The sequence below is a fragment of the Microvirga brassicacearum genome (genome assembly GCF_008757455.1).
In the GTDB taxonomy this organism is placed as follows: Bacteria; Pseudomonadota; Alphaproteobacteria; order Rhizobiales; family Beijerinckiaceae; genus Microvirga; species Microvirga brassicacearum.
This window is the reverse complement of sequence record NZ_VCMV01000013.1, coordinates 310251-422823: the sequence shown is the minus strand read 5'-3', so window position 1 is coordinate 422823 and position 112573 is coordinate 310251. Positions and strand designations below refer to the sequence as shown.

Genomic DNA, 112573 nt, shown 5'->3' with positions numbered 1-112573 from the left:
GGCAATTCCCTGCGCGCGCTCGTCATGGTGCTCGATGGACTGACGCCGGAGACGATCCCATCGATGGAGCTGGCGACCGGCATTCCGCTCGTCTACCGGCTGAAGGCCGATACCACCGTCGAGGACAAGAAGGTCCTGGCCGCATGAGCGAGATTCGCATTCTCGACGCCGCAACGGCCGAACGCGAACGTGGCCGGCTGGCTGAAATTCTGGCCGATTGCGTCAATGGCGGCGCCTCGGTGAGCTTCATGTGGCCGTTCACGGTCGCGGATGCCGAAGCCTGGTGGGGCGGGACGCTCGAAGCGGTCGCATCAGGCAAGAGTATTCTGTTCGGCGGCTATGTGGACGGGACATTGTCCGGAACCGTACAGCTCTCTCTCGACGGTCCGTGCAACCAGCGCCATCGTGGCGATGTCCGGAAGCTGCTGGTGCATCGATCGGCGCGCAAGCGCGGCGTCGCCGCTGCGCTCATGACGGCTCTCGAGGCAGCCGCCCGTGAGCGCAAACTGTCGCTCCTTACCCTCGATACCGGCACCGGCACGCCGGCGGAGCGCCTCTACGCGCGGCTCGGGTGGACGAAAGCCGGCATCATTCCGGGGTACGCGCTCAATCCGGACGGCACGATTTGCGACACGACGATTTTCTGGAAGGCGCTCGGCTGACCTCGATGAGTCTCACCCTTGCTCCCGGCGTCACCTATTACCCGGCTTATCTCGACCGGCCCGCCCAGGAGGACCTGCTCGCGGCTATCCGCGAGATCACCCGGGCGGCGCCACTCTACACCCCGCGGATGCCCAAGACCGGCAAGCCGTTTTCGGTCAGAATGACCAATTGCGGACCGCTCGGCTGGGTCTCCGACGAAACCGGCTATCGCTACCAGCCGACCCATCCGGAGACCGGCGCGCCGTGGCCGGAAATGCCAGCGATGCTTCGCGCCGCCTGGGATGAATTGAGCGGCTATCCGCATCCGCCCGATGCCTGCCTGATCAATTTCTACGAGCCGGGTGCCAGGATGGGACTGCACCAGGACAAGGACGAGGAGGAATTCGCCGCCCCCGTCGTGTCCCTGTCGCTTGGCGACACGGCGCTGTTTCGTTATGGGGGGCTCGATCGCAAGGACCCGACCCGCTCCGTCCGCCTGCGCTCCGGAGACGCGATCGTGTTCGGCGGGCCCGCCCGGCTGATCCACCATGGGATCGACCGATTGATCGCCGGCAGCTCGGACCTGTTGCCGCAAGGGGGGCGGCTCAATCTCACCTTGCGCAAGGTCGGACGCGCGCTCTAAGTCTAGATCGCGACTGTTTTTGGAGCGAGACCGTATTGGAGACCGTGATGAGAGGCCTGCTGGTCGCCGCCTTTGGCTGTATTTTCTCTGTGCAGGCGGCATTGGCGGCCGAGCCGGTGTTTCCGCCGGCCTCGCGCGTCGGCATCGTGCCGCTCGACGACATGGTGATGTCGAAGCGCTTCAGTGGCTTCGAGAATTCCGAGAAGGCCACCGCCATCACGTTCGCCGAAATGCCGCCCGAGGCCTACGACCAATTGGTCGCCGGCCTGACCAAGGACGCGCTGAAGCGCCAGGGTCTCGCTGTGACGGCACGGGAAAACCTGAAAGTCGGTGCCTCGTCCGGTCTCCTGATCTCCGGCGCCATGACGGGGCCCATCAAGGGGCGAAAATGGGTCCTCGCCGTCAAGGGCGCGGACATGACGGCCCTCCTCATCGCCCAGGTGCAGGGCGGCAACGACGGCTATAGCGAGCAGGAGATGCGCAAGGCGCTCACCAGCGTCGCGCTTCGCGGACCGGTCTCGCTCGACGAACAGATCTCGGCCCTGCCGTTCCGGATCGGCGATCGTGCCGGTTTCCGCCCGGTCCGCGTCCTCTCGGGCAACTCCGTGCTGCTGACCGATGGGCCACTCGACACGGTGAAAGCGGTTGAACAGCCGGTGGTGATCCTCGCCGTCTCGCTCGCTCCCCCGCCTCCCACCACCGACCAGCGCGAACGGTTTGCGCGCGCGGCCCTTGTCTCCAACCAGAGCATCAAGGAGGTCGCGGTCGAGCGTGCGGAATCGTTCCGGTTCAAGGGCCAGGATTGGCATGAAACCGTCGCCAAGGCAGTTGATACCGCGTCCGGCGAACCCATCATCGTGATGCAGACGATCCGTTTCGAAGCCGATCGCTATGTGAGGATGGTGGGGATTGCCCGAGTGGCGCAGCGCGCCGAGACATTGCCGCGCTTTCGCAACGTCATCGACAGCATCGATATGGCGCTCTGACGATCAATCCCGACGCGGAAATGCCGGCAACGACCATCCCCGCAGGAGGGCCAGGGCCCTGAGGGCGAATGCAGCCGCAAATCCCGCGACGCCGCAGGTCACGGGATCGAGCCTGAACGCCTGGAGGCCGACCATCACGCCCGCCCCCAAAGCCGCCGCCGTCACGTAGATCTCCTGACGCAGGACCAGCGGCGTCGTTCCGGCCAGCATGTCACGAATGATACCGCCGAATGTGGCGGTGACCGTGCCGAGCGCGATCGCCGAGATGGCCGGAACACCGGCAGCCAGCGCCTTGCCTGTGCCGATCACGGCAAACAGGGCGAGCCCCAATGCGTCGGCCCAGAGCAAGGCGCGGCCGCGCTTTCCGCCATCGAAAATGCCGACCCTGCGGGGGCCGAGGCAGAAGATCACGCCGGCGACGACGAGGCAGACAATCACATCGCTCGGATCGCCGACCCAGAAGACCGGGCGGGTACCCAGCAATAGATCCCGCAATGTCCCACCCCCGACGCCGGTCACGGCGGCCAGCAGCGCGAAGCCGAACGGGTCCATGCCTTTCCGGGCCGCCACCAGGGCACCCGAAAGGGCAAACACCGCCACCCCAACGGTTTCGGCGCTGAGGGGGCCGAGGAGGTTCACGCTAGGTGGCGGAAGATGCGTTGTCGGCACCCTGCGGCTCGCCGCCGTTGGTCTTCGGGCCGCCCTTCGCGACGCCGACCAGAGCCGGGCGCAGGACCCGGTCGCCGATGACGTAGCCGGACTGGACGACCTGGACGACGGTTCCGCTCGGCACATCCGCGTTCGGCACCTCGAACATGGCTTGATGGACATGCGGGTCGAATTTCTGTCCCAGCGGATCGAGCTTCTTGACCCCATGCCGCTCAAGGGTCTTCTGGAGGTCCCGCTCGGTCAGGTCGATACCCTCGAGGAGCGCCTTGAAGGCGCCCTCGGCGCTCTCGCGGGCCTCCTCCGGCACGTTTTCGATGCCCCGCCGCACGTTATCAGCCACGTTCAACATATCGCGGGCAAAGTTCGCGACCGCGTAGGCCCGCGCATCGGCGACCTCGCGTTCGGTCCGACGGCGCAGGTTTTCCATGTCGGCCATCAGACGCAGGAATTTGTCCTTCAGCTCGTTCCTCTCGGCCTCGAGCGTCACCACCGGATCCACGGCGGTGTCGGCGGCTTCGGAGGTGGAATCGGCTTGCGGGGCCGCGTTTTGGTGTTCCGTGTCGTTCGGTTTCATCGGCTATCAACTGAAATCGAGGGAAAAAGGGGTCAGGCCACATATCAGGTCCTGACGCCCACAAATCAAGCGCTACGGCGATGGGGGATTTCCCTTTCGTCCGTCTTGAAGACCTCCAGCAGGGCGCGCCGGATCGCCGCCTGGCGCCCCGCATGGGTGACTTTGGTGCCTGTCAGATCCGTCACATAGAACACGTCCACCGCCTTCTCGCCGAAGGTCACGATGTGGGCGGACGCAATGTTGAGGTTAAGCTTGCCGAGCGCGGTGGTGAGGTCGTAGAGCAGGCCCGGCCGGTCCAGGCCGGAAATCTCGATCACCGTCTGGCGGTTCGAGAGGGAATTGTCGATCGTCACCTCGGGCGGCACATGGAACGGCTTGACGCGAGCCTGGGCGGGCCGTTTGCCGTCGACGAGATCGGCGATCTTGACCTCGCCCTTTAGCGCCCGCTCGATGGCGTTCGCAACCCGTCCTGCGCGCCGCATTTCGTCCTCGTCCCGATCGAAAGCCCGCGACAGCACGATCGTGTCGAGCGCCATCCCGTCCGTCGTGGTGAAGATCTGCGCGTCCACGATGTTGCCGCCGGCTGCGGCGCAAGCTCCGGTGACAATCGCCAGCAGACGCGGGTGGTCGGGCGACAACACCGTGAGTTCCGTCACGCCCCGGAACTGATGCGTCTCGTATGTGGTCGTGACGGTGCGCCCTGCCTTCTCAGCTTCGTTGACGAAGCGCGCCTGCTTCACGCGGCGGGTGATGTCGGTCTTCAGCCAGTACCCGGGGGCATGACGCGCCGCATAGGCGTCGAATTGTTCGGCCGTCCAATCGGAGAGCTCGCTGCGCAACTCCTCCTGCGCCAGCCGCACCCGCTCGGAGCGCGCGATATCGGCCGCGCCTCCGCCAAGGACGATCTCGGTCTCATGGTAGAGATTGCGCAGCAACTGGCCTTTCCACCCCGTCCACACACCGGGCCCGACGGCTTTGATATCGGCAATGGTCAGAAGAAGAAGAAGCTTCAGCCGCTCCATGGTCTGCACCACGTCGGCGAAAGCCCTGATGGTTGCGGGGTCCGACAGGTCGCGGCTCTGGGCGGTGTTGGACATCAGGAGATGATGCTCGACGAGCCACGCGACGGTTTCAGTCTCGGCATCCGTCAATCCAAAACGCGGACCGACCTTGCGGGCAATCGCGGCGCCGGCCTGCGAGTGATCCTGCGGCCGTCCCTTAGCGATGTCGTGCAGGAACATGGCGACAAACAGCGCACGCCTATTGCGGATGGTTCCGACGATCTGGTGGGCGAGCGGGTGATCGCTTCCGAGCCTTCCGGCTTCGATGTCGTTGAGCACGCCGACCGAGCGCAGCAGGTGCTCGTCCACCGTATAATGATGATACATGTTGAACTGCATCATCGCCACGATACGGCCGAATTCGGGGACGAAGCGTCCCAGCACCCCGGCCTCGTTCATCAACCGCAGCACGACCTCCGGCGAATTCCGCGAGCTGAGGATGTCGAGGAACATCTTGTTGGCTTCGGCATCCTTGCGCAATGTCGGGCCGATCAGCGACAGCGATCGCGTTGCCAGGCGGGTGGCATCCGGGTTGATCGGCAGATTGTGTTTGTCGGCGAGCCAGAACAGCCGGATCAGATTGACCGGATCGCGTTCGAACGCATCCTCGTCCAGCACATTGATGCGGTTGTTGTCGATCATGAAATCATCCACCGCGAAGGCCCCGCCGCGCTTGCGCCGAAACCGGCCGAAGACGCGGTTGAGGACCGGAAGACGCTTGGTCTGACGGGCCTCGAGTTCGGCGCAGACGATCGCGGTGAGATCGCCCACGTCCTTGGCGATCCGGAAATATGCCTTCATGAAGCGTTCGACACCCGACAACCCGCCGCGCGCCTTGAAACCGATCCGCTCCGCGATTCGGCGTTGCAGATCGAACGTCAGCCTCTCCTCCGCGCGGCCGGTGACGAAATGGAGATGGCAGCGCACGCGCCACAGAAATTCCTCGCAGCGCGCGAAAAGCTGAAACTCGTCGTGAGTGAAGAGCCCTGCGCGGACGAGTTCTGCCGGCTCGCGGACACGGTAGACGTATTTGGCGATCCAGAAGAGGGTATTGAGATCGCGCAAGCCACCCTTGCCGTCCTTCACATTGGGCTCGACGAGATAGCGGGAGGCACCGGCCTTCGCGACGCGCGCATCGCGCTCCTTGAGCTTCGCATCGACGAAAGCGGGCGCGGAGGTCGCGACCAGCTCGCGATCGAAACGCTCAACGAGGTTGTCATAGAGCGACTCGTCGCCGAACAGAAAGCGCGACTCGAGCAACGATGTGCGGATCGTCATGTCGGCGGCCTCGCGCATACAATCCTCGACGGAGCGCGTTGCGTGGCCGACCTTGAGTTTGAGATCCCACAGAACGTAGAGCATCGCCTCGACGACGCTCTCGCTCCAGGCCGTCTGCTTGTAGGGCAGCAGAAACAGCAGATCCACATCCGAACCCGGCGCGAGCGTGCCACGTCCGTAGCCGCCGGTCGCCACCACCGCCAGGCGCTCGCCGGAGGAAGGATTGTTGGCGGTGTAGAGATGGCCGACGACCCCGTCGTAGATCATGCGCACGACCTGGTCCATGTCGCGACAAAGGGCGCGGGCGCAGGCGAGGCCGTCCTGCTCCGCCAGCAGCCGTTCTTCGGCGGCGGCATGACCCTCGGTGAGGAAGCGCCGCAATTCGGGCACGAGACGCGTCCGCAGGTCTGCGATGTCCCGCACTGGAGCATCTTGGAGAGAGGACAGGACGGCATCGAGATCGTTGATCGACATGGAGAACCCGGGTTTCCGCAGGTTACGCCTTAGCATTTCGCGGTCGCCAAGCCCATGCGGCGATCAAGCTGAGACGGCGGCTGAACGTGGTGCGTTCTTTTTAAAAGGCCTGTTTGACAAAAGAAACGGCACGTCCTACAAAAAGGACACGCGCCGATTTGAGCATGCAGCTTGCGGGCGCGAAACAAGTGCAGCTAAAGCGCCGGGCAGTCATGGCCAACCAAGGCCAGAGCTCCCAAGCGCGGAACCCAGGATCTCGATCATGAGCCTCTCCCGCCGTCTCCTCCTCGCAGCCACCCTCGCCACCGGTTTCGTCACTGCCGCCTCGGCGCAGCCGAAAGAAGTGCGAATCGACTACGCCACCTACAACCCCGTCAGCCTCGTCCTCAAGGACAAGGGTTTCCTCGAGAAAGAACTCGCCAAGGATGGTATCACCGTGCGGTGGGTGCAGTCGCTCGGCTCCAACAAGGCGCTCGAATTTCTCAATGCCGGGTCGATCGATTTCGGTTCGACCGCGGGCGCCGCAGCCCTGATCGGCAAGATTAACGGCAACCCGATCAAATCGATCTATGTCTATTCGCGCCCCGAATGGACCGCACTGGTCACGGCCAAGGATTCGGGCATCACCAAGGTCGAGGACCTGAAGGGAAAGCGCGTCGCCGTCACGCGCGGCACCGATCCGCACATCTTCCTCGTGCGCGCTCTCCAGGAAGCGAAGCTGACCGAGAAGGACGTCAAGCTCGTCCTGCTGCAGCACCCGGACGGACGCACCGCTCTCGAGCGCGGCGACGTGGATGCGTGGGCCGGCCTCGATCCGCTGATGGCAGCTGCCGAGGTCGAAAGCGGCGCGAAACTGTTCTACCGGAATGCGCCGGCGAACACCTGGGGCGTGCTCAACGTCAGCGAAGCCTTTGCCAAGGACAACCCGGCCCTCGTGCAGAAGGTGCTCAAGGCCTATGAGGAAGCGCGCGCCTATTCGCTCGCCAATCCGGCGGAGTTGAAGAAGGCTCTCGTCACCTACACGAAACTGCCCGAACCGGTCATCGATCGCCAGCTCGAGCGCACCGAACTGACGCATTCGACCATCGGAAAGGCGCAGGCCGACACCATCCTCGCGGCGGGGCTTGCCTTGCAGCAAGCCGGCGTCATCACGCCTGAGACCAACGTGAAGACCGCGGTCGACGATCTGATCGACAGCCGCTTCGCCACCGCGTCTCGCTAACGGACACACGGGAGAGCGCCGTGACAGGCAAAGCCACAAGCCAAGCCTGGTCCTCCCTTGAGGAAGCCGCCGCTCTCGCGGCCCCTCCACCTGCCGGGAAGCGGCGCGCCCTGGATTGGCGCGTCCTTCTCGGCTTCTTGTTGCCGGTCCTCATCGCTCTCGTGTGGGAAGCGGCCGTCCGTTTCGGCTTCGTGCAGGGACGCCTGGTGCCGCCGCCGAGCCGCATCATCGAGACGCTGACGAATCTCGCCGCAACCGGCGAGTTGTGGATTCACGTCTGGGCCACCCTGTGGCGCGTCTCCGTCGGGTTTTTCCTCGGCGCATCGGCCGGCATCGTGTTCGGCGCCATCTCCGGATCGTCGGAGACGGCCCGTCGCCTGCTCGATCCGACCCTGCAGGCCCTGCGCGCCATCCCGTCCATCGCATGGGTGCCGCTGTTCATTCTCTGGCTCGGCATTTTCGAGGCCTCCAAAGTGGCGCTCATTGCCATCGGGGTGTTCTTCCCAGTCTATCTCGGCATCACCGGCGCAATTCTGTCCGTCGACCGCAAGCTGATTGAAGTCGGCCGCGTCTTCCGCCTCTCGCGGGCGAAAATGGCGCGGCGCATCCTGCTGCCGGCGGTGCTGCCGGAGGCGCTGATCTCCCTGCGCTCCGGTCTTGGCCTCGGCTTCATGTTCGTGGTCGCGGCCGAAATCATGGGGGCGTCGGAAGGATTGGGCTATCTGCTCGTCGATGGCCAGCAAATGGGCAGGCCCGATCACATCCTCGCGGCGATCATCGCCTTCGCGGTACTCGGCAAGCTCGCCGACAGCCTGCTTGTGGGCGTCACGAAACCGCTGGTGCGTTGGCAGGATACGGCGCGAGGAACCTTGTGATGCTGAGCCTCGAGCACATTTCCAAAACCTATGCGGACGGCACCCGCGCGCTCGCCGACATCAACCTGGCGGTCCGCGAAAGCGAGGTCGTTGCGCTTGTCGGCGGCTCCGGTTGCGGCAAGACCACGTTGCTCCGCCTGATCGCCGGCCTCGACCATGCCAGCAACGGCCGGATCCGCCTTGATGACGAAACCATCACCGAGCCGCATCCGGCGATCGGCATCGTGTTCCAGGAGCCGCGCCTGCTGCCCTGGCTGAGCGTCGCCGACAATGTGGGATTTGGCCTCGACCATGCGGAGCCGGGCGAACGCGCAGCGCGTGTGGGTCACGCGCTGGAGAAGATCGGATTGTCCGAGCACGCGCAGCGCTGGCCGCGCGACCTTTCGGGCGGTCAGCAGCAGCGTGTGGCGATCGCCCGTGCGTTCGTCGCCAATCCCAAGGTGCTGCTGCTCGACGAGCCTTTCTCGGCCCTCGATGCGTTCACACGGGCGAGCCTGCATGGCCATCTGCTCGGTCTCTGGGACGAAACCCGCCCGACCGTCGTGATGGTCACTCATGACGTGCAGGAGGCCGTGACGCTGGCTGACCGCGCCATCGTCATGCAGCCGAAGCCCGGCCGGATTTTCGACGAGCTCCCTTTGAGCATCGCGCGCCCACGCGACCGCACGTCCCTGCCGTTCGAGAGCGCTGTGCGGCGGGTGATGAGCGCTCTGGACCAGTCGCTCAACACCGTGCAAACATCGCCCCAACGCGAGCGCGACCGGGAGGCGGCCGGGCTTTGGTGGTAGATTCAGGAACGCATCATGGAATCGAATGAATTGCGCGCGCTGCAGGCGCCGCTGAAGGATCAGTACCGTGCGGCGCCGGAATCAGCGGTGATCACGTTGAAGGCGCAGGGCACGCTCGACGATCAGCACATCGCCTGCAAGGTCGAGACCGGCCGCGCCATCGCGATCGCGGGCTTGCATCCGGCAACCGGCGGAACCGGTGCCGAACTCTGCTCCGGCGACATGCTGCTGGAAGCCCTCGTCGCCTGTGCGGGGGTCACGTTGAAAGCCGTGGCGACGGCGCTTGAGATCGAACTTCGTCACGGGGTCGTCAAGGCCGAGGGCGATCTCGATTTTCGCGGAACGCTCGGCGTCGACAAGGCAGCGCCTGTCGGCTTCAGGGCCATCCGCCTCAATTTCGAGGTCGACACCGATGCGCCGCAGGAGAAGGTCGATCAGTTGCTCAAACTGGCTGAGCGCTACTGCGTCGTCTATCAAACGCTGAACCATCGCCCCGAATTGAGCAGCACGCTTTCACGCACCTGATTGCAATGTTCAGGTTCCGCTAAGCGAGCGCGGCGCCGCGCTGATGGTCGCGGCTGCTCCCGTGCGAACTTCCTGCACCGATAACGCCCGCTCGTTGGTGCCGTCCGCCTTGAACCGGAACACGCCATCGGCGCCCGCGAAACCCGCCGGATTGGTGATCACACTGTCGGAAAAGCGCTGCGAACCCTGCACGCGCGTGAGCGCTGCTGCGAGCGTCACCGCATCATACGACAAGGTCGCAAGCCGGATGGGGTCGCTGTTGAAGCGCCCGCGATAGCGCGCCGCGAAGGCGTTGAAGCCCCGGTTGTCGGGAGTTGCAAACCATGCGCCCTGCAAAGCCAGCACATCGAAGACGCGCGGCTCGTTCCACAGGCCGGTGCCAAGCAGCTTCACCTTCTGCGGATCGAAGGCGACGCTCTGGAGTGCCTGCGCCACCACCGGCAGACCATCGGCGTTGTCCGGCACGAAAAGCGAATCCGCTTGCGGCGCGCCGCCGCCGATCGCCTGTCGCAGCCGCTGCACCGCGGCCTGCGGTTGTCCGACCGGATAATGCTCGATGGCGACGACACGAAGGCCGTTCTGCGCCGCCGCCTCGCGAAACTGCGCCTCGGCAACGCTGCCATAGGTCGATTCCGGCACCAGCGCGGCGATCGAACGGCGGCCTTGCGAGGCCGCATAGGAGACGATGCGGTCGACCTCGGCTTGTACGAGGAAACTCAGCAGATACACACCGCGTGTCGCAACGCTCGCATCGGTCGAAAACGCGATGACGGGTTTGCCGGCTTGTCGTGCGACCTGACCGGCCGTCCGGACGGAACCCGCGAAGAGGGGCCCGATAATGAGTTCGGCGCCCTCGTTGATGGCCTCGCTCGCCGCCTGCCGCGCACCCTCGGGCGTGCCGTGGTCGTCTTTGACCAGAACGGTGATTTCGGCATTCGGAATTTCGCTCAATGCCAGATCTGCGGCGTTGCGCATGCTCTGCGCGGCCACCGCACCCTGTCCCTGTCCGGACAAGGGGACGATCAGTGCCACCCGCACCGGACCGTTGCCGATGGTCGCTCCACCAGCAGGGAGAGATCCGGCGACCGGAGCCGGCGGTGTCTCGGGAAAGGCCGCTCCTTCCCCCACCCGTCCCGGCGGCACCAGACTGCCCGATCCGACGCAACCGGCGAGCAGCAGGGTGGCAAGAAGCGCAATCCGTGATCCGGGGCCCTTCAGGCCTCTCGCAAGCCGCGCAGCATGGGGAAAACGCATCATTATCAAGCCCGTGGCGGAAGCATCATCTCAAAATCGCCTCCATGCTAGAAAGAAAAGGTAAACATTGTTTCCAACCCGAGATCCGGCTTCCGCCAGCCCCAGTTCCCATGCGAAACTCCGCCCGATGACACAGAGAATCGACAACCGGACCCGCCGTCGCGAGCCGTCCGCCCGCAACACGACCTTTACGGCCTTCGGCCTCGCCGCCGAGACGCAGCCGCTCCCGCCGGGGCTTTACGTAGTGGCAACGCCTATCGGCAATCTGAAGGACGTGTCGTTTCGCGGCCTGAGCACGCTTGCAGCCGCGGATGCGGTGCTGGCGGAAGATACGCGGGTGACGAAAACCCTGCTCGCCCATTACGGCATCACGACGCCGCTGGTGGCCTATCATGAACACTCGAACGATGCGGTTCGCGACCGCATGATGCATCGCATCCGCGAGGGACAGGCGCTGGCGCTGGTATCCGATGCGGGCACGCCGCTCGTCTCGGATCCTGGCTACAAGCTGGTTCAGGCCGCGATCGAAGAGGGCTTGCCGGTAACGCCGATTCCGGGCCCATCCGCCGTGCTGACGGCGCTCGTGGTCTCGGGCCTGCCGACGGATCGGTTTTTCTTCGAAGGCTTTTTGCCGCCCAAAAGCGCCGCCAGACGCGCCCGCCTGGCCGAGATCGGCACCATCCCCGGCACCCTCATGCTGTTCGAGGGTCCGCACCGGCTTCCGGAAATGCTGGCCGACGCGGCGGCGGTGCTGGGAGATCGCCAGGCGGTGGTGGCGCGCGAATTGACCAAGATGTTTGAGACCATTCGTCGTGGCAGCCTGCCGGAGCTTGCCGCCACATTTGCCGCCGAAGGACCGCCGAAGGGCGAGATCGTCGTGCTGATCGGCGAGGCCACGAAGGCGATGCAGGCGGTCGAGGTGGATGCGGCGCTCGACAGCAAGCTTGAGGCAGCGCTCAAGAATCATTCGATCAAGGACGCGGCCGCCATCGTCGCCGATGAACTCGACATGCCGAAGCGCGAAATCTACGCCCGCGCCCTCGTGCTGGCGAAGAAGGACGCATGAAAAGCGCGACCGAGCGCCGTCGCACCACATTTCTGCGTGGACACCGCGCCGAGTGGATCGCCCTCCTGTTTCTCGTTTGCAAGGGCTACCGCCCGCTGGCGCGGCGCTATTCGGCGGCCGGCGGCGAGATCGATCTCATCGTCGCGCGCGGCGGCACCATCGCGTTCATCGAGGTGAAGGCGCGCGGATTGATGGATGATGCGCTCATTGCCATCACGGCGACGAAGCGGCGTCGCTTTTCCCGCGCGGCGCGGGCGTGGTTGTCGCGAAACGCATGGGCCACCTCGAAGACATGGCGCGCGGACGCGGTATTCCTCGCGAATGGCCGCTGGCCCCGTCATCTCGTCGCGGCGTTCGAGTTGGAGATCGACTAGGGCCGGATTCAGGTTCTAAGCCGCGAGCCGGTGGCGCGCCACGATGGCATCGCGGATATACCGCGCCAGCTCTTGCGCGATCTCGGTGCCACCGTCCCTGGGCAGGTAAAGGTTGACCGAGAACGGCGGCAGCTTGGGCAGACCGGATTCGGGGCCGAGGATTTCCAGGGTGCTCGGCACTGTTGCCGCCATGAAGGCCGTGACGGCGATGTCGGCCGCGGTGGTGGCCACCTGCGCATCCGCATTGGTGATCTCGGATACCGAGCGCCATTCGATACCGGCCTCCTGCAACACCTCGCGGATCGGCGCCCGGAAGGCGCAATCGCTGCAGCCGATGGAAACCGGGAGCGGGCGCTGGAAGGCAGCCTCGCCGCCGCGTGCGCCCACCCAGACAAGTCGGTCGATGGCAAGCGTCTCGCCGCCGGGGCCGCATGCCTGCTCGGTGGTGAGAATGAGATCGACGCGGCCCGCCTGCAGATGGTCCCGCAGCTCCGCGCTCGACGTGCACACTAGGCTGACCTGAACCTTCGGATAGGTCTGGGCGAAATTCTTCAGGAAGGTCGGCAGGTAGGTGTTGACGATATCGGCCGGAATACCGAGGCGGATCTCACCCTCGTAGAGCGGCGTCGTCATCTCGCACCAGATGTCGTCATTCAGGGCGAGCATACGTTTCGCCCGCCCGAACAGCCGCTCCCCGGCCGCGGTCAGCCGCATCGAGCGACGCTCGCGCGTCACGAGTTCATGCCCCAGCGTCTCCTCGAGCCGCTTGAGCTGCTGGCTGATGGCGGCCTGAGTGAGATTGAGGCGGCTTCCCGCCGCCGTCATGCCGCCGGAATCCACCACCGCCACGAAGGCGCGCAGGAGAGCGATATCAATATTTCGGCTCATCGGGATCTCAATAAAGGTTCGTTATTTTCGATATAATGAACATTCGTTTCACTTATGCAAGGCCTGACGCCATTCTCCTCTCATCAACAGAAGGAGATCACCATGTCTTTCATGTCCGTCACGCCAGCCTGGACCCTCGACAAGCCAGCCCCAAAGGCATCCGTCCTTCGCCGGCTGTTCGGCGCGGTCGCGTATGAGATCCGGATGCGGCGGGCGATCCGCCACGTCAATTCGCTCGACGATCGGACCCTCGTCGATATCGGCCTGCTACAGGGCAGCGTCGAAGATGCCGTCCGCCGGGGTCGCCGCCGCTGAGGCTCGGCCGTGTGCGGCCGAACCTATGGCGCAAAGACCCGCACGGCAGCGGGGCGGATCGAGAAATGCGCCGGTGTCTTAGTGACGATTTCGCCATCCGCGTTCACGGAGCGAGGCCGCCTGGTGCGGATTTCGAATTCCTTCGCGCGGATGGCGCGCACCTCATCCCACGCCCCATGTTCGCCATAGCGAAACGAGCGCGCCATCAGGGCGAGCTTCCACGCGCGCCGCAATTCAAGGCTGTAGAGGTCGAGATGCTCGTCGTCGATCGCCGCATCCTTCTCGACCGCATTGCCGCCGCCGTAATAACGTCCGTTGCCGACGGCGATCTGCAGCGTCCTGACGCGCACGGCCCCGTCCTCACTGACGATGGTGGCACGGAACGGGCGCGCCTGCGACAGCACGTTCAGGGCGGTAAAAGCATAGGCGAGACGGCCGAAGCGCCGCTTGATCTCCCGGGTCAGTTGCCGCGCCAGATCAGCGGATAGGCCGATGCTGGCGACATTGAAGAACGGCTCCCCGTTCACCAGCCCGAGATCGATCTTACGTGTTCGCCCGGAGGCGATGATGCGCGCCGCCTGCGCGATGTCAGGCGGGATATTCAGCGTGCGCGCAAGGTCGTTCGCCGTTCCCATCGGCAAAATACCAAGCGGCAGACCTGTTTCGATGATGCCGAACGCCGCCGCATTGATCGTGCCGTCTCCGCCGCCGACCACGACCAGATCGACCTTGTCCGCATGGGCCACGATGAGTGGCGACAACTCCTCGCGCCGTTCGCATTCCACGTGGACGGGCGTCACTCCGTTGGCCAGAAGGCTCTGCTTGGCTGCCTCGCAGCCCGCGGCGCCGCTCCGGCTTTTGGTGTTGACGAGAAGAAGGGCTTGGCTGGACATGAGGGTCAAATGGATTGCCTCAAGCTGGGCTGCAAGGGCGCGGAGGAGACGACACCCCGGCATGGTCCCGATTTGGACCGGTTGCTATTCTGGCATTTCGGCTTGATAACCCGCCTATATTGGAGAGACGACGCATGACCCTCACCGTTGCGGTCCAGATGGACCCTATCCAGCGCATCAAGATCACGGGCGACTCGACGTTTGCGATGCTGCTGGAGGCCCAACGGCGCGGATATCAACTCCTGCATTATACGCCGGATCGTCTGTCCATGCGCGACAGCACCGTCACTGCAATGGCAGAGCCCATCGAGGTTCGCGACATTGACGGCGATCATGTGACGATGGGCGAAGCGCAGCGGGTCGATCTCTCGACCGTGGACGTGGTTCTGCTGCGGCAGGACCCGCCTTTCGACATGGCGTACATCACGACCACGCACATGCTCGACCGCATCCATCCCAAGACGCTGGTGGTCAACGATCCGACCCATGTGCGCAACGCGCCCGAAAAGCTCTTCGTGCTGGAATATCCGCATCTGATGCCCCCGACTCTGATTTCGCGGGACAAGGGCGAGATCGAGGAATTCCGCCGCGAGCATGGCGACGTTGTGATGAAGCCGCTCTACGGCAACGGTGGTGCTGCGGTGTTCAAGGTGTCGCGCGAGGATCCCAATTTCGGCTCGCTTTTCGATCTCTTCGCCGTCACATTCCGCGAACCGTGGGTGATCCAGCGGTTCCTGCCGAAGATCACCGAGGGCGACAAGCGCATCATCCTCATCGACGGTGAAGCCGCCGGCGCGATCAACCGGGTTCCGGCCCTGAACGACATCCGCTCCAACATGGTGCGTGGTGGCGCCGCGAAGCCGACCGATCTCACGCCGCGCGAGATCGAAATCTGCGAGACCATCGGGCCGAAACTCAAGGAAATGGGCCAGATCTTCGTCGGCATCGACGTGATCGACGGCAATCTGACGGAGATCAACGTGACCTCTCCGACGGGCCTGCGTGTCATCAAGCGTCTGGGCGGACCCGACATCACCGTGACGCTGTGGGATGCGATCGAGTCGAGACTCAACCGCTAGGCGGCAAGCTCCGCGATCACGGAATTCAGCACCGGAAAACCTTGCCGCGTGACCGTGAGACGTGAATCGGCCCGGCGCGTGATGAGGCCGTGCTCTTCCAGTGTCCCGATCCGTTTCTCGTTGAGCGTACGCCCGGTGAACTGCGTATAACGGCGCGGGTCGATGCCCTCTTTCAGACGCAAGCCCATCAGCAGGAACTCGTCCCCTTCTGCCTCCGAGGTGAGCACCTCCTCGTCGATGACACCATGGCCGTCACGCTCGACACGCTCGAGCCAGGTCTCGGGGTGCTTTTCGGCGGCGGTGGCGAGACGGGCATTTCCGGTGACGAGGCGTCCGTGCGCCCCGGGCCCGATGCCCGCATATTCGCCGTAGCGCCAATAGACCAGGTTGTGCCGTGATTCCGCGCCCGGCCTTGCGTGGTTCGAGACCTCGTAGGCGGGCAATCCCCTCGCCTCGCAGAGTTCCTGCGTGAGATCGAACAACACGCGAGATGCCTCGTCGTCCGGCACGGTGAGCTTGCCGACGCGGTGCAGTTTTTCAAACCACGTGCCCGGCTCGATCGTGAGCTGGTACAGCGAAAGGTGCTCGACCGCATGGCTGATCGCGCGCTCAAGCTCCTCCCGCCAAGCCTGCGGGGTCTGATCCGGTCGCGAATAGATCAGGTCGAACGAATAGCGATCGAAGATCGAGGCGGCGATCTTCACGGCAGCCAGTGCTTCGTCGACCGAATGCATGCGTCCGAGCCGGCGCAAATCGGGATCGTTGAGCGCCTGGACGCCGAGCGACACCCGGTTGATCCCGGCCGTGCGGTAGCCGCGAAAGCGCTCCGCCTCGACGCTGGTGGGATTGGCCTCAAGGGTGATTTCCGCTCCCGAATCGACGCTCCACGCGCCGCCGATGGCATCGAGGATCGCTCCCACGGTTTCGGGTTTCATGAGTGAGGGCGTGCCGCCGCCGAAAAAGATGCTCGTGACCGTCCGTCCGGGAATCCGTGCGGCATTGTGGGCGATCTCCCGGCGGAAGGCCGCAAGATAGCGCTCCTGATCCACCGGCTGGTGGCGGACATGGCTGTTGAAGTCGCAATAAGGGCATTTGGACGCGCAGAAGGGCCAGTGCACATAGACACCAAAGCCGGCATCGCGGGTCGGATGATCGATCATGCGGCGCTTATGGCAGGTTCCCGGCGATGCGTCACGCATCGCAGCGTCTGCCCATTGCCGCAGCATCGTGAAGCCACCGCAGGTGAACCATCGGTGGCCCGCGGTGGTTCACCATGAAGGGCCAATGCCTAGCCTCGGCCGCCGGCAAGCCTTAGGATCCGGGAACGGTAGAAGACAGGAAAGCAAGCATCATGCGTCACTGGCGCGCCCCGTTCGACAGGCAGGGTTACCACCACGGCAATCTGAAGGAGGCGCTGATCGAGGCGGCGCAGCGCTTCATTGCCGAGCGGGGTCTTGGCGGGTTCACCCTGGCGGATGCGGCCAAACTCGTGGGCGTCACCCCGGCCGCCCTCTACCGCCACTTTCGCGGCCGCGAGGCCCTCGTGGCGGAAGTCGCCTTCCGCGGCTTCACGCAACTCGCCGAGCGGCTTGGACGCGCCCTCCAGAGCGAGGGTACGCCGCTCGAGCGCTTTACCCGCATGGGCGAGGTCTATCTCGCCTTTGCCGAGCAGGAGCCCGGCTTCTATGGGGCGATGTTCGCGCCGCAGAACAACGAACCCGCTCCGGCAGGCAATAAATGCGACGTTGGGGACGGTGCCAAAACCCCTTCGTCGGGCAACGCATTCGATTTCCTCGTGAAGGCGTTGTCGGACACCTTCCCCGAAGGCTTCACCAGCGTCGATGTGCGCTTCATCGCCATCGAGGTGTGGGCGCTTTCGCATGGAATCGCGACGCTGGCGGCCGCCGGTCAGCTTCCCAAAGGTCCCGGGCTCCCCGACAAGTACGAACTCCTGCGCGCAGGAGTTCTGGCCCTGGTGGAAGGCGCGCGGCGGCAGGGCGCCACGTCAGCCACCCCCGATCCTCACCGATAGGCCGTGCCCGTCGCGCGCGGGCCACAAAAATCTTTGCCTCGCTCTCCAAAAATAGATGGGCCCACTCTTGAAAGCGCCGGAATCGATCCGCATGTAAATGTTGTTATCATTAACATGCGGGAGCCGAGATGTCTGATTCTGCCTCTACCGCCTGGAATACAGGCGCTCACTCGCGGTGCGGGAAACCGCCCCGGCGGGCTCTGGAAATCGCCGGCATTGTCCTGGCGTTCATTTGGTTCTGGCCGCTCGCGCTGGCCTATTTGGTCTGGAAAATCATGGGATATCCAAAATTCGACGAGGCGAAAGCCTTCCTTCAGAACAATCTCGGCGGCGCAGGCGACTTTTTCGCCTCGCGTTGTGCTCCCGCCGGCGGCTTCACGTCCGGTACCGGGAACGCTGCCTTCGAGGATTATCGCCGCAGCGAATTGGCGCGCCTCGAGGAAGAGCGCCGGAAGCTCGATGAGGAGGCGCGCGCCTTCCGCGGCTTCGTCGAGGAGTTGAAGCGGGCCAAGGATCGGGAAGAATTCGATGCCTTCATGGCCAAGCGCCGCTCCGAACAGAACGGCACGACCGACATCTGAATGAGCGGAATGGGGCGCTTCGGCGCCCCTTTTCCATTCGGGCTGTTACCTCTCCCCTGGGAGCGGCGAAGGATGAACGCCGATCCTTACCTCTCTCCAGTAGGGAGAGGTCGAGCGAAGCGAGGGCGAGGGGTTTGGTCGTTATCGGATAGCGTGCAGCACCCTCACCCGGACCTTCGGTCCGACCTCTCCCTCAGGGAGAGGTGAGAATGGGCACCGGCTCTTCAAGCCCGGCGCAGGCAGCCGGCTGCGAGCTTCAGGAACGCCCGCGCGCGATGCGACAGGGCCTCCGGCTGGCTCCCGGACCAGTCAATGCCGTGTTTCTCGCCCGAGCTGAGCTCGCCGAAGGTACGATTGAACCCGTCCGGCTGGAACATCGGGTCGTAGCCGAAACCCTCCTCGCCCCGCGGCGGCCAGACCACGTCCCCGAAAACCCGACCCTCGAACAATTCCTCGTGCCCGTCGGGCCAGGCGACGATCAGCGCCGACACGAAATGTGCCCGGCGATTGCCCTCCGGGCTCGCGTCGCGCTTGTGCAATTCGCGCTCGACCCGTGCCATGGCGGCCGGAAAATCCTTTTCGGGACCGGCCCAATCGGCCGTGAAAAGCCCCGGCGCCCCGTCGAGCGCATCGACGCAAAGCCCTGAATCGTCCGAAATCGCCGGAAGGCCCGTGGCTCTGGCTGCCGCATGCGCCTTGACGGCCGCATTCTCGGCGAACATGTGCCCGGTCTCGTCTGGAACCGGCAAATCGAGCTCGCCCGCCGACACCGCCTCGACGCCGAACGGGGCCAGCAGTTCACGCATTTCGCGCAGCTTGCCTGCATTATGCGTGGCGATGACGACCTTGCCGGTGAGCGGGCGGTGCATGGGGAACTCCTCAGGCGACAGTTTTCTTTTGCAAGTCAACGAGTTGCGCCACCCCGTCCTTCGCAAGGCGCAGGAGACTCAGGAATTCCTCCTCCGAAAACGGCTTGCCTTCCGCGGTGCCCTGCACCTCGACGATGCCGCCGGAGCCGGTGATGACGAAATTCGCGTCCGTCTCCGCGGTCGAATCCTCCGCATAGTCAAGATCGAGGACCGGCTTGCCCTGATAGATGCCGCAGGAGATCGCCGCCACCGGTTCGCGAAGCGGATTGATGGAGATGATCGAGCGGCTCTGCATCCAGGTGAAACATTCATGAAGCGCGACCCACGCACCCGTGATCGACGCCGTGCGCGTGCCGCCATCGGCCTGGATCACGTCGCAATCGAGCACGATCTGCCGCTCGCCGATTGCCGGCAGGTTCACCACGGCGCGGAGGGAGCGTCCGATCAAGCGCTGAATTTCCTGGGTGCGGCCGGACGGCTTGCCTGAATTGACCTCGCGTCGGGTGCGCTCGTGGGTGGCGCGCGGCAGCATGGAATATTCGGCCGTCACCCACCCCTTGCCGGTCCCGCGCAGCCACGGGGGACCTTTCTCCTCCAGCGAAGCGGTGCAGAGCACGCGCGTATTGCCGAAGGACACGAGGCACGACCCTTCCGCATAGCGCGCAACGCTGCGCTCGAGCGTGATCGGGCGCAGCTCGTTGAGGGCGCGGTTGGATGGGCGCATGTCGAGGCCTCCTAAGGTCCAGGTCTGGTGGAGCGTCTTAGAAGGTGCGGTGAGGTGCTGCAAGCGCAGGCTTGCCTTATCGGCGCCGCGCCAGCACATATAACTCAGTTTCCTCAATGGCTCGCGAGGGTCGAATTACAGTCGAATGCACAGACCGGGTCATTTTTCCAGCCAATCCGACATCCGCGCCATCGCGGAGCTGAACGACCGGTCTCGCGAGATCTTTCGCCAGATCGTCGAAAGCTATCTTGCGACCGGCGAGCCGGTGGGCTCGCGCAACCTCGCGCGCATCCTGCCGATGGCGCTGTCACCGGCGTCGATCCGCAACGTGATGTCCGATCTGGAAACGGCCGGCCTTATTTTCGCGCCGCATACCAGCGCCGGCCGCCTGCCGACGGAAAGCGGGCTTCGCTTTTTCGTCGATGCGATGATGGAGATCGGCGACGTCGGGCGGGAGGAAGGTGCGCGCATCGAGGCGCAGATGAAAGCCGCGGCGTCAGGGCACACGCTGGAGACCGCCCTGGCCGAAGCCTCGACGCTTCTGTCGGGCGTGTCCCGAGGAGCGGGCGTCGTCGTCACGTCCAAATCCAACCCGAGCCTCAAGCACATCGAGTTCGTCCGGCTCGATCCCGCGCGCGCTCTGGTGGTTCTCGTGGGCGAGGACGGCTCGGTCGAGAACCGGGTGCTCGATCTGCCTGCCGGATTGCCCGCCGGGGCACTGGTTGAGGCGGGGAATTTCCTCAACGCCCATATCCGCGGCAAGACCCTGACCGATCTCAAACAGGAGGTCGCCAAGGGCCGCGAAGACATGGAGCAGCAGCTTGACACCCTGACGGCGCGGCTCGTCGAGGCGGGACTCGCGACGACGGTCGGCTCGGCCGATAGTCGCCAGCTTATCATTCGGGGTCAGGCCAACCTTCTTGATGATCTCAAGGCCGCGGAGGATCTCGAGCGGGTCCGTCTGTTATTCGCCGATCTCGAAACGCAGACGGATGTGATCGACCTTCTCACCCGCGCCGAAAGCGGCGAGGGCGTGCGAATCTTCATCGGATCGGAGAACAAGCTGTTTTCGCTTTCCGGCTCCTCGATGATCGCGGCGCCGTTTCGCGACGCCAGTCAGAAGATCGTCGGAGTGCTCGGCGTGATCGGGCCGACCCGGCTCAACTACGCCCGCATCGTCCCGATGGTGGATTACACCGCGAGGGTGATCTCACGGATTCTCGACCAGAACCGCTGACGCCTCTGGCGATCAGTGCCCGCTTCGGTCGGCGCCCCGGCTCGCCTCGAAGAGGAACCATGTACGGCGCTCGGTTTCGTCAATCCAGTTTTCGATGAGGCTCGCGGTAGCGACGTCCTCGTGCTTGTCGCAGAGTTCATGAGCTTCCCGCAGGTTAGCCGCGAACGTCTTGTTGTCGCCCATGAGCTCGCGCAGCATGTCGAGCGGCGGCACGAAATCGGCGTTGTTGTCCTTGACCCGCTGGAGCGACGCGATCTGGCCGATCGAGCGCAGCGTCATTCCGCCGATCTTGCGCACGCGCTCGGCGATATCGTCGGTGGTGGCATAGATCTGAGCCGCCTGCTCGTCGAGCAGCAGGTGGTAGTCGCGAAAATGCGGACCGCTCACATGCCAATGAAAATTTTTCGTCTTGAGATAGAGCGCGAACGTATCGGCCAACAACACGTTGAGCGCCTGGGAAATCGCCGCGATGCCTTCCGGCTTCAGGTCCGTTGGGGTATCAAGGGGGCTGACTTTCTTGCGCTGCACGAGGGCGCGGACCTTGGCCATGGGAGTTCTCCTAAGGTGGTGGGGGACGTTGCCCGCTCGCCGGGGCAAGGGATCCTGTTGGCCCGGCCGGCAACTGCCGAACAACGCTTCAGCGCTCCAAAGCGTTGCCTTGAGGCCGCCCTTCTTGGACCAAAACAGCGATTACAGAGCACTGAGCCGCCGTCTTCCCGCGCGACACCACCTTCCCTTGGCATTGTCGGGCTGGACTGCTATTGCCGCCACAACAGGGTTTCACACCCGTCGAGTTTTTGAATGACCACGCGCACCTTTGACAACATTCGCAATTTTTCCATCGTCGCCCATATCGATCACGGGAAATCGACGCTGGCCGACCGGCTGATCCAGACGACCGGGACCCTTTCGGCGCGCGAGATGACCGAGCAGGTGCTCGACAGCATGGATATCGAGCGCGAGCGCGGTATCACCATCAAGGCCCAGACTGTTCGCCTCGAGTATCTCGCCGAAGACGGCAAGACCTACATCCTGAACCTCATGGACACCCCAGGCCACGTGGACTTCGCCTACGAGGTGTCCCGCTCGCTCGCCGCATGCGAGGGCTCCCTTCTGGTCGTCGATGCCTCACAGGGCGTCGAGGCGCAGACCTTGGCGAACGTTTATCAGGCCATCGATGCGAACCACGAGATTGTTCCGGTCCTCAACAAGATCGACCTTCCGGCCGCCGATCCCGACCGGATCAAGGAGCAGATCGAGGAGGTGATCGGCATCGACGCCTCCGATGCGGTGCCGATTTCGGCCAAGACCGGCCTCAATATCGAGGCCGTGCTGGAAGCCATCGTCAAGAAGCTGCCGCCGCCGAAAGGCGACGAGACAGCGCCGCTGAAGGCTCTGCTGGTCGATTCCTGGTACGACGCCTATCTCGGCGTCGTCGTGCTGGTGCGCGTCATCGACGGCGTGCTGAAAAAGGGCATGACCATCAAGATGATGGGCACCAACGCCTCGCACGGGGTCGACAAGGTCGGCGTCTTCACGCCCAAGATGCGCGATATCGGCCAGCTCGGACCAGGCGAGGTCGGGTTCTTCACCGGCTCGATCAAGGAAGTGGCCGATACCCGCGTCGGCGATACCATCACCGATGATCGCAAGCCAACGGCGAGCGCGCTGCCGGGTTTCAAGCCCGTGCAGCCGGTCGTGTTCTGCGGCCTCTTCCCGGTCGATGCGGCCGAATTCGAGAACTTGCGCGGCGCCATGGGCAGGCTCCGCCTCAACGACGCGAGCTTCTCCTACGAGATGGAGACCTCGGCGGCTCTTGGCTTCGGTTTCCGCTGCGGCTTCCTCGGATTGCTCCATCTCGAGATCATTCAGGAGCGCCTGGAGCGCGAATTCAATCTCGACCTCATCTCGACGGCGCCGAGCGTCGTTTATCACCTGAAGATGACCGACGGCTCGATCAAGGAATTGCACAACCCGGCCGACATGCCGGACGTGATGAAGATCGAGACCATCGAGGAGCCATGGATCCGCGCGACGATTCTCACTCCGGACGAATATCTCGGCGCCGTCCTCAAGCTTTGTCAGGACCGTCGGGGCGTGCAGATCGACCTCAACTACGTCGGCAAGCGCGCCATGGTGGTCTACGACCTGCCGCTGAACGAGGTGGTGTTCGATTTCTACGACCGGCTGAAATCGATCTCGAAGGGCTACGCTTCGTTCGATTATCACATCTCGGATTATCGCGAAGGCGATCTCGTGAAGATGTCGGTTCTGGTCAACGCCGAGCCCGTCGACGCGCTCTCGATGCTGGTCCATCGCGGCCGCGCCGAGAGCCGGGGCCGCGCCATGTGCGAGAAGCTCAAGGACCTGATCCCGCCGCACATGTTCCAGATTCCCGTTCAGGCAGCCATCGGCGGCAAGATCATCGCCCGCGAAACCATCCGTGCCCTGCGCAAGGATGTGACGGCGAAGTGCTACGGCGGCGACGCGTCGCGCAAGCGCAAGCTGCTCGACAAGCAGAAAGAGGGCAAGAAGCGGATGCGCCAGTTCGGCAAGGTCGACATCCCGCAGGAAGCCTTCATCGCCGCGCTCAAGATGGACAGCTGAGCCTGCCAGGTGGCAGGGCGCTTCATCCGTGTCGACGGTCTACCCGCGCCGGAATGCTCGGGTTCTAGACGAGCAGCGATTGCCCGCCATCGATCCAGACCGGCGTTCCGGTGATGTGCCGCGAACGCTCGGATGCAAGAAACAGGACCAGTTCGGCAACCTCTTCGCTGGTGCCGGCCTTCCCGCCTGTGAGAGGAATGTCGCCGTCGGGATATTCGGCCCTGACGCCGGATTCGTTCTTGTGCCGCATCTCGGTACTGTCCGGAATGTTGGTTTCGATCATGCCCGGACAAATGGCATTTACCCGGATCCGGTGCTTCGCCAATTCCAGAGCCAGCATCTGCGTCATCGCCAGTTGCGCCGCCTTTGTGCACGAATAGGCTGTCGCGCCGGCGCTGGTGAATGTTCGGGTGCCGTTGATCGACGACGTGATGATGATGGAACCGCTCTTCGCCCGTTTCAGATGCGGAACGGCATAATGCAGCGTCAGATAGGTGCCCCGCAGATTGATGTTGATGGTGCGGTCCCATTCATCGGGCTGGAGATCGTCGATCGGAGCCCAGACGCCGTTGATCCCCGCATTGGCAAAAACAATATCGAGACGGCCATATTCCCCCACAAGCGCGGCGACCGCCCTCTCCGTCTGCCTCGCGTCGGAAATGTCGGCCATCAGCGCAAGCGCGTTCCCGCCGGCCTCCGTGATCTCAGACACGGTCCTGTCGATCTCGCTCCTCGTGCGACTGAGAACACCCACGCGCGCGCCCGCTCGCGCAAGCGTCAGGGCCGCCGCTTTCCCGAGACCCGATCCCGCGCCGGTCACAAGCGCCACTTTGCCATCAAGTTCCATCAGGGACGTTTCCTCGTTGCCGGATTTGCACCTCTGACGACCATCGCCTCACGTCAGCCGGGCCTCCCGCAACGCGCAGGATCCGCCGTCTGGAGGTTTGCGAGGACGCGCTGAACCAGGGTGTCGTAAGTGTCGCGGTCGTCGATATCCGATATGGAAATTTCCAGCATCCAGTCAGGAGACGCGCGCACGATGTAGGTTTCGAGGGTCAGCATGTGCGTCGATGAAGGCAGATTGCCGTCGATCCAAGTGGCGGTCCAACGGGTGGCGCCTGGAACGCTCTCGAGGCTGCTCGCCTGCGCGGGGCGACCGAACACACCCTCATGATCGCGCTGGAGGAATGCCGCGTCGCGCGTGATCGGATCCGCCTGCGGCAGTTCCATCAGGTCGCGCATCGATCGAAAGGCGATTTCAATCGCGCCGTCACCCGTCGCTGCAGCGAGGTGCAGCGCCGCCCCGTTGCCGGCCGGCACGCGACGCCATTCCTGCGGCAGCGAAAATGCGAGGCACAAAGCTTGGTCGATGCGGGCGGCGACCTGGGTCTCACCTAGCGATGGGAGATAGCGGATCGCAGTTGCCTCAGGTCTCGACCGGTCGGAGAAAGCGGCCACCGCAGAGTCGGCGGGAAGCCCCAGCACCGAAGCAAGGATTGCGATCCCGGCTGCAATATACACGCGGGTCGCCTCAATTCTGATCCGCATGCGTTACTCCCATCGTCAACAAACCTTTGGTGAAACGCCGCTGGCGCCATGAAGTTGCCTCCTTCCACACTTGAGTTGTGCCTGCGCGGCCCTAACTCGCGTGGAGGTTAACTTCAGGAGACATTGCATGCGGTTGCGCATTTCATTGGCGTTAGCGGGCTTTCTGGTTGCGTCGCAGGCTCACGCCCTCACCTGCCGCGACCCGGCAGGGTTCGAGAAGTGGCTTGGCGACGTTCGTGCGGAGGCAATTGCCCAAGGAATTTCGCCCGCGGCTGTCGATGCGGGGCTGGCGGGGGTGACTTTCGATCAGGGCATCCTGAGACGTGATCGTGGCCAAGGCGTGTTCAAGCAGAGCTTCGAACAATTCGCGGGCCGGATGGTGTCGGCCGGCCGTCTGCGCATCGGCGCCGCGCAACTCAAGAAGCACGCCGCGACGCTGGCCCGGATCGAACAGCAATTCGGTGTTCCGGGTCCGGTTCTCGTTGCAATCTGGGGACTCGAGACCGATTACGGCGCGGTGAGGGGCAACCTGCCGGTCATCCGTTCGGTGGCGACCCTCGCGTTTGATTGCCGCCGAACGGAGATGTTTCAGGCCCATCTCTTCGATGCGTTGCGGATCGTCGCGCATGGCGATCTGAAACCCAGCGACATGCGTGGCGCCTGGGCCGGTGAAATGGGACAGACGCAGTTCATGCCATCGTCCTATGTCAAATACGCGGTCGATTTCGACGGCGACGGCCGTGCCGATCTCCTGCGCAGCCCGGCCGATGTGCTCGCCTCGACGGCAAACTATCTCAAAGGGCATGGTTGGGTGCGTGGCGGCGATTGGGAACCCGGCAGCCAGAATTTCGAGGCGCTGCGCCAATGGAACAAGTCGCAGGTCTATTCACGCACGGTCGGATATTTCGCGAGCAAGCTCGCCAACGGCGATACGGCCGCCAATGTCAGCCAATAACCAAAACGAGGTGAGCGCGCATCTGCGCCCACCTCGTCCCCTATCGATCAACCGCGAGCGCGCGCGCGGATCATGAAGTTGTCGTAGGCGTATTCGGCCACCTGGAACCAGAGGTATTCCTCGCCGCGGAACGCCTTGTAGCTGTCATAGAGCTTCTTGAAATTGGGATTCGAGGCGGAGAGTTCATCGTAGATCTCGTTGGCGGCCTTGAAGGAGGCTTCCATGATCTCCTGCGAGAACGGCCGCAATTGCGCACCGGCACCGATGAGGGAGCGCAGCGCTGCCGGGTTGCGCGCGTCGTATTTCGCCTGCGTATCCACGTTGGCATAGCCGGCTGCGGCAATGATCGCGGCCTGGTAGGCCTTCGGCAGTGCCTGCCACTTTTCGCGGTTGATGAAGAAGTGGATGGCGGGGCCACCCTCCCAGAAGCCCGGATAGTAGTAATAGGGCGCGACCTTGTTGAGCCCGAGCTTCTCATCGTCGTACGGCGCGACCCACTCGGCGGCGTCGATTGTGCCGCGTTCGAGCGACGGGTAGAGATCGCCGCCGGCGATCTGCTGTGGCACGACTCCGAGTTTTGCCATGATCTGGCCCGCAAGCCCGGCGATCCGCATCTTCAGGCCGGCAAGATCCTGCACCGTCTTGATCTCTTTGCGGAACCAGCCGCCCATCTGCGCGCCGGTGTTGCCGGCCGGCAGGGCGAACAGGTTGTACTTGGCATAGAACTCGTTCAGCAATTCGTTGCCGTTGCCGTGATAGAGCCACGCATTGGTCTGGCGCGAGTTCATCCCAAACGGCAGGTTGGTGCCGATCGCGAATGCGGGGTCCTTGCCAACGTAGTAATACGAGCAGGTATGGGCCATCTCGACGGTCCCGTTGCCGACCGCATCGGCTGCCTGCGGCGTGCCCACGATCTCACCTGCGGCAAACGGCTGGATCTGGAACTTGCCGTCGGTCGCCTCGGACACGTACTTGGCCAGAAGCTCGCCGCCACCGAAAAGCGTATCGAGGGATTTTGGAAAGCCGGAGGTCAAACGCCAACGAATCTCCGGATTCGACTGCGCGATGGCCGGACTTGCCACCACGCCCGCCGCAGCGCCGAGCGTGGCCGCCTGTAAAAATCCGCGACGCTTCATGAGGTTCACCTTTCGCATTATGACGCCCACCAGCAGTTCTGAGAAACAAAGGTTCAGGAACCGGCGGCAAAACTATATGTTCGAACAGGCGTCATATCGATTTGACCGAGCGAAGGGAAAGCCCTGAGAGCAGACGGATCATGCGTCGCGCGCATAGGTGTGGCGTGAGCCTGTCCGAAGAACGACGGCGGGTCGTCAGAAGGCCATCTCGCCCGCGCCCCACGCGAGCAGGATGAGAAGGACGAACAGGACAAGGAACAGCCCGAACAGGATCTTGGCCAGGGATTTGGCCCCAGACGCCACGCCCGTGAACCCGAGCGCCCCGGCGACAACTGAGATGACTAGAAAAATGAGAGCCCATTTGAGCATGATGTTTGCCTTCGGTTTAAAGGTGATCTGAAGGCATAAAGCCGATGCAACGGCCAAGGTTCCGGTTGGCAGGTTCTGTTGCGGGACAACTAGACCAAGGCCTTCTCGATCACGTCGAGCACAGCCGCGATCCGGAACGGTTTGCGAAGAAAAACCGAATAGCCGGTGCAGCGCTGAGCAATGGTCTCCTCCGGTAGAGAACTCATGAGAATGACGGGAATCTCCGCAGTGCGTGGGTTTTCCTGCAAGGCCGCAAGCGTTGCCTTGCCGTCCATGATCGGCATCATGAAATCGAGCATGATGAGGTCCGGTGGCCATTCGGACATGCGATCAAGGGCCTGTCGTCCGTTGTTGGCGATGATGACGCGGTAGCCCTCATCGCTGAGGAGCGCCTCCAGCACCTCGGCAATCGCCCATTCATCATCGACAACGAGTATCGTTCTCACGCCTCGTCTCCGGAAGGGGCGGCCGCGAGCGAGCCGAAGGGGGCTGGTATGACGCCGGTCTGCCGGACCAATTCCGACAAAACGACATCCGCCTGAACGGAATCGGATTCGATCTCAAGTCCGCGTCCGGTGATGTCGTAGCGGCGGAACTTCAGCTCGAAAGCGCTGTCGCGGACTTTCAGCGGAATAATGAGACGATGGACGTCCGCGCCGAGAGCGGCAAGCCGCATGAGCACGATATTCTCGGCCATCGGCGACAACCCGAGGACAGGAAGGCCGGCGAGAGGTTGACCCGGCACGATGCCGTTGAAATCGAGTTCGATGCTCAGGAGCGTCGTTACGCCCAACGCCCTGAATTCGTTCGTCAACGCTGTGAGCACTTGCGCCAACCGGCTTTGGTCGCCGGTCGTCTGAACAAAATCGTTGATTCCGTCAATGAAGACGCGTTGCACGTTGCCGGAACGCACCTGGTCGAGTAATGCCGCGCAAACCTCATCGAGCACGCCTTCCGTCGAGGGGCGCCATACGATCTCCGCGACCCCCTCGTCGAACAGGCGCGACACCGGCAGCCCGAGAACGCTGGCTTTCAGGCGTATGGCCGCCGGGGCTTCGTCGAAGCTGAGATAGATGCTGCGCTCATCGTTGCCTGCTCCCAGGAAATGCAACCCGGCCGTACTCTTGCCGGTCCCGGCTGCTCCCATGAGGAGAGTGGTTGAACGGCGCAAAGGACCTCCGCCGAGAATCTCGTCGAACATCTCGACGCCCATCGAAAGCCTGGGCCCGTCGACGAGGATTGGCCGACTCGGCTCGCTCAGGAGCGCTTCAATCCTCGGCTGAACCGCAATGCCGTCAGCGGTGACTTGAAACGAGTGCACCCCGCGGAGAAAGTCACTGCCGCGCATCTTGTGGACCACAAGCTCGCGTTCCGATCGCCGCCCGCGGAGGCGAGCTTGAAGCTCGATGAGTCCATCGACCATCGTGTGCTCGGCCGACGCGAAGTTCTGATCCACCGCCGCGCTGGTGAGTAACATCATGGTGCAATCGGCGAGTTCGGCCTGGATCTGCAGTTCGTGAATGAACTTCTTGAACTCGCGCGGCGTCCCCGCGGTCTCCTCCGCCGATATGAGCCCGTCGACGACCAGCAGATCGACCTTGCGCGCGCGGATTTCTCGCCGAAGTGCGTCGGCAAGCCCTTTCAGCCCCTCCGTTTCCAGAATACGGAAGGCGCTCAGATATGACACGCCGTCCGGGATCAGGGACTCGTCGAAGAAGCCGAGTTGGCCGATGTGGCCGAGCATGCGCCCGTGCGTTTCGGCGAGCAGAGTCACGTAGAGCGCGCGCCCGCCGCGAGACGCGTGATTGAAACAAAGCTGGTTGCCGAGGATCGTCTTGCCGGCCCCGGGACTGCCCAGGATGATATAGATTCCGCCCCTGAGAACACCGCCTTCGAGAATGATATCGAAGCCGGCGATGCCGGTTGGCAACTTGGCGATCCGCCTGTCGTCGCTCACGGCCGGTCGCTCGCTCTGTTGGTCATGCTGGCTCTGGTCATTTTGATCTTCCTATCTGAAGGGGTAGCCTGACCGTGAAAGTCGTACCCTGCCCCACTCGGCTGTCGATTTGAATGTTCGCGCCCATCGCCTCCGTCAATTGCCCCACCACCCACAAGCCAACGCCGAATCCACCGATGGCCGATCCTTGCGAAACAGCTCGCTCGAAGCGGTCGAAAATGCGCGCTTGGTCGACCGGTGAAATGCCCATTCCGCGGTCCTCCACCGCGATCGTTGCCTGGTCTGCCGCAACTTCGAGGCTCAGGGTGATGGGGCGTCCAGCGCCATATTTCACCGCGTTCGAAATCAGGTTGTCGAGAATCTGCTCGATTGCCAGCCGGTCGAGAAAAACCGGGACATGGGCCGGCGCAAGAACGGTGATCGTCGAGCCCACATAGTCAGCCGCAGGGCGAACCGCCTCCACAGCGTCGCGAACCTGCTCCGCCAGATCGAAACGTTCCGGGGTCAGGCAGCGCTTCCCGGTCGTCATTCGCGACACCTCGAGCAACGCAGTCGCGCGACGAATATATTGCTCGACGAGCTTCTCCAGCCGGCCGAGCCCCTTCGCGATCTCGGCCCTGTCGCTGCCCGAAGCCGACATCCGGTTGAGCCTCTGCACCTGCGCAAGGATAGGCGTCATCGGGTTGCGCAATTCATGCGCCGCAACGGCGAGGAACGCATCGCGAGCGGCGATGGCTTCCGTCAGCTCGACGATCCGCTTCTCCATCGCCGAGCGCGAGGTGCTTGCAGGCTCGTCGGCAGGCGACCCGTTGTCGAGACTGTCCTTCAACGCATACCTCCGCCGGCAGGCGAATGTCCTGGTGGAACGAGGTGTGATCTTAGGAATAGGGTGCAGCATTCGGACGTCAACGTCCAGCAGGCGTCAAGGTGCCGCGTCGGCTATGGAAATCGCCTAGATGACCACCGTGATCTTCTCCGCCGCCCGCGTCAGCGCCGTATAAAGCCACCGGCTTCTGTGCTCGCGGAATGCATAGGATTCATCAAAAAGGACTAGGTCGTCCCACTGGGAGCCTTGCGCCTTGTGAACGGTGAGCGCGTACCCATAGGTGAACTCGTCCGATTCCCGTCGGATCGCGAAGGGAACATCTTCTTCAGCTCCTTCAAAGAACGCCTTGTGCACCGATACTTCCACGGACTTGCCCCTGATCTCCCCGTCCGGCAGCACATCCATGCGGATGAAATCGTTTCGAATGCCATGGAGCGTTTGAATGCTCCAGGTTCCCCCATTGAGCAGACCCTTGCTCTTGTCGTTGCGCAGGCAGACGAGCTTTTCCCCGGCGGCCGGCATCGGGTTGCGATAGCCGTTCAGTTCTCGCAGGCGCGTGTTGTAGAGACGGCGAGACTTATTGAGGCCAACCAGAACCTGATCTGCCGCCATCACCATCGCCGAATTGATCTCGCTGCGGCGGATGACCTTGCTGTCGCCGTAGGCCCCCAACTCCAGCCGCCCGCCCTCGCGCACCGTCAGCGACATCTGGATGATCGGATTGTCCCTCGCCTGCCGATGGACTTCCGTGAGCATCACGTCCGGCTCTGCTTCGGTAAAGAATCCGCCTCCCTTGACCGGCGGCAACTGGGCGGGGTCACCGAGCACAAGAACCGGTTGGCCGAACGACAGCAGATCGCGGCCGAGTTCTTCGTCCACCATCGAACATTCGTCGATGATGATCAGGGCCGCCTTCGCGGCAGCACTTTGTCGGTTGAGAACGAATTGCGGGCCGCCTTCGTCGGATTCTCGCGAGCGGTAAATCATCGAATGGATCGTCGATGCGTCCGCGCAGCCTTTCGAGCGCAGCACGAGCGCCGCCTTGCCCGTGTAGGCACCGAACGCCACATCGCCATCGACGCCTTCGGCAAGGTGTCGCGCAAGCGTCGTCTTGCCCGTGCCGGCATAGCCGAAAAGCCGGAAGAGCGGCTTGTCGCCGCTTCGAAGCCAATCGGCGACGGCTTTCAGGGCGGCGTCCTGTTGAGGTGACCAGGTCATGGAACTTTTGCTTCCCGGCGCAAGCTGTAGACGAGACCCGCGACAATGCAGGCGCTCCCGACGAACACGTAAGGATCAAGCGCCTCACCGTAAAGCCTCCAGCCGACAATGGCGATCAACGGAACCCGGAGAAAGTCCAGCGGCACCACCATGCTGGCATCCCCGTGACGATATGCATTGGTCAGGCAGTAGTGAGACAACAGGCCACCGAGACTGACGCCTGCGATGGAAAGGGCGTGCGAAAGCTCGACCCTCTCCCAGAATGCTCCGCTGATCCCGAGGAGATTCAGGGGGAGTTGGATCAGGTTCATCATGAAGATGATCGAGAACGTGCTCTCGGTGATGGTCAAGCGCTTCGTGACGATCGCCACGAGCGCGAACGTGAAGGCGACGGCGAGGACCAGCAGGCTCGCCGGCTGAAACGTCTCCACGCCAGGACGCAGGATGATGAGAACGCCGGCGAAGCCTGCCACGACCGCTACCAAGCGACCCCGCGTCAGTGCCTCTCGCAGAAGCGGAATGGCCAGCAACGCGACCCATGCGGGCGAGGTGAATTCGAGCGCGAAGACCGTTGCCAGCGGCAGCAGCGTGAGGCTGTAGGCCCAGCCGTCGGTACCGGCGAAATGCAGGACGTTGCGGAGCAGATGCAGCTTCATCCGCCGCGGCTTCAACTGTCGGCGCAGATCAGGTTTGACGAGCGCGAAGGCGAGAAGGATCGCAAGTCCCACCGCGTTGCGGATCGACAGGATTTCAAAAACCGAAAAGGCGGGCGACAGACCACGCACCGCAACGGCGGTGGCGGAGAATGCGAAGAGGGCTCCGGTCATCCAGAAGACGACCGTCAGGATCTTGGAAGGCGGCACGATTGAACCGGCGCGTTGAAACCACCCTCGCTTAACCCGTCGGGCGAGCCACGTGAAGACATCGCGCATGCCGGCAGGGATGCGCGAAGTGCCGCTCCGGGTCGAAGCGTGGCTCACCTCTCGATACGGCAGGTGCGGCGCGCAAGTGATTCTCTCGTCGGTTTCGCCTCCAGGACGGCACTCAGAAGGCGTCACCCACAGTTTTTTTGCGCGCTCACGAAAGTTTTTTTTCGTGCTCGCGAAAGCCTGTTTTGCTATCGCGGGTGTTGTCGAAGGACGAAGTAGCGGACGCTTTCCCAGATACGCCGAAGCGTCTGATCCAAAGAAAAACGCCACCGCGCCCATACGCCTAAGCACCTGCAATTGCAGTGTTTTCTTTACGCTCACTTCCGCTCATCTGTGAGTTCTTGGGACCCGCCGGAGACTCCGAAGCAACGTCCGTCGGAGTCTCGCCGGGGCGCGAACATCTCCCCTCTGGGAGAGAAGTTCACCGCAACGCGCACCGGAAGTATCCACAGAAATCGTCCATGATCTACTTTCTACACTTTCCGTTAATCGGAACCCGCTTGGTATAACGACGTTGCCTTGCAAGCGTGACGGTTGCACGCGAAGGCCCTTGAAGGAGGCGGCTATGCCGATAGACGAAAAGTCAAACCCGCTGACAATGCTGTTCACGGGTGACACTGGTGCGACCAGCACCAGAAAATCCACTGCCAAGAAGAGCAGCGCGCGTCGCGGTTCCACCGGCACCAAGAAGACGACGGGCGCCGCGAAGACCGGAGCCAAGAAGTCGACGGCCAAGAAATCGGCCGCCAAAAAAACTAGCGCGACGACTGCTCGCAAGAGCACCGCCGCGAAGAAAGCCGGCGCGAAGACTGCGGCCAAATCCACGGCACGGTCGGCTGCGAAGAAGTCCACCGTGAAGGCGGGCGCCAAGAAGACGGCTGCGAAGAAGACCGCCGCCAAGAAGACCGCAACGAAGAAGACCACGGCTAGAAAGACAGCCGCGAAGAAGACCGTTGCGCGCAAGGCTCCGACCAAGAAGACAGCCGCCAAGACGACCAGAAAGACGGCTGCTAAGACGACCGCTCGCAAGTCTGCGGCACGCAAGGCTCCCGCCAAGCGGGCTTCCGCAAAGACGGCAACGCGTTCGGCCGCCAAGTCCGGCGCCAAGAAGGCGTCGACCGGGCGCAAGACGACAGCTCGCAAAACCTCTGCCCGCGGCACCAAGGCGACTGCAAAGTCGACGGCACGTTCATCGAGCCGCGGTGCCGCCAAGAGCACGGCGAAACCTCGTGGCGCCGTCAAGACGAAGCGCGCTGCAGCAGCGACGAGCCGCACCTCCGCCACCAAGCGGTCGAAGGCTGTCGGAGCCAAGCGGACGACCACGGCCCGCAAGGGCGCGCGGAAGACGAAGCGCTGAAGACCACTTTCTCGGTGTGCGAGCCGCCGCGGCGGCTTCCCGCATCGACAAAAGAAAATCGCCCGGCTCACACCGGGCGATTTTTTTGTGACCCGCCTTGGGCGCGATCGGGTCAGCGTCTCATCGGATCGCTTTCGCCCCAATAGGGAGTCGCGTTGTAATAGCGATGGACGTGCTCCTCCCACTCGCGATCGTACGAGGAATCATGCCCCTCCGCCGTCCGGCGCGGAGCTCCTCGCAACTGATCTTCGTTCAGATTGAGCTCGTAGGCGTCGAGTTCGGGATTGAAGGTCAGCACGCCCCAGGGAAGCGTGTAGTATTCCTCGCCAAGTCCCATGAAGCCGCCAAAGCTCATGACCGCATAGGCGACTTTTCCGGAGCGCTTGTCGATCATGACCCGCTCGATCGTGCCGATCTTGTCGCCACTGGTGCGACGGACGGGCGTCCCTTCGACTTTGTCGCTGGCGATCAGGCTGTGGGTTTCGCGAACGTCACCGCTTTGTGTCGTCGTCTGCATATCCCTCTCCATCGTTGCTGCGAGATGCGGGTTGAACGCCGGGGACAAAACCACGGTTCCGAAGCCCCTGGCGCGCGCGGAACCGTGCTGAGCCGGATGCGGCTCGCATCCCGGACGAGATGCGGCAATCCGTTCCCGTTTCCGTTCTCGCGCAGGCGCGATAGCTTGGTCGCATGAACCCGATTCGAAGCCTTGTCGTCGCGTGTCTGCTGTTGCTGGCCGACCCTGCATTCGCGCAGGACAGAGGGTCCCTCGCGCCGAAACCGCTCCCGCCTCTGTCCAACCCGGACGATCCGGCCGTGCCCGCCAAGGAACTCTTCGGGCGCAGCGGCAAACCGGCGTCCCTGCAGGCGCGATCCATCGGCAGCTATGCGCGCGGCTGCGTCGCAGGCGCGGCCGCCATTCCCGTGGACGGCGCTACTTGGCAGGTCATGCGGCTTTCGCGCAATCGCAACTGGGGCCATCCAAATTTGATCCAGATGCTGCAACGCCTGTCAGCACGCGTGCCGCAAATCAACGGGTGGCCCGGTTTGCTGGTCGGCGACATCTCTCAACCGCGCGGCGGCCCCATGATCACCGGCCACGCTTCGCACCAGGTTGGTCTGGACGCTGATATCTGGCTCACGCCGATGCCGGATCGCCGGTTGACGCGTTCGGAACGCGAGGAACTCTCCGCCACCGACATGGTGCGCTCCGACCTGCTCGACGTCGATCCGTCCGTGTGGACACCACAGCACACGGCAATCATCAGGGCAGCCGCGAAGGAGCCCGCGGTCGCCCGCATTTTCGTCAACGCCGCGATCAAAAAGGCGTTGTGCCGCGAGACCGGAACTGACCGGGGCTGGCTGACAAAGGTCAGGCCGATGTTCGGCCACAACTACCATTTTCACATTCGCATCGCCTGCCCTCGGAGCGACGAAGCCTGCGGCGATCAGGAACCGCCGCCTGTGGGCGATGGCTGCGGTGCTGAGCTTGCGGCGTGGTTCACACCGCAGATGCTCCATCCGAAGCCCGGCAGGCCTCGCCCGCCGCTGACCATGGCTCAGCTGCCGGCGGAGTGCCGGCGCGTCCTGCTCGCGCCCTGACGGCGGCAGCGGACCTTCAACAAACGTCTGGCTAGGCTACGGCAACCCCGGTGCCGATCTGGCAGGCCACACCCGTTCCGCCGATCCCGCAATAGCCGCTGGGGTTCTTGGCCAGGTATTGCTGGTGGTAATCCTCGGCATAGAAAAACGGCCCGGCGTCGCGAATTTCAGTTGTGATCGCCGAAAGACCTTTTGCAGCCAGAGCTTCGCCGTAGACCCGCTTGGAATTTTCGGCAGCCCTCCGTTGGTCCTCGTCGAAGACGTAGATCGCAGACCGGTATTGCGTGCCGATGTCGTTGCCCTGGCGCATGCCTTGGGTCGGGTTATGGTTCTCCCAAAACGCTTTCAGCAACGTCTCGTAGGAGATTTTTTGCGGATCGAACACCACGAGCACGACCTCGGTGTGTCCCGTGCGGCCGCTGCACACCTCCTCATAGGTCGGGTTGGGCGTCGTGCCTCCGGCATAGCCGACGGCGGTTGTCCAGACGCCCTCGCCCATTTCCCAAAACTTGCGCTCTGCTCCCCAGAAGCAGCCAAGCCCGAACAACGCCGTCTCAAGGCCCGCTGGGAATGGCGGCTGAAGCGGGCGCTTGTTGACGAAATGGTGGGCAGCGGTCGGGATGGCCATCTCACGGCCAGGCAGGGCGTCCGCCGGGGACGGAAGATCGATGGGCTTACGGGCGTTGAACATGGCGGTTCTCTCGTTTGGCCCACCCTATGTAGTCACTTTTCGGCGGATCGCGAGGGCAGGAAATTGCTGGACGAAGGTCTATCGGCCCGCCAAGTACCCGATCGGTTCAAGAGGCTTCTGTCCGAGCCAAAGCAGAAACGCGCCCAGGAAGAACCCTGTCACCGAGGCCGGAAGCTGCACAAGGTGGACCAGCACCGGATCCCATAGCAATGGATGGACCTGCGACGTCACCTTTTCCTGCAGGCCGGATATGCCGCCGGGCACAAGCGCATCGACCATGCCGGCCACCGAGGCGAACGAAAGGGAATTGTTGACGATCGACCGTGTCCCATCGATCACGAGACCGACGAACCCGGCCGCGACCAAGATCAGGCCCAGACTGCGCGCCAGAAATTTCAAGAATGACCCCTGCCTAAACGGAGGGCCGAATACTAATCTGTTTTGCCCTACAAGCAAATCATTCCCTCCGCTGTTGACGCGTCGGTGAAGTTCGACCTTGCCTTCAGCCCTCGTTTGGCGATACACGACCCTCCTCCGCACACCACGCGGACGGAACTCCAGCCGGATGCCCTCAGGGAGCCGCTGGAGCCGGAGCCCAAAAGCTCGACGATGGAGGGGTGGCCGAGTGGTTGAAGGCGCACGCCTGGAAAGTGTGTATACGGGAAACCGTATCGAGGGTTCGAATCCCTCTCCCTCCGCCACAGCCTAAACCCTTGTGACCGCTGAATAATTTTTGACTGTCCCGTTCTCTGTGGCAGTCCCTGGCGTCGCAAAGGCGATGAATTCTGAACCGCGTTCTCCGCTCATTCTCTGAGTTTCATTGCGGCAGTCCGGTCGGTGAAAATGCTGCGGACCGCAAACGTTACGTCTGAGCTCCGGCTAGCGGTAAGTCACATGTGAACCATAATTCAGCGGCAGGCCCGATCTAGGCCAGTCGATAGCAACGAGACGGCCGCTGATCGCAAGGGTCACGAACGCGGTCTTCAGATCGTCCCCTCCGAAGCAGAGATTGGTCGTGTAGGCATCCGGGAGAGGAATGTGCTTGACCTTGCTTCCATCCGGCGAGACGACGGTGATCCCGCCCGTGATGAGCGTGGCGACGCAGATGTTGCCCGCCCTGTCGAGGGCAAGCGAGTCGAACCATTGATAGCCGGGCAGACCTACGATCAGTTCGCCGCCATGCGGTGACGGCCAGGGCTTCCTGACGATCGCCCCGGGGCCTGCAATCTCGAAGGACCAGAGGCGCGCCGTATGGGTCTCCGCGACGATCAGTCTGGTCTGGTCCGGTGACAGGGCGATGCCGTTGGGAACCAGCATCGGAAAGATGACCTCCGTGCAAGCCGATCCGTCCGCCTTCGCATAATATACGCTCCCCCGGTCGGCATCGCGCTCCCGGGTCTTGCCTGAATCGGTGAACCAGAAACCGCCGAAACGATCGAAGACGAGGTCGTTCGGGCTCCGGATCGGGCCCGCCTCCGTGCGGTCATATAAGACCTCGACCAGGCCCGTTCGCAGATCGACCCGCTCGATCCGCCCAGACCGGTAGGAGGGATCCTGACCGGCGGGGCGGATGCCATGCTCGTCCTTGTGGAAGCGCACGCCGCCATTGTTGCAGACATAGCAATGGCCGTCGGGCCCGAGCGCCGCTCCGTTCGGGCCGCCCCCGAGATGCGCCACCGGCGTGACCGTCCCGTCCCGCGCCACATGAGTCAGCGACTGACCCTCCATCTCGACGACGAGGCACGATCCGTCGGGAAGCGCGACCGGCCCCTCGGGAAAGCGCAATCCTGTCGCCACTTCACGGAACTCGGTCATGGTCGGAGGATCCTTCATGCTCGTTGGAGATCGTGGTGCTGGAGCGGCCGCCCGTTCCGCCGTCTTCGGATGCCAGGGCGCGCCAGCGCTCGAGGACATCGCCGTAAGGGGTCTCGTCGTGACCCTGAACGAGCGCCCTGAGAAGGGGCGTCGCGGCGCCTGCCCTTTCAGCGAGCATCAGGGCGTGGTGGAGATCCTTTCGAGTCACGTCGACGACGGATCGGGCCGCGGCGAGATCCCCGCTGTTCCAGCGGAACAGACCCTGACGGGCCGTCCAGTCCTTGGTGCCGTTGTTCCGTCCGGAACTCCTTTCCATGACATCGGCCAGCCGCTGCAGATCCATGCCGAGAAGCTGCGCAACGCGCATGGTCTCGGCGAAGAGGAAGAGATTGGCGACGCCGACCAGATTGTTGAGGATCTTGGTCTTCTGTCCGTTTCCCAAGGCGCCGCATTCGAACGTCACGGAGGCGAGCTGGTCGAGGACGGGGCGTGCCGCGTCGATATCGGCCGGATCTCCGGAAGCCATGATCGACAGGGTGCCGTCGCGTGCCTTGAGGGAGCCGCCGCTGACGGGCGCGTCGATTGTGCGGGCGTGCCGCAAAGCGGCCTCCGCTGCAATGTCGAGAACCGTCTCCGGAAGAACCGTACTCATGATCAAGAGGATCGGGGCAGCCGACGCATTGATGGCGGCTATGAGGCCGGAAGGCCCAGTAGCCGCGCTCTTCAACTGGGCGTCGTTCGCAACCATGAAGATGACAATCCCGGCATCGGCGCAGTCTCCGGGCGTGTCTGTCGTGGGGCAGCCCAAGGCGGCGAAGTGAGCCCTGACCGCGGGCGATGGATCGCACACGATCAAGTCCCGGCCGCATTCGATCAGCCGCTCCGCCATCGGACGACCGATGCTTCCTGCGCCGATGAAGGCGATCCGCGGCGTTCCGGCGCCGGTTTCTCTGGGAGACGTCATTTGTCCTCTCATACGGCGAGATAACGGTGCTTCACGTCCGGCCGGGACTCGAATTCGTCCCATGATCCGGAGAACACGATGCGGCCGTTCTCGATGATGTGAACATGCTGCGTGCAGAAGCGTGCGAACCAGATGTTCTGCTCGCTGAGAAGCAGGCCGATCTTGAACTCGTCGCAGAGTCGGACGACCGACGCCGCCAATTGCCTGACGATGACCGGCGCGAGCCCTTCCGTAGGCTCGTCGAGGAGAAGGCATCTCGGACGCGGCATGACCCCGCGGGCGACCGCGACCATCTGCTGCTGCCCGCCGCTCAGCTGGCTGCCGTAGCGCGCCGCGAGCGGCCCGAGCATCGGGAACGTATCGAGGACCCGCTCGAGATCGAGGCCGGCTCTGTCGCCTGCCGCCGCGAGCGCGATCAGAAGGTTGTCCGTGACCGTCAGGTGCGGGAAGATCCGGCGGTCCTCCGGAACAAGCGAAAGACCGAGGCGCGCGCGCCGGAAGGAGGTCTCGCGGGCGAGATCCGTCCCGTCGAGACGGATGCCGCCATGGATGCGGGGCCCCGCATTCAGGATGCTCTTCATCAGCGTCGTCTTGCCGGATCCATTGCGCCCTAGAATGGAGACCCGGTCGCTGCTGCCGACCGTCAGATCGACGCCGTGAAGAATGTGGCTGTCGCCATAGAAGGCGTTCAGCCCCGACACCTCAAGCATCGCCGATTTCCTCCCCCAGATAGATGTCCCGCACGGCAGCGTTGTCGCGGATGTCGCTCAGCGTCCCGACCGCGATGGCCTCGCCGTAGTTCATCACCATGATCCGGTCGGACAAATGAGCCACGACATCCATGTCGTGCTCGGTCAGCATGATGGTGAGACGGTCCTCGTCCTTCACGCGCACGATCATGTCGATGGTCGCGTTGCGGTCGCCCGGCGACATGCCCGCAGTGGGCTCGTCCATCATCAGGATCTTCGGCTTCAGGGCCAGGGTGACGCCGAGCTCAAGCCGCTTCCGGTCGCCATGCGACAGGAAGCGCGCGGGAATGTCCACCTTGTTCAGGAGAGAGATCCTGCCCGCGATTTCGGCCGCATCGTCCCAGGTGCGGTCCGAAGGCCGCAGCTGCAGCAGTGAACCCCGTTCCGTTCGCCGCGCCCTCGCCTCCAGTGCAATGATGAGGTTTTCCAGGACGCTGTTGCACGGAAGGATCCGTGCGACCTGAAACGTCCTGCCGAACCCTCGGTGCACCCGCGCGCTGGCGGACAGACGCGTAATGTTCTCTCCGTTGAATGTCACCACGCCGGCATTGGCGGGAACCTCGCCCGTCAGCACCTTGAACAGGGTCGTCTTCCCGGCGCCGTTCGGACCGATGATGGTGAATGTCTCCCGCTCCGCGACGGTGAGGGAAATGCCCTTCAGGACCGGGATTGCGCCGTAGCTCTTGTAGATATTCGAGCACTCGATCATGGCCCGCCCACCGCCTGCTTTCCGACCCGCGCCAGTTCGTCGACGGCGGGCCGTTTGTGCAGCGCACCGATGCGCCACGTTCGGCTGAAGCGCGAACCGAGACCGAGCACGCCTCCGGGCGCTGCGAGGACAACGACCAGAAGAATGCCTCCGCTGACGACTTCCGACAGGCCCGCTAGAGTGCGTGTCGCATAGCTGATGCCCGAGAAGATCGCCGATCCGACAATCGGCCCCCAGAAGAAACCCGATCCGCCCAGAAGCGTGTTCAGCATGGGCTGCGTGGAATGCAGATAGCTCGCGGCTTCGGGAGTCACGATCTGCGCCCAGGGGGCCTGCAGCGCGCCGGCCAGGGCCGCGACGGCGCCGGAGATCACGAAGGCGAGCAGCCGATAACGCCTGACATCGATGCCGAGGAACTCCGCGCGAACCGGATCCTGCCGCAGCGCGATCAGGACACGGCCCATGGGTCCGACGGTAAAGCTCCACAACGCGAGCGCGACGAGCGAACAGGCCGCCAGCAGAAACCAGAAATACGCGCGCTCTGAGCTGAGATCGACGAGGACGGGACCCAGATCGATCTGCGGCCGCGGGATGCCGGACAGGCCGTCGTCGCTGCCGAGCGCCGGAGAATAGCTGATGGCCCGCCTGAGGATCTCGCCAAGCGACAGGGTGAGAATTCCGAGCGCGATGCCGCTCGTGCGCCGGATGGCGACGAAACCCACGATAAAGGCGACGAGCGCTCCGAGAGCCAGCGACCCCGAGAGGAGCGCCAGAAACGGAATGCCTGTGTCCTGACGCAGAAGGAACCCCACGAAATAGGCTCCGAGCGCAAAGAAGGCCGCGTGGCCGAAGGTCGTGAGGCCGGCATAGCCGAACAACAGATTCCATGAGAGGGCCAGCACCGCTTCGACCATGGCGAAGCCTACGATGAACAAGAATCCTGCATTGGCCCAGAACGGCATGCTTGCGAGAACGCCGACGACGAGGACCGCCGCCACGATGCCGCCCGATAGCGATTTCGGCGGCATCGTCGCCGGAACGCCCTCCGTTTCGGCCATGCCCTCGACACGGTCAGCCGTGTCCGCTCCCGGCTGAGGGAAGAGCCCCTGCGGGCGCCACAGAAGGAAGCCGATCAGGATGACGTAAACCAGGATGCCGGGAATGCCGGGCAGCATCAGGAAGTTCGCGCCCTCGATCAGTCCGAGCATGATGGCGCCGATAAAAGCTCCTCGGATGTTTCCCAGACCGCCGATGATCACCACCATGAAGGACTGCAGGAGATAGGATTCGAACAGCAGCGGCGTGAGGCTCTGGTTCGGCAGAAGAAGTCCGCCGGCCATGCCGACGCAGAAGAATGCTGCCATCACCACGAGCGCGTAGATCCGCGACGTGTTGATGCCGACAAGGTTAGCCATCCACGAGTCATGCGCGATGGCCCTCACGATCTTTCCCACCGAGGACCGGTGGACCACGATCTCCAGGGCAAGGAAGGTCAGCACGCCCAGGCCGATGATGAACAGCGAGTAGGAGGGAGCGAAAAAGCTGCCGTAGATCACCGCCCCCGCGAGAGCATCAGGTGCGCTGACGGAATGATAATTGACACCCCAGATGATCTTTGTGGCGCCGTTGCAGATCATCAGAAGAGCGAAGGTCGCGATCAGCGAATAGGCCTCGCCGATGTTCCGCAATCTCTGAAAAACACTGGCATTGAGGAGCAGCCCGAGCCCGGCAAGCACGAACCCGGAGAGAATGGCCGCAAACACCAGCTGCAACGTGCTGTCCGGATGGGACCCGATGATCGAGTAGGCGACATAGGCCCCGATCATGAAGAAGCTGCCATGGGCGATGTTCAGAATCTTCAGCATGCCGAAGACGAGCGTTATTCCCGCCGCCACCAGGAAGATCGACATTCCAACCGTCAGGCCGTTGAACAGCGCGAAGCCGATCTGCATTCCCACGCGTTCCCTCCTCAACAAAGCTTCATTGAGTTTCGGCGTGGTTGCTTCTGGTTAAGGCACGCCAACCTACGCATCATCGTCCCGATTGATCCAATTGGCGCATGCCGGCCGATCTCCGTCTTAGTCTGTTCGGACGATTACATCCTTACAAGTTGCTCTCTGAATACTTGCGTGAAGCAGGTCTGGCGCGAAGCTGGCAGAGTCTTCGTGGAACCCGGGAGGGTAGATTGGCCGCTTATCTCATCTTCGAGATCTCGATCAACGACCGCGAGCAATACGAGAGCTATCGCTCCGCCGCCCGACCCATTCTCGACCGGCATGGCGGGCGCTTCATGATCCGCAGTGTCGAGGGCCAGGAGGGCCGACTGGAGACCCTCGAGGGCGGCTGGACGCCGGACCGGTTCTTCGTCGTGGAGTTCCCGTCATGGGATCAGGCCCGCGCCTTCTATTATTCCGATGAATATCAGGAGTCGGTCCGCGCCCGCTTCGCTTCATCCGTCAGCAAGGCCATTCTCGTCGATGGCATGCCGTGGACCTACGAACCGGCGGAATGACGCGCCGTTCGCACGAAACCAAAGACAAGCAGGATCTGGGAGGATCACGATGTCACACGGTATAAGTAGGCGAGGCCTGGTGATCGGCTCCGCCACGGCGCTCGGCACCATGTCCCTTGGCCGTCACGTCTTCGCGCAGGATTCCGGCCCGATCCGGATCGGCCTGCTCGCTCCCCTCACGGGGTTCGCTCCGGACCTCGGACGCGATGTCAAGATCGGCGCGGAGATCGCCGTCGAACAATTGAACAAGGCTGGCGGAGTGATGGGCCGTCCGATCGAGCTCATCGTGCGCGATGACAAGATCAACCCGAACGAAACCGTCGCCGCCATGCGGGAGCTGTCCGGTCTCGGCGTGAAGCTGTTCACGGGCGGGATTTTCACCGCGACCGCACTCGCGGCCTTCGGGATTCTGCAGTCGATCGACGGCCTCTTCATGACGCTGCATGCGAACGGAGACTCGCTCACGCATGAGAACTTCAATCCGCTGGGCTTTCGTCTCAACGAGAACGCGGCGATCCGCGGGCGTGCAGCCGGGCGGCTCGCGGCACAGAAATATCCCGAGATCCGGCATTGGAGCGGGATCACCACGGACAACGAGGCGGGAGCCTCCCAATGGCGCGCCTTCGCGGCGGGCATCAGGCGCTATTATCCTGAGATTGCCGGCAAGGAGCCGGTGATCACCGACGTCATCAAGGTCAAGGTGGGCGCCAACGACTTCAAGAACGAAATCGCGCAGATCATGGCGGGTCCCGTCGAGGGACTGATGCTGTCATTTCCCGATCCCGCGACCCTGGTCCAGCAGGCCCGCCCCTTCGGGTGGGAACGGAAGATCAAGGTCTTCATGGACATGGGCAACGACGTCGTGCTCGCCAACGCCCTCGGCAAGCGCACGCCGCCGAACTTCTGGACGGCCTCGGACTGGTATTCCGGCGCTTATGTGGACCGGGTCCCGGCCGCCAAGCGCCTCTATGACGATTATGTCGCCCGCACAGGCGACGACAGGCCGAGCGGCTATGTGGGAGTTTCCCATGCGGCCATCGACGTCTACGTTCAGGCGATCGCCAAGGCGGGCGCTTCATCGACCAAAGCCGTCGCGAAAGTCCTGGAGGAGAACACCTTCGACACGGTCGGCGGGAAGCGATCGTTCCGCTCGGATCATCAGGCCACGGGCGATTCCAACTTCTATAACTTCGTGGCGTCGGACACCGACCGGCGGGGCTGGTCCGTCGCGCAATTCGTGGCGGAAGACAATTCCTCCGTCGCGCCGCAACCGACGCCGGGCGTCAGGCTTGCGGAATAGATGCGGGACGCCGTCCTGCTCTCACGATCCTGGCCTCGCGGCGCGCGCGTGACGGCCCGGATTCCGACGGCTGAAACGGCCGTCGGACCGACCGGTCGTCATGCATTCATCTTGCCAAGGACGTCACGATGGGATTGATCATGCCCTTCGGGGGTTTCTCGCCGCGCATTGCGGACGATGCATTCATCGCCCCCAATGCCACCATCGTCGGGGACGTGGAGATCGGGGCCGGCAGCTCGATCTGGTTCGGCGTCGTCCTGCGCGGAGACTTCAACCGGATTCATATCGGTGCAGGCTCGAACATCCAGGACAACTCCGTCGTCCATGTCGGCGATCCGCCGGCTGACACCTTCATCGGCGACAACGTGCTCATCGGCCATTTGGCCATGATCCACGGCTGCCGCATCGAGTCGGGATCCTTCATCGGCATGCAGGCCATGGTCCTCGATGGCGTCGTCGTCGAGAGCGGGGCCTTCGTGGCGGCTGGCAGCTTCGTCACGCCCGGCAAGCGCGTCAAGTCGGGAGAGTTGTGGGCCGGCCGGCCGGCGCGCCGCGTCCGCACCCTTGGGGAGCAGGAGCAGACGATGATCCGGCGCGGACCGGCGCGCTATGCCGATCTCGCGCGGATGTTCGGACGGGACATGTCGCCCGACGCTCAATCCGGCCGATCGTCCGGCGGGACGGAGCCCCGGGGCGTATAGCCGTCGGCGACGATGATCGGAAGATGTGTCCATCCCCTGCCGTCGGGAAGGCGCATCCAGGCTCCGGCCGCCAATGCGCCGCCATCGACCAGAATCGTGGAACCGGTCACCCAGCCCGACAGGCGGTCCGATGCCAGAAACAGTGCGGCGCCCGCGGAGTCGCTGCCCTCGCCGAACCGCCCGATGGGAAACCAGCGGCTGATATAGGAGCGGTTCTCCGGCGGCACGCGCTGCGTTGCGACAATCTGGGCGGAATTCGTGGTCTCGGGTGCGATCGCATTGACGCGGATGTTGTCCGGCCCGAGCTCCACGGCGAGGCTCCGCGTGAACCCGGTGATCGCGGCCTTGAACGCGGCGTAGACAACCGTCAACGGGATGCCGCGAAAGGCCTCGATGGTCGAGAGATTGATGATGCTGCCGCCCTCGCCGCTTAGGCGCAGGAGCGGGATCGCGGCCTTCGTGACATGGAAGACGTGCAGCAGGTTGACGGCGTAAAGCGCGTTCCATTCCGCTTCAGTCGAATGCTCGAATGACGCCTTGTAGCCGAGGTAGTCGCCGACATTGTTGACCAGGACGTCGAGCCGGCCGAAGCGCGTGCCGACCTCCGAGAGCAGAGTCGCGACATCCTCGGCCTTACGGACATCAAGCTCAAGGACGAGGCTCTCGACGCCAGAGGCCTGCAGTGTGTCACGAAGGGCGGATGCCCGTGCAGGATCGATTTCCGCCGCCGCGACCGCCATGCCGGCCTGCGCGAAGAGTTCGGCCGTCGCCCGTCCGATCCCCGCTCCGCCTCCGGTGATCAGCGCGACCTTGCCGAACAGCCCCAGAAGCGACGCATCCTCCGATGTCTTCATCGCGAACCTCTCAATCCCGCTGCGCAAACGGCGCCGCGGCTTCCATGGGAAATGTACGGGTGCCGAGAACGACGAGCCTGCGCCGCGACAGGCGCCATTGCCCCGTCTCGCGGGCGAAAAGATCCAGATAGCGGATGGTCATCTCGTAGCAGAGAAGATCACCGGCCTCGCCATGCCAGAAATGCCGCGCGATGCAGTAGGTGACAGCCTCTGCGCCCTCCCCGGCGGGATGGACGACCTGGTTGTGAACGGCATGGAAGGTTTCGGCATAGCGCGCCCGGAGCAGAGCCGGCACGGCGACCAGGGCGGCACGTCCTTCGAACAGGCCCCGCGGGGATTCCAGCACGCCGTCATCGACGAACTGGGCCGCGAACAGATCGCCGTCTCCCAAATCCGCAGCATAGGCATAGCGTTCAGCGACGCGGCGCAGTGCGACCCCGAGGAGGAGGTCTTCCGTCTGCCCGCTCATGCCGCATCGACCATGGCGACGACCTCGTTCACGGCCCGCCGCACATCCCCGCGCGTGTAGCCGAGGAGAGCGGTCTCGACCGGATCAGGCTCATAGGCGAGAACCTTGCCGCGGCCCGGAACGATGAATGCATCCGGCAGCAAGGGATGCTCCTGGTCACGCTCCTCCAGGCGGCGGGAGCTGCCGGCCGCGTCGAAGATCATCTGGAAGAAGTCGCGGAAAGAAAGATTGGCGTCGCCGATCAGGTAGGCCCTGCCCGGTTCCGCATGCTGCAGGGCACCCCAGATCGCCTCGCAGAGGGAGCGCACGGACATGTAGTTCGTGCCGCCGGCGGGAGCGTAATCGGGAATCTCGGGACGCTGTCCCTTCGCCCATGCCGTCAGGGTCTCGTAGCGCCTGGCGGGGACGCCGGGAATGACTCCGACGATCGAGGGCGGATTGAGCGTCGAGATGTTGAAGTCCGGTGTCGCCAGCGCACGCGCGCCCTCGTCGGCACCGTACCGTGCGCGGACATAAGCGTTCTCCGCGATCAGGTGCGGCATCACCTGATGATAATAGCTGCCGAGCTGCACGACGCGCCGGACGCCCGCGCGCTTAGCCAGGGCCACGAATCGCGGAACGCCTTCGATCTGGGTTCGGTCCCAGAATTCCTGCTCGTCCATGTCCTTCGGCAAATGCCTGATGTCGTTGCCAGCCGCGAAGAGAACGGCGTCGAAGGAGGCGAGGTCGGCCTCGGTGAAGTTGCCCTGCGTGTAGTCGCCGAGCAGAATGGGATAGGCCGCCATCGGTACGGTGGACGGCGGTGGCCTGCGGGCGGCGATCGTGATCGAATTGCCCTGCGCGGCGAGAAAATCCGCCGCGTGGCCGCCGATCATGCCCGTTCCACCGACGATCAGGATCTTCATGCGCGATCTCCCGGAAGCATGTTTCACCACCATTACGGGACGTGGCGCGGGCGCGCGCATCGTCCGGATCGAGTAGGCGGATGGGGGATCGGGATCCGATCATCCGGCCCTGGTCGTCGATTGTCCCAGGACGATGGCGGATCATCGGGCAAGCGGTCTCGTCCATATGAGGTATGCTCGATTGAACGATGGACCTTAGCCTCTGCGCCACTGTTAAGATCCATCGCAAACTGGCCGCAAGAGCCGGATGCACAGACCACGAAAAAGCCGAGGGGACAGCTTGCCACACTGCTCCCATCTCACAATCGGTCCGCACTGGGAGGAATTCATGGCTCGACGACTTCGCGCGCTATTTGCAACTGTATTTACGGCATGCCTGGTCGGGCCGGTCTCGGCACAACCGGCACCGGCGACATTCGAAGCCGTTCTCGAGGCGGCGAAGAAGGAAAACGGCCTCGTCGTCCGCCTTAGCAGCCCGGGCCGCCCCCAGGCGATTGCGGCGCTCACGGAAGCTTTCAACAAACGATTCGGCCTGTCGGTGAAGCCCGATTGGGCTCCCGCCAATGCGCCGGTCACCAACACCCGCGTGATCACCGAGGCGGGAAGCGGCCGCGGCTCGATCGACATCATCGGCCTGGGCAGCGCCGAGGACGTGTCGAGCATGGTCTCGCGCAATCTCGTCATCGCCTATCCCTGGGCGGAGGTCTTCGGGAAGCAGCTTCCCGCCATCCAGCGCGCCGCCGATGCCGTCCTTCCCGAGCTGAGGGGACAGGCGCTCCCGGTGCTCGATGCGGTCTATGGCCTCGCCTGGAATCCGGCGCTCATCGACGAGGCCAGCCTGCCGAAGACGACCGCGGATCTTGTCGATCCGAAATGGCAGGGCAAAATGGCGATTAACTCGGCCTTCCTGAATCCGCTGCCCTCCATGGCCTATGTGATTGGTCCGCAGGCGATGCAGGACTACGCATCGAAGCTGCTGCGCAACAAACCGGTTCTCGAACAGGGAACGCCGGCCGTGAGCCGCGCCATCTCGGTCGGCCAGGTTCCCTTCGGCGTGACGACCTATCATGCTGCGCAGCGAACCATGCAGAACGGCGAGCCGCAGAAATTCCGCCTGCTCGACGATTACGTCTTCGTGTTCGAAGGCTATGCCTACGTGCCCGAAAATGCACCGAACAAGAACACCGCGCGGCTGTTCCTGGCATGGCTCACGACGGAGGGCATTGCGGTCGCCAACCAGCATGAGGCGCTTCCGCTTATCAGCAACCCCGAATCCGACATCGCCAAACTGATTGCGGCTCACGTCGCTCGCACGCAGGCCAAGATGGCGACACCAACCTCCCTGGAGCAGATCAAGTCCACTGAAGTGCTCCGGCAGACGATCTCGAAGATGATCTCAGGCCAGATCGCCAACTGAGCGTTTCCCGCTCGATCCTGATCTGTCGTATCGGCCGAAGAGCGTTACCCGAGAAAGAGGACTATGCTGAAGGTTAGCCATCTGGAAAGAACCTATCCGGCTCAGCCGGGAGGTGCAGCCGTCCACGCGTTGAAATCCGTATCCTTGTCGGTCGAGCAGGGAGACATCTTCTCGCTGCTCGGTCCCAGCGGATGCGGCAAGACGACGATGCTGCAATGCATCGCCGGCCTCGAGACCCCCGATGCGGGGCGCATCGTGATCGGGCCGCAGACCGTCTATTCCCGCGCCGAGCGCATCCAGGTCTCCGCCAGCGAACGCGGGCTCGGCATGGTGTTTCAATCCTATGCGATCTGGCCTCATATGAGCGTGGCCGAGAACGTGGCCTTTCCCCTGCTCCAGCGCGGGCGCAATCCCGGCCGCGAGCAGATCGCCCAGCGGGTGGACGAAGCCCTCGCAATGGTGGAGCTTGCAGGCTACGGCAACCGCTCGGCGACGCAGTTGTCCGGCGGGCAGCAGCAACGCGTCGCCCTCGCCCGCGCGCTTGTCCACAAGCCGCGTCTTCTTCTGCTCGACGAACCGCTGAGCAATCTGGACGCCAAGCTGCGCGACACCATGCGCATCGAGTTGCGCCAGCTCATCAAGTCGATCGGCATCACGGCCGTATTCGTGACGCATGACCAGATCGAGGCCATGGGCATCTCCGACAAGGTCGCTCTCATGCGCGGCGGAGAGGTCGTCCAGGTCGGCAAGTCGAGGGACATCTATCTCAATCCGCATACGGCCTTCGCCGCCGACTTCATGGGCAGCGGCAATCTCATCCCGTGCACGATCTCGGACATGGGCGGCGACCGGGCCGTGGCGACGACGCCGTTCGGACGGATCCGAGCCCGGGCCGCGGCGGGTTTGCGGATCGGGGACGACGCCGTGCTCGTGATCAGGCCGAATGCGCCGATCGTCGATACGCGACCGGCGAATGCGCAGGGCGATGCGGCCCAGATCACGGGGAACGTCGCCTCGGTCACGTTCCTCGGAGAAAAGATCGAGGTGCAGGTTCGCTTGCCTGGAGGCTACGATCTCGTCACCACGATGAATACCTTCGACGCGCCGGCCGAAGGACAGGAGATCCATCTCACCCTGCCGGCCGAGCGCTGCATTATCGTACACAGGGACAATGCGGCTGCCTCCACGGTGCGCGACGCCGAGCTCGCAGGGGTGGCGGCATGATGGCGGACGTTTCGGCCGAACAGCCCTCCGGAACGGCCCGTTGGACGTTCCTTGGCAGCCCTCGCCTGATCAAGGTCGTCCTGCTCGTCGTCGTTGCGACCCTTGTTCTCGGCCCCGTGATCGTCCTGCTTCGCGCGAGCCTGGCGCCGCAGGACGTGCTTCCCTTCGAAACCTCCGTCTTCACCTTCGACAATTTTCGGCAGATCTTCGCAGGCGACGATACGGTCAAGCTTCTGACGACGACGATTGTCTATGCCGCCGGAAGCGTGCTGCTCGGGGTCGGGGCCGCCGCCGTCGTCGCCTGGCTGACCGAGCGCACGGACATGCCGGGCGCAACCGTCATCCGCATCTTCCTGTTCTCGTGGATGGCCGTTCCGCCGCTCGTGATCGGTTTTGGATGGGTCCTCCTGATCAATCCCGGCAACGGAGCCCTCAACGTGTTCGCGCGCTCGGCCTTCGGCCTCACCAGCGCGCCCTTCACGATCTATTCGTTCTGGTCGCTCATCATCATCACGGCGTTCAGCGTCCTACCCACCGCGTATGTCATGCTCGGCGGCCTTTTCTCCAACATGGATCCTCAACTCGAAAGTGCCGGGCACGTCCATGGCGGTCGGTCCTTCACCGTGATGCGGCGGATCACGCTGCCGCTGCTGATCCCCGGCATCCTGTCGGTTGGCATCTTCATGGTGATGATCGTCGTTCAGGCCTTCGAGATTCCATTCGTCGTCGGTCTGTCGGCGCAGATCCGCGTGCTCAGCACGCGCGTCTATCTTCTCGCCTCGCCCACCACCGGCATTCCGAATTACGGCCTCTCCTCGGCTTTCGGTGTGTGCCTGCTCGGACTCGCGTGCCTTCTCATGTGGGTCTATTTCCGCTGCGTCGGGACGGGAGAGAAGTATCGCGTCGTCACCGGAAAGGCGTTCCGCCCGCGGCGGCAGAAGTTGGGTGCCTGGCGCATTCCCGTGACATGCCTCGTCTTCGCGCTCTTCGGAATCATGGTCCTGCCCGTGCTGATGATCCTCTGGACCAGCTTCACGGCCTCCTATCAGGTGCCGAGCCTCGCGGGTTTCGCGAACCTCTCCCTCGACAATTACAGCCGCGCCCTCGCATCTCCCTTCGCGCAGCAGGCCATCTTCAACACGCTGATCCTCGTGTTGGCCAGCGCAACGATCGTCATGCTCCTCGGATCGCTCATCGCCTGGTTCTCGGTGCGGGATCGCGGGCCGGCCGTCCGGATCCTCGATATCCTCGCATTCGCGCCGACGGCGATCCCTCCGGTCGTGATGGTGATCGCGATCCTGCTCGTGTACATCCGCACACCGGTCTACGGCACGATCTGGATCCTCGTTCTCTCCAGTGTCACGGTCCAGCTCGCTTTTGCCACGCGCACCATGACGAGCGCCCTGACTCAGCTTCACAAGGAACTCGGCGACGCCGCCACCGTCTGCGGCGCCGGCTGGTGGACGTCGTTCAGGCGCATCACGCTGCCGCTCCTGCGTGTGCAGTTCCTGAGCGGATGGCTCTTCGTGGCTGCGCATACCTCCCGCGACCTGACGATTCCGCTCGTTCTGATGACGAGCAGCAACGTGGTTCTCGCTTCCGCGATCTGGATGATGTGGGACTTCCCCGATCTTCCGGGTGCGTCGGCCATGGCCGTCCTTCTCGTCCTCGGACTCCTGACGGTCGTTCTGCCGGTGCAGATCCTGGCGAACCGCGGACGAAGGGGTGCCTGACCCCTTCAATCATACGAAGAAAGGCCTTTGGTGGATAACAAGATGATCTCCGGCAGCATTCCCTATTACTGGCAATCCGTCGACTGGAACGCATTCATGGCGGATTATCCGCCGCCGCCCCATTATGGCGCGAGCCACGGGATCCTCTCCTCCGACGCCTTGCGCGCGCTGCAGGAACGTCGGTTCCTGGAACGGGTCAAGGACGCCTGGGCTATCCCGTTTTACCGGAAGCACTGGACGGCCAGCGGCCTCGAGCCGGGCGACGTCACGTCCCTCGATCATATCGAGCGCATCCCGACCTTCAACAGCGACGATCTGCGCACGGCCATCGCCGAGGCGCCACCTTTCGGAAACCATCACCCGTTCGGCCGGGAAAGCTTCGGGCAGATGCCGCTGAAGCTCCAGACGAGCAGCGGAACGACGGGCCTGCCGCGGACGACGCTGTTCGATCCGATCGCATGGGAGGTGCAAGCGGTTCAGATGGCGAGGGCCTTTTACCAGCAGGGCGCCCGGCCCGGCGACATCGTGCAGATCACCTACACGAACTCTCTGGCCAACGCCGCCTGGAACGCATCCACCGCGCTTCACCATTGGCTCGGCTGCGTGCCCGTGACCTGCGGGTCGGGCGTCGTCACCTCGACCGAACGCCAGCTGGAATACGCCAAGGCCTGGGGCGTCAACGGGTGGTTCACGCGCGGCGAATATCTCGGCCGCATCGCGGAAGTCGCCGCAGCCACCAATTTCGATCTGCATTCTCTCAAGACCAAGTACCTTCACTCCTATCTCGGTCCCGATATCGATGGACACCTGCGCAAGGCCCTGCAGGAGGCCTGGGGCGCGCCGGTCTACGACAATTACGGCACGCACGAGATCGGACTGATCGCCTTCGAGTGTCAGGCCCAGGACGGCAAGCACATCAGCGAGGACACGATCTTCGTGGAAACGGTCGATGTGGACAGCGGCGCCTCGCTTCCGCTCGGAAGCCGCGGCAGCTTCGTCGCGACGAGCCTCCACCGCTCCGTGCCGCCTTTCATCCGCTACGATCTGAGGGATGTGCTCGTCATCTCCGAACGGTCGCAATGCCGATGCGGTCTGTGCACGCGCAAAATGTCGACCTTTCTCGGCCGCGCGGACGAGATGGTGAAGCTGCGCGGAACGAACGTGTTCCCCCTGGCTTGCCAAAATGCGATCACGAAGGATCCCAGGACGACGGGCGATTTCCTCTGCGTGGCTTATTACGAGGGTGAAGGCCTGGGCCGGCACGAGGAGATGATCGTACGCGTCGAGCGTCGCTCGCCCGATGTGGACGCCGGCAGCCTCACGGCCGATCTAGAACGCGCCCTTCACAAGGACCTGGGCGTTCGCGTGCTTGTCGCGATCGCGGAGAGCGGCGAGCTGGCGGAACACACGCGGATGGGACGGGAGGGCAAGGTGCGCCGCCTTCTCGATCTGCGCCAAAGCGGCACGAAGCCGGACATTCGTCCGCTCTCGCGATAACGACGCGACCCGGATTCCACGGCTGATCCCGGGTCACGGTCCGGGATGGGGATGACGACGTCGGGACTCGCGTTATTCCTCTCCCTCCAATCCCTGCTTTGGCCCCCGCCAACGCGGCTCTTGACGTCGCGCAAGCGGGCACCCGGATGATGCGGTCTGTCGCCCCGAATGCTCGGAAGCGACGAGACACATCTTCGCCCTCCCTGAGAACCGACTGTGTCGATGAAGCCGCGCGCATTCTGCAAGGCCGTCGTCACGCACACTGCTCCTCCCACAGCTCCATCCGGGACAGGTTTCTGCAACCCGTGGAATTTTCGACTTCTGCGTCAATTCTATTGACGGCATGTCAAAATTGTAACAGCATCGTCAAATTCTCCGGCACCTTACGGTGAGGAAGCAATGTCCATGGCCGTCCAAGGATCTTTCCCGCCCCGTCCCGCCGATGCCATTTCGCATGCTGCGAGGGACGAGGAATCCGGCCTGCCCGCATGTCGATCGCCGTCGCATGAGCAGCACCTCGGATCCCGAGATCACAAGCCGCCCTGACAAGAGGCAGCAGGACCGACGCCAACAAAAAACAATCAAGGAGGAAGCCGAAGTGACCTTTTATTCAAGATCGATCATCGCGTTCGGGCAGTTCTGCAACAAGGTCTTCGATAACGTGCTCAGCGGGGCGCCGATGGGAATGTCGCTTGAGCTGATCCGCGAGCAGTTCGGCGCCAGTGCGGTCGTCCTTACCGTGGAGAACCGGGACAAACCTAGCGACGGAAATTCCTACACCGCCATGGCCCGCAACAGCGCCGGCTCCGACGGCATGGCCGAGACGGGATTCATCCTGATGGCAGGCTCGACCCGCAGCCGCGAAGTGTCGGAGCTTCTCGAGAACTGCCACCGCACGAGCGCCACGGATTTCGGCGTCGAAGGAAGCACCTGCTACAAGCTCGCGATTGTCCGTCCTCTCGCGCATGCGCCGTTCGATCAGGAGGAGAAATCCGTCTGCGAAATTCTCGTGTCGCATCTTGCCCGCGGGCTCGAAATGGCGTCGCGCATGGGCGCGACGGAAATCGAGCGGACGCTCTATTCGGACGTCGTCGACCGTCTCTGCGTGGGCGTCGTCATCCTGGATCGCGCCGGCAAGGTCGTCCGCACCTCCGCGACGGCGGATGATATTCTGACCGAAGGATCCAGCTTGCGCGTGAAGGGAGGACGCCTGTACGCCCGATGCTCGAACGAAGACCGGGCACTCCAGTCCGCGATTAAGGCGGCTCTGCAGGACGGCGGAAATCCCGGAGCGTCCGACGTGCGCGGGCTATCTCTGACGAAACAGTCCGGATCGAAGAATCTCGGCCTCATCGTGCGCCCGATCAGCGCCAGTTCCCACAAAGGTCTTTCGGCCCAGTCCGCCGTGGTCGTCTTCCTGCGCGACTCGGAGGCGGTTCCGGCGATCGAGGGCGACCTTGTGCGGCAGCTCTTCGATCTCACGCCGGCAGAGGCCGCCGTCGCCCGGCGCTTGACCGTCGGCCTGTCGCTCGACGAAGCGGCGAACTCGCTCGAGATCAGCCGGAACACCGCCCGCGCCCATCTGCGCTCGATCTTCTCGAAGAGCGGCATCACCCGCCAGACCGAGCTGGTGCGGCTGGTTCTCAACAGCGTCGTTCTCCTGGGGGAGCGTCCGCGCCAAGCGGTTTGATCGCGCGGGTGGAGACACCGCGAGAAAAGCCGGGCACCTGGGGCCCGGCTTTTCTCGTGTCGCCCGCCGCAACCGGACGGATGCTGTCTCAGCCCCGCTGGCTGGAAACGGAAACAACCTCGCCGACCATGTACCCGGCATAATCGCTGGCGAGGAACATCATCACGTTGGCGATCTCCCAGACTTCCGCCGTGCGACCGAAGGCCTCCGCGCTCGCCAGCTTGTCGAGAGCCTCCTGCGGCGCGGCCCGCCTCAGGAAGTCGTGCATGGCGATGGAGGGAGAAACAGCGTTGATGCGGATGCCGTATTCCGCCGCTTCCAGACCGCTGCAGCGGGTGAGCGCCATCACGCCGGCCTTCGCCGCTGCGTAGTGGGATTGCTCCTTCTGCGCGCGCCAACCGAGAACCGATGCATTGTTCACGATGACGCCCTTGCGGCGGGGCATCATCTTCCTGAGTGTCGCGCGCGTCATGCGCATGGTGCCCGTGAGGGTCACGTCGAGAACGAGGTTCCACTCCTGATCCGTCATCTCGACCAACGGCTTCGATCCGCCGAGACCGGCATTGTTGATGAGAACATCGATCCCCTCGAGCGCATCGTCGGCAGCGTCGACGAGGCCCTGGACTTGGCCCTCGTCCGTCACGTTGCAGAGACGGCCATGCACCGCCGCAGTGGAGCCGAGGCCCCTCAAGCGGTCCACGGCCTCCGCGAGACGGCGTTCGTGGATGTCGGAGACCATGATCGCGCGGCAGCCCTCCTCGACCGCCCGGCGCGCCGCCGCAAACCCGATTCCGGCACCTGCGGCCGCGGTGATGAGAACGGAGCGGCCCGCGAGAAGGCCGTGACCTTCCACATAGGCCGGAGAGGCAGCGGAGCTGGAAGAGTTCATGGACAGGCGATCCCCTTATTGCGACGAAGTATGCGGCGCGGCGCCGAACCTGGCGTCGCGCTTGTCTGTGAAGGCATCCCGCGCCTCCTGTGAATCCGCCGTGAGATAGGCCTGAGCGGTGAAGCCCTGCTCCCAGCGATACTTCTGTTCGAGATCGCCATCCTCGATCCCGTTCAACGCCTCTTTGGCGAGGCGGATCATGACATGGCTTTTCGCCGCGATCGTCGCGGCGAGAACAAGAGCTTCGGCACGCAACTCTTCCCTCGGTACGATCTTCTCGACGGCGCCCAGGCGATAGGCTTCGGCCGCATCGATGGCCTCGCCGGTGAAATACATCTGCCGGACTTTCTGCACCGGAAAGAGGCGCTGCAGGTGAGCGCCCGCGCCGAGAGCACCGCGGTCGACCTCTGGAACCGAGAACGTCGCGCAGGGCGAGCAGAGGATGATGTCGGCGGAGCCGCATATTCCAATCCCGCCGCCGATGATATAGCCGTGGGCGGCGGCGATGACGGGCTTCTTGCCGCGATGGATCGCGCGGAACGTCTCCCAGTTTCCTGCATTCACCTGAGGAATCCGCTCGGGATGCTTCTGCAGCTCCTTGATATCCACTCCGGCGCAGAAGCCCCGGCCCTCCGCGCGTATGACGAGGACTCTGACCTCGGGATCGGCGTTCAGCGCGTCGACGGTTCGCGCCAGCGATAACCACCCGAAGCTGTCGAGGGCATTCACGGGCGGACTTTCGATCACCACCTCGGCAATGCCGGCTTCGATCTTCGTCCAGAATGGTTCGGCCATCGCCGTCTCCGTCAGTGAGCTGCAGGGGTCAATGCGCGCAAGCTGTTCAATCGGGCTTCCGCCTCGTCCATGATCCTTCGGATCAGGTCGTCGCAGCTTTCGAGCCGATCGATCATCGCCGCCGCCTGCCCGCTTGGCAGCAGCCCTTCCTTGGCGTTCCCGTGCACCATACTCCGCTGCACGAGAGTCGGCAGGTTCACCGCCATCACAGTCTGCGCGAAGGTGCTGTCGTTGCGCGAGAGAACCTTGAGGCCGAGGCGTGCCATCGCGAGCGCCCCGAGGCCCGCCTGCCGGCTGAAGCGCCGCATGTAATTGGCGCTCATCGCTAAACGCGCGAGGATGTTCATCTCCTCCAGATGGCGGAGTTCCTCGTTCTCGATGAAGCGCTGCGGCAGGCCGTCGACCGCCGTCGAGACGCGGATTTTCGCGGGGTCGTCGGCAGCCAGATAGCGACCGAGAGTCGTCGCAGGAACAGGCGAGTCCGTCGTCATGAGGAAACGGGTGCCCATGGCAATGCCCACGGCGCCGTAGGCCAGGGCCGCGGCAAGGCCGCGTCCGTCGAAAATGCCGCCGGAAGCCACGACCGGCACGGAAACAGCATCGAGCACCTGCGGCAGCAGAATCGACGTAGGCACGGCTCCCGTGTGCCCACCGCCCTCACCGCCCTGCACCGTCACGATATCGGCGCCGAGTTCCACCGCCTTGACCGCGTGCTTGACCGCGCCGACGGTGGGCATGCAGATGATGCCCGCATCCTTCAGGCGGCGGATCGTCTTCGCATCCGGCCCGCGACCATAGCTGACGGCACGAACCTTCTGCTTGATCACGGCGGCGATCAGCTCTTCCGCATTCGGCTGGAACATATGGAAGTTCACGCCGAACGGACGATCCGTCTTCGCCTTGATGTGCAGGATATGCTGCTCGACGGTTCCCGGCTCGGCCGTGGCTCCCGCGAAGAAACCGAATCCGCCCGCGTTGCAGGTCGCCGCCGTCAGTCTGGCATCCGCGACCCACCCCATGGCGGGCTGGACGATCGGGTAGCGGCAGCCGAGACGGTCACACAGGACGGTATGCAGAGCGCCGGACATTCACGAACCTTTCCCGAGGCTTGGAGGCCACCGAGCGACGGCCATGATACCCCGATCTGAATGCGATGCCCGGCCTGACCGGGCATCGTCTGAATGAACTACCATCCGGACTTGCGGCGGATCGGCGCCGGAAATTCGGCCATATCGTCCGAATGAAGGATGAAGGTCCCCTTGGGGAGGGGTCCAATCGGATCGGGTTCAACAGCAGGCGCCGATCCTCATGCCTCTTCGACGGTGCGATGGAAACGCGGGTCTCGTCGCAAGGGCAGCCTTGGAGAGGGGGGCAACGCCGCTGCGGCCCGCGGCGAAAGACGGAGGCCCCGGTGGTGGGGCGACATGGCCCCGGCACAGAACACGGAAGGAGGCTTCATGAGCGCGCTGTCTGGAAAAGCGGTTGTCGTCACCGGATCGGGCTCCGGCCTCGGCGCCGCCTATGCGCGCCATGCCGCATCCCTCGGTGCGAACGTCGTCGTCAACGACATCGACGTCGGGAAAGCGGAGCAAACGGCCGCGGCGATCCGGGACGCGGGCGGATCGGCATTGGCTCATGCGGGCGATGTCGCACGCTGGGAGACCGCGCAAATTCTCATCGACCTTTGCGTGTCCGAGTTCGGAACGCTGTCCGGCTTTGTCACCAATGCGGGGGTTCTGCACCACGGACGGATCATGGACTCGATTGAGCGGGATCTCCGGCGGATGTTCGAGATCAACCTCCTGGGGACGGCAGCCTGCGCCAGCGCGGCCGCGAAGGCCATGCTCGCGCAGGGTACCGGCGGTTCCATCGTGACCGTGACCTCGGGATCGCAAGCCGGGGACATCGCGCTGGGCGGATATGGCGCCACGAAAGCGGCCGTCGCGGCGCTGACCTACAGTTGGGCTATGGAATTGTCCGGTACAGCGGTGCGCATCAATGCCATCTCTCCCCTCGCGGAGACGGCGATGGCGGCCCAACACAAGGCCCATCCCGCAGTCCGGCAGGCCAACCGCGAGATCCAATCCGACATCCTGCCGGATCCGGAGGTCAGCGCGCCGGTGATCAGCTACCTGCTGTCCGACGGGGCCCGCGACATTCACGGTCAGGTCGTGCGCATTGCAGGTCGGCAGCTGTCCTTCGTCAGCCATCCCATGATCGCGGATCCCATCCTGGAGGGAGCATGGACGTTCGAGGCGGTCATCGACGCGTTCGAGAAACATTTGCGCCACAGACAGCACAAACTCGGCCTTTCCTACGCCTGGCCTTCAGGGCCAGAGCGATCCGGACGGGGGCGCTCCGGAACCGGCACCCGCCGCTTACATGGCCGAGCATGATGCTATAATGAGACACTCGGCCGGGCGTCCCCGAGACCTGATGAAGGAACCTACCTTGAGCAATACGACGCATGGGGCGAGAAACCCGGGAGAGCCGGCAGCGATCGGGCTCCAGGAGAAGACCTCGGAATGGTCCGCCGCTCTGCGGGCCAGGGAGACGAAGCTCGCGACCAATCCCCGCAAGGAGCTGGTGCGCGAACAGCTCATCGACATCGCGGCCGAACTCTTCGACAAGAAGGGTTACGTACAGACCAGCATCAACGATATCGCGAAGGCCCTCGGCCTGGGACGTTCCGCGGTCTACCACTACTTCCGCAACAAGGAAGAGATTCTTGCTGCCCTCGTGGAGGCGGAGGCGCTGACGCCGTCCCACCTGCTGCAGGAGCTGATCGAGGAAACCGGCCTTTCGGCAACGGAAAGGCTGCGCCGCGCCGTCGTCGACGGGATCGTCCGACGGCTCTCCTCCGGGGCCCGCTTCATTCTTCTCTCCCGGCTGGAGACGCAGATTCCGGAGGAACTCGGCCCGCTCTACAATCTCGGGCGTCGCCATATTTACGACTTCTATGTCCGCTGCATCTCGGAAGGCATCGCCAATGGCGAGTTCCGGGAGGTCGATCCCAAGATTGCCGCCTTCGCCGTCATCGGCATGGCCAACTGGACGTCGCGCTGGTACTCGCCGAACGGCCTGAAGACGCCGGCGGAGATTGCGGACGTGATCGCCGATCTCGCGCTCCAAGGATTGAAGGCATCGAGCAACCAGCCCTGCGATTCCGAAGGAGTCCGACGCACGATCGACGGTCTCAGGCAGCAGATCGACGCGCTGGAGAACCTGCTGAAATAGCGTCCCCAAGCCGCTGCCCCGGGGTTTCGCAGTCGCGGAGAGCCCGGCTCCTATGGCAGGATTTCGAACAGGCCCGCAGCCCCCATTCCGCCACCGACGCACATCGTCACGACACCGTACTTGACGCCGCGGCGACGGCCTTCGATGAGAAGATGGCCCGTCATGCGAGCCCCCGTCATGCCGAAGGGATGGCCGATCGCGATGGCGCCACCGTTCACATTGACCTTCTCGGGATCGATGCCGAGGCGATCGCGGCAATACACCGCCTGACTGGCAAAGGCTTCGTTCAGCTCCCACAGGCCAATATCGTCAACCGTCAGGCCATGCTGCTTCAGGAGCTTCGGCACGACCTGGACAGGTCCGATTCCCATTTCCTCGGGAGGACATCCAGCGACGGCCATGCCGCGATAGATGCCGAGCGGCTCGAGCCCTCGGGACGCGGCGTGTCGGGCCTCCATGAGTAAGAGGGCGGCTGCGCCGTCGGACAGCTGGGATGCGTTGCCCGCCGTCACGAACTCACCCTTCTTGATCGTCTCGCCATCGGCAAAAACAGGGTTCAGCTTTGCAAGTCCCTCGAGGCTCGCGTCCGCACGATAGCCCTCGTCCTCAGTCAGCGTCACGTTCTCGTAGCGGGTCTCGCCGGTGGCTTTGTCGACGATCATCCTGCGCGAGGGCATCGGCGTGATCTCGTCGTTGAAACGGCCCGCCTTGTAGCCCGCTGCTGTACGCAACTGACTCGCGAGGGAGAACTCGTCCTGCACATCGCGGCTGATGCCGTATTTGCGTGCGACGATCTCCGCCGTCTCGATCATTGACATGTACATGTGGGGCCAATGGGCAACCACCGTTTCGGACCGGGCGCGATGGGTGTTCTTGTGTTTGTTCTGCGTGAGGCTGATGGATTCGACGCCGCCTGCGACGATCGTATTCATCCCGTCGACCATGATCTGCTTCGCCGCGATGGCGACGGCCATGAGACCCGAGGAGCACATGCGGTCGATTGACATGCCGGGAACGGAATCCGGCAGGCCGGCGGCGGCCGCCGTCAGTCGGCCGATGTTGTAGCCCTGCGTTCCCTGCTGAGCGGAACATCCCATCACCACATCCTCGATCTCATCCGGCGCGATCCGGGCGCGGGCGACGGCTTGGCGCACCACATGGCCGGACAGAGCCGGAGCCTCCGTGTCGTTGAAAGCTCCTCGGAAGGCCTTTCCAATGGGGGTGCGAGCGACGGAAACGATGACTGCTTCGCGCAAGAGAGTTCTCCTGAAAGGGCTGCGGCCTGTCGGCTTGCCATGCATTCCTTGCGTAGGATTCGGACGGCGCGGCGGCATCGTCTGAAGGGACTAACGGCCGGTCCGATGCGGCGGAGGCGCCCCACTTCCAGTGCCGCATGCGAAACCGCCCCCGGTCTTTCGTCGTGCAGGGCGTCGCCGCGGCATCGGCCGGGCCTTGATCATGCACACATCGCCCTTTCGGCATATCGCCATCCCTGCTCCGCAACGGCCCCTGCGAGCGCGCCCGCCTCACGCGCATGGACGTTCGACGCAGTGCCATTGACAACGCGCTTCATGATGCCCTGGCGGATGGCCGCGACGCGGAAAAGGCTGAACGCAAGATAGGAATACCACTGGCGATCCGAGACGTTCGCCTGCCTCGTCGCCTCGAGATAGAGATCACGGTAGGTGCGCTCGTCTGGAATTCCGAGCGACGCGAGATCGAGCCCAGACAATCCCCGGAAGGGCGTGGGCGAGAAATGCCACGTCAGCATGTGATACGCGAAATCGGCCATGGGATCGCCCAGCGTCGACAATTCCCAATCGACCACGGCGATAATCTTCGCCTCACGGGCATCGAAGATGAGATTGTCGATCCGGAAATCGCCGTGCAGGAGCGCGTGCCGGGACTCGGCGGGAATATTGTCGGGGAGCCATTCGATAAGCCGGTCCATCGCCGGGATGGATATCGTCTCGGAGGCACGATACTGCGTCGTCCAGCGCGCAACCTGACGCCCGATGTAGTTCATCGGCCTGCCGAAGGTCTCGAGGCCCCTTGCCGCGTAATCCACCGTGTGGAGGCGGGCGACGACGCGGTTCATCTCGCGATAGATCGCCCTCCTCTCCTCCGAAGAAAGCTCCGGAAGCGCCGGGTCCCAGAAGGAGCGCCCTTCCACGTAGTCCATCACGTAGAACATCGCCCCCACGATGCTCTCGTCCTCGCAAAGGTGATGCGTGCGCGCGACGGGAACGCCGCTTCCGGCGAGCGCGCTGACGACACGGTGCTCCCGGTCCACCGCATGGGCCGAGGCCAGGAGCTTGCCATCCGGCTTCTTGCGCAAAACGAGCCGCGTGCCGCCCGAGAAAGTCAGGAGAAGCGTCGGGTTCGATTGCCCGCCTCGAAAGCGCTCGATCGTCACGTCGCCCGAGCATTGAGACAGATGCGCCTGCAGATAGCGTCGCAGACGCTCCGGATCGATCCGGCTCTGCGGCGGCAGCGGTTCGGTTCCAATGAAGCGGTTCGCGTCCATGTCCGTCTACCGCCTAATGCCGGTCGTCATATTTGGCGAGTTCGATCCGGCCGATCTGGTTGCGATGAACCTCGTCCGGCCCGTCGGCGAAGCGGATCTTGCGCGCATGCGCGTAATAGTTCGCCAAAACGAAATCCTGCGACACGCCGGCGGCTCCGTGGGCCTGGATCGCCCAGTCGATGACCCTGCAGGCCATAGTGGGCGCGGCAACCTTGATCATGGCGATCTCGGCCCGGGCTTCCTTGTTGCCGACCGTATCCATCATGTAGGCTGCCTTCAGGGTCAGGAGGCGTGCCTGATCGATGAGGATGCGGGATTCGGCGATGCGTTCGAGCGTGACCGACTGCTCCGCGATGGGACGGCCGAAGGCGACACGACCCTTGACGCGCCGGCACATCAATTCCAGGCAACGCTCTGCAAGGCCGACGAGCCGCATGCAATGATGGATGCGCCCCGGTCCGAGACGGCCCTGGGCGATCTCGAATCCGCGCCCTTCTCCCAGAAGGATATTCTCGATAGGCACACGCACATTCTCGAACGTGATCTCCATGTGCCCGTGCGGAGCGTCGTCGTAGCCGAAGACGTGCATCGGGCGAACCACCGTCACCCCCGGCGTCTTCAGCGGGACGAGGATCATCGATTGCTGCAGGTGCTTCGGCGCATCGGGATCGGTCTTGCCCATGAAGATCAGGAGCTCGCAGCGCGGATCGCCGACTCCGGAGATCCACCACTTGCGGCCGTTGATCACGTAATCGTCTCCATCGCGGCGGATGGAACTCCGGATATTGGTCGCGTCGCTTGAGGCGACATCCGGCTCTGTCATGGCGAAGGCCGAGCGGATCTCCCCGTCGAGAAGCGGCGGCAACCATCGTGCCTTCTGCTCCGGCGTCCCATAGCGCTCCAGAGTTTCGATATTCCCGGTATCGGGAGCGGAGCAATTGAAGACCTGGGAGGAGAAGTGGACGCGCCCCATCATCTCGCAGAGGGGCGCGTATTCCACGTTGCTGAGGCCGGCGCCGTGATGGGAATCCGGCAGGAACAGGTTCCATAGGTTGGCGGCCTTCGCCTTCGCCTTCAACTCCTCCAGAATGGGCGGGTGGCCCCACCGGTCCGCCTCGATCTCCTCGTGGTAGCGGCGCTCATTTGGATAGATGTAGGCATCCATGAATGCGCCGAGCCGTTCGAGCAGTTCGGTCGTTCTGGCACTGTATGTGAAGTCCATCTCCGCAATCCGCCTCTGTTCCTATGCTGCCTTCTGGCCCGGCGGATTGCCCTTGATGACGGAGGTGCGAATTTCACCGGGATCGAGGTGGCGAATGATCGCAAGCTGCTCCTCGGTTGGCGCCGCACTCACATGCATGTTCGGCCCCCGGAGAAGCGTAAAGCCCGTTTGCGCCTGGACCTCCTCGAAGCTCACGCCCGGATGGAGCGAAAGAACCTGCGCCGCATGGTCGGGACCATTGTAGTCGAAGACGCAGAGGTTTGTGACGATGATACCGATATCGACCGGCTTGCGGTTGGCGTTCAGAGGCCAGCGCGAGGGGTTGTGGCCGACGCTGGCGACGACATCGACCTCGGCTTCCGTGAACGTCCGCTTGCTGTGGCTCGGCAGGAACATGGAATTCTTGTGACAGACGCTGTTCCCAGGAAATCCTCGTACGCCAAGCATCTGCACCTTCGGCTTCCGGAAATCGCCGAGCGCGGAAATGTTCGCCTGCGCGAACCGGTCGACCTGCACCGGCGTCACCATGGCATGTCGCTTGCCGCTCCACACGCTGTCGAAGATCCGGCTATAGGGCATCCAGCCGGAAGGCCTCAACGGGCGATCGCCGCGCGGACCGAGCGGGATCGGTTCCTCGACCGTATAGGCTTCGCCGTCCGTGAGCATGAGACCGGGAGCGAAGGTCAATTTCGCGAGGCCGGCCGCGATGCGCGGCAGGGGGCCGATGCCGGTTGCCAGCATTTCGCCGTCGCCCCGCCAGGCTTCCGCTGCAGCGACGATCACCAGTTCCGCGAGTGAAAAATCGTTGGCGTTAGTCATATCGTGTCCTGATCAGAAAGCGGGAATGGGAAGGGCGCTTACGTGAGCACGGCCGCCTACGCGATCGAAGTAGCTCTCCTCGCCCCCGGCGATGAATTCGTCGAAGTAGCGCTTCCATCCTCCTTCTTCGGAAGCTGACGTGCCGTAGGCTCTCAGATGGGCCATGTCCCATCCGTAGCTGTCGTGCGATGTCGTAGGATGCGCGCCGAGCGGAGCCGACACCACGCCGGTGACCAGGGAGCGCTCGAAGAGGTTGTTCTTGGCAAGATGCGGATGGGAGATATCGATCCGATCGACAACCTCCTCGGCTGTTACGAAGACCCGATCCGCGGCCCTGGCGAAGAGCGTATCGAAATACGGATCGGGACCATCGGTCTGGGTGTTGCCGAGCCGGTCGGAGCGGCTGACATGGATCAGCGCGGCGTCGAGGCGGATCGCCTTCATCGCCAGCAGCTCCTCGCCATCCTCATAGGGCGAGCGAACCGTTTTCAGATACGGATTGTAGGTCATCACGTCGGAGCCGAGTCCGACGCGGGTCGGCAGGAACGGCAGCTGCTGGCCGGCCGCCTGGAGGCCCAGAAGAAGCAGGCCTTCATCGAGTTCATCCACGTCGACAGCACCCGCCTCGCGGGCCTTCCGGAAATAGGGCTCGATCGGGATCGCATCGAGAGAAACGAAGCCATAGACGAGCTTGCGAGCCTTCCCGGACGCACACAGCATCCCGATCTCGGGGCCGCCATAGGCGACGACGGTGAGGTCCTTCAGATCGGATCGCAGGATCTCCCGGATGAGAGCCATCGGCTTGCGGCGTGGTCCCCACCCGCCCACTCCAATCGTCATCCCGTCCCGCAACTGCGCGACAACCGACCTGGTGTCCATTTCCTTGTTCATTGGCTTAAAATCCGTCTTCCTGTTCGTAGAAATCGTGATCGTCGTGGCTCTTCAGCCGTAGAAACCCTTCCCTTCCGCTGCGAGCCGTTCGATGAGCGGCGCAGGCTGGAAGTATTCTCGCCCGACCAAAGCGCTGTAGCGATCGAGCGCTGCCTTGATCGTCTGAATCCCGATCCGGTCCGCATGGAACATCGGTCCGCCGAGATAGGACGGGAATCCGAACCCACTGGTCCAGATCACGTCGATATCGCCGGGCCTCGCGGCCGCGCCTTCTTCGAGGATCTTCGCCGCCTCGTTGACCATCGCGTAGAGGCAACGCTCTAGGATCTCATCGTCGGAGATCTCGCGCGGGACGATGCCTCTGTCCCGACGATGAGTGTCGAGGATCGTGTCCGCTTCCGGATCGGGCGATGCCGTGCGCTTCTCGTCGTAGCGGTAGTAGCCTGCTCCCGTCTTCTGCCCGAGCCGGCCGGCGGCGACGAGCCTGTCGACGATGTTGCAGCTCTTTTCGCGATCACTCATCCGGGGAAGACGGGCTGCGCGTGCGGCCGCCATGATGTCCATGCCGGCGAGATCGGCGAGTGCGAACGGACCGATGGGAAACCCGAAACCGCTCAAGACCCGGTCGATCTGAGCCGGCGTCGCACCCTCCTCGAGAAGGAACTGCGCCTCGCGCGTGCGCTTGGAGAGCATGCGATTGGCAACGAAACCTTCCGATCGCCCCACCATGACGGGAGTCTTGCCGAGCCTGCGCGCGAGGGCAGTGATCGTCGCGAGAACGTCGGGAGCGGAACGGGAGGCGCGCACGTTCTCCACGAGCTTCATCACATGAGCCGGATTGAAGAAGTGCATGCCGGCCACGTTCGAGGGCCTGCGGCTCGCACTCGCGAGTTCCTCGATATCGAGGAAAGAGGTGTTGGTGACGATGATGGCGTCGTCGCGAAGGGCCGCGTCCAGCTTGCCGAACACCTCCGCCTTGACGTCGCGCTGTTCCGTGACCGCCTCGACCGCGAGATCCACATCCGCTAGGCCGTCATAGGATTGCGTCAGCGTCAGCCGACTCAGGCGGCGCTCGATCTCCTCCGCCGACAGCGACCCGCGCTTAAGGGCGCTTTCATAGATCCTTGCAATCCCGCTTCTCGCCTTGCCGAGGCTTTCGTCCGAGAGCCCGATCAGCACCACGGAAAGCCCGGCATCGAGAAGGCACGCGGCAATTCCCCGGCCCATGGTTCCCGGCCCCACGACCGCAACCTTGCGAATGTCGCGTAGCGATGCGTCGGCGGGCACTCCCTCGATTTTCAGCGCTTCGCGCTCCGCCGCAAACAGGTGACGCAGGGCCTTCGATTGAGGCGAGCCGAGCAGCTCCTTGCAGGTTGCGTATTCGCGCTCACCGGCATCGGCGAAAGGCATGGTCACAGCCGTCTCGACGAGATCGACGGCTTTCTGCGGCGCGACATAGCCGCGAAACCTCTTTCGCATGGACGCTCGAGCGGTCTCGAACAGAGCCGAATGGAACGAAGGGATCGGCAACTCGCTTGCGCGGCGGATGTCGCCCCCCGCATCGATGATCCGCCGCGCGAAACCGAGTGCGCCATCCGCGAGATCGCTTCCGACGATCGCATCGATCAGACCGTTGCGGGCGGCCTCCGCGGCATCGATCTGACGTCCCTCGCTGATCATGGCGAGGGCGGCTTCCACGCCGATCAGACGGGGCAGCCGGAGACTTCCACCAGCACCAGGCAGGATCCCGAGCTTGACCTCGGGCAGACCAAACCGGGCCGACGCCACGGCGACGCGATAACTGCAGGCAAGAGCCACTTCGAGGCCGCCTCCAAGCGCCGTTCCATGGATCGCCGCAATAACCGGCTTCGTGCAGCCGTCGAGGCGGGCGATCACCTCGCCGAGGAGAGGCTCGCGCATCGGCTTTGCGAACTCGCGAATATCGGCTCCCGCGAAGAACGTTCTGCCGGCGCAGACAAGGATCATCGCTCGCGCGGCATCGTTCTTCTCGAAGGCGGAGATCGCGTCGCTCAGCCCTGCGCGCACGGAGTGCGACAGAGCGTTGACGGGCGGGTTGTCGGCCGTCGCCACCATGATGTCGCCAAGCGCGACAAGCGATACCGCTTGGGTGAGAAGCTCGGTCATGACGAAGCATTGCCCTTATGAGTACGACTGTCGGCAGTCGTGAGAACGACCTTGCCCTGCACACCCCTTTCCATCACGAGATCGAGGGCCTCGCTGAACCTGTCGATCGGATAGGATGCAAAAATGTGCGGCTTGAGCTTTCCCTCCGCGAACCACCGGAGAAGCTCCGCGATGTTGCCGGCATTCTTGGCGGGGGCCGCGCGGGCGTGCGCTCCCCAGAACACGCCGATGAGAGAACTCTGCTTGAGCAGGAGAAGGTTCAGTGGAATTTTCGGGATATCGCCCGCTGCGAATCCAATGACGAGGTGCCGTCCGAACAGGGCGAGGCTGCGCAAGGCGGTTTCAGTCATGGATCCGCCGACCGGGTCGTAGATTACGTCCACGCCGCGACCGCCGGTGATGTCCTTGACCCGCTGGCGCAGATCCTCGCTTGAATAATTGATCGTTTCGTCGGCCCCGTAGGTCCGGCAGAGGGCAAGTTTCTCGACACTGGAAGCAGCAGCGATCACGCGTGCTCCCATGCACTTTCCGAGTTCGACCGCCGTCAGTCCGACGCCGCCTGCGGCACCAAGAATGAGAAGGGTTTCACCGGGCGTGATCTGCGCCCGGTCCTTCAGAGCGTGATGTGACGTCCCGTATGTGATCAGGAAGCCGGCAGCCTCCACGAAACTCATTTCATCCGGAATGGGAAAGACATGAGGCGCGGGAACGATGGCCTGCTCCGCATAGCCGCCGAATCCGGCAAAGCCGAGAACGCGCATGCCCGGGGCGATCGCCGTCACGCGCTCGCCGACCGCCGTCACCACACCGGCCACTTCGCTACCGGGAGAGAAGGGGCGATCGGGCCGGGTCTGATATTTGCCTTCGACGACCAGCCCGTCGAAGAAGTTCACGCCGCAGGCCTCGACCGCGATCAGGACCTCGTCTTCACGCGGAATTGGTGCCGCGACATCCTCGATCCGCAGTTCGGCGCGTGGCCCGAAATCCCTGCAAAGAACCGCTCTCATCGTGAAAGGCCGCTCCCTCTTCTCATCCGCCATGAACCGGCGCTGATGGTCTTAGGAGTTGCCCCATATGGCCGCCGCCAACATCGTCCAATGAGACTAACGAAGCGAACGCCTGAATATCATCCTGTCTGGTCCCCTCGGAAATTGACCAGCGGCTCCATACGGGATTGTTCATGTGGGGCTCTGCCGGCTCTTCGGATGCCCGCTCCCACGAAACCGCCAAGGTCAATGCGTCCGCACCCTTCATACGGACGATGTCACGGCCCGCGGCGGGTTGCACGGTGCTCCTCTGGAGGGCAGATGATGGACAACTCACATGACGAGGTGGCCGATGTCGTGATCATCGGTTCGGGAGCCGCCGGGATGATGGCGGCGGTCGAAGCCGCCGATGCCGGCTCCTCGGTGCTGGTGCTGGAATCGGAGGAGCAGACGGGCGGTAGCACCAGGTTGTCCGGCGCCTACGTGGCCCTTTGCGAGACGCCCCTCGAGGCCGGCAGCCGCGAGGAGCTCTACGAGGACCTGATCCACTCACATCATGACGACTGCCAGGAAGACCTGACGCGTCTCTATGTCGACGAGGCGCCCGGGACGTTCCTGCGCCTCGAACAACTCGGCATTGGCTTCGTCCGGACCTTCCGCTTCGCACATATGAGCAGGCCTTGGGCGCACGAGCTTTCCGGAGAAGAGATGGCGGGAGGGGCGGAGATCGTCACCAGACTTGAGGCCGCCGCACGCGAGCGGGGCGTTCGCATCCAAACCGGTGCGCGCGCGCGCCGGATCCTCATGGATGGATCGCGCATCGGCGCGGTCGAGTACGAGTGCGCTTCCGGCACAAGGCGCATTCGCGCGGCCAACGGCGTCGTGATCGCCACAGGTGGCTTCACCCGGAGCCCCGAACTGATCCGAAACTTCGGTCGTCCGGGGGCAGAAGGCATTCTTCCGCTCACCGGCCAGGGTTCGCGCGGCGATGGGCTGCTCATGGGCATGGGGCTTGGCGCGGGCATCTCGTACATGACCTTGGGCGTCGCGCCGACCGCCCCCTCCCATCCGGAGACGGGCAAGGGAGCGATGGTTCTCTATGCCGGCGCAATCGCGCTGAACCGCAGCGGCCAGCGCTTCTGCCGCGAGAGCGACCTCTACATCGACACATGCTGGGCGCTGCTGTCGCAGCCCGGGGCTGTGTGCGCGCAGGTGTACGACAGCCGGATGAAAGCCGATTACTCCGCGACCATGATGGGCAAGGTTCTGACAGGCTTTCGCGAATTGGAGGCGGCGACGATCGAGGGGCTGGCGCAGGCGCTGGCGGCGGAAGGATTCGACGCCGAAGGGGTTCGCGCCAGCATCGAACGATACAATGCGCAACTCGCCGGCGCCGGAGACGTGGATTTCGACCGGACTCACCTCGTGGGAGATGCGGGCGCGCTGCTGCCGATCGCCGAGCCTCCGTTTCACGCCGTCATCTGCCAAGCGGGCACTACGCACTTCAATGGCGGACTGACGGTCGATACCAGCATGAACGTGCGCACCGTGTTCGGCGAGCAGATACAAGGCCTCTACGCCGCGGGCGAGGTGACCGGCGGCTTCCACGGCGCCGGCTACATGTCCGGAACCTTTGTCGGCATGGCGCTGATCTTCGGTCGGGTGGCCGGGCGCTATGCCTCCCGCGGCTGACGCGGATCGGCGATTTCGGCAGCGATGGCGAGAATGGGCGGCGGGGTCGCCCATTAATCCATCCGGACGAGGCGCAAATCCGCCGACAGGCCAATGCATGATGATGCGAAACGAGAGAACGGACGGGAGAAACGCTTGGGCAGGCTCACGGGAAAATCGGCTTTCATAACGGGCGCGGCATCCGGGATCGGCAAGGCCGCGGCGCTCCTGTTCGCCGAGGAAGGCGCCAGGCTCTGCCTGCTCGATGTTGCGGCAGAGGCCGGGAACGCGCTCGCAGAGGAGATCGCGGCAGGGGGCGGCGAGGCACTCTTTCTCGAAACCGACATCACGTCCGAGCAATCCGTCACATCCTCTTTCGACCGAGGCCTGGCGGCGCTCGGCGACGTCGGCGTCCTGCTCAACTGCGCGGGAGGATCGTCGGGCAAGGATGGCAGCATCGTGGACGCGCCAATCGAGGAACTCTGGCGCGTGATGCAGCTCGATCTCCTGGGGACGATATTGACCTGCCGCGCCGCGATCCCTGCGATGAAGGCGGCCGGCGGCGGGTCGATCGTCAACATGTCGTCCACGGTGACCATGGCGACGGTGCCGGGCATCGATTTCTACACGGCAGTCAAAGGAGGCATCTCGGCCCTCACCCGAACGCTGGCGGTGCAACACGCACCATCGCGCATCCGCGTGAATGCGCTGGCTCCGGGCGTTACCATGACGGAAAGGGTCCTTGCGATTTCCGGCGGCGACGTGTCGCGTTGTCCGCTGGCGTTCAAACAGGTGCTCGGGCCGGCAAAGCCGCGCGAGGTCGCTGCGGCGGCGCTGTTCCTGGCCTCTGACGAGGCCGCGATGATCACCGGCGTGGTTTTGCCCGTCGACGGCGGCGCATCGGCGTGGTGATGCGGCAAGAGGAGGTAGTCTGATGGGTCGTCTCGACGGCAAGGTCGCGTTCATCACCGGTGCGAGCCAGGGTATTGGCGAGGTCACCGCGCGTCTGTTCGCCAAGGAAGGAGCCAAGGTCGTTCTCGCGGCGCGGCGCCGCGCGGTAGGCGAGGCGGTCGCGGCCGAGATCAGGGCCGATGGCTTCGCCGCGACGTTCGTCGAGTGCGACGTGACAGAACCCGCAAGCGTCGACGCGGCCTTTGCCGCTGCCCATAACGCGTATGGCCGCCTGGACGTGCTGTTCAACAACGCCGGCGGTTCAACCTCCCGCGACGGCCCTTTGACGGTGGCGCCCCTCGACGAGTTCTGGCGCGCGATCAAGTTGGACCTCTACGGGACTTGGCTGTGCAGCCGCGCAGCGATCCCGCAGATGCAGAAGTCGGGCGGCGGTTCCATCGTGAACAGCGCCTCCATCGTGGCCGAAATGGGCATACCCAACAGGGATGCTTATACCGCCTCGAAGGGCGGCATCATTTCACTGACCCGATCGATGGCGGTCGAGTTTGCCAAGGACAAGATCCGCGTGAATGTGGTGATCCCCGGCGCGGTCGCCACGGATCGCGTGCTGGCCTTTTTCGAAAAGGAACCGCACCTCAAGAAGCAATGGGATTCCTACCTGCTTGGAGTCACCGAGCCGATTGATGTCGCCAACGCCGTCTTGTTCCTCGCTTCCGACGAATCCCGTCGGACCACCGGACAGAAGCTTCCAGTCGACAGCGGCATCCTCATTTCCTGAGCAGCATCATGCACATCCTGAGCCATCTCCTCGCCCGGAACGTCCAGTTGGCGCCCGACCGCGACTTCATCGTCAGCGACGCGGAAACGTTGACCTATCGGGAATTCGACGAGCGCACCGCGAGGCTGGCCAACGTTTTCGCGCGGCGCGGGATCCGGAAGGGCGACAGGGTCGGCCTCTATCTCCCGTCCACGCCGCTGATGGCGGTGGCGTTCTGGGCCTGCCAGCGGCTGGGCGCGATCCCGGCGCCATTGAGCGCGATGTTCCGCCACAGCGAACTCAGGAGGATCGTGGCGCGAACGAAGATGAACGCCATCGTCGCGGACACGGAGACCTGGGCGTATTTTTCCGAGATCAGGGGCGAGTTTCCCGAACTCGGCGCCTGCTTCGTGCAGGGTGGAGGGCAAGGCGCCGAGACCCTCGAAGCGCTCATGGATGCCGCTGAGCCGAGTTTTGCGGATATCTCCTGCGACCACCGCGATGTCGCATGCCTGTTCTTCACCTCCGGCACGACGGGGACGCCGAAGGGCATCGCGCAGACGCATTTCAGCGTGCTCTCGACGTTGCGCGATATGATGGTTTCCCACCGCACGCGCTTCGGCGAAGAGGTCTATCTCTGCGCCGTACCGCTCTTCACCAATTTCGGCCTGACGGTCACGCTCAACCTTTGCCTCTATACCGGGGGCACGATCGTGCTCCACGACCGCTGGGACACCGAGCGCGTAATGACGGATATCGGGCGCTACCGGGCGACCTATTTCGGCGGCACGCCCACCATGTATGTCTACATGGTCAACAGCCATGAGCCCGCGCGGCACGACCTGTCGTCACTGCGCATCTGCACAACCGGCGGGTCGCCGGTTCCGCAGCCGGTGATCAAGCGTTTCGAGGAGCTCTCGGGCGTGAAGGTCGCGCAGGTCTACGGCGCGACGGAAACTTGCGGACAGAATGTGATCGAGCCGACCCTCGGCGTCCGCAAAGCCGGGTCGGCCGGCCTGCCCGTGGGATCGTCGCGGATCGCGATCCTGGACGATGACGACAACGAACTCCCGCGCGGCGCGATCGGCGAGGTGATCATCGGCGGCGACTGCATCGCACAAGGCTATTGGGACGACCCAGACGCGACCGCCGCCGCATTCGGCCCGCTCGGATGGCGGTCGGGCGACCTCGGCTATGTGGACGAGGACGGCTTCCTGTTCATCGTCGACCGCAAGAAGGACCTTATCATCGCAGGCGGACATAACATCTACCCGCTCGAAGTGGAGAGCGTCCTCTACTGTCATCCGGCCGTCGCGATGTGCGCCGTGGTCGGAGCTCCGGACGCCGAAAAGGGCGAAATCCCCGTTGCCATCGTTGTGCTGGACGAGAACGCCGTCGTGACCGCGCAGGAGCTGCGGGAATGGTGCCGCAGGGAATTGGCCGCCTACAAGGTGCCGCGCCGCGTCGAGATCATTCATCATATGCCGGTCGAGGCCGCGAAGATCCGCAAACGGGACCTCGTCGAGGCTCTCAAGCGCGAGGGTCTGGACAAGTACCGCCGGCAATGAGAGCGATTCTCAGACGGGACTTCGCCGAATCTACTTGTGTCTGATCTTCGCTACATCGCCGGCTGCTCCATAGGAGCTCCAGCCGCCATCCACCGGCAGCACGACGCCAGTGATGTAGGATGCCCAGTCCGAGAGCAGGAACGCCGCCGCCCGAGCCATCTCTTCGGTTTCGGCCATTCGCCCCAAGGGCGTGCGTCGCTCGATCAGAGTGGGATCGAACACCTTCCGATCGACAAGATCCTTGACCATTGGGGTCTTCGTGTAGGCAGGGGCGATCGCATTCACCCGGATGCCATGCTCTCCCCATTCGCAGGCGAGCGTCTTGGTCAGGTGCGCAATGCCGGCCTTGGCGACGCCGTAGGCGGACCGGCCCGGGAAAGCGTCGAGCCCCACGATGGACGATACGTTCACGATCGCTCCGCGTCCCTGCTCGATCATCAGCTTGCCCGCCGCCCGCGAGATAAGCAGCGTGCCCAAGAGGCTGACGTCGAACACGCGCCGCCAGCGCTCGATCGACTGCTCGTGTAGCGGCACGAGATCATCGCCGATGCCTGCCGAATTGAATACAAGATCGATGCCGCCAATCGCAGTCGCTGCATCCGCTACAATTCGTTCAGCGGCATCCTCGACGGCCACGTCACCAACCGTGAACGCATTCGCGCCAGTGCGTTTGCACGCTCCGGGGAGGGCGTCCGCATTGAGATCGGCGAGCACCACCTTGGCTCCGAGGTCGACCAGCAGCTTCGCGGTGATCTCGCCAATGCCACTGGCGCCGCCGGTAACCAGAGCGCGCCGTCCGGTAAAGTCAATCGGAGGTGTCATGCGTCAGGATCCTTGCCGTCATCTTCATGCGGCCTGAAGTGATAATCGGGCTCCCATTCTGCACTGGGGCGCGTATGCGCGTGCCAATATGCATCCGCCACACGGTTATGGTCGTACGAGGTGCCCTTGGCCATGGTGCCATGGATTGCAATGGTGGAGACCTGTACGCCGAGCGGCGTCAGTTCCTTGTACAGCGAATGACCAAGGCTGCGCAAAGCGGCCTTTCCCAGCGAGGTCACGCCCCACTCGATCCATGGTCCGAAAGCAAGCACGCCGCCGGTGAACAGGATGGAGCCGGTGCCGCGTGCGATCATGGCCGGCGCGACGAGTTGGGCGGCGTGGTGGGCACCCGCAACGTTGGTGCGGAACGTGTCCATCAGGTAGTCGAAGCTGATTGGCTCGCCATGCGCCTTCCAGCCGGGGGCAGACGCATACTGTGCCTCCGCGATGCCGGAACGAGTGACGAAGCGGGAAGGCTCGATAATGGCGGCGTTGTAGATGAGGGCGTGCGCATCGCCATATGTATTCCGCAGTTCATCGATGGCGCGCGTGATCGAGGCGGGATTGCCGGCATCGGCGACGAGGCCCCTCGTCTCGAAACCTTCGGCATCGAGCGCGGCCTGATATCGGGCGACGGCCTCCACCCGCCGGGCCATGAAGCCCACGGACATGCCGCCTCGGGCAAAGCGGCGCACGAGAGCGAGCCCAAGTCCCGGCCCGACGCCGATGACGATCGCCAGCGGCCGTGCCATCACTCAACTGCCTTTGCGGCCAGACCGGTTGCGTATCCTGCAGCGATGCGCTTGCTTTCGGAGCGCGTCGCCATCCAGTCCTCGAGCGTTCCGATCACGCCTTTGCGCAGGAACAGCACGCACAGCACGAATGCCGCTCCCTGAACGACGACAACCCAGGCCCCGAGCGTTGCGAACTCCTTCTGCATGGTGACGACGACGATCGCTCCGACGATGGGACCGAGCAGCGTACCGACGCCTCCGATTAGCGTCATCAGCAGTGCGTCGGCCGAGGTCGTGAAATAGAGGTCGGCCAGCGACGCTATCTGGAAGACGATCGCCTTGGTCGCGCCGGCAAGGCCGGCGAACATCGCCGACAGCGTAAAGGCGAGCAGCTTGAAGCGATCGGTGGAATAGCCGAGCGAGATGGCTCGCGGTTCGTTCTCGCGGATCGATTTCAGGATTTGCCCGAAGGGCGAGCGCCCGATCCTGTAGATCGCCGCAAAGCCGATCAGGAAGATCGCCAGCACGAAGTAGTACATGTTCATCGTGTCGTCGAGATCGATGAAGCCGAACAGATAGCCGCGCGGCACGGACTGGATGCCATCTTCACCGTGCGTCCAGGGTGCCTGGATCGCGTAGAAGTAGACGAGCTGCGCGAGCGCCAGGGTGATCATGGCGAAGTAGAGACCCTGCCGGCGGATCGCGAGCCACCCGAAGACTGCGCCGATCAATGTCGCCACCACCATACCGGAGAGAATCGCGAGTTCAGTCGGAAAGCCCCACGAAGCAGCAGTGAAGGCGGCGACATAGGCGGACGAGCCAAAGAAGGCGGCATGGCCGAAGGCAAGCAAACCTACATAGCCGAAGATCAGGTTGTAGGCGCATGCGAATAGCGCGAAACACAGGATCTTCATCCCGAAGACTGGGTAGATCAGGAAAGGTAGGACCATGCCGACCACGGAGAGGATCGGCAGCCAGAGCCGACCGTTCTCCAGAAAGCTGTTCGGCCGCGCCGTCGACATGTCGGCCGCATGGGCTGAAGCCGTTTCCTTCCCGAAAAGGCCGGCAGGGCGGAAGACGAGAACCAGCACCATGATGACGAAAATGACGGTCGTGGAGGCCTGCGGCCAGAACACTTTGGTCAGGCCTTCGATCATGCCGAGCATGAGACCGGTGAAAATCGCGCCGGAGATCGAGCCCATGCCGCCGATGACCACCACCGCGAAGATGGTGATGATGATCGACTGTCCCATCTGGGGGCTGACCTGATAGATCGGGGCGGCCATCACACCGGCAAGGCCGGCCAGACCGACGCCGAATGCATAGGTCAGCATGAGCATGCGCGGGACGTTGATGCCGAAGGCGCGGACGAGGTTCGGATTCTCCGTGGCCGCCCGGAGATAGGCTCCAAGCTTCGTGCGCTCAACGATGTACCAGGTCGCCACGCATACGAAGAGGCCGGCGACGATCACCCAGAGTCGGTAATATGGCAGGAACATGAAACCTAAGTTGACGCCGCCCCTGAGCGCGGCAGGGATATCGTAGCGCTGTCCGGCAGCGCCGTAGCCGACGTTGAACAATCCTTCGATCACCATGGCGAGACCGACGGTCAGCAGCAGGCCATAGGCGTGCTCGAGCTCGTAGACGCGCCTGATGAAGACGCGCTCCATGAGAGCGCCGATGAGGCCGACAGCAACCGGGACGAGCGCGAGCGCCCACCAATAGCCAAGCGAGGGCAGTCCAAAGCCGGGAAAGAGATCCGGCAGATGCAGCAGGTACCACGCGCCGAACGCGCCTAGCATATACTGGGCGCCGTGCACGAAATTTCCGATGCGCAGCATGCCAAAGATGATCGCCACACCCAAGCTCATCATCGCATAGAACACGCCGTTGATGAGACCGATCAGCAGCTGGCCAAAGAGCAGCTGCGGGGAAATTCCGAGAAGCGTCATCATGACGGGTTCATACCTTCAGGTAGTTCTGGATGCGGTCGCGATTGCCGGCCACATCGGCAGCCGCGAGCGTGTCGATGACTCGGCCATGCTCGACCACGTAGTGGCGGTCCGCCAGCTTGGAGGCGAAGCGGAAATTCTGCTCCACGAGAACGACCGTGAATCCGCGCTCCTTGAGCTTGCGAATCACCGCTCCGATCTGCTGCACGATCACCGGGGCCAGTCCTTCGGTCGGCTCGTCCAGCAATAGGAGATTAGCGCCCGTCCGCAGGATGCGTGCGATCGCAAGCATCTGCTGTTCGCCGCCTGAAAGTTTGGTACCCTGGCTGTTGCGGCGTTCCGCGATGTTCGGGAACAGCGCGTAGATATCGTCGACGGCCATTCCGCCTTCCGCTATCACGGGCGGCAGGAACAGGTTCTCCTCGACCGTGAGGCTAGCGAAGATACCGCGCTCTTCGGGACAATAGGCGATTCCGCGTCGCGCGATATATTCGGGCATTCGGCCCGCAACATCCTCGCCGTCGAAGCGGATCTCTCCGGTTTTCTTGCGCAGCAAGCCCATGATGGCCCGCAGCGTCGTCGTCTTGCCTGCGCCGTTGCGCCCAAGCAAGGTGACCACCTCGCCGGCACCGACCTCGAAGGTCATGCCGTGTAGCGCCTTGCTCTCCCCATACCAGCCCTGAAGATCACTGACCGACAATGAGACCCGAGCGTTCACTCCTCACCTCCGATGTAGGCTTCTATCACTCGCGGGTCGGTCGAGACCTCGGCATAGGTGCCTTCCGCCAAGATTTTGCCGCGGGCCAGAACGGTGATCTTGTCCGCGAGCCGTGCGACGATGGAGAGATTATGCTCGACCATGAGAATCGTGCGATTCGCCGAGACGCTGCGGATAAGCGCCGCGATCCGCTCCACGTCCTCCGTGCCGAGGCCTGAGGTCGGCTCGTCGAGGAGCAGCAATTCCGGCTCCACCGCCAACGTGGTGGCGAATTCCAGAGCGCGCTTGCGGCCGTAGGGCAGCCCCGCTGCCGTCTGGTCGCGCATGTGCTCCAAGCCGACGGCGGCGAGCAGTTCGTCGACACGATCCTCGAGCACGGAAAGGGAGGACTCGCTACGCCAGAAGTGAAAAGAGGTGCCCTTCGGCCGCTGCAGCGCGATGCGAACGTTCTCCGCTACGGTCATGCGCGGAAAGATTGCCGAAATCTGGAACGATCGCACGATGCCGCGGCGGGCAACGCGCGCAGGGTCCTCGTTCGTGATGTCCTCGCCGTTGAAGCGGATCGAGCCTCCGCTGGGCTGATGGACCTTGGTGATGAGATTGAAGAAGGTGGTCTTGCCGGCACCATTCGGGCCGATGAGCGCATGAATCGATTGGCGGCGCACGTCGAGATCGACGTTGGAAATAGCGGCGAAGCCGTGGAAGCGCTTGGTCAGCCCGCGTACCTCAATGATGTTGTCGGCGGCGATGGTCATGCTTCACCTGCAGGAGGCGTGCTCCCGACAAGGATTCCACGCCCGCGTGAAGCCTTCTCGCGAAGCGGCAGCGTCGACTTATATGCGTCGGAATGGTAATAGGCGTGCGCAGCTTCGAAGCTTGGAAACTCCACGACGGATATGCTGACCGGGTTCCAGCCGCCTTCAAGCGGCTCGATCTTCTCGCTGCGCACGATGAATTTTGCACCAGCGGCGTCCATCAGCGGCCCCGCCATGCTTCGGTATTCGTCCCAGGCGACGGGGTCGGTGATCTCCAGTTCGAATATCATGTAGCCGCGCAACGTACGGTCCTCCAAACCTGATCCGGAAATCGGATAGCCTGTTACAGCTTGCAGGCGCTCTCGGAATAGGGCTTGAAGGCCCTCTCTGCGGGCACGGTGGTGACCAGCTTGAAGAAGTCGTCCTTCTCGGAGACCTTACCCGGCGTGTTGACCTCAAGCAGGTACATGTCGTGGATGAGGCGGCCGTTCGGGAAAAGTTTGCCGTTGCTGACGAAGAAGTCGTCGACCTTGATCTCGCGAAGCGCCTTGAGGACGGCGGTGGATTCGTCCGTGCCAGCCTTCTCGACTGCCTTCAGATAAGCGGTCACGGCCGAATAGGTGCCGGCGGCGATCCAGCCAGGCGCGTTGCCGGTGATCGCCATCATGCGGCGCCCGAACTTCTCCGATTCAGCATCCTTTTTCCAGAACCAGGGTGCGGAAAAACGAGCGCCCTTGAGGGCATCAACGCCGATCGCCCGCGCGTCGGACTGGTGCAGGAAGGTGATGGCGATCTTCTGTCCGCCGCCGATGATACCGAACTCCTGCGCCTGCTTCATCGCGTTGACGAGATCGGCGCCGCCGACATTCATCACGATCGCCTCCGCGCCCGACGCCTGCGCCTGCAGGATGTAGGAGGAAAAGTCGGTGGAGTTCAGCGGCACGCGAACCTTACCCTTGACCTCACCACCAGCAGCTTTCACTGCGGTTTCGACCCAAGCTTCCTGTGCCTTACCAGCCTCATAATCGTTCGACATGATGAAGAACGACTTGTTGCCCTGATCGAGGAGGCCCTGAACCGTGGTGCCCACAGTCGAATAGACATCATAGGCCCATGCCACGATATGGCCGTTGCAATCGGCTTCGGTCGGGCGATCGGTGAGCGGCGAAACGAAAAGGCCGATCTTCTTCTTCCCACCAATGAGCGTGTTCACGCCCAAGGACACGGCCGAGTTCGCCACATCGGCAATTGCATCGACATTGTCCTTCTCGAGCCATTCGCGTGCGATGGCGAGAGCTACGTCGGGCTTGTTCTGGTGGTCCGCAGACACGATCTTGATCGGTTTGCCGAGAGCCTGGCCGCCGAAATCCTTGACCGCCAGTTCGGCCGCGCGTACGACCTCCGCCCCGCCAAGAGCGGAAAACGACGTGCTCTGATCGTTCAGGACACCGATCGTGACCGTGTTGTCCTGCGCAAAGGCCGCGAGCGTGGTGGCCGTCAGGATAGTCGTCGCCAGCAGCAATTTCTTCATTGTTTCCTCCGAAGCCCATGGCCGCTCTAACATCGACTTGCCTCCGTCATTGGAGGCACCCCGCGACCGACTGCGGAAGAATGGAAATGGCTGCGCGGGAAAGCATCGTCCTAACAGACTAGTGCCTCGTCCCTCAGGCGAGGAGTGTTGCCGCGGAAGCGCGCGGCGCCGGTAGATGGCCGGCGGTTTGGACCCAGCCGATTATCCGGGCGTCATCGGCGGTTTCTGCGTGACCCGTCACAGAGCAGGCATCATCCCACAGCAGGAGGACTATTGGGCCGCGATAGCGTTGAGGCTCCTTCCGTGAAACTTGCCGGTTCGAGCGCACGGACAGGAAGGCGAAGGTCCGCGGGCTCGAGCGGCTTGGCATCGCAGGTCCCCCTACGAGCGCCCGCCCTCATACGAGCTCGTAGAGGCCGTCCATCGTCGCCTGCCCCGTTGCCCTCACGAGGCCGCGTTCGATCAAACGTTCGAGATGAGCGAAGACGGTCAGACCCGCGGCACCGTGCAGAGCCGGATCAGTCCGGCTATAGAGGGCGCGTACGATATCCGGAACGGTCCGGTCTCCGTCCCTGACGCGGGTCAATACCATCGCTTCGCGCATCTCGCGATGGGCGCGAAGCGTGCGGACACGATCGAGCGGTTGCGTCATCGGCGCGCCATGCCCGGGAAGGTAGAGGGTATGGTTCCGATCGAGCAGCTTGTCGAGCGAGGCGATGTAGGCCGCCATCGAGCCGTCCGGTGGCGCGACGATGGTCGTCGACCATCCCATCACGTGATCGCCGGAGAACAGGGTGCCGGTCCCAACCAAGCCGAAGGCCAAGTGATTGGCGGCGTGACCCGGTGTGTGGATCGCCTCGATCGACCACCCATCGCCGCCGACGACGTCCCCGTCATGGAGGACGAGATCAGGCATGAAGGTGAAATCGATGCCGGCCTCTATCAGCATTTCGCCTTGCCCGCCGGTCGGCTTCAAACGCCGCTGGGGACCATGCGCCGCGGTTCTCGCGCCGGTGGTCGCCTTCAGGCCCGCTGCAAGCGCCGAATGATCGCGATGCGTATGGGTCACGAAGATGTGGCTGACCGACCGGTCTCCGATGATCGAAAGCAGAAGCTTGAGATGCTCGGCATCGTCCGGGCCGGGATCGATGACGGCAAGTGTGCCGGTCCCGACGATATACGTATTGGTTCCCCAGGAGGTGAAGGGACTCGGATTGTTCGCCGTTACCCGGAGGACATCCGGACCGACGGGGACCGCTCGGTCGTAGACGGAACAGGCTTCATCGCCCCTATCGGGCTCGAGCTGCGTCATTCAATCCCCTCGCCATCTTCTCGCGGTCGGATTCGGCTCAAGCCGCGCCTTCCACGGCAGGAAGGATGCGCTACACCGATCATCCAGCGCATCAACCGTGGAAAGAGACTCCGCATGCACCTGGCCAGCCCGGCTCACGTCCGAGCGGCCATGTTCAAGCGGATGGGCCGTGTGGCGCCGCCGATGCGCGGGCGGTCCGGCTCGGACTCGGTCAACGGCTCGCATGCGATGAGTCCCGTGCGAGAGCGGTCCGCAAGTCTCTGATATTCCCCATTCCCGTTGTTGCGCCAGCGGATGGCGTCTTCCGCCATGGTTTTCACGACTGCCGCCGGATTGCCGGCGATGAGGCTGCGCTGCGGCGCGCGCATATCGGACTTCACGAGGCTGAGGGCGGCGACGAGAGACTCGTCGCCGATCTCGGCATTGTCCAGAACCACGGCGTTCATGCCGATGAGGGCGTTCTCGCCGACGACGCAGCCGTGCAGGATCGCTCCGTGGCCAATGGTGGCGCCGCGCCGGACGATGCAGTCCGAGCTTGCCGAGGTATGAAGGACGCAGCTGTCCTGAACGCTCGAATCGCCCTCGATGATGATCCGTCCGAAGTCGCCGCGCAGGGATGCGGCCGGACCGATGTAGCAGCGCGGTCCGATGATCACGTCGCCGATGAGGGTCGCTGTGGGGTGGAGGTAGCTTGTTGGATGAACGACGGGAACGATTCCCTCAAAGGCATAGACGGGCATGATCGGCCTTTCAACGATAGCGATAGCGACCTGGGCTGCGCTTCCTGATCTTTGCATCCTGCCGCACAGGATGACGCAGCTCAGGCACGGTCGGTCTCCCTAGCAAAGGTGGTCTCAGGTCCGAGCGGCGCGCTGAAGACGCGCGCCGCCACGCGCTCCCGGTGGAAAGACGGACCGCCCCAGACCTGGGTCAGCGCGATGATGCGCTTCAGGTAGAGATGAACGTCCACCTCCCAGGAATAGCCCATGGCCCCATGAGTCTGGATCGCCGTGTGGGCCGCAAGATCCGCCGCCTCGGATGCGGTGAGCTTGGCTTGGGATATGCGGGCGCGAGAATGGAGATCGTCGTGCGGAAGGTCCGCCGCCGCCGCATAGACGACAGGCCGTGCGAATTCGATTTTCACCTGCACGGTGGCGAGATGATGCTTGATGGCCTGGTACGATCCGATCGGGCGGCCGAATTGCTGACGCTCCTTGGAGTATCCGACCGCAAGATCGACGCAACGCTGTGCCATGCCCAAGAGCTGAGCGGCCGTGAAGAGCGCTCCCCGGTCCAATGTCTGCCGAAGAGGGATCGCCGCTTCCTCGTGGCCTGCGATGCGCGTAGCGTCGCCTGGATCACATGCGATGGTGTGGAGACGCCGAAACGGGTCGGCGCTCGGCTGCATCGTCAGCATTTTTGGCGAAATCGCCACGAGGTGAAGACCGTCGTCCCGGGCGATGAGGGCGGCCGCGTCCCTGTCCGCATGAGGAACGTAAGAGTTGATCGGATGGGAGACCGCGACCGTGATCTCACCGGCGAGAGCCCGTTCCAGATAGGGGGCGACCCCGGGCCGGTCCGCGAAGGCCGCCAGGAGCGGCAGGGCGATGCCGACATTGTCTACGAGCGGTTCGGGAAGGCAGCGGTATCCGCAGGCTTCGGCAATCTGCACAAAATCGACGGGCGCGAGTCCGAGCCCGCCGTCGCCTTCCGGAACGAGGATTCCGGCGAGACCGAGTTCGCAGAGTTTTTTCCAGCGCGTCTCGTCCTGGGCGCCACCGGTCGTCAGCAGCCGGCGTAGATCCTGCGAGCTGCAGACCTCCGCCAAGAGAGCGCGGACCACATCTGCGGTCATGACCTGTTCGTCGTAGAAACGGAAATCCATTGGACCGCTCACACCCGTGGCAGGCCGAGCATCCGCTCGGCGATGATGTTGCGCTGAATCTCATTGGAGCCTGCATAGATGGGGCCCGCGAGAGAGAAGAAGTACCCGTCGAGCCACCGTCCGGCTTCGACGGCTTCGGAGGCATGCCGGGACAACTCCGCCCGCGCTCCGAGGAGCGAAAGCGCGGTCTTGTGCATGGCGATGTCCATCTCCGACCAGAAGATCTTGTTCGTGCTCGCTTCAGCACCGATCTGGCCGCCCGCGTTCAGACGGGACGCCGTGTGATAGATCGACAACGCGTAAGCGTCCGTATCCATCCAGGCCTTCAGGACCGCGGCCCGTATGGCCGGGTCGGCATCCCTCTCGCAGGTCTTGAACAGCTCGACGAGCCGGCGGGCCGTCACCTGAAACCGCGCAGGGCTGCGGAGCATGAGGCCGCGTTCGAAACCGGCTGTTGCCATGCAGATGGCCCAGCCCTCACCCTCTGCCCCCAGGCGATTGAAAGCCGGCACCCGCACGTCGTCCAGGAAGATTTCTGCGAAGCCCGTCTCGCCGTCGATCTGCGGAATGGCTTGAATCCGAACGCCCGGCGCATCGAGCGGAAAAAAGATCAGGGAGAGGCCCTTGTGGCGCTCCGACCCAGGATCCGAGCGAAAGAGGCCGAAGGCCCAATCGGCGAAGACGGCGCGCGACGACCAGATCTTATGGCCGCGCAGAACGTACTCGTCGCCCGCGCGGGTGGCGCTGGCGCGCACGGCCGCAAGATCGCTTCCCGCCTGCGGTTCGGACCAGGCCTGGGCCCAGATCTCGTCACCAGAGGCCATCTTCGGGAGGAAGCGGCTCTTCTGCTCGGGGGTTCCATATTCCATCAGCGTGGGGCCAAGCAGGAAGATGCCGTTCTGGTTGACGCGCAGGGGTGCGCCGGCACGATAATATTCCTCCTCGAAGATCAGCCATTGAATGAGATCGAGGCCGCGCCCGCCATAGCGCTCCGGCCACGTCACCATGCCCCAGCGCCCTTCGTCGAGAATGCGCTCCCATTCACGGTGCGCCTCGAAACCCTCGCGGCTCGCGTCGAAGGACGGCAAGGGCTGGCGCGGCACATGCGCCTCGAGCCAAGACCTTACTTCCCGGCGGAAGGCTTTCTGCTCTTCAGTATAAATCAGGTTCATGAATGTCCTTGTCAGCGGATGGCGCGCGGCGACGTTTCCATCAGCCGTTCTCCGCCTGCTTCTTGTTGGCCGCGGCCATGCTCTTGGCGTCATGGCCGCCGAGCATGTTGCCGGTCGTCAGATCGTTCTGCGCATGCGCGAAATGGTGCATGTGGTAATGGGCATCCATGGCGGTTCGCTTGCCGCGCAGATCCTCCACGTGATTGACAGCCTGCTTGGTCAACCAGAGACCGAGACGAGGCTGCTCCGCGAGGCGCTGCGCCATGGTCCGCCCCGCGGCTTCCAGCTCGGCGCGGGGCACCACCTTGTTGACCATGCCGAACTGTTCCGCACGCGCGGCAGGAAGCCGTTCGCCCAGCAGGATGAATTCCTTGGCCACGCGAGGGGGAAGCTCGAAAGCGTGGGCGAAGTATTCGACACCGGGGATCCCCATGCGCAGGACCGGATCCTGGAAGAATGCATCCTCGCTCGCGACGATCAGATCGCAGACCCATGCCAGCATCAATCCGCCGGCGATGCAGGCTCCCTGAACAAGGGCGATGGTCGGCTTGGGAAGATCGCGCCAGCGCCGGCACATGCCAAGGTAGACCTCATGCTCGCGCGTGTAGAGCATTTCGGCCGCAGGCTTGTTGGTGTGATCGGCGAAAGGAAGGCGGCGCTCGAACGTCTTGTGCACATCCCGGCCCGGCGTGCCGATATCGTGCCCTGCCGAGAAATGTTTGCCCTCACCCCGCAGGATGATGGCCTTGACGGAATCGTCATCGACGGCGCGGCGGAACGCATCGTCCAGCGCATAGGTCATCTGGGAGTTCTGGGCATTGTTGAACTGCGGCCTGTTCATCGTGATCCAGACGACGGGGCCTTCCTGCTCATAGCGGACCGGCTCGGCCGTTTCATAGGTAATGTCCGCTCGGCGCGGTTCGACAAGATCGCGCATGACTGCCCTTCCCAAGTGGTTCTACTGGGCGAGGCACGCTAGGCCCGTGCACCCCTCGTGCAATCGTCCGAAGGGACTAATTGGCTGCGAGGCGCAGATCGCCGCGGCTTCCTCAATTTCGGCCAGTTGGGGGAAAGCTCTACCCTCGACGGCTCAGTTAAAAGGATGACTCAAGAAACGTTTGCAATCGAAATACCCGAAAGCGCCATAATCGCCGTGGTCGTGAACAGTAAAAGAATGGATGCTGTATTCCACGCGCCCGTCCACGTGGGAGAGCTCAGATCGAGCAAAAATCCCTGTATCTCCTAAGTATCAGGGGAAAACTCGGGTAGCGACAGGTTCGCAGCTGACTCCGTCCACGGCCGGGCACGATTGCCTCTGCCGGAATAACAGCCGAACCCGCCAGCGCCCTCCACCTCTATCAGCGCACCAGCGTGGGCATGACCGGATTGGGCCGATTCCAGTCGGTCCGCTTTTGAGAAACAAATTGGCAGCGGACGTTCCAAGCGGCGTGGTCCAGACACACGACAAAAGACCGCCGCACCCGCATAATCGCCATGACGCTAACGAACGGCCGCCCTGTTCTTTGCACTGCCCGCACCGGCAGCGCCGGGATCCAACAGTGTGAGGATCAGGGAATCGCCGTCGAGGCGAACCTGAATCGGCAGATTGCGGAACTTGGAACCAAGGTCGTCGGTGGTCTTGTAGAGGCCATTGACAGCAACGAGTTCGGCCTCGAATTTGCGGCAGAAAATTCGAGCCGTCGAATTCCCCGTGTAACCGGCGACGGCTCGTCCACGGAGCGAGCCGTAGATATGAATAGAACCTCCCGCGGCCTGAGCGCAGATACGTCGAGAACAACAGGCCGACCGGAGAAGAACCCGGGCGAGTTCTGCGTCAGCTCGCCAGTCGCGCATCGGTACGACGGGTGCGAGAACCAGCGCCAAGAACGACTTGCCGCGAAAGCGAAGCGAGGGGCGGGGACGGCCGGCGATGGTCACGGCGCCCTGTGCCAAGAGGGTCAGCTTTGGAGTGCTCCAAGCGGCGCCTAGTGAGAGATCGCCGCATCCTCATCGAGATGAGCGCTGGAATAGATCTTCTGGGCAAGAGCTGCCAGACCGAGCAGCGTGACCGAAGCGAGAGCGCAGCAAGCCGCGAAGCCCAGCGAGAAGCCGCTCCGTGCCACTTCCAGCCATGCAGGTGCGGTTTCGCCCATCGCCTTGGCTGTCTCGACCGCGCCAGCGAGCGTGGTGGAGACGGCTAACTGCTGAGCGGCGTTCAGCCCGCTCAGGTCGACGCCGTCCATCGTCATGCGGTAGACCAGCGTTCCAAGGCTTCCAAGAATTGCGACGCCGAGCGCTCCGCCGAACTCTGCGCTTGTCTCGGAGATTGCGGAGGCCGAACCTGCCTGCTCCGGTGGTGCAGTCCCCACGATCAGGCCCGTCGTGGTGAGGATGACCGGCACGAAGCCAAAGCCAATCAGCATGCTTGCTCCAAGGACGCCGACCAGGCTCTCGGCGTAGGCGGCGGCTGCCATCACGGATACGGCGACGGCATTGACAAGCAGGCCAAGGAGGACGGTCTTGATCGGCCCAAGCCGGTTCGTGAAGCGATGTGCCTGAAACGACATGATCGTGAAGACAAGCGCGGATGGCACGGACCACAAGGCTGCTTCAAGCGGCGATAGGTCAAGAACCAGTTGCAGAAACAGGTTCTGAAACAAGAACACGCCAAACACGAAAAACACGCCAGCCAGATTGACGATCAGCGAGGCGGTGAATGCGGGGATGCGGAACAGGCGCAGGTCTATCAGCGGATGCGCGAGGCTTTTCTGGCGGCGCACGAACAGCACACCGACCAGCACACCGGCCGCGATGGCAAGCAGTTGGCGCGGCGCGAAGCCATCCGCTGCCATATGTTTGAAGCCGTAGATGATGGGCAGGACGGACCCAAGCGACAGCGCCACACTGAGCAGATCGAGCTTTTCGCCGCCCTCATTCTTGTATTCTGGCAAGAGGAAGGGCGCAGCGATCAGCAGCGCTAGCATGACCGGTATGTTGATCAGAAACACCGATCCCCAATGAAAGTATTGCAGCAGCACCCCGCCGATCAGAGGTCCTACCAGCCCACCTAAGGCGAAGGCAGTGCCCCAAATGCCGATCGCCCGGTTCCGCTCGGCTTCGTTCTGAAAGAGATTGACCACTAGAGACAGAGTCGACGGAGCGATGGTCGCACCGGCGATTCCAAGCAACGCCCGAGCAATGATGAGTTGCTGGGCCGTGCTTGAATATGCGGCAAGTGCGGACGCCAAACCGAAAGCGAAGGCACCGATGAGCAGCACACGCCTGCGACCGATCCGATCCCCAAGCGTACCCATTGTCACGAGGAAGCCCGCGACCATGAAACCGTAGATATCGTTGATCCAGAGAAGTTCGGAGGCTGATGGATCGAGATCTGCAACGATTGCAGGCATCGCGAGAAAGAGGACCGACAGATCCATCGAGTAGATAAGGCAAGCGGTCGACAGAACGCAGAGCCCGATCCACTCACGGCGTCCCGCGAGTGGCTGGTTTTCAACAGTTACCCGTTCTTGCATGACTGACTCTCATCTTTGCCAGGGCAGGTACTTACACGCCGTCGCAAGGATTCGGCAACCCGAACAGCCCTGATCTGACACCGCATATTCCAGAATAACGACGGCTTCGACCTCGAAGAGCATCGGGTCAATTGCAAGCTTGGGGACGGGAATCAGGGTTTGCGCCGGCAGCCTCGCCGAACATTGCCTTAACGTTCTTGGTCAGCACCTCAAGCTTGGACATATAGTGATCGACCACGAAGACCGTGAGCTTGGCAACCTGACCCGGCTTTGCACCGAGCGCCTCGATGGCGGTGCGCAATTTGCAGAGGCTTGCTCAACCTTGACAGCAAAGTGGGGCGACAAGCCTCCCGTGCTGTCCTGGCCGCCCATCGAGGTTAGACGATCCGGCATCGCCCTGTCCCGTATTGCAGGAGTTTTTCTCCCGCCCATTGCCGCCGCTCCGCCCTGGCACCCGTCTGTATCGCCTCAATGCCATGGGAGCCGTGGTCAACGTCGCGGGGTGAGTCAGTCAGGCGACTGCATTCATGTCAAGGCGCCGGGTGTCAGTTAAGCCACCTTGAAGAGCGCGGACGCTCCTACTATTGAGGAATCGAGGGACGACACTCTCGTCGATCCCTCGAACCGATCGCTTCGCAGGGTTCAAGCTCTGCAGTTCAGGCGAGAACATGAGTTTCCAGATGCCTGAATCCCGCATCGGCCGATCGTTCGTCAGCGCGCAGCAGGTAGCGGACCTGGCCGGCGTTTCGCGTTCGGCCGTTTCGCGGACCTTCACCGAAGGCGCGAGCGTTTCGAAGGCGACCCGGCAAAAGGTCCTTCAGGCAGCCGACGTGCTCGGCTATCACGTCAATCAACTGGCGCGCAGCCTGATCAACGACAACAGCGGCATCGTCTGCATCATCGGCGCCGATTTGAGCACGCCCTATCAGGCCCGGATCCTCGATGCGATGACCCGGCGCCTGCAAGCCATCGGCCGGGTCGCGATGGTGATCAACACCTCGGGCGAAAGCGCCAGAGTCGAAGTGGCGCTACGTCAAACCTTACACTACCGCGCCGACGCGACTGTTGTATTGTCCGGCGCCCCGCCGGCTTCGCTGATCGACACCTGCCTGAAGAGCGGGCAGCACGTGTTCCTGATCAACCGCGACGACCGGCTTGAGGGACCGGAGAATCTCGCCGTCGACAATGTCACCGCATCCCGCGAGGCATTCCATATGCTGCTGCGCGCCGGATGCCGGAAGATCGCGATCGTCTCCTCGATGGCGGGCACGCCCAGTCTGCTGTCCCGGGAGCGGGCGTTTCTCGCAACGGCGAGCGACGCCGGCATCGAGGTGTCGGTGACACGCGCCGGGCCGACGACCTATGCCTCCGGTTACGACGCGGCGCGGTTGCTGCTGCCCCAGTCCGACCGGCCGGATGCGGCTTTCTGCGTCACGGATCTCCTAGCCTGCGGCTTCATGGATGCCGCGCGGTTCGAGTTCGGGATGGCTGTTCCCGCTGACATTTGCATCGTCGGCTTCGACGACATCGAACAGGCCGGCTGGGCTTCCTATGCGCTGACCACATTCCGCCAGCCGATCGACCAGATGGCCGACAAGATTGCGGCGCTACTCGAGGAACCCGCGGAGGGAACGGTCAGCGAGGCGGCGGTCTCTTTTCAGGCGACCCCCATCTGGCGCAAGTCTGTCCGCCCCAAATAGGTGGCGGGGCGCGCTTCGATCCGGCCGGTTCTCAAATCAACGGCGAAGTTCCGCGACGGGTTGGAGTCGAGGTAGGATTCGAGAATCGACAAGAAGCTCGCCAGGCGTGCCTGTGCGCTCGAGGCGGTCCATGACCCTGCCGCATAGCGCCTCGCCAATACGCGGTAGGCCTCCAGCCGGTCCGCAGGGATGAAATCGAAAGCGATCTCGCGTCCTTTGCGAAGCCGATACCAGTCCACCATCAGGTCCATGAAGGGGACCGCTCCCCACGCATGGACCTCGTCCTTCGGCCCGGGCCGAACATCCTCCGCGTTCAGTGACTCGGACACTCCGGCGATTCGCCACAGATCTGCGAGGGTGAGTTCGGGCACGAGCCTTGCAAGATCGGCCGGCCATTCCTTCGGCAGATACCGGCGACGCACCATTTCGGCGAGATGGCGGCTGAGAAAATCCGCATGGTCGCTTGCGTCGAGCAGGTCGCGAAAATCCTCGCCCGTGGCGGCCGCCTCGACGCGATACAGGTCGAAGGCAGCGTCATACCCGGCAACCGAGGCAATCGTCACCGTCTCGACTTCCAGCCTGTCTCCCTCGAACGATGCGATCTTGTAGGCGGGCGGAAAGCCGACCATCGACGGGACGGCAACATTCACCAGGAAGTCATCCCCATCGCGGACGAGCGCGGTATCGTTGATATGCAGATGGCCGCTGAAGTGAATCTTGATTCCCGTCGCAGCGGCGGCGAGCGCCACATCCGCGGCCGGAGAACGGCGGACGAAGCTGGTGTTGCCGAGAAGCTGGGCCTCGAGCTCCGTCGAGCCGTTCAGCGGATCGATGATCGGGTAATGGGAAAAGGTCAGGAGCCGCTTCCCCCCCTCGGCGGCGCGGCGGGCGACGTCCCGCATCCAGTCGAAGATGAACGGCTTGTTGCGCAGCATCGAGTTCCAGCCTGCATCCGTGCTGTCGATGTAGCTCTTCTCCGCAGTCGGATCGCGATCGCCGGGCTTCGGTTCGAACACATTGGAGTCGATGGAAAGCAGCCACAATCCTTCCACGGGTTCGACGAGATAGGAGGCATCGATCATCCGCCTCACCGTCTCCCCGTCCGCGGAACGGATCTCGAATGTGCGAGCCTCCAGATCGTCGCTGTCGCCGAAGGGCGTTTCCCAATGACGCACTTCATCACCGCGGAAAAATCCGAACTCCGCCATGTCGCGCAAGGCACGCTCATAACCGCCGCAATACATTTCCGCGGTAACAACCCGCGCGGTCGAGCGTCCGATGGCGGCGGCGGGATCGCTGGTGACCAGCGTATTGCCGCCATCCGCATCGATGAATCGTTTGCTCTGATGCCGGCCATGGATCGCATAGAGGTCGTGATTGCCGGGTGTCGCGAAAAAGCGCAGTCCGTGAGTGGCCGCGTATTGGCGCAGGAGCGCCGCAGCGGATGACATCGTCGCGGCCTGTCCGTCGTCCGACAGATCACCGTTGACGATGACAATCGAGATCTGCCGCCGCACGATGTCATCGAGCAGGGCCTTGAGCGCGTGATAGCTTTCGTTGAAGATGCGGGTGGACCCGCACGTGTCGGCCAGCGTCCGGATGGCGGATGCCACGTCCGTCCCCGGACGATAGGTGATGTCGTGAAAATGCGGATCTGCGATGACGGCGATCTTGACCATGCCGGGGCTCAACCATTCGCGGCGCGGGCATAGTCGTCCGCGGCGCCGCCGGCAGAAACAGCCTCGGCGTCGATCCTGGCGATCCAGTCGCGCGCCCGCAGGGCCGCGCCGACAAGCATCGGCTTAGGAGTTTCGAACCATTCGTCGGCACGCAGCTCCCGCCTCCGGCGCACATGGTCGAGCGCGGCCTCTAATTCCGGGTACATTTGTGGCATCTCCACATGCAGGAACAAGGCCGCCAGCGCCACGGAGCGGCTGCGGCCTGCGCGGCAATTGACGAGCACATTCCCTTGCTCTCGGCGCGGATATGTCGCTCGCTCCGGAAGCTTCTGGGAGAATGCGCCCCGTAACAGGTAGAATCCCGCGAGCATCATGGTTTCGGGATTTCCGTGGCCGTCGACGAGGCCCAGTTTGTAATAACGCACGGCCCCGATTCCATAGATCGCCTCGGGATCAGCAGCCCCGGGGAAACGCTCGGTCGCGTAGTTCAAGTCGAGATTCACCGCGCAATTGACGACCGTCGTGATGTTCCTGGCCTTGAGCGCGGCGAGATCGCCGGCTCCCTCCATGCCTCCGATATAAAGGCCGGCCCCGTATGGCTGTACGTGTTCTTCGATCAGGCTCAGTGCCGGGCGTTCGTATCTCGGACTGTCTTCCCGCATTCTCATGGTGCTCCCCAGTCCTTACAAGCGGATGCCTGTCGCCTCGCTCATGCCCTGTGCGATGCCCGGGCAGGAAGCGAGAACGGCTCCGCCGTCACTCAGGCCGTTGCGTTCGAGAAAGGGCGCCGTTACTCCGCCGGCTTCCTCGACCAGAAGCAATCCCCCAAGGCAATCCCAGGGATGCATATGGAGTTCCGCATAGGCATCTGACCGACCGTCGGCGACGAAGGCGAGCGCCAGAGCTCCGGATGCACCGCGGCGTACATTGGCGCCACGGGTCAGGATATCGTCGAGGACCGCGAGGTATCGTCCGTTCGGCACCCTGGGCGACCAGCCGAGTTCGACGCAGGCGCGGTCATAATCGGCCGTGGCGGCCACTTTGATCGGCTGGCCGTTTCTGGTCGCTCCGCGCCCGCGGCGCGCGAAATGGAGCTCGTCGAGACCAGGATTGTAGATGGCACCCAGTTCGACAAGCCCGTTGGCAACATAAGCCACCGAAATGCAGAAATGAGGGATCCCGCGCGCGAAGTTCGCCGTTCCGTCAATCGGATCCACCACCCACAGGCTGGGTTCGATCCCGCCGCCGGATTCCTCGCCCAGAAATCCATCCTGGGGGAATTCCGCGCTGATCCGCTGCTTCAGATGACGCTCGACGGCCCCGTCGGACTCGGTGAGGAAATCCTGTGGGCCCTTCATGGCCGCGCCGACTGCGTCGCCTGTCGCAAAACCCGCAAGAGCGATCTCCCCTGCCGATCGTATCATGTCGCGACAGAGAGCTTCGCGCCTGTCAAGATCTGCAACCGCGTCTTCCAGTCTGGCGGACGAGCGAATGTTCATCAATTCTGTTCCGGGTTGGTTGCGCAAGGCCCAAATTGCACAGGTGTGCAAGCAGGTCAACGTCAATCTCTGGAGGGGCCACGGGTCATCATCACGAGTTCCGCATCTGTGCAGTGCGCCCGTTTGAAATGTTCTCGGCAACTTCGGCCAGCGTCGGGTAATTCGCGCCCGTCCCGGTCGCGATGTATCCAGGGCAGAATTGCGCGGGCGCTGCGATATCGACTTTTCCAAGTGGGAAAGGACGATAGATCCCGCCCGCCTGCCGCAGGATCAGGATGGCCGCAGTGACGTCCCAGGCATTGACACCGAAACCCGCCGCCGCGTCCGCCCAGCCTGCGGCGACGTGGGCAATGCTGAGTGCTGCGCTTCCCGGCCGCCGCAGGGTGGAGAATTTCTCCGCCAGCGTTGCGAAATGCTCCAGAGCACGGCTTCGGCCGTCAATGCGAAAGTCCCGCGCGACTGGATATCCCGTGATCAGCGTCGCACGGGACTCATCCGCGACCGCGCGTGAGCGGAGCGGCTCGCCGTTGAGCCATGCGCCGGTGAGGTCGGCTGAAAACAAGTTGTCGGCAACAGGGTCGTAGATGACACCAGCCACGATATGGTCATCAATCGCGGCGCCGATCGACACGCACCAGAACGCAATGCCGCTCGCGAAATTGGATGTTCCGTCGATTGGATCGACATACCATTGGAGGCGACCGTCTCCGCTCGATCCGGCTTCCTCTCCGACGATGATCGAATCGGGAGCCTCACCCAGGATGAACGCCCGGATCGTCGCCTCGGATTCCTTGTCATGCCGGGTCACCACGTCATGGTGATCGGCCTTGTAGTCGACGGTCATCGTCGAGCGGAAGCCCGCCAGAAGCGGCTCGCGCACCGAAAGCGCCGCGCGGATCGCAATATCCTTTAGCCGAATCGATTCCAGCACGCCGCTCATGCGGCTTTCCCGCGCTGCGCATTCTGAAACAGCTGTATCAGCTCGCGCGGGCCAGCGATGATGGCGTCGGGCGCGACCTTGAGATCGTATGGCATGTGATAAGTTCCCTCCGCCTCCATCAAGATATTGCCACCGATGCCTGCCCTTTTGCCGCACAACACGTCACGGTCGAAATTGTCTCCCACATACCACGCCTCCGACGGCACGAGACCGAGTCTGCGGACGGCGAGCAGAATCATCTCGGGATTGGGCTTTCGTACACCGGCGGCATCGCTATGGATCTCGACGGCGAAGCGGGAGGTCAACCCACGCTCCTGGAGGAAATCGAGGTGAACCTGTCCGGAAAGAGCATTACTGACGATGCCGAGCTGGACGCCCGCGGCCTCGGCGATATCCAGAAGGTCGAGGATGCCATCCCGCAAGGCACGCGTGCTGCGCATGTTGCCCATTCGGCGGCAGAGATCGGATGCTTGTTGGACGACCGCGTCCCGAGACTTTTGCGGCCAGTCGGCGGCAACAAAATCGCCCCAGAACTCCTCTTGCCGGAGCTCGCGTGGCGCAAACGGCCGCGACATCGCATTCTTCCAATGGGAATCGGCCGTGCACCCTGCCTTGATGTCGCTCGCGATCTGTTCCACGTCGTGCGAATCCACAGCTGGTTTCAGATCGGCCAGCAGCTCATGAATGTGTCTCGCCAGCCGTGCTTCCCAACCAGGAACTCGCGATGTTTCGACGATGACCCCGCCGAAATCAAGCAACAACGCCCTCGGCACGGTGAGCTTTTTCCCGGACACAACTTTTGTCTTCATCATCCGGCTATCTCCCGTTGTTTCGGTGCGGCTTCGCGCGCCGATAATGCATAGGTCACACGTTCAAGAGTCGGATACGCGGCTTCACCCCCGTGGGCAAAATAGTCGGGCGCCAGAAATGCCGGTTCGAGCATCCTGCCATTGTCAAGTCCGACAAAGCGCCCTCCCGCCTGCCGCAAGATCAAGATGCCCGCGGCCACGTCCCAGGGATTGGTCGACAGGCCCATCGTGGCGTCGGCCCAGCCTGCTGCAAGATGGGCAAGATGCAGCGCGCCGCTGCCGAGGTTGCGAACGGCATGGCAGGAATCGAGCAGCTCTGCCTGGGCACCAAAGGCTCTGTCCCCCACGTCCCTGACATGCCGAGCGTTCGGAAAGCCTGTGAGGAGAACCGCTTTCCCCTCATCCACCCGTGCTCGACACATGATCGGAACATCATTCAGCCTGGCGCCGCCTAGATCTGCCGAAAACAGGTTTCCCGCAATCGGATCGAAAATGACGCCGGCCACGAGTTCGCCTTCTACGGCGGCCGCAATCGATACGCACCAATGCGCAATGCCACTGGCGAAGTTCGACGTCCCATCGATCGGATCGACGTACCAGACGACGGCACCGTCGCCCTCCTTGCCGCCCTCCTCGCCAACAAATGTTGAATCTGGAATCTCGGAGAAGATGATGGAACGGATCCGCTCTTCGGACGCACGGTCGTGAATGGTCACAATATCATGCAGGTCGCGCTTGTACTCGTAGTCCATCGGCGTGCGAAACGCCATCCGAAGCGGTTCTCCCACGGTCAGGGCCGCCTTTCGGGCGATGTCGAGGAGCTGAGAAGATTCGATGAAGGTAGACATGATCACCCGTACAGAACCGACAAGCAGGGCGGAGAAGCCGAAGCGTCCCCCGCCCTCATCTTCGATCATCCTATTTTTTGTAATTGACCCGCCATAAATCCTGCCAGTCCTGGCGCGCATCCCAGTCGGCGAGCGCCGTTGAAGCGTCGTATTGCTGGAGCCGGTCGAGAATTCTGCCGATTCCCGATGGCTCGCCTGCCGGCAGGCCGATCGAGGAATTGGTGGGCAGCTTGCCGTCGACGACCTGTGGCGCGATCCCCTCTTCCGTGAGGATGTAGTGGATGAAGAGCTTCGCCAGGTTGGGGCTCTTCGTGCCGGTGGCGATCAGTCCGAGCTTGACGTAGGTCCAGCCCGGCCACGGGCCGAGTTCCGTGCAGAGTCCGAGCTTGTAACCTTTGTCGGTGTTGTCTCGAAACTTTGCCGAGCTCAGGAGGCCGAAGAACGGTTCCTTCTGTCCGGGTGCTCCGATCGCCTCCGAAATCGCGTCGTCGCTGTCGGATACGAGGGGGCCATTGGCCGCAAAGGCTTTGATCCACGCGGCTGTCGCACTTTCCTTACCCTTCTCCAGATCCTTGCCGAACTGCGCCGTGTAGGCTGCAGCCATCTTCTCATCGCCGTGCGTCTCCATCTGGTTGAACCAGTCCGAGTATGTGCCTTTCGAGAGCGGATCGTAGAAGGCGACTTTGCCTTTCCATTTCGGTTCAGTCAGTTCCCAAAGATTTTTGACGGGGCAGGATTTGTAGACCTCGGTGTTATAGGCCCATACATTGGCGTTGGTGGTGATCGCCAACGGATCCTGGAATTGCTTCGCAATTTTCTCCGTCATGTCGGGAGGTAGCCAGCTCTGGACGAACTTCTGCGGCAGGAGCTGGGCCAATCCTGCGGGCGCATCGGTAATCAGCACGACGTCGCCCCTCACGTTCTTGGCCTGTGCCTCGCGGATGATCATCTCGAGCTGGCCAGAGGCCGAAACCTTGATGCCTGTTGCCTTGAGCCCGTACTTCTTCGAGAAGTTTTCGGCCATCTCGACGATCTTGCCGGTGCTGTCATAGATATTGATCGGTGGCTCTGCCTTGGCGGCCCTCACCAGTGCATCGAGGTGGAATGGTTCTTCGGCAGATGCCGGAAGAGCCAGGAAAAAGCAGGCTCCAAGCAGGCCGGCAAAGACGTTTACGAGCCGATTCATCCTGACGCCTCCGGCGATTTTAACGAATGTCTTGTCCATATCATCCTCCCCACCGCGGACCGATCAGTGCCGACGGGAGATTGCGTTGCTATTTCCGATAGTTCACCCGCCACAAATCCTGCCAGTCCTGACGGAAATCCCAGTCCTTCGTCGCCGTCGTCGCGCTGTAGGGGAAAATCTGCTCGAGCGCCTTGCCGATTCCGGAGGGTTCGTCCACCGGCAGCTTGGCGTCCTTGTTGGTCGAGATCTTGCCGTCGACCGCCTGCGGGGCGATGCCCTCCTCCGTCAGGAGATAGTGAATAAAGAGCTTCGCGGCGTTAGGACTGTCTGTCCCCTTGGCGATCAGACCGAGGCTCGGATACATCCAGCCAGCGAAGGGCTTCAGTCCGGTGCAGAGACCGAGTTTTGCGCCGGAATCCGTATTGTTTCGAAACTTTGCCGAACTCACTAGGCCCATGAAGGGTTCCTTCTGCCCGGGAGCCCCGACGGCCTGCGCTGCTCCCTCGTCCGCGTCCGTCAAAAGCGGGCCGTTGGCGGCGAAGGCCTTTACCCAGGCGGCGGTGGCGGTCGATTCGTCCGACTTGAGATCCTTGCCGTAGAATTCCTTGTAGGCCGCTCTGACCTTGTCGTCCGCATGCTCGGCCAACTGATTGAACCAGTCCACATAGGAAGCCTTGTCGAGCGGATCCTGCAGCGCGACCTTGCCCTTCCACTTCGCCTCCGTCAGCTCCCAGATGTTCTTGACCGGGCAGCTGCTGTAGATCTGCGTGTTGTAGGCCCAAACATTCGCCTCGTTGGAGATCACGAGAGGGTTTTGGTAGATCGCCGCAACATTCGCGGCGAGATCGGGAGGCAGCCAGCTTTCGACAAAGCCCTTCGGCAAAAGCTGCGCGACTCCGGCAGGCACGTCACTGATCTGAAGCACGTCTACCTGGACATTCTTGGCCTGCGCCTCGCGGATCACGATTTCGAGCTGCGTCGCCGCGTTCGCCTTGGTGCCGGTAGCCTGGACGCCGTATTTCTTCGTGAACGCCTGGGCCTGCTGCACGATCTTGCCCGTCGTCGACGATACGCTGATCGGAGGTTCCTTTTTCGCCGCCTCGATCAGCGCATTGAGGTTGAACGCATCCTGCGCCTTTGCCGCACCCGAAGCGGACAATCCAACCATCAATGTGCAAAAAGCAAGTCGGCTCAGGTTTCTTGTCATGTTACTCGCCATTGTCGTCCTCCCGGTAAATCTCTCATGTCACGAGTGCAGTACCGCCGGGTTCAAGAGCCGATCGGCAGTTTTTGATCGTCGGCCAGCCCCATCGAAGACATGCAGCGTTTTCGGCTTGACGAAGAACTCGACCATGGCGCCAACCTCGATCTCGGGCGCCTGATGGGTCGTCAGAAACAACTTTTCTCCAGCCGTCGACAGTTCGATGATCCAGCTTCCGCCTGTTGGCAGGATGCCGCTCACCTCGGCCGAGCCCGCGAACGCGTCCTCGGGCACTGGCGTTTTCGGGCCAACGATGCGGATCGCTTCCGGACGAATGCCGACCGAGCCAATATCCTCGATCTGTGCGTAGCGCTGTTGGAAATAGCTCCTCGCGCGAACGACGAGATCCGCTGGCGACCCGGCAGCGAGCTCAAGGATATTGATCGGGGGGTTGCCGACGAACTGCGCCACGAACCGGTTGGCAGGCCGATCGTAGATGTCGTTCGGTGTTCCCACCTGCTGAAGCATGCCGGCGCTCATCACCGCAATCGTCGTTGCCAGGGTCATCGCCTCCCACTGATCGTGTGTGACGAAGACGATTGTCGTCTTGAATTCACGGTGCAGCCGCTTCAGCTCAGCGCGCATTTCGAGGCGCAATGCGGCGTCGAGATTGGACAGCGGCTCATCGAGGAGAAGCACCTCTGGATTGACCGCGAGCATACGGGCAAGTGCAACCCGCTGCTGCTGACCGCCGGAAAGCTGCGACGGATAGCGATGCCGGTACTCTTCGATTCCGAGCGTCTTCATTACCTTGCCGACCCGCTCTTCCCGTTCGGCCTTGGGCAGGTTGCGGAGCCTCAGGCCGAAATCGGTATTGCGCTCGATGGTCAGATGCGGCCAGAGCGCGTAGCTCTGGAAGACCAGGCCCATCTCTCGTTTCTCCGGCGGGACGAACACACCCGCTGTGACCGAGTCGACCACACGCGAGCCGACCTGAATCTCCCCGTCCGTGAGATGTTCAAGGCCGGCAATCATTCGGAGCGTGGTGGTCTTTCCGCAACCGGAAGGTCCAAGCAGGCACATGAATTCCCCGTCGCCGATCTCGAGATCGAGATTCGCGACGGCATTCGCCGCATTGGCACCGTAGTTCTTCTCGACGCCGCGAAGGTTGATCTTTGGCATGTCAGTTTCCCAGTCCTTGCGCGAGATTGGTCCTTGTGAGCTTCTGGCCTAGCAGCGTACCGAGATACGCAATCGCCGCGATGATGAGCACGACGGCGTTTGCCGCCTGCGTGTAGTGATAATCCACAAGCCTCAACGAGAAGGTGGTCAGCACGTCAGTACTCGGGACTGCAAGCACCACGAAAAGACTCAGGCCCTTGATGCCCGAAATGAAGGGAAGCAGAATCCCCGTCACCAGTGAGCCCTTCTGAATGGGTATGATGATCGAGATCATCCGGCGAGACCAACCTGCACCGGCAATCTGGGCCGCTTCCTCCGGCTCTTTCCCGAGCTGCATCATGGCGGCGATCCCGGCCCGCGACGCGTAGGGCATCTGGTCCGCGATCAGCGCCAGCATCAAGATTAGCGTCGTGCCGTAAAGCGCGGGAACAGGTCCTCGCGGAACTGCGAACAGCGAGAGGTAGGCGGTGGCGAACGCGATGCCCGGTACGAGATAAGGCAGGAATGTCACCTGCCGCAGGAATGTCGCCAGCGGCTGAACCGGGGTACGCGCCACCACATAGCCCACCAGCAATCCCAGCAAGCCGGACACGATGGAAGCCACACCAACGATCCGCAGGCTGTTCCAGGCCGCATTCCACAGGTCCGGGCTGAGCAGGATTCCGGTTTGCAGCGCGACCGTGTTCAGATCCGTTCCGATCCAATAATCCAGGGTGAAGTTGTCGGCGTCGAACCGGGCCGGAATCTTCATCACCGTTGAGAGAAACAGAACCGACAAAGGCACCGCGACGCTGAAAACAAAGATCAACGCGGCGAACACGGTTGCGGGGATGCGCAGGTTGTTCAGCGGGTTCAGCCGATCCATCGCCCCTTTCGAACCGACGGTGACGAAACGGCGCGCCTCCTTGATCAGCTTCGCGTCGATCATGATCGTCATGACGCCGATCAACATGATCGAACCCGCCAGCACCGCCGCCACGCCCGTTTGACGCGACGAGATGCTGCGGTAGAGGGAGGTCGCCAGCACATCGAACTTCACCGGCAAACCGAGCACGTAGGGCACGCCGAACTCGCCGAGACATTTGGCAAAAATCAACACGATCGCCGACAGGAGCGAGGGCAGCATCAGGGGCAGAATGATCTTGCGTGTCACCGTCAGCCGGCCGGCACCGAGGATGCGCGCCGAATCCTCGAGCTGAGAATCGAACCGGCGCAGGGCATTGCCGAACAAGAGAATGATGAAAGGCGAATAGTGGAGCGCAAGAATGATGGTGACCGGCAAGCGGCCGTAGGCCAGCCAGTCGGGCGGGGTGAGCCCGAGCGCCTCCAGCCAGCCTTCCTGTCCACCCACCGTGCGGTTCTTGAACAGCGTCGTCCACGCAAGAGCAAACGTCCAGGCGGGAAGCATGTATGGCACGATGAGCGCAGTCGCAAACCAGCGGCGGCCGAACATGTCCGTGCGGGCGAGCAACCAAGCGAGCAATCCACCAATGACTACGGCGGCGATGATCGCGCCGAATGCGACGCTGAGCGTATTGAGGAGAGGTTCCCAGAAGAGCGACGAGGCGACGCGGGATGTGAAGACCCGCTCGATATAGTACCAGGTGAAGTCGCCAACCTCCATTCTGATGCGCCGCTCATCGCCGAGTTGCACACGCCCCGCATCCGACAGCATCGAGATGATCGGCACGACGATCAGATAGGCGAATAAAGCGGCGGTCAGGATGCCGATTGCCGTCGTCGGCTCGCGCAACGCGATTCTCAGTTTGTAGCGGAACCTTTGTGCCGCACTCGCAGGCGCGCGATCGGCGGCGTCCTGCCGCCCGCCCTCAACCAGCTGCGGCGGACAGGCCGCCGAGGAAGACCCGGATGAATTCGCAGCCAACTGCCCGCTCATCCGCGACGACCTGACACGAAACGCTGGATGCGCGCATGGGTGAGTTCTTGGGCGATTTCCTCGTCGACGGTCGGTTGGCGCACCGCTTTTCCTCCAGGTCCCATGACATGCTTTGGTTTACGTCAGACCGCAGCCTGCCCGTCCCGCATTTTTTGCGATTGATCCATGCGGCATCCAAGTTGTCAATGATAATTCTACAAAATGCACACCTGTGCACTGATGAATATCGGAAAATTAAACGTTATACTCTAGAAATTTACCTTGGTGTCCAAGACACAGCAAGCATTTCCGGACGATCGTTGCCCGGTTTCGTAACGCCGCAGGATCGCGAAGCACGCGCGTGCAAATCATTCAAATGCGGCTCTGCGCTGATCGCCGATGGCACGACCAACAAGCAGATCGCCGACATCCAGGACTAGATTGGCCGCGACCAAACGGCCTTGATCGGATCTGGGAGATCGCTTCGGCTGACGGTCACAGCCCGATCAGCGACTACCGCGCAACCTTACGCAACTGTGCCGGTTGCGTTGCTGCTTTGAGCACCGTCTTCCCTGGCTCGAGAATAGGCTCCTTAGCCGAGAGCTCGACGACCAGGACGTCCTGTTGAGCATCGCAAAACTCTGCGACGATACGGGCAAGCCCGTTGAGAGCATCCCCTGCCATCGCGGTCTCGCCCGCGGGCCGCAGGTCGCCAATCACCCAGACTGTGTGACATTTTGCAAGCACTGGAGCGATTGCGCCAAGGCCTCTCTCGAGAAGCTGCCGAAACTGCTCGATATTGGCCTCGTGCTCCTGCTCATGCGCCGCAATCAGCGGGCCAATGTCGTCGATGATGACCACCTGGGCCTCGCTCCAGCGCCAGAAGTTGATGTTCGGCGGCCCTGGATCGTCTGCGAAATGTGGGTTCGCCGGACGGGCCGCGCATTCCAGTAGCCTGTCCATGCTCAAATACCTTACCGACCGCTTTCTGAAAGCAAACTCGGTGCCGATGCCGGCGGCGATCGCGGTCCGACCGGAGCCGATTGGGCCACCGACGACGACCTGGAATGGCTGCGCCGTGGGTGGCGCACCCCGGTCGATGAGATTCTGGAGCTGCTGTGCAGCGTCCGCACCGATGGTCCGCTGTGCGTCGGCCAATCGAAACAGGTACGGAAGCGATGCCTTTTGCCAGATGATCTTCTGGCGCAGCCAGGGCGGTGCGCAGATGATCGCGAGGAGCGCCAGCGCCACGAAGCCGATGGCACTCCACGGCGCAGTCTGGTGGAACGCGAATCCGATGCCGAGCCCCATTGCCATATAGGCGGTCGCAATGATCGCGTTGTTGCGCAGGAGCTTGCGGTCGAGCGGAAAAAGGCCCGTCGCAACCGCGACGGAGCTGCCATAGGCGCGGTATTCCCAATACGAGACAGCAATCAATCCGACCATAAGGCCGGCGATATTCGCCCAGGAGGCATCGATCCCTATGAGCGGCAGGGCGTAGCGCGCCACGAACGTCAGACTGAATTGGATGACGATCCCGAGGCACACATGCCCCATCTGGTCGGCCATCCACATGTACGAGTAGGTCGCGGCGCTCTGCACCTCTTTGCCATAAAGATCGAGCCAGAACTGCGCCAAGAGATCCTTGGCGGTGACGTGTGGTCCACGGGGACCACTTCGTTGGGGCGATGCCGCTGGATTGATGGCCGACACGATGACCTCCTCCCAATCGCGCGGGGGTTGTGAGGACTGCTGCTGTCAGCCCGCCCCCGACGCGTTTCCATTGAGTCCCTGCTGTCTCATGGACATTAGCGGACAATCGGATGCGGCGAAACGACATCAGCAAACCGTGTTCGCCAATGGCTACCAAGGCATCCGTGGGTGAGAATCCCCGTGACGGCGGACCGCAACGTACCTCTGATCGACCTCGGCCGAACCCGGCGAGTGCTTACTTTGCGCCACGTGCCTTGCTGCGGTTCCAACCCCAGCCGAGCCGCAGCGTGCATCAACTGCATGGCCAGGTCTCGCCCGAGCCTTACCCTCCTTACAGAAGCCATGTTCCTGACGTGACCTGAGGCGTCGCTTTCCTGACGTTCGAAAGGATTGATCATGAAAGTCATCATCGCAGCCGCGGCCTTGGCGATAGTGGCCGCTTTTCCAGCAGCTGCCCAGTATTTCGGGGAGGACCTCTACGGCGGGGACGGGCGCTACTACGAGGAAGATTTCGGTCGACCCAGCGTTCGTCGTGGACCACGTCCGGGCTATGAGTGGGAGCCTCGCGGCTACTACGGCGAACGACCGCGCGAGCGATTTAACCGTCGTGCCTATGGGCAAGGGTTTGGACGGGTCTGCGTGACCTCACGGGGCAATTGCGCAGGTCCTCCGGTCCCGATCAACTCACGCTGTCGGTGCGATATCCCAGGGTTTGGTCTGAAGCGCGGGAACGTACTCTATTGAGCCGGCTCGCTTGCTGAAGCCCGACATCCAGATGCTGATCGGCCATGAGCCAGGCCGATCAAAAGGCGGTTGCCGACAAGACATGATGACCTAGCCGTCGGAGTTGGAGGGTTCTAGACAACCTTCGACATCGGCAGTCGGAGGAGGCGCGCATCGAGCAGGAATTGCCGTCACGACGATAGCGGGAAGCAGATCCGCGTGCGAGTGCCCTTTTCGACCTCGTCGCGCTCGACACGTCCATTCAGCTGCTCAGCAAAGCTGTCGATGAGGGTCAGCCCAAGCCCTCCCTCTCGCGGTGGACCCATGCCTTTTCCGTCGTCTTCGACCGTGATGCAGCCTTCGCCAATATCGGAGTCCGCCGAGAAGCTCACCCGGATGACGCCGCCCAGGTCGTTGAAGGCGTATTTGAGTGAATTGGTGCAGAGCTCACAGACGATTAGGCCGGCGGGCACAGCGCGATCCAACGGCAGCGTGGCGCTGCTTGCGGTTACCTCGAAATGGACCGCCTCATACTTCGGGTCAATATTGCTGCAAAGAGCCCGCAGATAATCGCCAAACTCTACCTCGCTGCCACCCGCTGTCGCAGAGAGTTGGTCATGGGCGAGAGCAATCGCATGCACCCGATCCATCACCGCACCAAACCGCTCCTTCGCCTCCTGCGTCTCGGCATGCCGACGCTGAAGACCGAGGAAGGCGAGAATTGTCTGGAAGTTGTTGCGTACGCGGTGTTGGAGTTCCCTGAGGAGAGTCTCGGCCCTGACGTCGTGCTGTGCGTGCTCTGCCGTCGCAGCGAGCGCCTTCTGCTCCAGCTCCAGTCGATACAGAGCCAATCCAAGGACCTGCGCGAAACCCCTCAGGAAAGCCACGTCGAATTCGTCGAAGGAACGCGGTTCCTCGGAATCGACCTCGAACACACCCCACACTCTGCCGTCGAACATCACTGGCACGTTCATGGCAGAGACGATTCCGTGCTCTTGCAAGACTCCCATGTATCGAAACTCAGAGTCGTTCGGCAGGTCTCCGATGACGACCGGCCGGCCCGTTTGCAAGCAGCGACCGGGAGGCGAGCCGCGGTCGATGGGCAAGCTTAGCTCGCCGACAACACCGGGCTTCCAGCCGACACCTGCCTCGACGAAGAGATCGCTCTGATCCGGCCGATAGCGCATGACCTTCACACGCTTCACCCGTGTCACCCGCGACACCAGTGCGGTCGCGTGATGGAGCAGCCTTTCCCGGCTCAGGCTCTCCGAGCCGCTCAAGGCAAGTGCCGTCGTAATGCGCTGATAATCGAGCATACGACGCTCGCGCTCAGTTAAATCTGCAGAGGCACTCTTCTTCGGCATGGCTGAAGTCAATCGCCGCAGCTCGGCTGAGTTCCTGTCGGGAGGGCTTGGCAAACTGCTCGGTGGGAGCACCGGCGGAACGCGCCGACCTCCGGCTGCCATCCGGGCAGAAAGCTGCAGACGAGGCTTTCGCCTTCGTGAGCCACAATGGCCCCGGCACGGTCTGCAACTTTAGGCTTAGAGCCCCTTGATCTGATTAAGCCGGGCCACAGAAGCTAAAATACTTGACGTAAGCTGTTCACAACAAGCGCGCCCGAGGGAGAGAGCCATGACGAACGCCAAGACTCTAGGAGTACATGCTCCTGGCGTAGCAAAACAATCTCGCCGCCGTTTCCTAAAGACCGCCGCGATCGGCGCTGCCGCAACCGTTGCTGCGCCGAACATTGCCCAGGCCCAGGGTCCGATCAACATGCGCTGGCAGAGCACGTGGCCGTCCAAGGACATTTTTCACGAATTCGCGCTCGACTTCGCCAAGAAGGTCAACGACATGACCGGAGGCGACCTCAAAATCGAGGTTCTGCCCGCCGGCGCCGTGGTCCCCGCTTTCGGCCTGCTCGATGCCGTGTCGAAAGGGACACTTGACGGCGGGCACGGCGTGCTCGTCTACCATTACGGGAAGCAAACCGCTCTAGCGCTCTGGGGGTCCGGTCCCGGGTTCGCGATGGACGCCAACATGCTTTTGGCATGGCACAAGTACGGCGGGGGCAAGGAACTTCTCGAGAAGCTATATGCGTCGATCGGCGCCAACGTTGTCTCTTTCCCATACGGACCGATGCCAACGCAGCCGCTCGGCTGGTTCAAGAAGCCCATCGCCAAAACTGAAGATCTCGCCGGCCTGAAATTCAGGACCGTCGGCATCTCGATCGACGTGTTCACCGGCTTGGGTGCCGCGGTCAACGCATTGCCCGGCGGCGAGATCGTATCCGCGATGGATCGCGGCCTGCTGGATGCAGCCGAGTTCAACAATGCTTCGTCGGATCGGGCTCTCGGCTTCGCTGACGTTTCCAAGGTATGTATGCTTCAAGGCTATCACCAGAACGCCGAGCAGTTCGAGATCATGTTCAACAAGACGAAATACGACGGGTTGCCCGACCGGATGAAGGCCATCATCGTCAATGCGGTCGAGGCGGCGTCGCAGGACATGCACTGGAAGGCGATCGACCGCTACTCGAAGGATTACATCGAGCTGCAGACGAAGGACAACGTCAAATTCTATAAGACGCCGGATGCGATCCTGAAAAAACAACTGGAGGTCTACGACGAGGTCGTGAAGAAGAAGGCCGGAGAAAACCCGCTGTTCAAGGAGGTCCTTGAATCGCAACTCGCGTTCGCCCAGCGGGCGACACGGTGGGAACAGGACACGGTCGTCAATCGCCGCATGGCGTTCGATCATTACTTCGGACCGAACGCGGCCGCGAAGAAGATCTGACACGAGGGCAAAGTGAGTCAGGCAGAACCGGGGAGATGCTCGATGTCGCCTGGCCCTTATTCTATCACCCTCTCTCCGCTCGGATTCTCCGCATGAACCTCCAGCAAGTTCTGCACTGGGTCGACAGCGTCAGCACATGGGTGGGCAAGGCTGCTGCATGGCTTATCATCGGGCTCATGACCCTTGTCTGTATCGAGGTGTTCAAGCGCTACATCATGAACATGCCGACTGCATGGATCTTCGATGCGAGCAACATGTTCTACGGCAGCGCGTTCATGCTCGCAGGCGCCTACACTTTGGCGCAGAACGCCCATGTGCGCGGCGACTTTCTCTACGGCTCGATGCGGCCGCGGACACAGGCGTCGTTCGATCTTGTCCTCTATATCGTGTTTTTTCTCCCTGGCATCGCGGCCCTCATCTACGCGGGCTACGACTACGCGGCGCTCTCATGGCGGATTAACGAGCATTCGACCGTGACAGCGAGCGGCCCACCGATCTATCACTTCAAGGCCATCATCCCCATCGCGGGCGCCTTGGTGATGCTGCAGGGCATGGCCGAAATCCTGCGCTGCCTTGTCTGCCTCAGGACCGGGGTGTGGCCCAGCCGGCTCAAGGACGTGACGGAAATCGACGTTGTCGAACAACAGCTCGCGCATAGCGAGCACATCGACGAGGAAACGCGCGCAGCCGCGATCGGGCGTGCCCAGCAAATCGACGAGGCAGCGCGTCAGCGCGGGATGGGGGGAGACCTGCAGTCATGAGCGATCCGGCGCTGGGGCTCATGATGCTCATGCTCATCGTGGTTGTGATCATGATGGGTTTCCCGACAGCCTTCACCCTGATGGGTCTCGGCATGTTCTTCGGATTCTACGCTTTCTACAGCCCGGCAGAGAGCTGGTTCGATAACCGGATCTTCGATCTGATGGTCCAGCGCACCTATGGGGCGATGACCAACGATGTTCTCATTTCCATCCCGCTTTTTGTGCTGATGGGATACGTCATGGAACGCGGGGCGCTGGTGGACAAGATGTTCTACTCAATCCAGCTTTCGTTTCGACACGTCCCCGCTTCGCTGGCGATCGCGACGCTGATCGTCTGCACGTTCTGGGGCATCGCCAGCGGTCTCGTCGGGGCGGTGGTAGTTCTGATGGGGGTGATCGCCTTCAACCCGATGCTGCGCGCCGGCTATGACGTGAAGCTCGCCTCAGGCGTGATCACGGCGGGCGGCACGCTCGGAATCCTGATCCCACCCTCGGTGATGATCATCGTCTACGCAGCCGTCGCAGGCCAGTCTGTCGTGAAACTCTACGCGGCGGCGATGTTCCCAGGGTTCTTTCTCGCGTTTCTTTATCTCGTCTATGTGATTGGCTGGGCGATGATCAATCCAAAGATCGCGCCGCCGTTGCCGGAAGAACAGACGCGGGTTCCAGTGCCCGTGTGGATGAGGCGTTTCCAGGAAGCCTACCCCCACAACATGCTGATCGCGCATGTTTTGGCCCTGTTCTCGCCAGCGAAGGCAAAGGGGATCGAAACCGAGGAGGGCCACCTCACCTACTGGAAGCTGTTTAAAAATTTTGGTGCTACGCTCATCCCCTTCACCATGATGTCCCTGATCCTCTGGCTGGTCTGGTGGTATGCGGTCATCCATCCACAGGCGTCGAGTGAGGGCGACATTCCGGAGGGCTTGGAGCAGCTCGGCGGGCCCGCGGTGAGCGCAGCGCCGGCGGCACCGGTCGAGATAGGCCCGGGAATCACTTTCTACGTCACGTTCGGAATAATTGCCGCCTTAGCAGCCGTGGTGCTCGTCCGCTATTATCGGAACATGAATGCCGAGCGCCTGGAAGTCGTGAAGCTTCTTTCGTCGTCGATCATGCCGCTTGGCATTCTCACAATCCTCGTGCTCGCCGTGATCCTGTTCGGCATCACGACGGCGACGGAATCCGCCGCTGTCGGCGCCGCCGGAGCCTTCCTCCTCGCCTTCCAAGCCCGAACACTCAACTGGAAGCGGACCAAGGAGGCGGTGTTTCTCACGGCGAAGACCACCGCCATGGTGTGTTGGCTCTTCGTGGGATCGGCGTTGTTCTCCGCCGTTTTCGCAATTCTCGGCGGACAGGGGCTGATCGAGCGCTGGGTGCTGTCGCTCGATCTGTCGCCCATACAATTCATGCTCCTGTCGCAAGCGATCATCTTCATTCTCGGGTGGCCGCTCGAGTGGACCGAGATCATCATCATCTTTGTGCCGATCTTTTTGCCCCTGTTGCAGCACTTCAACATCGACCCGGTCCTATGGGGCGTACTCGTGTTCGTGAACCTCCAGGCGGCATTTCTTTCGCCTCCGGTCGCAATGTCGGCGTTCTACCTTAAGGGGGTTGCCCCACCGCATGTCACGCTTAACCAGATTTTTGCGGGCATGATGCCTTACATGCTGATCGTGATCCTGTGCATGATTCTCATGTATGTCTGGCCTGGAATGACTTTGTGGCTTCCCAATTACCTCTACGGCGGCTGAGACCGCGGCAGTCGAAAGTCCCGGACTGCATTTCCCGATGCGTGCGCCCAACTATCTGATCTGGTCGGATGGTCGACCGGCTGTCTGTCAAAGTATGGTTTCTGAACTGTCGAACTGCTGGCGCGGCGCGCAATTCCTTATTCTGAGACGCAAGAGCATGGCACGCACGTGCGCCGCTACGGCTTCAAGGTTAGTGGACTTGTCTTCGACATCCGGCTTCTCGACGGCGCTTTCGTTGCGCGGTTTTTTATTCTTAGCCATCGAACCTACTCCGATACGCCGGACCGATCGATCAACGTACCCGCCTCAAGAGAGTTGCACCTGACACGTCGTTCAATCGAATTGAGTAGGCCTGAAGAAGCTTAAATTCAAAGCAGAGGAAGATTAGTTGGACCGAGTTGGATCCTCATCTGCGCTAAGGATCAAAGTCTCCAAAACGTGACCAAATTCATCTGTAATCTCCAGCCGCCATCCCCGCCAGTCGCGGGTGGTGGAGGGAAGTTCACGAGTAAGTTCGTCGATGGCTCTGCGGGCGCCGTCGATCGCCGATTGCAGGTTCGCAAGTTCCATCCCAATCTCGTCGGAAATGGCATCATGATCGCTAGCGAGGTTGAAAAAATACCGCATCGACGCTGATTTCTACGCCCGAGACGAGCCCAAGCGAGACGAGGTCTATAGAGAACAACCATCCACGTCTGCTTTCGTTCTTGATGTGATTCCCATTCCGGGCCGAGCCAGCGCATCCCGGGACTATGATTGCTGGTCTGCAAAGCAGCCCTCCTGTTATCCTCGAGTCCTCGTCGTCGTGCCCTTTCTTGAACGCTCTTGACACCATAATCGGCCTTCCTATTTGGCGGTTTAGCACTCGCACCGCCTGAGTGCTAAAAATATGGAATGAAACAGGAGGGTCTTAGATGAAGTTCCGTCCTTTACGTGACCGCATCGTTGTCCGCCGGACTGACCCGGGAGAGCGGACGAAGGGTGGCATCATCATCCCGGACACCGCGAAGGAGAAGCCCCAGCAGGGCTTGGTGGTTGCAGTGGGTCCCGGCAGCCGCGACGAGGGCGGCAGGGTGGTCGAGCTCGACGTGAAGGTCGGCGACAGCGTGCTCTTCGGCAAGTGGTCTGGCACAGAAGTGCGCATCGACGGTGAGGATCTCCTCATCATGAAGGAAAGCGACCTCCTCGGCGTTCTGGAGCAGGATGCCGCGTCGTCCCGGGAGGCCGCATGATCGGACATTCGGCACAATTCATCAGATCAGGAGGTTGAAACCTATGGCTGCAAAAGACGTAAAATTCTCCTCTGAGGCCCGCGAAAAGATGCTCCGCGGCGTCGATATCCTCGCCGATGCTGTGAAGGTCACGCTTGGCCCGAAAGGCCGCAACGTCGTTCTGGAAAGGAGCTTCGGCGCTCCGCGCATCACCAAGGACGGCGTGACGGTGGCCAAGGAAATCGAGCTCTCCGACAAGTTCGAGAACATGGGTGCCCAGATGGTCCGTGAAGTGGCAAGCAAGACCAGCTCGGTGGCAGGCGACGGCACTACCACCGCAACCGTTCTCGCGCAGTCCATTTTCCGTGAGGGCACGAAAGCTGTGGCGGCCGGCATGAACCCGATGGATCTCAAGCGGGGCATCGACTTGGCCGCCGCCGAAGCGGTCAAGGACATTCAGGCTCGCGCGAAGAAAGTCGCCTCGTCCGAGGAGATCGCCCAGATCGGCACCATCTCGGCCAATGGCGACGCTGAGATTGGAAGGATGCTGGCCGAGGCCATGCAGAGGGTCGGCAACGAGGGCGTCATCACCGTCGAAGAGGCCAAGACCGCCGCCACGGAGCTCGACGTCGTCGAAGGCATGCAGTTCGATCGCGGCTATCTCTCGCCGTACTTCGTCACCAATGCCGAGAAGATGGTGGCCGAGCTCGAGGACGTTTATATTCTGATCCACGAGAAGAAACTTTCATCGCTCCAGTCCTTGCTTCCAATCCTTGAGTCCGCGGTACAGACCACGAAGCCGCTGCTCATCGTTGCGGAGGACATCGAAGGCGAAGCTCTCGCGACCCTCGTGGTCAATAAGCTCCGCGGTGGCCTGAAGATCGCCGCCGTCAAGGCTCCCGGCTTCGGCGATCGCCGCAAGGCCATGCTCGAGGATATCGCGGTCCTTACAGCCGGCCAGGTGATTTCTGAGGATCTCGGAATCAAGCTCGAAAATGTCACGCTCGACATGCTCGGGCGCGCCAAACGCGTTCGCATCGAAAAAGAAAACACAACGATCATTGATGGCGCGGGCCAGAAGCAGGACATCGAGTCGCGCGTCCAACAGATTAAGGCCCAGATTGAGGAAACGACCTCGGACTACGACCGTGAGAAGCTCCAGGAGCGTCTGGCCAAGCTTGCCGGCGGAGTCGCGGTGATCCGTGTCGGCGGCTCCACGGAGATCGAGGTGAAGGAGAAAAAAGACCGCGTCGACGATGCGATGCACGCCACCAAAGCGGCCGTCGAGGAAGGCATCGTTCCCGGTGGCGGCACGGCCCTATTGCGCGCCAAGGCGGCTGTCGCGAAGCTAACGAGCGACAACCCGGACGTGAAGGCCGGCATCAACATCGTGCTGCGCGCGCTCGAAGCTCCAATCCGGCAGATCGCCGAGAACGCGGGCGTCGAAGGCTCGATCGTCGTTGGCAAGATCGCCAGCAATGACTCGCCGAGCTTTGGTTTTGACGCTCAAGCTGAAGACTTCGTGGACCTGGTTCAGGCAGGCATCGTCGATCCAGCGAAGGTGGTCCGTACGGCTCTCCAAGATGCTGCGTCGGTGGCCGGACTCCTCGTTACGACCGAGGCCATGATCGCCGAGTTGCCGAAAAAGGAAGCGACGCCAGCAATGCCCTCGGCTGGCGGGATCGGCGGCATGGACTATTGAAGGCTCCTGGGGGGACCCGCACGCCAAGGGTCCCCGGCGGAGTTTGACCGACTTCAAAGCCCCGCGTCCGTTTCCGGGGTCAGCCCTATGACGATCAACCCAAAGGCGGGTGCGTTCAGAGACACAAATAAGAAACTTGCCAGTTTTGGAGTTGCCACCAGGCCCAACGCAAAGCTGGAAAGCATCGCTGCGAGTTAGTCGAAGCGAGCCGGACACTCCCGAGTGTGGCCGTTCGACGTGTGAGACCTGCACCTTCACCAGATTCGGAACACCTACGATAGCAAAGACGCTCAATCCCCGTGTTCTCCGCTGTAGCTGTTACGTGTGGGTGAGGTCCAACCTTCAGGTGGTGTCATTGGTCTAAAGAGTTCGACGAGCAGGGGGTGGCAGGCTGCCGTATCGCTGGAGTGCTCGGCGCTGCAATCACCGCCCGGGCATGCAGACAAGGCGCCCAGGAGATCGATTTCAGCAAAAAATTCGAGGAAGTCCCCTGGTCTCACGGGGCTTGCCTTCATGAAATATTGCCCGGTACCGCGCGTGAAGCCGGTACACATGAAGACATTGAGCACATCGTGCACCGCAGGCTCAACCATGTCGCGCGGGCGGCTCAAATGATGGGCGAGCGCCCGTGTCAAGTTCGAGTGGCAGCAGTGATGATAGTCATGACCAGAGAGGAGCCGGTGCGTATAGGGATCGCACCGCGTGCCGATCACGTCGTGCACGGAGCCGCCCCACGCGTCGAAGCCATACCAGTCGAGAGTGTCCTGTGTGATCGTCGCCATCGGCCGAAGGTACGGCAGAGACGACCAGAGTCGGTCGCCGGTGGATAGGTGCGTGCCGTGCAAAGCCCTCGTCTTGCCGGAGAAGAAGCGCTCATTGAGATCATTGGCTGCCCAGAGGTTAAGGTCTCCAACTTGCGGGCCCTCGACAGAGACGATGCGAAAGAAGCAGCCCGCAGGAACCGCGAAGCATCGCGCATCGCGTGGCGGCACGATCACCTCATCCACCTTCTGCCAGCCCTCCCGCGCGGCGCGGTAGGCTGCAAGGTCGGGCGGAGCCAAACTGTTTACAGGATAGCAGATGACAGGCGAAACTCTGCGGCGCGCTTCCGCATCAAGCGGCTCCGGCAACTCACCTTTCTCAAGCTTCATCCGGCTCTCCAGCAGTCCATCGAACGCCACTCTACAGAGAAACAGATGCGCGCGGCTAGCAGGAAGTGTCCTCGCGGATCAGATCTCTATCGCCCGCATGCAGCAACCGGACGCGAGCCCAAAAGCACTGGCAAGCTAAGCGCAGGCGGGAAGGATGAAGGCGGGCACAGCGTGCCACACGATGACCACGAGTGAGAAGCTGCTGATCAGGACCGTGGCGCGATTTATAAAAAGA

The 112573-nt window shown here is 62.8% G+C and carries 110 protein-coding genes, 1 tRNA gene and 3 pseudogenes (2 of these 114 only partly in view); 42 read left to right on the top strand and 72 right to left on the bottom strand.

What is annotated here, in order from left to right; genetic code table 11:
• The 4 genes in view from FEZ63_RS09540 to FEZ63_RS09525 are tightly spaced (at most 47 nt apart) and all read left to right on the top strand, a layout consistent with a single transcriptional unit that may run on beyond the window.
• On the top strand, positions 1–147 hold the 3' portion of the coding sequence (locus FEZ63_RS09540) for a 2,3-bisphosphoglycerate-dependent phosphoglycerate mutase (RefSeq protein WP_150943678.1). Its footprint begins 474 nt before the window's first position; the window shows 147 of its 621 coding nt (coding positions 475–621); the start codon falls outside the window, past its left edge; the stop codon is at positions 145–147.
• Positions 144–662: a GNAT family N-acetyltransferase gene (locus tag FEZ63_RS09535; RefSeq protein WP_150943676.1), complete on the top strand. Its 519-nt coding sequence runs from the start codon at positions 144–146 to the stop codon at positions 660–662. The genes FEZ63_RS09540 and FEZ63_RS09535 overlap by 4 nt, the downstream gene beginning before the upstream one ends.
• A gap of 5 nt (positions 663–667) precedes the next feature.
• A complete protein-coding gene (locus FEZ63_RS09530; protein WP_150943673.1) occupies positions 668–1285 on the top strand; it encodes an alpha-ketoglutarate-dependent dioxygenase AlkB family protein in 618 nt (205 codons plus the stop codon).
• Between the two features lie 47 nt (positions 1286–1332).
• Complete coding sequence (locus tag FEZ63_RS09525) at positions 1333–2271, top strand: hypothetical protein (protein ID WP_150943671.1); 939 nt, start codon at positions 1333–1335, stop codon at positions 2269–2271.
• Positions 2272–2274: 3 nt separating this feature from the next.
• Here the strand turns inward: FEZ63_RS09525 and FEZ63_RS09520 are convergent, their stop codons facing one another.
• The 3 genes from FEZ63_RS09520 to FEZ63_RS09510 all read right to left on the bottom strand — a co-directional run bounded on the left by FEZ63_RS09520 (position 2275) and on the right by FEZ63_RS09510 (position 6327).
• Positions 2275–2940, bottom strand: coding sequence for a trimeric intracellular cation channel family protein (locus FEZ63_RS09520; protein ID WP_201274143.1), 666 nt, complete (start codon positions 2938–2940; stop codon positions 2275–2277).
• Complete coding sequence (gene grpE / locus FEZ63_RS09515; RefSeq protein ID WP_150943667.1) at positions 2912–3514, bottom strand: nucleotide exchange factor GrpE; 603 nt, start codon at positions 3512–3514, stop codon at positions 2912–2914. Before grpE ends, FEZ63_RS09520 begins: the two co-directional genes overlap by 29 nt.
• 65 nt (positions 3515–3579) lie before the next feature.
• Entirely contained in the window at positions 3580–6327 is a 2748-nt protein-coding gene (locus FEZ63_RS09510) for a [protein-PII] uridylyltransferase (protein ID WP_150943665.1), read from the bottom strand.
• A gap of 262 nt (positions 6328–6589) precedes the next feature.
• On the opposite strand from FEZ63_RS09510, the gene FEZ63_RS09505 reads away from it, so the two are divergent.
• Genes FEZ63_RS09505 through FEZ63_RS09490 form a run of 4 tightly spaced genes read left to right on the top strand, consistent with a single transcriptional unit; the run spans position 6590 to position 9737 of the window.
• Positions 6590–7549 carry an aliphatic sulfonate ABC transporter substrate-binding protein gene (locus FEZ63_RS09505; RefSeq protein WP_201274126.1) on the top strand — a complete coding sequence of 320 codons (960 nt, stop codon included), beginning with the start codon at positions 6590–6592 and terminating at the stop codon, positions 7547–7549.
• A 20-nt stretch (positions 7550–7569) separates the two neighbouring features.
• The gene (locus FEZ63_RS09500) at positions 7570–8424 is read left to right on the top strand and encodes an ABC transporter permease (RefSeq protein ID WP_150943663.1); all 855 of its coding nucleotides are present in this window, start codon (positions 7570–7572) and stop codon (positions 8422–8424) included.
• Positions 8424–9212: an ABC transporter ATP-binding protein gene (locus FEZ63_RS09495; RefSeq protein WP_150943661.1), complete on the top strand. Its 789-nt coding sequence runs from the start codon at positions 8424–8426 to the stop codon at positions 9210–9212. Before FEZ63_RS09500 ends, FEZ63_RS09495 begins: the two co-directional genes overlap by 1 nt.
• 15 nt (positions 9213–9227) lie before the next feature.
• On the top strand, positions 9228–9737 hold the full coding sequence (locus tag FEZ63_RS09490) for an OsmC family protein (RefSeq protein WP_150943658.1): 510 nt from the start codon (positions 9228–9230) through the stop codon (positions 9735–9737).
• Positions 9738–9746: 9 nt separating this feature from the next.
• Here FEZ63_RS09490 and FEZ63_RS09485 read toward each other — a convergent pair whose 3' ends face one another.
• On the bottom strand, positions 9747–10991 hold the full coding sequence (locus FEZ63_RS09485; protein ID WP_150944160.1) for a penicillin-binding protein activator: 1245 nt from the start codon (positions 10989–10991) through the stop codon (positions 9747–9749).
• Positions 10992–11118: 127 nt separating this feature from the next.
• On the opposite strand from FEZ63_RS09485, the gene rsmI reads away from it, so the two are divergent.
• Both rsmI and FEZ63_RS09475 read left to right on the top strand, forming a co-directional pair.
• Positions 11119–12057: a 16S rRNA (cytidine(1402)-2'-O)-methyltransferase gene (gene rsmI, locus FEZ63_RS09480; RefSeq protein ID WP_150943657.1), complete on the top strand. Its 939-nt coding sequence runs from the start codon at positions 11119–11121 to the stop codon at positions 12055–12057.
• Positions 12054–12431 (top strand): YraN family protein, encoded by a 378-nt coding sequence (locus tag FEZ63_RS09475; protein ID WP_150943655.1) that lies wholly within the window; start codon positions 12054–12056, stop codon positions 12429–12431. Before rsmI ends, FEZ63_RS09475 begins: the two co-directional genes overlap by 4 nt.
• Before the next feature lie 15 nt (positions 12432–12446).
• Here the strand turns inward: FEZ63_RS09475 and FEZ63_RS09470 are convergent, their stop codons facing one another.
• Positions 12447–13319, bottom strand: coding sequence for a LysR family transcriptional regulator (locus FEZ63_RS09470; RefSeq protein ID WP_150943652.1), 873 nt, complete (start codon positions 13317–13319; stop codon positions 12447–12449).
• A gap of 102 nt (positions 13320–13421) precedes the next feature.
• Between FEZ63_RS09470 and FEZ63_RS09465 the strand changes: the two genes are divergently transcribed.
• Complete coding sequence (locus tag FEZ63_RS09465; RefSeq protein WP_162419718.1) at positions 13422–13634, top strand: DUF1127 domain-containing protein; 213 nt, start codon at positions 13422–13424, stop codon at positions 13632–13634.
• 23 nt (positions 13635–13657) lie between these two features.
• On the opposite strand, the gene FEZ63_RS09460 is transcribed toward FEZ63_RS09465, so the two are convergent.
• Positions 13658–14527, bottom strand: coding sequence for a lipid kinase (locus FEZ63_RS09460; RefSeq protein ID WP_150943648.1), 870 nt, complete (start codon positions 14525–14527; stop codon positions 13658–13660).
• A gap of 134 nt (positions 14528–14661) precedes the next feature.
• On the opposite strand from FEZ63_RS09460, the gene gshB reads away from it, so the two are divergent.
• Positions 14662–15606, top strand: a complete 945-nt coding sequence (gene gshB / locus FEZ63_RS09455; RefSeq protein WP_150943646.1) for a glutathione synthase — start codon at positions 14662–14664, stop codon at positions 15604–15606.
• On the opposite strand, the gene hemW is transcribed toward gshB, so the two are convergent.
• The gene (hemW, locus tag FEZ63_RS09450; protein ID WP_244622719.1) at positions 15603–16805 is read right to left on the bottom strand and encodes a radical SAM family heme chaperone HemW; all 1203 of its coding nucleotides are present in this window, start codon (positions 16803–16805) and stop codon (positions 15603–15605) included. The two genes, gshB and hemW, sit on opposite strands and share 4 nt — an antisense overlap.
• A gap of 152 nt (positions 16806–16957) precedes the next feature.
• On the opposite strand from hemW, the gene FEZ63_RS09445 reads away from it, so the two are divergent.
• Positions 16958–17638, top strand: coding sequence for a TetR/AcrR family transcriptional regulator (locus FEZ63_RS09445; RefSeq protein ID WP_150943644.1), 681 nt, complete (start codon positions 16958–16960; stop codon positions 17636–17638).
• A 128-nt stretch (positions 17639–17766) separates the two neighbouring features.
• Positions 17767–18219, top strand: a complete 453-nt coding sequence (locus FEZ63_RS09440; RefSeq protein ID WP_150943642.1) for a DUF2852 domain-containing protein — start codon at positions 17767–17769, stop codon at positions 18217–18219.
• Between the two features lie 224 nt (positions 18220–18443).
• On the opposite strand, the gene FEZ63_RS09435 is transcribed toward FEZ63_RS09440, so the two are convergent.
• Both FEZ63_RS09435 and rph read right to left on the bottom strand, forming a co-directional pair.
• Positions 18444–19088 carry a non-canonical purine NTP pyrophosphatase gene (locus tag FEZ63_RS09435; protein ID WP_150943639.1) on the bottom strand — a complete coding sequence of 215 codons (645 nt, stop codon included), beginning with the start codon at positions 19086–19088 and terminating at the stop codon, positions 18444–18446.
• Between the two features lie 10 nt (positions 19089–19098).
• Complete coding sequence (rph, locus tag FEZ63_RS09430; protein WP_150943638.1) at positions 19099–19812, bottom strand: ribonuclease PH; 714 nt, start codon at positions 19810–19812, stop codon at positions 19099–19101.
• 145 nt (positions 19813–19957) lie between these two features.
• Here rph and hrcA point away from each other — a divergent pair, with 145 nt between their 5' ends.
• Positions 19958–21049, top strand: a complete 1092-nt coding sequence (gene hrcA, locus FEZ63_RS09425) for a heat-inducible transcriptional repressor HrcA (protein ID WP_150943636.1) — start codon at positions 19958–19960, stop codon at positions 21047–21049.
• Between the two features lie 12 nt (positions 21050–21061).
• Here hrcA and FEZ63_RS09420 read toward each other — a convergent pair whose 3' ends face one another.
• Entirely contained in the window at positions 21062–21598 is a 537-nt protein-coding gene (locus FEZ63_RS09420; protein WP_150943634.1) for a Dps family protein, read from the bottom strand.
• A 252-nt stretch (positions 21599–21850) separates the two neighbouring features.
• On the opposite strand from FEZ63_RS09420, the gene lepA reads away from it, so the two are divergent.
• Entirely contained in the window at positions 21851–23656 is a 1806-nt protein-coding gene (gene lepA / locus FEZ63_RS09415) for a translation elongation factor 4 (RefSeq protein ID WP_150943631.1), read from the top strand.
• A gap of 64 nt (positions 23657–23720) precedes the next feature.
• Here the strand turns inward: lepA and FEZ63_RS09410 are convergent, their stop codons facing one another.
• Entirely contained in the window at positions 23721–24503 is a 783-nt protein-coding gene (locus FEZ63_RS09410; protein ID WP_150943629.1) for an SDR family oxidoreductase, read from the bottom strand.
• Between the two features lie 53 nt (positions 24504–24556).
• A complete protein-coding gene (locus FEZ63_RS09405) occupies positions 24557–25204 on the bottom strand; it encodes a hypothetical protein (protein ID WP_150943627.1) in 648 nt (215 codons plus the stop codon).
• A 127-nt stretch (positions 25205–25331) separates the two neighbouring features.
• Between FEZ63_RS09405 and FEZ63_RS09400 the strand changes: the two genes are divergently transcribed.
• Positions 25332–26159, top strand: a complete 828-nt coding sequence (locus tag FEZ63_RS09400) for a lytic murein transglycosylase (protein ID WP_150943625.1) — start codon at positions 25332–25334, stop codon at positions 26157–26159.
• Positions 26160–26206: 47 nt separating this feature from the next.
• Here the strand turns inward: FEZ63_RS09400 and FEZ63_RS09395 are convergent, their stop codons facing one another.
• The 7 genes from FEZ63_RS09395 to FEZ63_RS09365 all read right to left on the bottom strand — a co-directional run bounded on the left by FEZ63_RS09395 (position 26207) and on the right by FEZ63_RS09365 (position 32528).
• Positions 26207–27295 carry a TRAP transporter substrate-binding protein gene (locus FEZ63_RS09395; RefSeq protein WP_150943623.1) on the bottom strand — a complete coding sequence of 363 codons (1089 nt, stop codon included), beginning with the start codon at positions 27293–27295 and terminating at the stop codon, positions 26207–26209.
• A gap of 195 nt (positions 27296–27490) precedes the next feature.
• A complete protein-coding gene (locus FEZ63_RS09390; RefSeq protein WP_150943621.1) occupies positions 27491–27664 on the bottom strand; it encodes a DUF1328 domain-containing protein in 174 nt (57 codons plus the stop codon).
• A gap of 89 nt (positions 27665–27753) precedes the next feature.
• Positions 27754–28110 carry a response regulator gene (locus FEZ63_RS09385; RefSeq protein WP_150943619.1) on the bottom strand — a complete coding sequence of 119 codons (357 nt, stop codon included), beginning with the start codon at positions 28108–28110 and terminating at the stop codon, positions 27754–27756.
• Positions 28107–29621: an RAD55 family ATPase gene (locus FEZ63_RS09380; protein WP_150943617.1), complete on the bottom strand. Its 1515-nt coding sequence runs from the start codon at positions 29619–29621 to the stop codon at positions 28107–28109. Before FEZ63_RS09380 ends, FEZ63_RS09385 begins: the two co-directional genes overlap by 4 nt.
• A gap of 37 nt (positions 29622–29658) precedes the next feature.
• A complete protein-coding gene (locus FEZ63_RS09375) occupies positions 29659–30450 on the bottom strand; it encodes a sensor histidine kinase (protein WP_201274125.1) in 792 nt (263 codons plus the stop codon).
• A 123-nt stretch (positions 30451–30573) separates the two neighbouring features.
• A complete protein-coding gene (locus FEZ63_RS09370) occupies positions 30574–31665 on the bottom strand; it encodes an ATP-dependent DNA helicase (RefSeq protein WP_150943616.1) in 1092 nt (363 codons plus the stop codon).
• The gene (locus FEZ63_RS09365) at positions 31662–32528 is read right to left on the bottom strand and encodes a DMT family transporter (protein WP_150943614.1); all 867 of its coding nucleotides are present in this window, start codon (positions 32526–32528) and stop codon (positions 31662–31664) included. The genes FEZ63_RS09370 and FEZ63_RS09365 overlap by 4 nt, the downstream gene beginning before the upstream one ends.
• Positions 32529–33159: 631 nt before the next feature.
• Here FEZ63_RS09365 and FEZ63_RS09360 point away from each other — a divergent pair.
• Positions 33160–33951 (top strand): hypothetical protein, encoded by a 792-nt coding sequence (locus tag FEZ63_RS09360; protein WP_201274124.1) that lies wholly within the window; start codon positions 33160–33162, stop codon positions 33949–33951.
• A 112-nt stretch (positions 33952–34063) separates the two neighbouring features.
• Here the strand turns inward: FEZ63_RS09360 and FEZ63_RS09355 are convergent, their stop codons facing one another.
• Entirely contained in the window at positions 34064–34468 is a 405-nt protein-coding gene (locus tag FEZ63_RS09355; RefSeq protein WP_150943612.1) for a PRC-barrel domain-containing protein, read from the bottom strand.
• A 173-nt stretch (positions 34469–34641) separates the two neighbouring features.
• Between FEZ63_RS09355 and mepA the strand changes: the two genes are divergently transcribed.
• Complete coding sequence (gene mepA / locus FEZ63_RS09350; protein ID WP_150943610.1) at positions 34642–35553, top strand: penicillin-insensitive murein endopeptidase; 912 nt, start codon at positions 34642–34644, stop codon at positions 35551–35553.
• A gap of 31 nt (positions 35554–35584) precedes the next feature.
• Here the strand turns inward: mepA and msrA are convergent, their stop codons facing one another.
• Positions 35585–36244, bottom strand: a complete 660-nt coding sequence (gene msrA, locus FEZ63_RS09345) for a peptide-methionine (S)-S-oxide reductase MsrA (RefSeq protein ID WP_150943608.1) — start codon at positions 36242–36244, stop codon at positions 35585–35587.
• A gap of 78 nt (positions 36245–36322) precedes the next feature.
• Positions 36323–36643 carry a PetM family of cytochrome b6f complex subunit 7 gene (locus FEZ63_RS09340; RefSeq protein WP_150943606.1) on the bottom strand — a complete coding sequence of 107 codons (321 nt, stop codon included), beginning with the start codon at positions 36641–36643 and terminating at the stop codon, positions 36323–36325.
• Between the two features lie 212 nt (positions 36644–36855).
• On the opposite strand from FEZ63_RS09340, the gene FEZ63_RS09335 reads away from it, so the two are divergent.
• A tRNA-Ser gene (locus tag FEZ63_RS09335) sits at positions 36856–36945 on the top strand.
• Positions 36946–37123: 178 nt separating this feature from the next.
• Here the strand turns inward: FEZ63_RS09335 and FEZ63_RS09330 are convergent.
• Genes FEZ63_RS09330 through FEZ63_RS25150 form a run of 5 tightly spaced genes read right to left on the bottom strand, consistent with a single transcriptional unit; the run spans position 37124 to position 42433 of the window.
• Entirely contained in the window at positions 37124–38059 is a 936-nt protein-coding gene (locus FEZ63_RS09330; protein WP_150943603.1) for an SMP-30/gluconolactonase/LRE family protein, read from the bottom strand.
• A complete protein-coding gene (locus FEZ63_RS09325) occupies positions 38043–39023 on the bottom strand; it encodes an NAD(P)-dependent oxidoreductase (protein WP_162419717.1) in 981 nt (326 codons plus the stop codon). The genes FEZ63_RS09330 and FEZ63_RS09325 overlap by 17 nt, the downstream gene beginning before the upstream one ends.
• Positions 39024–39031: 8 nt before the next feature.
• Positions 39032–39733 (bottom strand): ABC transporter ATP-binding protein, encoded by a 702-nt coding sequence (locus tag FEZ63_RS09320; protein ID WP_150943600.1) that lies wholly within the window; start codon positions 39731–39733, stop codon positions 39032–39034.
• Positions 39726–40481, bottom strand: coding sequence for an ABC transporter ATP-binding protein (locus FEZ63_RS09315; RefSeq protein ID WP_150943598.1), 756 nt, complete (start codon positions 40479–40481; stop codon positions 39726–39728). Before FEZ63_RS09315 ends, FEZ63_RS09320 begins: the two co-directional genes overlap by 8 nt.
• On the bottom strand, positions 40478–42433 hold the full coding sequence (locus FEZ63_RS25150) for an ABC transporter permease (protein WP_244622747.1): 1956 nt from the start codon (positions 42431–42433) through the stop codon (positions 40478–40480). The genes FEZ63_RS09315 and FEZ63_RS25150 overlap by 4 nt, the downstream gene beginning before the upstream one ends.
• A 233-nt stretch (positions 42434–42666) precedes the next feature.
• Between FEZ63_RS25150 and FEZ63_RS09300 the strand changes: the two genes are divergently transcribed.
• The 3 genes from FEZ63_RS09300 to FEZ63_RS09290 all read left to right on the top strand — a co-directional run bounded on the left by FEZ63_RS09300 (position 42667) and on the right by FEZ63_RS09290 (position 44994).
• Positions 42667–42993 (top strand): DUF1330 domain-containing protein, encoded by a 327-nt coding sequence (locus FEZ63_RS09300; protein WP_150943595.1) that lies wholly within the window; start codon positions 42667–42669, stop codon positions 42991–42993.
• A gap of 49 nt (positions 42994–43042) precedes the next feature.
• Entirely contained in the window at positions 43043–44293 is a 1251-nt protein-coding gene (locus FEZ63_RS09295) for an ABC transporter substrate-binding protein (RefSeq protein ID WP_162419716.1), read from the top strand.
• A 128-nt stretch (positions 44294–44421) separates the two neighbouring features.
• Positions 44422–44994, top strand: a complete 573-nt coding sequence (locus FEZ63_RS09290; RefSeq protein WP_150943591.1) for a gamma carbonic anhydrase family protein — start codon at positions 44422–44424, stop codon at positions 44992–44994.
• Here FEZ63_RS09290 and FEZ63_RS09285 read toward each other — a convergent pair.
• The 3 genes from FEZ63_RS09285 to FEZ63_RS09275 are packed head-to-tail and all read right to left on the bottom strand — an operon-like array spanning position 44949 to position 47222.
• Positions 44949–45848, bottom strand: coding sequence for an SDR family NAD(P)-dependent oxidoreductase (locus tag FEZ63_RS09285; RefSeq protein WP_150943589.1), 900 nt, complete (start codon positions 45846–45848; stop codon positions 44949–44951). The two genes, FEZ63_RS09290 and FEZ63_RS09285, sit on opposite strands and share 46 nt — an antisense overlap.
• Before the next feature lie 10 nt (positions 45849–45858).
• The gene (locus FEZ63_RS09280) at positions 45859–46317 is read right to left on the bottom strand and encodes a nuclear transport factor 2 family protein (protein ID WP_150943587.1); all 459 of its coding nucleotides are present in this window, start codon (positions 46315–46317) and stop codon (positions 45859–45861) included.
• Positions 46314–47222, bottom strand: coding sequence for an NAD-dependent epimerase/dehydratase family protein (locus tag FEZ63_RS09275; RefSeq protein ID WP_150943586.1), 909 nt, complete (start codon positions 47220–47222; stop codon positions 46314–46316). Before FEZ63_RS09275 ends, FEZ63_RS09280 begins: the two co-directional genes overlap by 4 nt.
• Positions 47223–47550: 328 nt before the next feature.
• Here FEZ63_RS09275 and FEZ63_RS09270 point away from each other — a divergent pair, with 328 nt between their 5' ends.
• The 5 genes from FEZ63_RS09270 (at position 47551) to FEZ63_RS09250 (ending at position 54783) form a co-directional block, all read left to right on the top strand.
• Positions 47551–48639 carry an ABC transporter substrate-binding protein gene (locus tag FEZ63_RS09270; RefSeq protein WP_162419715.1) on the top strand — a complete coding sequence of 363 codons (1089 nt, stop codon included), beginning with the start codon at positions 47551–47553 and terminating at the stop codon, positions 48637–48639.
• Between the two features lie 63 nt (positions 48640–48702).
• Positions 48703–49863: an ABC transporter ATP-binding protein gene (locus tag FEZ63_RS09265; protein ID WP_150943582.1), complete on the top strand. Its 1161-nt coding sequence runs from the start codon at positions 48703–48705 to the stop codon at positions 49861–49863.
• Positions 49860–51596, top strand: a complete 1737-nt coding sequence (locus tag FEZ63_RS09260) for an ABC transporter permease (protein ID WP_150943580.1) — start codon at positions 49860–49862, stop codon at positions 51594–51596. Before FEZ63_RS09265 ends, FEZ63_RS09260 begins: the two co-directional genes overlap by 4 nt.
• 30 nt (positions 51597–51626) lie before the next feature.
• On the top strand, positions 51627–53093 hold the full coding sequence (locus FEZ63_RS09255) for a phenylacetate--CoA ligase family protein (protein WP_150943578.1): 1467 nt from the start codon (positions 51627–51629) through the stop codon (positions 53091–53093).
• Positions 53094–53691: 598 nt separating this feature from the next.
• On the top strand, positions 53692–54783 hold the full coding sequence (locus FEZ63_RS09250; RefSeq protein WP_150943576.1) for a helix-turn-helix transcriptional regulator: 1092 nt from the start codon (positions 53692–53694) through the stop codon (positions 54781–54783).
• 88 nt (positions 54784–54871) lie between these two features.
• Here the strand turns inward: FEZ63_RS09250 and FEZ63_RS09245 are convergent, their stop codons facing one another.
• From FEZ63_RS09245 to FEZ63_RS09235, 3 genes are read right to left on the bottom strand one after another with little or no spacing between them, the layout of a single operon-like run.
• Positions 54872–55672, bottom strand: coding sequence for an SDR family oxidoreductase (locus tag FEZ63_RS09245; protein ID WP_150943575.1), 801 nt, complete (start codon positions 55670–55672; stop codon positions 54872–54874).
• A gap of 15 nt (positions 55673–55687) precedes the next feature.
• Positions 55688–56467, bottom strand: a complete 780-nt coding sequence (locus FEZ63_RS09240) for an enoyl-CoA hydratase family protein (protein ID WP_150943572.1) — start codon at positions 56465–56467, stop codon at positions 55688–55690.
• A gap of 11 nt (positions 56468–56478) precedes the next feature.
• Positions 56479–57555, bottom strand: a complete 1077-nt coding sequence (locus FEZ63_RS09235) for an NAD(P)H-dependent flavin oxidoreductase (protein ID WP_150943570.1) — start codon at positions 57553–57555, stop codon at positions 56479–56481.
• Between the two features lie 369 nt (positions 57556–57924).
• Here FEZ63_RS09235 and FEZ63_RS09230 point away from each other — a divergent pair, with 369 nt between their 5' ends.
• Both FEZ63_RS09230 and FEZ63_RS09225 read left to right on the top strand, forming a co-directional pair.
• Positions 57925–58863 (top strand): SDR family NAD(P)-dependent oxidoreductase, encoded by a 939-nt coding sequence (locus tag FEZ63_RS09230; RefSeq protein WP_162419714.1) that lies wholly within the window; start codon positions 57925–57927, stop codon positions 58861–58863.
• A 40-nt stretch (positions 58864–58903) separates the two neighbouring features.
• Positions 58904–59704 carry a TetR/AcrR family transcriptional regulator gene (locus FEZ63_RS09225; RefSeq protein ID WP_150943566.1) on the top strand — a complete coding sequence of 267 codons (801 nt, stop codon included), beginning with the start codon at positions 58904–58906 and terminating at the stop codon, positions 59702–59704.
• Between the two features lie 50 nt (positions 59705–59754).
• On the opposite strand, the gene FEZ63_RS09220 is transcribed toward FEZ63_RS09225, so the two are convergent.
• The 7 genes from FEZ63_RS09220 to FEZ63_RS09190 form a co-directional block, all read right to left on the bottom strand.
• A complete protein-coding gene (locus FEZ63_RS09220; protein WP_150943564.1) occupies positions 59755–60960 on the bottom strand; it encodes an acetyl-CoA C-acyltransferase in 1206 nt (401 codons plus the stop codon).
• Positions 60961–61160: 200 nt separating this feature from the next.
• On the bottom strand, positions 61161–62231 hold the full coding sequence (locus tag FEZ63_RS09215; protein ID WP_150943562.1) for a phosphotransferase family protein: 1071 nt from the start codon (positions 62229–62231) through the stop codon (positions 61161–61163).
• Between the two features lie 13 nt (positions 62232–62244).
• Positions 62245–63453: an acyl-CoA dehydrogenase family protein gene (locus FEZ63_RS09210; RefSeq protein ID WP_150943560.1), complete on the bottom strand. Its 1209-nt coding sequence runs from the start codon at positions 63451–63453 to the stop codon at positions 62245–62247.
• A 21-nt stretch (positions 63454–63474) separates the two neighbouring features.
• Positions 63475–64272 carry a CoA-transferase subunit beta gene (locus FEZ63_RS09205; RefSeq protein WP_150943558.1) on the bottom strand — a complete coding sequence of 266 codons (798 nt, stop codon included), beginning with the start codon at positions 64270–64272 and terminating at the stop codon, positions 63475–63477.
• 12 nt (positions 64273–64284) lie between these two features.
• Positions 64285–65151 (bottom strand): CoA transferase subunit A, encoded by an 867-nt coding sequence (locus FEZ63_RS09200; protein WP_244622718.1) that lies wholly within the window; start codon positions 65149–65151, stop codon positions 64285–64287.
• Positions 65152–65214: 63 nt separating this feature from the next.
• Positions 65215–67308, bottom strand: coding sequence for a 3-hydroxyacyl-CoA dehydrogenase NAD-binding domain-containing protein (locus FEZ63_RS09195; protein ID WP_150943553.1), 2094 nt, complete (start codon positions 67306–67308; stop codon positions 65215–65217).
• Positions 67305–68315 (bottom strand): NADPH:quinone oxidoreductase family protein, encoded by a 1011-nt coding sequence (locus tag FEZ63_RS09190; RefSeq protein ID WP_150943551.1) that lies wholly within the window; start codon positions 68313–68315, stop codon positions 67305–67307. Before FEZ63_RS09190 ends, FEZ63_RS09195 begins: the two co-directional genes overlap by 4 nt.
• 300 nt (positions 68316–68615) lie before the next feature.
• Here FEZ63_RS09190 and FEZ63_RS09185 point away from each other — a divergent pair, with 300 nt between their 5' ends.
• The 4 genes from FEZ63_RS09185 (at position 68616) to FEZ63_RS09170 (ending at position 73202) form a co-directional block, all read left to right on the top strand.
• Positions 68616–69986, top strand: coding sequence for an FAD-dependent oxidoreductase (locus FEZ63_RS09185; protein ID WP_162419713.1), 1371 nt, complete (start codon positions 68616–68618; stop codon positions 69984–69986).
• 135 nt (positions 69987–70121) lie between these two features.
• On the top strand, positions 70122–70877 hold the full coding sequence (locus FEZ63_RS09180) for an SDR family NAD(P)-dependent oxidoreductase (RefSeq protein ID WP_150943547.1): 756 nt from the start codon (positions 70122–70124) through the stop codon (positions 70875–70877).
• Between the two features lie 22 nt (positions 70878–70899).
• The gene (locus tag FEZ63_RS09175; RefSeq protein WP_150943544.1) at positions 70900–71655 is read left to right on the top strand and encodes an SDR family NAD(P)-dependent oxidoreductase; all 756 of its coding nucleotides are present in this window, start codon (positions 70900–70902) and stop codon (positions 71653–71655) included.
• A gap of 8 nt (positions 71656–71663) precedes the next feature.
• Positions 71664–73202 (top strand): class I adenylate-forming enzyme family protein, encoded by a 1539-nt coding sequence (locus tag FEZ63_RS09170; protein WP_150943542.1) that lies wholly within the window; start codon positions 71664–71666, stop codon positions 73200–73202.
• A 30-nt stretch (positions 73203–73232) separates the two neighbouring features.
• Here FEZ63_RS09170 and FEZ63_RS09165 read toward each other — a convergent pair whose 3' ends face one another.
• The 16 genes and pseudogenes from FEZ63_RS09165 to FEZ63_RS09095 all read right to left on the bottom strand — a co-directional run.
• A complete protein-coding gene (locus FEZ63_RS09165) occupies positions 73233–74024 on the bottom strand; it encodes an SDR family NAD(P)-dependent oxidoreductase (RefSeq protein ID WP_150943540.1) in 792 nt (263 codons plus the stop codon).
• Positions 74021–74776, bottom strand: coding sequence for an SDR family NAD(P)-dependent oxidoreductase (locus FEZ63_RS09160; RefSeq protein WP_150943538.1), 756 nt, complete (start codon positions 74774–74776; stop codon positions 74021–74023). The genes FEZ63_RS09165 and FEZ63_RS09160 overlap by 4 nt, the downstream gene beginning before the upstream one ends.
• Entirely contained in the window at positions 74776–75672 is an 897-nt protein-coding gene (locus FEZ63_RS26050) for a branched-chain amino acid ABC transporter permease (RefSeq protein WP_338042208.1), read from the bottom strand. The genes FEZ63_RS09160 and FEZ63_RS26050 overlap by 1 nt, the downstream gene beginning before the upstream one ends.
• 135 nt (positions 75673–75807) lie before the next feature.
• A pseudogene (locus tag FEZ63_RS26045) lies at positions 75808–76713 on the bottom strand (branched-chain amino acid ABC transporter permease); the annotation flags it as partial.
• Positions 76714–76720: 7 nt separating this feature from the next.
• On the bottom strand, positions 76721–77428 hold the full coding sequence (locus FEZ63_RS09150) for an ABC transporter ATP-binding protein (RefSeq protein WP_244622717.1): 708 nt from the start codon (positions 77426–77428) through the stop codon (positions 76721–76723).
• Positions 77425–78183 (bottom strand): ABC transporter ATP-binding protein, encoded by a 759-nt coding sequence (locus FEZ63_RS09145; RefSeq protein WP_150943534.1) that lies wholly within the window; start codon positions 78181–78183, stop codon positions 77425–77427. The genes FEZ63_RS09150 and FEZ63_RS09145 overlap by 4 nt, the downstream gene beginning before the upstream one ends.
• A complete protein-coding gene (locus FEZ63_RS09140; RefSeq protein WP_150943532.1) occupies positions 78180–78485 on the bottom strand; it encodes a DUF1330 domain-containing protein in 306 nt (101 codons plus the stop codon). The genes FEZ63_RS09145 and FEZ63_RS09140 overlap by 4 nt, the downstream gene beginning before the upstream one ends.
• A 41-nt stretch (positions 78486–78526) precedes the next feature.
• Positions 78527–79714: an ABC transporter substrate-binding protein gene (locus FEZ63_RS09135; protein ID WP_150943530.1), complete on the bottom strand. Its 1188-nt coding sequence runs from the start codon at positions 79712–79714 to the stop codon at positions 78527–78529.
• A gap of 397 nt (positions 79715–80111) precedes the next feature.
• The gene (locus FEZ63_RS09130) at positions 80112–81026 is read right to left on the bottom strand and encodes an MBL fold metallo-hydrolase (protein ID WP_150943528.1); all 915 of its coding nucleotides are present in this window, start codon (positions 81024–81026) and stop codon (positions 80112–80114) included.
• Positions 81027–81160: 134 nt separating this feature from the next.
• Positions 81161–81766: a phenylacetic acid degradation protein PaaY gene (locus FEZ63_RS09125; protein WP_150943527.1), complete on the bottom strand. Its 606-nt coding sequence runs from the start codon at positions 81764–81766 to the stop codon at positions 81161–81163.
• A gap of 80 nt (positions 81767–81846) precedes the next feature.
• On the bottom strand, positions 81847–82911 hold the full coding sequence (locus tag FEZ63_RS09120) for an acyl-CoA dehydrogenase family protein (protein WP_150943524.1): 1065 nt from the start codon (positions 82909–82911) through the stop codon (positions 81847–81849).
• Positions 82912–82919: 8 nt separating this feature from the next.
• Positions 82920–84083: an acyl-CoA dehydrogenase family protein gene (locus tag FEZ63_RS09115; protein WP_150943522.1), complete on the bottom strand. Its 1164-nt coding sequence runs from the start codon at positions 84081–84083 to the stop codon at positions 82920–82922.
• A gap of 40 nt (positions 84084–84123) precedes the next feature.
• Positions 84124–85020 (bottom strand): enoyl-CoA hydratase, encoded by an 897-nt coding sequence (locus FEZ63_RS09110; protein ID WP_150943520.1) that lies wholly within the window; start codon positions 85018–85020, stop codon positions 84124–84126.
• A 563-nt stretch (positions 85021–85583) separates the two neighbouring features.
• Positions 85584–85853, bottom strand: a pseudogene (locus FEZ63_RS09105) (septum site-determining protein MinC); the annotation flags it as partial.
• A 215-nt stretch (positions 85854–86068) separates the two neighbouring features.
• Positions 86069–87616: an MFS transporter gene (locus tag FEZ63_RS09100; RefSeq protein WP_150943518.1), complete on the bottom strand. Its 1548-nt coding sequence runs from the start codon at positions 87614–87616 to the stop codon at positions 86069–86071.
• Between the two features lie 87 nt (positions 87617–87703).
• Positions 87704–87997, bottom strand: a pseudogene (locus tag FEZ63_RS09095) (RidA family protein); the annotation flags it as partial.
• Positions 87998–88296: 299 nt separating this feature from the next.
• On the opposite strand from FEZ63_RS09095, the gene FEZ63_RS09090 reads away from it, so the two are divergent.
• Positions 88297–89316 carry a LacI family DNA-binding transcriptional regulator gene (locus FEZ63_RS09090; protein WP_150943516.1) on the top strand — a complete coding sequence of 340 codons (1020 nt, stop codon included), beginning with the start codon at positions 88297–88299 and terminating at the stop codon, positions 89314–89316.
• Here FEZ63_RS09090 and FEZ63_RS09085 read toward each other — a convergent pair.
• From FEZ63_RS09085 to FEZ63_RS09040, 10 genes are all read right to left on the bottom strand, one after another.
• Positions 89274–90995: a metallophosphoesterase family protein gene (locus FEZ63_RS09085; RefSeq protein WP_150943513.1), complete on the bottom strand. Its 1722-nt coding sequence runs from the start codon at positions 90993–90995 to the stop codon at positions 89274–89276. The genes FEZ63_RS09090 and FEZ63_RS09085 overlap by 43 nt on opposite strands.
• Positions 90996–91003: 8 nt before the next feature.
• Entirely contained in the window at positions 91004–91657 is a 654-nt protein-coding gene (locus FEZ63_RS09080) for a dual specificity protein phosphatase family protein (protein WP_150944148.1), read from the bottom strand.
• Between the two features lie 21 nt (positions 91658–91678).
• Positions 91679–92494: an inositol monophosphatase family protein gene (locus FEZ63_RS09075; RefSeq protein ID WP_150943511.1), complete on the bottom strand. Its 816-nt coding sequence runs from the start codon at positions 92492–92494 to the stop codon at positions 91679–91681.
• 91 nt (positions 92495–92585) lie between these two features.
• Positions 92586–93434 carry an inositol monophosphatase family protein gene (locus FEZ63_RS09070; RefSeq protein WP_150943509.1) on the bottom strand — a complete coding sequence of 283 codons (849 nt, stop codon included), beginning with the start codon at positions 93432–93434 and terminating at the stop codon, positions 92586–92588.
• On the bottom strand, positions 93431–94246 hold the full coding sequence (locus FEZ63_RS09065) for an HAD family hydrolase (protein WP_244622716.1): 816 nt from the start codon (positions 94244–94246) through the stop codon (positions 93431–93433). The genes FEZ63_RS09070 and FEZ63_RS09065 overlap by 4 nt, the downstream gene beginning before the upstream one ends.
• Positions 94243–95160, bottom strand: a complete 918-nt coding sequence (locus FEZ63_RS09060; RefSeq protein WP_244622715.1) for an inositol monophosphatase family protein — start codon at positions 95158–95160, stop codon at positions 94243–94245. The genes FEZ63_RS09065 and FEZ63_RS09060 overlap by 4 nt, the downstream gene beginning before the upstream one ends.
• Before the next feature lies 1 nt (position 95161).
• Positions 95162–96277 carry an ABC transporter substrate-binding protein gene (locus FEZ63_RS09055; RefSeq protein WP_150944141.1) on the bottom strand — a complete coding sequence of 372 codons (1116 nt, stop codon included), beginning with the start codon at positions 96275–96277 and terminating at the stop codon, positions 95162–95164.
• 88 nt (positions 96278–96365) lie between these two features.
• On the bottom strand, positions 96366–97484 hold the full coding sequence (locus FEZ63_RS09050; protein WP_150943507.1) for an ABC transporter substrate-binding protein: 1119 nt from the start codon (positions 97482–97484) through the stop codon (positions 96366–96368).
• A gap of 39 nt (positions 97485–97523) precedes the next feature.
• On the bottom strand, positions 97524–98660 hold the full coding sequence (locus FEZ63_RS09045) for an ABC transporter ATP-binding protein (protein WP_150943505.1): 1137 nt from the start codon (positions 98658–98660) through the stop codon (positions 97524–97526).
• Position 98661: 1 nt separating this feature from the next.
• Positions 98662–100497, bottom strand: a complete 1836-nt coding sequence (locus tag FEZ63_RS09040) for an ABC transporter permease (protein ID WP_244622745.1) — start codon at positions 100495–100497, stop codon at positions 98662–98664.
• A 95-nt stretch (positions 100498–100592) separates the two neighbouring features.
• On the opposite strand from FEZ63_RS09040, the gene FEZ63_RS09035 reads away from it, so the two are divergent.
• Positions 100593–100976 carry a hypothetical protein gene (locus FEZ63_RS09035; RefSeq protein WP_150943501.1) on the top strand — a complete coding sequence of 128 codons (384 nt, stop codon included), beginning with the start codon at positions 100593–100595 and terminating at the stop codon, positions 100974–100976.
• Positions 100977–101049: 73 nt separating this feature from the next.
• Here the strand turns inward: FEZ63_RS09035 and FEZ63_RS09030 are convergent, their stop codons facing one another.
• A complete protein-coding gene (locus FEZ63_RS09030) occupies positions 101050–102249 on the bottom strand; it encodes an ATP-binding protein (RefSeq protein WP_150943499.1) in 1200 nt (399 codons plus the stop codon).
• A 396-nt stretch (positions 102250–102645) separates the two neighbouring features.
• Here FEZ63_RS09030 and FEZ63_RS09025 point away from each other — a divergent pair, with 396 nt between their 5' ends.
• Complete coding sequence (locus FEZ63_RS09025; protein WP_150943497.1) at positions 102646–102993, top strand: hypothetical protein; 348 nt, start codon at positions 102646–102648, stop codon at positions 102991–102993.
• 170 nt (positions 102994–103163) lie between these two features.
• Here FEZ63_RS09025 and FEZ63_RS09020 read toward each other — a convergent pair whose 3' ends face one another.
• Positions 103164–104288, bottom strand: coding sequence for a sensor histidine kinase (locus FEZ63_RS09020; RefSeq protein WP_162419711.1), 1125 nt, complete (start codon positions 104286–104288; stop codon positions 103164–103166).
• 316 nt (positions 104289–104604) lie between these two features.
• Between FEZ63_RS09020 and FEZ63_RS09015 the strand changes: the two genes are divergently transcribed.
• The 3 genes from FEZ63_RS09015 (at position 104605) to FEZ63_RS09005 (ending at position 108274) form a co-directional block, all read left to right on the top strand.
• The gene (locus FEZ63_RS09015; RefSeq protein ID WP_150943493.1) at positions 104605–105765 is read left to right on the top strand and encodes a TRAP transporter substrate-binding protein; all 1161 of its coding nucleotides are present in this window, start codon (positions 104605–104607) and stop codon (positions 105763–105765) included.
• 92 nt (positions 105766–105857) lie between these two features.
• Complete coding sequence (locus tag FEZ63_RS09010) at positions 105858–106526, top strand: TRAP transporter small permease subunit (RefSeq protein ID WP_150943491.1); 669 nt, start codon at positions 105858–105860, stop codon at positions 106524–106526.
• Positions 106523–108274, top strand: a complete 1752-nt coding sequence (locus FEZ63_RS09005) for a TRAP transporter large permease (RefSeq protein WP_150943489.1) — start codon at positions 106523–106525, stop codon at positions 108272–108274. The genes FEZ63_RS09010 and FEZ63_RS09005 overlap by 4 nt, the downstream gene beginning before the upstream one ends.
• Positions 108275–108361: 87 nt before the next feature.
• Here FEZ63_RS09005 and FEZ63_RS24815 read toward each other — a convergent pair whose 3' ends face one another.
• On the bottom strand, positions 108362–108535 hold the full coding sequence (locus FEZ63_RS24815; RefSeq protein ID WP_153245856.1) for a hypothetical protein: 174 nt from the start codon (positions 108533–108535) through the stop codon (positions 108362–108364).
• A 123-nt stretch (positions 108536–108658) separates the two neighbouring features.
• On the bottom strand, positions 108659–108901 hold the full coding sequence (locus tag FEZ63_RS09000; protein ID WP_150943487.1) for a DUF6894 family protein: 243 nt from the start codon (positions 108899–108901) through the stop codon (positions 108659–108661).
• 287 nt (positions 108902–109188) lie between these two features.
• Between FEZ63_RS09000 and FEZ63_RS08995 the strand changes: the two genes are divergently transcribed.
• Together FEZ63_RS08995 and groL are read left to right on the top strand one after the other, a co-directional pair.
• Positions 109189–109506, top strand: a complete 318-nt coding sequence (locus FEZ63_RS08995; protein ID WP_150943485.1) for a co-chaperone GroES — start codon at positions 109189–109191, stop codon at positions 109504–109506.
• Between the two features lie 43 nt (positions 109507–109549).
• Positions 109550–111187, top strand: coding sequence for a chaperonin GroEL (gene groL, locus FEZ63_RS08990; RefSeq protein WP_150943481.1), 1638 nt, complete (start codon positions 109550–109552; stop codon positions 111185–111187).
• Positions 111188–111477: 290 nt separating this feature from the next.
• Here the strand turns inward: groL and FEZ63_RS08985 are convergent, their stop codons facing one another.
• Positions 111478–112338 carry an urea carboxylase-associated family protein gene (locus FEZ63_RS08985; protein ID WP_150943478.1) on the bottom strand — a complete coding sequence of 287 codons (861 nt, stop codon included), beginning with the start codon at positions 112336–112338 and terminating at the stop codon, positions 111478–111480.
• Positions 112339–112473: 135 nt separating this feature from the next.
• Positions 112474–112573 carry the end of a hypothetical protein gene (locus FEZ63_RS08980; RefSeq protein ID WP_150943476.1) on the bottom strand. Its footprint extends 260 nt past the window's final position, so 100 of the gene's 360 nt are visible here — the last part of the coding sequence; its start codon lies off the right edge, out of view; the stop codon is at positions 112474–112476.

Coding starts and splice junctions, on each gene's coding strand:
- FEZ63_RS09535 (WP_150943676.1), top strand. CDS start 144: ATGAGCGAGATTCGCATTCTCGACGCCGCAACGGCCGAACGCGAACGT.
- FEZ63_RS09530 (WP_150943673.1), top strand. CDS start 668: ATGAGTCTCACCCTTGCTCCCGGCGTCACCTATTACCCGGCTTATCTC.
- FEZ63_RS09525 (WP_150943671.1), top strand. CDS start 1,333: ATGAGAGGCCTGCTGGTCGCCGCCTTTGGCTGTATTTTCTCTGTGCAG.
- grpE (WP_150943667.1), bottom strand. CDS start 3,514: ATGAAACCGAACGACACGGAACACCAAAACGCGGCCCCGCAAGCCGAT.
- FEZ63_RS09510 (WP_150943665.1), bottom strand. CDS start 6,327: ATGTCGATCAACGATCTCGATGCCGTCCTGTCCTCTCTCCAAGATGCT.
- FEZ63_RS09505 (WP_201274126.1), top strand. CDS start 6,590: ATGAGCCTCTCCCGCCGTCTCCTCCTCGCAGCCACCCTCGCCACCGGT.
- FEZ63_RS09495 (WP_150943661.1), top strand. CDS start 8,424: ATGCTGAGCCTCGAGCACATTTCCAAAACCTATGCGGACGGCACCCGC.
- FEZ63_RS09490 (WP_150943658.1), top strand. CDS start 9,228: ATGGAATCGAATGAATTGCGCGCGCTGCAGGCGCCGCTGAAGGATCAG.
- FEZ63_RS09485 (WP_150944160.1), bottom strand. CDS start 10,991: ATGCGTTTTCCCCATGCTGCGCGGCTTGCGAGAGGCCTGAAGGGCCCC.
- rsmI (WP_150943657.1), top strand. CDS start 11,119: ATGACACAGAGAATCGACAACCGGACCCGCCGTCGCGAGCCGTCCGCC.
- FEZ63_RS09475 (WP_150943655.1), top strand. CDS start 12,054: ATGAAAAGCGCGACCGAGCGCCGTCGCACCACATTTCTGCGTGGACAC.
- FEZ63_RS09470 (WP_150943652.1), bottom strand. CDS start 13,319: ATGAGCCGAAATATTGATATCGCTCTCCTGCGCGCCTTCGTGGCGGTG.
- FEZ63_RS09465 (WP_162419718.1), top strand. CDS start 13,422: ATGTCTTTCATGTCCGTCACGCCAGCCTGGACCCTCGACAAGCCAGCC.
- FEZ63_RS09460 (WP_150943648.1), bottom strand. CDS start 14,527: ATGTCCAGCCAAGCCCTTCTTCTCGTCAACACCAAAAGCCGGAGCGGC.
- gshB (WP_150943646.1), top strand. CDS start 14,662: ATGACCCTCACCGTTGCGGTCCAGATGGACCCTATCCAGCGCATCAAG.
- hemW (WP_244622719.1), bottom strand. CDS start 16,805: ATGCGTGACGCATCGCCGGGAACCTGCCATAAGCGCCGCATGATCGAT.
- FEZ63_RS09445 (WP_150943644.1), top strand. CDS start 16,958: ATGCGTCACTGGCGCGCCCCGTTCGACAGGCAGGGTTACCACCACGGC.
- FEZ63_RS09440 (WP_150943642.1), top strand. CDS start 17,767: ATGTCTGATTCTGCCTCTACCGCCTGGAATACAGGCGCTCACTCGCGG.
- FEZ63_RS09435 (WP_150943639.1), bottom strand. CDS start 19,088: ATGCACCGCCCGCTCACCGGCAAGGTCGTCATCGCCACGCATAATGCA.
- rph (WP_150943638.1), bottom strand. CDS start 19,812: ATGCGCCCATCCAACCGCGCCCTCAACGAGCTGCGCCCGATCACGCTC.
- hrcA (WP_150943636.1), top strand. CDS start 19,958: ATGCACAGACCGGGTCATTTTTCCAGCCAATCCGACATCCGCGCCATC.
- FEZ63_RS09420 (WP_150943634.1), bottom strand. CDS start 21,598: ATGGCCAAGGTCCGCGCCCTCGTGCAGCGCAAGAAAGTCAGCCCCCTT.
- lepA (WP_150943631.1), top strand. CDS start 21,851: ATGACCACGCGCACCTTTGACAACATTCGCAATTTTTCCATCGTCGCC.
- FEZ63_RS09410 (WP_150943629.1), bottom strand. CDS start 24,503: ATGGAACTTGATGGCAAAGTGGCGCTTGTGACCGGCGCGGGATCGGGT.
- FEZ63_RS09405 (WP_150943627.1), bottom strand. CDS start 25,204: ATGCGGATCAGAATTGAGGCGACCCGCGTGTATATTGCAGCCGGGATC.
- FEZ63_RS09400 (WP_150943625.1), top strand. CDS start 25,332: ATGCGGTTGCGCATTTCATTGGCGTTAGCGGGCTTTCTGGTTGCGTCG.
- FEZ63_RS09395 (WP_150943623.1), bottom strand. CDS start 27,295: ATGAAGCGTCGCGGATTTTTACAGGCGGCCACGCTCGGCGCTGCGGCG.
- FEZ63_RS09390 (WP_150943621.1), bottom strand. CDS start 27,664: ATGCTCAAATGGGCTCTCATTTTTCTAGTCATCTCAGTTGTCGCCGGG.
- FEZ63_RS09370 (WP_150943616.1), bottom strand. CDS start 31,665: ATGACCTGGTCACCTCAACAGGACGCCGCCCTGAAAGCCGTCGCCGAT.
- FEZ63_RS09360 (WP_201274124.1), top strand. CDS start 33,160: ATGCCGATAGACGAAAAGTCAAACCCGCTGACAATGCTGTTCACGGGT.
- FEZ63_RS09355 (WP_150943612.1), bottom strand. CDS start 34,468: ATGCAGACGACGACACAAAGCGGTGACGTTCGCGAAACCCACAGCCTG.
- mepA (WP_150943610.1), top strand. CDS start 34,642: ATGAACCCGATTCGAAGCCTTGTCGTCGCGTGTCTGCTGTTGCTGGCC.
- msrA (WP_150943608.1), bottom strand. CDS start 36,244: ATGTTCAACGCCCGTAAGCCCATCGATCTTCCGTCCCCGGCGGACGCC.
- FEZ63_RS09330 (WP_150943603.1), bottom strand. CDS start 38,059: ATGACCGAGTTCCGTGAAGTGGCGACAGGATTGCGCTTTCCCGAGGGG.
- FEZ63_RS09325 (WP_162419717.1), bottom strand. CDS start 39,023: ATGACGTCTCCCAGAGAAACCGGCGCCGGAACGCCGCGGATCGCCTTC.
- FEZ63_RS09320 (WP_150943600.1), bottom strand. CDS start 39,733: ATGCTTGAGGTGTCGGGGCTGAACGCCTTCTATGGCGACAGCCACATT.
- FEZ63_RS09315 (WP_150943598.1), bottom strand. CDS start 40,481: ATGATCGAGTGCTCGAATATCTACAAGAGCTACGGCGCAATCCCGGTC.
- FEZ63_RS25150 (WP_244622747.1), bottom strand. CDS start 42,433: ATGCAGATCGGCTTCGCGCTGTTCAACGGCCTGACGGTTGGAATGTCG.
- FEZ63_RS09295 (WP_162419716.1), top strand. CDS start 43,043: ATGTCACACGGTATAAGTAGGCGAGGCCTGGTGATCGGCTCCGCCACG.
- FEZ63_RS09290 (WP_150943591.1), top strand. CDS start 44,422: ATGGGATTGATCATGCCCTTCGGGGGTTTCTCGCCGCGCATTGCGGAC.
- FEZ63_RS09285 (WP_150943589.1), bottom strand. CDS start 45,848: ATGAAGACATCGGAGGATGCGTCGCTTCTGGGGCTGTTCGGCAAGGTC.
- FEZ63_RS09280 (WP_150943587.1), bottom strand. CDS start 46,317: ATGAGCGGGCAGACGGAAGACCTCCTCCTCGGGGTCGCACTGCGCCGC.
- FEZ63_RS09275 (WP_150943586.1), bottom strand. CDS start 47,222: ATGAAGATCCTGATCGTCGGTGGAACGGGCATGATCGGCGGCCACGCG.
- FEZ63_RS09270 (WP_162419715.1), top strand. CDS start 47,551: ATGGCTCGACGACTTCGCGCGCTATTTGCAACTGTATTTACGGCATGC.
- FEZ63_RS09265 (WP_150943582.1), top strand. CDS start 48,703: ATGCTGAAGGTTAGCCATCTGGAAAGAACCTATCCGGCTCAGCCGGGA.
- FEZ63_RS09260 (WP_150943580.1), top strand. CDS start 49,860: ATGATGGCGGACGTTTCGGCCGAACAGCCCTCCGGAACGGCCCGTTGG.
- FEZ63_RS09245 (WP_150943575.1), bottom strand. CDS start 55,672: ATGAACTCTTCCAGCTCCGCTGCCTCTCCGGCCTATGTGGAAGGTCAC.
- FEZ63_RS09240 (WP_150943572.1), bottom strand. CDS start 56,467: ATGGCCGAACCATTCTGGACGAAGATCGAAGCCGGCATTGCCGAGGTG.
- FEZ63_RS09235 (WP_150943570.1), bottom strand. CDS start 57,555: ATGTCCGGCGCTCTGCATACCGTCCTGTGTGACCGTCTCGGCTGCCGC.
- FEZ63_RS09230 (WP_162419714.1), top strand. CDS start 57,925: ATGAGCGCGCTGTCTGGAAAAGCGGTTGTCGTCACCGGATCGGGCTCC.
- FEZ63_RS09225 (WP_150943566.1), top strand. CDS start 58,904: ATGAAGGAACCTACCTTGAGCAATACGACGCATGGGGCGAGAAACCCG.
- FEZ63_RS09215 (WP_150943562.1), bottom strand. CDS start 62,231: ATGGACGCGAACCGCTTCATTGGAACCGAACCGCTGCCGCCGCAGAGC.
- FEZ63_RS09210 (WP_150943560.1), bottom strand. CDS start 63,453: ATGGACTTCACATACAGTGCCAGAACGACCGAACTGCTCGAACGGCTC.
- FEZ63_RS09205 (WP_150943558.1), bottom strand. CDS start 64,272: ATGACTAACGCCAACGATTTTTCACTCGCGGAACTGGTGATCGTCGCT.
- FEZ63_RS09200 (WP_244622718.1), bottom strand. CDS start 65,151: ATGGACACCAGGTCGGTTGTCGCGCAGTTGCGGGACGGGATGACGATT.
- FEZ63_RS09195 (WP_150943553.1), bottom strand. CDS start 67,308: ATGACCGAGCTTCTCACCCAAGCGGTATCGCTTGTCGCGCTTGGCGAC.
- FEZ63_RS09190 (WP_150943551.1), bottom strand. CDS start 68,315: ATGAGAGCGGTTCTTTGCAGGGATTTCGGGCCACGCGCCGAACTGCGG.
- FEZ63_RS09185 (WP_162419713.1), top strand. CDS start 68,616: ATGATGGACAACTCACATGACGAGGTGGCCGATGTCGTGATCATCGGT.
- FEZ63_RS09175 (WP_150943544.1), top strand. CDS start 70,900: ATGGGTCGTCTCGACGGCAAGGTCGCGTTCATCACCGGTGCGAGCCAG.
- FEZ63_RS09170 (WP_150943542.1), top strand. CDS start 71,664: ATGCACATCCTGAGCCATCTCCTCGCCCGGAACGTCCAGTTGGCGCCC.
- FEZ63_RS09165 (WP_150943540.1), bottom strand. CDS start 74,024: ATGACACCTCCGATTGACTTTACCGGACGGCGCGCTCTGGTTACCGGC.
- FEZ63_RS09160 (WP_150943538.1), bottom strand. CDS start 74,776: ATGGCACGGCCGCTGGCGATCGTCATCGGCGTCGGGCCGGGACTTGGG.
- FEZ63_RS26050 (WP_338042208.1), bottom strand. CDS start 75,672: ATGAAGATCCTGTGTTTCGCGCTATTCGCATGCGCCTACAACCTGATC.
- FEZ63_RS09145 (WP_150943534.1), bottom strand. CDS start 78,183: ATGACCATCGCCGCCGACAACATCATTGAGGTACGCGGGCTGACCAAG.
- FEZ63_RS09135 (WP_150943530.1), bottom strand. CDS start 79,714: ATGAAGAAATTGCTGCTGGCGACGACTATCCTGACGGCCACCACGCTC.
- FEZ63_RS09130 (WP_150943528.1), bottom strand. CDS start 81,026: ATGACGCAGCTCGAGCCCGATAGGGGCGATGAAGCCTGTTCCGTCTAC.
- FEZ63_RS09125 (WP_150943527.1), bottom strand. CDS start 81,766: ATGCCCGTCTATGCCTTTGAGGGAATCGTTCCCGTCGTTCATCCAACA.
- FEZ63_RS09120 (WP_150943524.1), bottom strand. CDS start 82,911: ATGGATTTCCGTTTCTACGACGAACAGGTCATGACCGCAGATGTGGTC.
- FEZ63_RS09115 (WP_150943522.1), bottom strand. CDS start 84,083: ATGAACCTGATTTATACTGAAGAGCAGAAAGCCTTCCGCCGGGAAGTA.
- FEZ63_RS09110 (WP_150943520.1), bottom strand. CDS start 85,020: ATGCGCGATCTTGTCGAACCGCGCCGAGCGGACATTACCTATGAAACG.
- FEZ63_RS09100 (WP_150943518.1), bottom strand. CDS start 87,616: ATGCAAGAACGGGTAACTGTTGAAAACCAGCCACTCGCGGGACGCCGT.
- FEZ63_RS09090 (WP_150943516.1), top strand. CDS start 88,297: ATGCCTGAATCCCGCATCGGCCGATCGTTCGTCAGCGCGCAGCAGGTA.
- FEZ63_RS09085 (WP_150943513.1), bottom strand. CDS start 90,995: ATGGTCAAGATCGCCGTCATCGCAGATCCGCATTTTCACGACATCACC.
- FEZ63_RS09080 (WP_150944148.1), bottom strand. CDS start 91,657: ATGCGGGAAGACAGTCCGAGATACGAACGCCCGGCACTGAGCCTGATC.
- FEZ63_RS09075 (WP_150943511.1), bottom strand. CDS start 92,494: ATGAACATTCGCTCGTCCGCCAGACTGGAAGACGCGGTTGCAGATCTT.
- FEZ63_RS09070 (WP_150943509.1), bottom strand. CDS start 93,434: ATGAGCGGCGTGCTGGAATCGATTCGGCTAAAGGATATTGCGATCCGC.
- FEZ63_RS09065 (WP_244622716.1), bottom strand. CDS start 94,246: ATGATGAAGACAAAAGTTGTGTCCGGGAAAAAGCTCACCGTGCCGAGG.
- FEZ63_RS09060 (WP_244622715.1), bottom strand. CDS start 95,160: ATGATCGAAGATGAGGGCGGGGGACGCTTCGGCTTCTCCGCCCTGCTT.
- FEZ63_RS09055 (WP_150944141.1), bottom strand. CDS start 96,277: ATGAATCGGCTCGTAAACGTCTTTGCCGGCCTGCTTGGAGCCTGCTTT.
- FEZ63_RS09050 (WP_150943507.1), bottom strand. CDS start 97,484: ATGACAAGAAACCTGAGCCGACTTGCTTTTTGCACATTGATGGTTGGA.
- FEZ63_RS09045 (WP_150943505.1), bottom strand. CDS start 98,660: ATGCCAAAGATCAACCTTCGCGGCGTCGAGAAGAACTACGGTGCCAAT.
- FEZ63_RS09035 (WP_150943501.1), top strand. CDS start 100,593: ATGGGTGAGTTCTTGGGCGATTTCCTCGTCGACGGTCGGTTGGCGCAC.
- FEZ63_RS09025 (WP_150943497.1), top strand. CDS start 102,646: ATGAAAGTCATCATCGCAGCCGCGGCCTTGGCGATAGTGGCCGCTTTT.
- FEZ63_RS09020 (WP_162419711.1), bottom strand. CDS start 104,288: ATGCTCGATTATCAGCGCATTACGACGGCACTTGCCTTGAGCGGCTCG.
- FEZ63_RS09015 (WP_150943493.1), top strand. CDS start 104,605: ATGACGAACGCCAAGACTCTAGGAGTACATGCTCCTGGCGTAGCAAAA.
- FEZ63_RS09010 (WP_150943491.1), top strand. CDS start 105,858: ATGAACCTCCAGCAAGTTCTGCACTGGGTCGACAGCGTCAGCACATGG.
- FEZ63_RS09005 (WP_150943489.1), top strand. CDS start 106,523: ATGAGCGATCCGGCGCTGGGGCTCATGATGCTCATGCTCATCGTGGTT.
- FEZ63_RS24815 (WP_153245856.1), bottom strand. CDS start 108,535: ATGGCTAAGAATAAAAAACCGCGCAACGAAAGCGCCGTCGAGAAGCCG.
- FEZ63_RS09000 (WP_150943487.1), bottom strand. CDS start 108,901: ATGCGGTATTTTTTCAACCTCGCTAGCGATCATGATGCCATTTCCGAC.
- FEZ63_RS08995 (WP_150943485.1), top strand. CDS start 109,189: ATGAAGTTCCGTCCTTTACGTGACCGCATCGTTGTCCGCCGGACTGAC.
- groL (WP_150943481.1), top strand. CDS start 109,550: ATGGCTGCAAAAGACGTAAAATTCTCCTCTGAGGCCCGCGAAAAGATG.
- FEZ63_RS08985 (WP_150943478.1), bottom strand. CDS start 112,338: ATGAAGCTTGAGAAAGGTGAGTTGCCGGAGCCGCTTGATGCGGAAGCG.